Raw genomic sequence first — 111671 nt, 5'->3', positions numbered from 1 at the left:
CGCGGACGCGAGAGGGCGTACGCCTACTTCCTCTACGACGACTCCAAGCCGCTGTCCGAGACGGCGGCCGACCGGCTGCAGACCATCGCGATCAATAACGACCTGGGCTCGGGCATGCAGGTGGCGCTGAAGGACCTCGAACTGCGCGGTGCGGGCAACATGCTCGGGGCCGAGCAGGCAGGACACATCGCGGGGGTCGGCTTCGACCTGTATCTGCGGATGATCGGCGAAGCCGTGGCGAACTTCCGCGGGGAGGACACGCAGGGCGACGTGGAGCTGCGGATGGAGATCCCGGTGGATGCCCGCATCCCCGAGACGTACATCGACAGCGAGCGGCTGCGCCTCGAGGCGTATCAGAAGCTGTCGGCCGCCGCGGCGCCGAGCGCGAAGGACGATGCGATCGACCTCGTGATCGAGGAGCTCACCGACCGCTACGGCACGCCTCCCGAGGAGGTCGACGGGCTCATCGCCGTCGCGCGGCTGCGCCGTCGGGCGGCATCGGCGGGCCTCACCGATGTCGTCGTCATGGGATCGAACCTGCGTGTCGCTCCTGCGCGCCTGGAGGACTCGATGAAGGTGCGGCTGCAGCGGCTGTATCCGAAGGCGAAGATCGTCGCCGGGGGAGAGGCGCTGCTGGTCCCCGTGCCGGAGGACGTCACGATCCTCGAGTGGGTCAGCGCCCTGCTGACGGCCATGTTCCCGGAGTCGGTCGCGGTCGCCTGAGCCTGCCGGCTCCCGGCATCCTGACAGCGGTATCCCACGGTCGGTACCGCGCCTTCGGCATCCCGTGCACGACTTCGGATCCGGCGCGCGACGCGCCGGTGCCGTGGCGGATGCTACGGCGTGTCGCCGGTGCCGTCCGAAGTTGTGCACGGTGGCGGCGTCGGTTGCGCACGCAGGTGACGCGGTCGGACTAGTCTGACGGCATGTTGTACGAGCACCTCGGGGCTCGGCCCCGCATCGATGACACCGCCGTCGTCGCGCCGACCGCTGTGATCTCCGGCGACGTGGAGATCGGCCCGAACTGCCAGGTGCTGCACGGTGCCGTGATCACTGCTGAGGGCGGGCCGATCACGCTCGGCGAGCACGTGATCGTCATGGAGAACGCGCTCATCCGCGCCACCGCGGCCAACGCCGTGCACATCGGCGATCACACGCTCATCGGCACCCTCGCTAGCATCGCCGGCGCCACCGTCGGCGAAGAGGTGTTCTTCGCCTCCGGCGCTCGCGTCTTCAACGGGTCGATCGTCGGGGCACGCTGCGAGATCCGCGTCAACGCGATCGTGACCCGCAGGGCCGTGCTTCCCGAAGGCGCCGTCGTGCCGATCGGGTGGGTGGCCGCGGGCGACCCGGTGCAGCTGTTCTCACCCGATCAGGCGGATGCGATCGCGGCAGCGCAGCCCGACCTCGACTTCCCCGGTCACGTGTTCGGGGTCGACCGCGACACGCCTGACCTCATGGTGCAGCTCACGGAGCGCTACGGCTCGTCGCTCGCCCGCCACGCAGACGATCAAGCGGTGTGAAGGCTTCGACTCGCCGTCGGCTCGCTCAGCGACGAGTCGAAGCCGAACCTCAGATGACGCCCTGGGCGAGCATCGCGGCGGCCACGCGCTGGAACGCGGCGATGTTCGCACCTGCCACGTAGTCTCCGCCGACGTCGTACTTCTCCGCCGCGTCGAAAGCCGCACGGTGGATGTCGCTCATGATCTCGCGCAGCTTGTTCTCGCTGTCGCCGAACGTCCAGCGCTGACGCGAAGCATTCTGGCTCATCTCGAGGGCCGAGGTCGCGACACCGCCGGCGTTCGCGGCCTTGCCCGGTGCGAACAGCACGCCCGCGCGCTGGAACGCTGCGACCGCATCCGGAACACACGGCATGTTCGCGCCCTCCGAGACGGCGAGCACGCCGTTCCCGATGAGCGATTCGGCATCCGCGAGGCTCAGCTCGTTCTGCGTGGCAGAGGGCACGGCGATGTCGACGGGGACGTCCCAGATGCTGCCGCCCTCGACGAACCGTGCGCTGGCACGACGATTCGCGTACTCGACGATGCGGCCGCGCTCGACCTCTTTGATCTGACGCAGCAGCTCCAGGTCGATACCGGCGTCGTCGACGACGTACCCGGAGGAATCGGATGCCGTGACCGCTGTCGCGCCGAGCTGCGTGGCCTTCTGGATCGCGTAGATCGCGACGTTGCCCGAGCCCGAGATGCCGACCCGCTTGCCCTCGAAGGAGTCGCCCCTCACCGCGAGCATCTCCTGCGCGAAGAAGACAGCACCGTAGCCGGTCGCCTCCGTGCGCACCTCGGCGCCGCCCCAGCCGGTGCCCTTGCCGGTGAACATGCCCGACTCGTGACGGTTGGTGATCTTGCGGTAGGCACCGAACAGGTAGCCGATCTCTCGGCCGCCGACACCGATGTCTCCGGCGGGGACGTCGGTGTGCTCGCCGAGGTGGCGGTACAGCTCGCTCATGAACGACTGGCAGAAGCGCATGACCTCGGCCTCACTGCGTCCGTGCGGGTCGAAGTCCGAGCCGCCCTTCGCGCCGCCGATGCCCTGGCCGGTGAGCGCGTTCTTGAAGATCTGCTCGAAGCCGAGGAACTTGATGATCGACAGGTTCACCGACGGGTGGAACCGCAGTCCGCCCTTGTACGGGCCGAGGACCGACGAGAACTGGATGCGGTAGCCGCGGTTGACCTGGAGCCTGCCCGCGTCGTCGACCCACGGCACGCGGAACATGATCTGCCGCTCCGGCTCGACGACGCGATCGAGGATGCCGGCCTCGACGTACTCCGGGTGCTTCTCGAGCACCGGCGCGATCGTGCCGAGGACCTCGTGCACGGCCTGCTGGAACTCGGGCTCGTGCGGGCTGCGGGCGAGCACAGTGTCGAAAACGGGCTGGACGGACTCGGCGAGCGGGTGGAAGTCGGTGAGAGTGGCGGTCACGCGGGGACGGCTTTCTGGTTCTGTGGCTGAGGGGGCGATCGTGTCGCGTGAATCGAGGCGCCGGATCGGGCGCGAGATTTCACCTTACCCCGCAGATTTCGGTGCGGTGTTCCGGGTGACGCTCACCCGGTGTTCTGCAGGCCGGCGGCGACACCGCTGACCGAGAGGAGCAGCAGTCGGCGCTGTTCGTCGTCGGCGCCGGATCCTTCCGGAGCGGATGCGGCGGAGCGCAGCTCGCGCAGGGCGCGCAGCTGCAGCAGCGACAGTGCGTCGACGTACGGGCTGCGCAGCGCCACCGCCCGCTGGAGGACGGGCTTGTTCTCCAGCAGCACGCTTCCGCCGGTGAGACGGATGACCCATTCGCGCGTCAGCGCCAGCTCGTCGAGCACGAGCTGGGCGAGGTCGTCGCGGTCGCCGAGGGCGAGATAGCGCCGCGCGATCCGCTCATCGGTCTTCGCGAGGCTCATCGCGACGTTGTCGACCATCGTGCGCAGCAGCGGCCAATCACGGTACGCCTCGACGAGGCGCGCCTCGTCTCCGACGGCTTCGAGCGCGGTGCCGAGCCCGAACCAGCCGGCGAGGTTGATGCGAGCCTGCGTCCAGGCGAACACCCACGGGATCGCCCGAAGATCCTCGAGCGACTCGACGGACAGGCCGCGGCGAGCGGGCCGCGAGCCCAGCGCCAGCAGCCCGATCTCCTCCATCGGCGTCACGGTGGCGAACCACGGCGCGAAGCCGTCGGCCTTCACAAGGTCGAAGAAACGCGAACGGGATGCGGCATCCATCACCTGCGCGACGTCCGCGAAGCGGGCGGCGGCGCTGCTGGTGCGCTCCTCGATCGTCGGCGACGAGGCGAGCAGCGTGGCGGCGGCGACCTGGTCGATGTGCCGCATGGCGATCGCCGGCTCGCCGTAGCGGGCGAAGATGACCTCGCCCTGCTCGGTGAGCTTGAACCGGCCGTCGACGGAGTGCGGGGGCTGGGCGAGGATGGCCGAGTTCGCAGGGCCCCCGCCGCGGCCGAGCGCGCCGCCGCGGCCATGGAACAGGGTCAGCGCGATACCGGCATCCTGCGCCCACTGCGCGATCTTCTCCTGCGCCTCGTAGAGCGCGAGGTTCGCGGCGACGGGGCCGACGTCCTTGGACGAGTCCGAGTACCCGAGCATGACCTCGAGGCGGTTCTCGGTCGCGGCCATCCGTGCGCGGAACTCCGGGAACTCCACCACCTCGGCGAGGATTCCGGGGGCCGCCTGCAGATCGGCGAACGTCTCGAACAGCGGTACGACGTCGAGTACGGGGCCGTCGTCGCCGAGCGCGTGCCGGGCGAGGCGGTGCACGTTCGCGAGATCCTCGGCGGACTGCGTGAACGAGACGACGTACCGTCCGGCCGCACGCAGTCCGTAGCGCTGCTGGATGCCGGCGATCGCGCGGAACACCTCGAGCACCTCGAGGGTCTGCTCACTGAGCTCGTCGCCGGCGTCGAGCTCGGCCAGTGCCGCGCGATGCACCTGCGAGTGCTGGCGCACCTCGAGTTCGGTGAGGTGGAAACCGTACGTCTCCACTTGCCAGATCAGATGCTGGACGCCGCCGAACGCGTGCCGCTTGGCGCCGGACTCCACGAGCGACGCCTGTACCGCTCGCAGGTCCGCCAGCAGCTCCTCCGGCGCGGAATACGGGTTCGCCGAGCCGAGGCGGGTCGCGGCGACGCGGCGGGCGAACGACAGGACGGCGCGCCGATGCGGCTCCTCCGGCGACCGTGCGGCGATCTCGGCAGCGACGTCCGGCTGCGCGGCGGCGAAGGCATCCCACAGGGCCGTGACATCGGCGTTCGGCGGGGTTCCCTCGGCGTCGAGCGTCAGGCTGCGGCCGATCCGGTCGAGCGCGCGCTCGAGACCGCGCAGCACGTGGTCGGCGGCGATGTCTGCCGCCTCCCGTGTGACGGATGCCGTGACGAACGGGTTGCCGTCGCGGTCGCCGCCCACCCACGATCCGACGCGGACGAACGCGGGGACGACGGGAGCGCTCGCCCCAGACTCCTCGCCGCGCAGCGCGTCGTCGATGCGGCGGTAGACGTGCGGAACGGTCGTGAACAGGGTCTCATCGAACACCGACATGACCGTGCGGACCTCGTCGGTGGGCGAGGGCTTCTGGGCGCGCAGGGGAGCGGTGCGCCAGAGCGTGTCGACCTCCTCCAGCATCCGGCGCCGGGCGCGATGCTGTTCCGCGCCGCCGTCACTGGCCGCATCGTGGTCGGTGAGGAGCTCCGAGAGCCGGCGGATGCTCGTCGACACGGCCCGACGGCGTGCTTCGGTCGGGTGAGCGGTGAACACCGGGTGGAACCGGAGTCCGGACAGGCGCCGCTGCGCCTCGTCGTCGCCGACCTCGCCGCGCAGCTGCGCGTACGCGGCGGCGAGGGTGTCGGGGATCCTGGCGCCCGCGGATTCGTCTGACGGCGCCGGCTGCCCGGCACGCTCGCGGAGCACGCGAACGCGCTGGTGCTCCTCGGCGAGGTTCACGAGGTGGAAGTAGCACGTGAACGCCCGCGCGACCTCGTCGGCGCGCTCGACGCTGAACGACTCGGCGATCTCGGTCGCGCGATCGAACGCGCCGGTTCCGGGGACCAGAGCGGTGTCCTCTTCGTACGCCTGGATGGTCGCAAGTCGCAGCCGCTCGACGTCCTCGAAGAGCCCGGGGCTGCCGCATTCCTGCAGCACCTGCCCGAGCAGGGCGCCGAGCATGCGCACGTCCGCACGCATCTCGTCGGGGATCCCGCGCTCGGCTTCGAATCGCCCGATGACGCGGATGGCCTCAGTGTGGGTGGGTTCGGGGGTCACTCTTCGAGGTTAGCCGCGGGCCGTGGGGCCGCTTGACCACGTGACGCCGTGCGACGGGGCGGGAATAGCATGGAGCCGATGTCTGATTCCCGGAACCTCCTCCGCTCCCAGCAGTTCCCCGCCGTGCTCCTGCTGGCGGCCGCCGCGCTCGGTCTGCTTCTGGCGAATCTGCCCACGCATGCCCCCGTCGCCGCGGTGCTGGAGTCGCACATCGCCATTCCCGGCACGGGCATCGACCTGTCCGTCGCGCACTGGATCTCGGACGGCCTGCTGGCGATCTTCTTCTTCGTCGTGGCGATGGAGCTCCAGTACGAACTGACCCGGGGCGAGCTGAACTCCTTCCGCAAGGCGCTGCAGCCGGCGATCGCCGCGGCCGGCGGCGTGCTCGTGCCGATCATCGTCTACCTGCTGATCGCCGGGGGAGAGGCGACGGCATCCGGTTGGCCGATCCCCACGGCGACCGACATCGCCTTCGCGCTCGGCGTGCTCGCCGTGTTCGGCAAGGGCCTGCCCGCCGCCGTGCGCGTGTTCCTCCTCGCGCTCGCGATCCTCGACGACATCATCGGCATCGTCTTCATCGCCGTGCTGTTCGCCCACGATCTGAACTGGCTGCACCTGCTGCTGGCGGTCGTCGGGGTGGTCGTCTTCGGCTTCCTCTCGCGGATGCTTCCCGAGCGGAACACCGGCTTCATCGTGGCAGCGATGATCGTCGTCGGCATCCTCGTCTGGCTGTTCGTGCTGCTCTCGGGCATCCACGCCACGATCGCCGGCGTCATGCTGGGTCTGGCCATCGCCCAGTCGCCGTCGATGCGTGCCCGGTACGCGCTCGAGCCGTGGGTGAACGGCGGGATCCTCCCGATCTTCGCGTTCGTCGCCGCGTTCGTCGTGATCCCGGCGGTCTCGCCCGCCGAGCTCTCGCCGGCGTTCTTCGGCATCGCCCTCGCGCTCCCCGTCGGCAAGATCATCGGCATCACGGTCTTCGGCTGGATCGCCGTGCGGGTCGGGTCGCACGGGCAGCCGCCGGCTCTGACCATCACCGATCTCGTCGCCGCAGGCACGCTGGGCGGGATCGGGTTCACCGTGTCGCTGCTGCTGGCGAACCTCGCGTTCGCCGATGACGCCGCGACGCGCGACCAGGCGATCCTCGGTGTGCTCGTCGGCTCACTCATCGCCCTCGCGCTCTCGGGGATCATCGTCTCGTCGAGGGCTGCGTGGCATCGCCGTGTCACCGCGGCGAGTTCCTGACCGTCCGGATCTCGGAGAGGATGCCATGACCGACGCACTGCGCGCAGCAGCGGAGACCATGAAGGCCGTGCGCGAGCGCTGCGTGTGGTCGCAGCAGATCACGCACCGCGATCTGGTGCCGTACCTCATCGAGGAGTCGCACGAGGTCATCGACGCCGTCGAGGACGGCACCCGTGCCGACCTGCGCGAGGAGCTCGGCGATCTGCTGTGGCAGGTGCTGTTCCACGCCGCGATCGCCGCGCAGGACCCCGACGATCCGTTCGACATCGACGATGTGGCGGAGACTCTGACGGAGAAGATGGTCAGGCGGCATCCGCACGTCTTCGCGGGCGCGGTCGCGACCACGCCCGAGGAGGTGCTCGTGCACTGGAACGCAGCGAAGGCGGCCGAGAAGCGCGAACGGCGCAGCGTTCTGGACGGCGTGCCCGCCGGGATGCCGGCACTCGCCCGCGCCCAGAAGGTGCTCGGCAGGGCGGCGAGGGTCGGGGCGGGCGACGACGTCGCGCTCGCCGCGCACGACGCCGCTGAGATCGGCGCCGCACCGGAGTCGGAGGACGAGCTCGGCGACATGCTGCTCATGCTCACCGCCACGGCACGCGCGAACGGCTGGGATGCCGAGCGCGCCCTGCGCGAGCGTCTGCGGACGCTGGAGGACGAGGTCCGCTCCGCCGAGGCCTGAGCCTCGGCGGAGCGCTGACGTGGCACCGCGTGCACAACTTCGGAGCTCGGCGGCGGCACGCCGCGCGGCGAGCGTGCGCCGCGGCGTGTCGCGTCCGGCATCCGAAGCTGTGCTGGTGTGCGAGCGGCGGGAGATGCCTGGAAAGATGGAGACGTGGCTACTGTGAACCCGCCGCGCGGCATGCGCGACATCCTCCCCGCCGACAAGGCTCGCCGAGAGCGCCTGCTCGCCGTGATCCGCGAGCGCTACCTGGCGCACGGCTTCGACGAGATCGAGACGCCCGTCGTCGAGGAGTACGACCGCCTGCATGCCGGGATCGGCGGCGACAACGAGAAGCTCTCGTACAACATCCTGCGCCGCGGGCTTGATGCCGAGGCGATCCGCGCCGGCGCCGACGACCCCGCAGCCTTGAGCGACCTGGGCCTGCGCTACGACCTGACCGTCCCGCTCGCCCGGTTCTACGCGAGCAACCGCGGGCAGCTGCCGGCTGTGTTCCGCGCGATCCAGATCGGGCCGGTGTGGCGCGCCGAGCGCCCGCAGAAGGGCCGCTACCGCCAGTTCGTGCAGTGCGACATCGACATCATGGGCGACGACTCCGCGCGCGCCGAGGCCGAGCTGATCGTCGCGTCGCTGGATGCGCTCGCCGCCCTCGGGCTCGAGGGCGCGAGCGTGCGCATCAACGATCGTCGCGTGCTCGATTGGATGCTGGACGCCTTCGGCTTCGCGGCCGACGAGCGCCCCGGCGTGCTCATCACGATCGACAAGCTCGACAAGATCGGTCCGGACGGGATCGTCGCCGAGCTTCGCGAGCGGGGTGCCACGGCATCCGCCGTCGAGGCCTTCGACGCGTATCTGCGCCGCCCGCAGACCATGGAGTACAACCCCTACGGCGAGGCGCAGATCCGCAACGCCCTGCCCGAGAACGCGCCGGACGAGATCGTCGCGCATCTGGTCGGCATCGGCGAGGCCGTCGCCGCCGGCGCGGGGTCGGACGCCGAGATCCCGCTCGTCTTCGACCCGTTCCTCGTGCGCGGCATGGGCTACTACACGGGCACGATCTTCGAGCTCGCGCATCCGTCCGTGTCGTACTCGCTGGGCGGCGGCGGCCGCTACGACGGCATGATCGGCAGGTTCCTCGGCCAGCAGATCCCCGCCGTCGGATTCTCCCTCGGATTCGAGCGCCTCGCCGACCTGCTCGAGCCGCAGTCGGATGCGGGAGCCCAGGCGATCGTGCTCGTGCACGACGCCGACGTGCCGCTGGCAGAGCTCATCGCGCACAAGACCGCACTGATGGAGCACGGCCGGGTGCGTCTGGAGCGTCGCGTGAAGAACTTCAAGGGCCTGCTGGACCGCTCCGCGGCCGACGGCTACACCGCCTTCGCGACGGTCTCGGCCGGTGCCGCCGTCGGCGCGCTTGAGATCAAGCCGCTCGCCTGAGCACCTCTCATGCGCGTTCAGGGGACGATTCATCGCTGGGATGCCGACCGCGGCTTCGGCTTCATCCGCCGCCCGGATCAGCGCGACGCGTTCGTGCACGTTCGGGACGTGCGCGGCGTCATCCCAGCCGAGGGCGTTCGCGTCGAGTTCTCGGAGATCCAGATCGAGGGCAAGGGTCCGCGCGCCGTCGACGTGCGCTCGGTTGCCGGTGCGCCCGCGGCTCGGTACCCCGAGCGGGCACCGAGCCGCACTGCCCGTGGCGGCAGGCGCTCGCCGGGCCGCGCCGGACTCGTCGTGGCCATCGTCCTCATGGCGGCGTGGATCTCCGTGCTGGCCTGGGGCTGGTCCACCGAGCGCATCCCGATCTGGCTGCTCGGCGCGCTCCTGCTCCTGAACCTCATCACCTATGCCGTCTACGCGAGAGACAAGCGAGCGGCTCGGCGGGGAGATTGGAGGACGAGTGAGGCCGGCTTGCATCTCCTTGCGGTGCTCGGCGGGTGGCCGGGTGCCTGGCTCGCACAGCAGCGACTGCGTCACAAGACCGTCAAGCAGGCGTTCCGGGTCGTCTACTGGTTCACGGTGCTGGTGAACTGCGCCGCGGTGGCGGTCATCCTGTTCGTCGGATGGCCGACGGTGATCCAACTGTTGCGGTGACATGACGATCGCACGGTGAGGACGGCGGGCGTTCATGCCGCGTTCACGCGCGTCCGCTCGAATGGGCGCATGATCAGGGTGCGCGTCCTGGCGGCCGTGGCGGCGCTCGGCCTCGCCGCGCTCGGCGTCCGCGCCTTGCTCACCCGCCAGGCTGCGATCGCTCGCCACCGCATCGGCAAGCCGCTCGGCGAGGTGTCGCTGGACGCCGATCGGGTGTGGAAGAGGTCGTTAGACGGCGCGCCGATCGACCTGCTCCTGCTCGGCGACTCGCTGGCGGCGGGACTCGGCGCCGAGCGCCGCAAGGAGACTCTCGGCGGGCGCATCGCGAAGGCGGTGGCGAAGCGGATGCTGCGCCCGGTGCGCCTGCGGACCGCGGCGGTGGTCGGATCCGAGTCCACGGCGCTCGCCGGACAGCTCGACGCGCTCCCGGACGGATACCGCGCCGACGTCGCCGTGATCGTCGTCGGCGGCAACGACGTCACGCACATGGTTCCGCCGTGGTCGGCGGCGAACGAGCTCGAACGGGCCATCACACGTCTGCAGGACCTCGGCACCCCGGTCGTCGTGGGCACCTGTCCCGACCTCGGCACGCTGCAGCCCGTCCCGCAGCCGCTGCGCGCCCTGCTCTCGCGGATGTCGCGCCGGCTCGCGCTCGAGCAGACGAGGGTCGCCTGGCGCACCGGCGCGGTGCCCGTCGATCTCCGGCTGACCGTGGGCCCGACCTTCCGGGAGCAGCCCGACGAGATGTTCAGCCTCGACAGGTTCCACCCGAGCGCCGCCGGCTACCGTCGCACGGCGGAGGCATTGCTGCCCGCGGTGGAGGTGGCTCTCAGACAGCCCGTGCGCGCGTGAACCGCAGCCGCAGGATCCGGTACGCGACGCCGACGAGGATGACCCCCGTGCCGATCAGTGACGCCAGCAGCGGGAGGGTGTTCACGAGCACGAGGCATCCGAGCACACCGAGCACCTGCAGAGCCCGCGGGTACCGTCGCGCGGCCCCCGACTGCCGGAACGCCGCCGCATTCGCGATGAGGTAGTACAACAGCACGCCGAACGACGAGAATCCGATCGCACCGCGGAGATCGGCGACGAGCACGACGACGATCACGATGATCGCGACGGCGATCTCGGCCCGGTACGGGACCTGCCAGCGCGGGTGCACCGCGGCGAGGAACCGCGGCAGATCGGATTCCCTGGCCATCGCGAGGGTCGTGCGGCCGATGCCCGTCAGGAGAGCCAGGAGCGCGCCGAGGGATGCTGCCGCCGCCGCGATGCGGACGACGGGTTCGAGCACCGTGAGCCCTGCCGCATCGACCACGGCGGCGAGCGGTGCGGACTTCGCTGCGGCATCCGCGCCGAGCGTCAGCACGACGACGACGGCGACGAGCGCATAGACGACCAGCGCTCCCGAGAGCGCGAGCACGATCGCACGCGGGATGCTCCGGGCCGGGTCCGTGACCTCTTCGCCCATCGTCGCGATCCTCGCGTATCCGGCGAAGGCGAAGAACAGCAGGCCGGCGCCCTGCAGCACGCCGTAGGCGGTGAGGTCGGCGAGAGGTACGGGTGAGGCGGACGGCGCCGAGGCGAACCCGACCGCGACGACGACGGCGAGCCCCAGCAGCGAGACGACGACGAGGATGCGGGTGAGCAGTGCCGTGCGGGTGACGCCGAAGCAGTTCACGGTCGCGAGAGCGGCGACGGCGACGGCTGCGACCGGCGTCTCCCACCCGGCGGGAGCGGCGTACGCGGCGAAGGTCATCGCCATCGCGGCGCAGCTGGCGAGTTTGCCGATCACGAAGCACCACCCGGCGATGTATCCCCACCATGGCCCGATCTCGGCGCGCGCGTACGCGTAGGTGCCGCCGGCGACCGGATGCACGGCGGCGAGCTGCGCCGACGAGGTGGCGTTGCAGAACGCGACCACGGCAGCGATCGCGAGGGCGAGGAAGATCCCGGAGCCGGAAGCCTCGATCGCCGGTCCCCACACCGCGAACACTCCGGCCCCGATCATGGAACCGAGTCCCACAGCCACGGCGTCGGTGAGGGTCAGGTGTCTGGCGAGCTGCACCCGCTCATCGTGGCACGGGCAGGTGAACGGCCGGTGCTCACGCGCTGCGGGCGGCCGTGACCCGCTTCTTCTCGCGGATGTACACCTCGCGGCGCACCCTGGCGACGACATCGCCGTCTCGGTCGGTGATCTCGGTCTCGAACCATTCGAGGACCTTTCTGCCACCCTTCGCCTTCTCGCGGATCTCGGCCACCCGCTCGGGGGAGACATGGAAGTGGGCGGTCAGCACGCCGCGGCCGGGCTTGAGGAGTTCGATCTCGCCGCGGGTGTCCCACACGACGTAGTCGCGCCCGAGCTGGTGCATCACGAGCATGAAGTAGTACGGGTCGGTCATCGCCGACATGGATCCGCCGAAGGCCGTCTTGACGTAGTTGCGGGTGAACAGGTTGACGTGCAGTTCGACCGTCGCGTGCGTCCAGTCCTCGCTGAACCGTCGCACCCGGATGCCGCTGAAGAGGTTGGGCGCCCACAGGCTCATGCCGATGGCGAGGCGGCGCGGAGTGATCTTCATGCCGCCAGTGTGGCCGTGGCACGGCACTCGGCCGAAAGGTTTGGAGGAGTCCGTTAGTTGATATAGTTTCTCTATAACTAGTGGAGATGACATGCTCGTCCGGATCGATGCCGACAGCGCCGCGGCGATCTTCGACCAGGTGGCCGCCTCCGTGCGCGCCGACATCCTCTCGGGCCGACTCGGACCAGGCGATCGACTCCCCGCCGCACGCGAGGTCGCCGACGCCCTCGACATCAACGTGCACACGGTGCTGCACGCCTACCAGCAGCTGCGCGACGAGGGGCTCGTGGACCTCCGCCGCGGCCGGGGAGCGGTGATCTCCCGCGGCGCCGCGCCTCTCGCCGAGCTCGCCGACGACGTGCGCGCCCTCGTCGCCCGCGCGGCCGCCCTCGGCGTCTCGCCGACCACTCTCGCCTCACTCGTGAAGGAGAACGCTCCATGACCGACGTCCCGCTCGCCGCCGACGTCCGCCGGTCGCGCACCGCATTCATCCGGGTCGGAGTCATCGCGCCGTTCGCGCTGCTCGCGCTCGCCGCGGTCGTCGTGCTCGCCTGGCTGCCCGAGCTGCCCGATCCGATCGCGACGCACTGGGGCACCGACGGCGTCGACGGCTTCCTGCCGCGCGCGACATTCCTGCCGGTGCTGCTCGCCGTCTGCGGCGGTATGCTCCTGTTCGACGTGCTCCTCGCCGTCGTCAGCCCTCGGATGCCGCAGTCGAGCGCGAAGCCTCCCGTGCGGGCATGGTCGGCGACCTCGAAGCTCCTGGGCGCGATGAACCTCGGCCTCGGTGCCGGCTTCGCCCTGCTGCTGCTCAGCACCGCCGGCATCCAGCGCGGTCTCGCCGACGCGGCCGACGCCCCCGACATCGGCGGCTGGGCGGCGCTCGCCGTGCCGGCGCTCACCGCGACGATGCTCGTGTTCCGGGTGCGCGTCGACCAGCGCGGCCTGCGCGTGCGCTCGCTCATCCCGTGGCCGCGCACCCGCATCCCGCTCGACGACATCGACGACGTCGCGACGGTGACGATCGATCCGCTGCGCGAGTTCGGCGGCTGGGGATGGCGCATCGCCGTCGACGGCCGCCGCGGCGTCGTGCTGCGCGCCGGCGAGGCGCTGCAGGTCACCCGTGCGAACGGCCGCGTGTTCATCATCACCGTCGACGGGGCCGCCGAGGCCGCCGCCGCGCTCGAGACCGTCCGCCTCCGATCGAAGGACGACCGCTCATGACCCGCATCCGACCCTCCGCCACCGTCTCGTTCGTCGTGCTCGCCCTCGGTCTCGCCTGGCTCGTCGCCCTGCCGCTCTGGCTCTCCGGCACCGGCCTCGCGCACCCGCTCGCCGGACTCCTCATCTACGCCATGATGTTCACCCCGGCGCTCGCCGTGGTGATCGTGCTGTTCGCACTGCGCCGCGTGCCGAAGGGTGAGCGCCTGCGCTTCCTCGGAATGTGGCCGCTGCGTCCGGCGAAGCGCGTGGTGTGGATGATGGTGGCCGGCCTGTTCGGACCGGTCGTCGTCATCGCGGCATCCGTCGCCGTCGCCGCCGCCTTCGGCTGGGTGACGCTCGACCTCACTCAGTTCTCGGGCTATGCCGAGCTCATCGCGGCGTCCGTGCCCGACGGCACTCCGCTGCCGCCGACGATCGTCCTGATCGCCTCGCAGTTCCTCACCATCCCGTTCGCGGCGGCGACCATCAACGCGCTCTTCGCCTTCGGCGAGGAGCTCGGCTGGCGCGGATTCCTCGTGCCGGCGCTGCGTCCGCTGGGCACCTGGCCGACATTGCTGATCAGCGGCGCCATCTGGGGCCTCTGGCACGCGCCCGTCATCCTGCTCGGCTACAACTTCAGCCGGTACGACATCACCGGCGTGCTGTTCATGGTCGGCGGCTGCATCGCCTGGGGCATCCTGCTCGGCTGGCTGCGCCTGCGCTCGGCATCACTGTGGCCGGCGGTCTTCGCGCACGGCGCGATGAACGCGGCCGCCGGCATGATCGCGCTGTTCTTCGCCGCGGGCACGACCTTCGACATGGCGCTGGCGGGCCCGCTCGGCGTTGCCGGGTGGATCGTCTGCGCGATCGTCGTCGTCGTGCTCGCGCTGACCAGGCAGTTCCGCCATCAGCCCGAGCTCGCCGGAGCCCCGGGGCGCCTGCTGTCGGCACCCCGGGACTGATCGCTCAGCGGTAGAGCGGCCAGGCGGCGCCGGCCGCGAAGGCGAGCACGACGACGATCGCGGTCACGACGATGACGATGATGTCGCGCGGCCGGATCCGCAGCTTCGCCATGCGGATGCGCCGGCCCGCGGCGTCCGATCCGGCGTGCGTGAACCCGCGGGTCTCGAGCGCCTCGACGGTCGTGCGCACCGACTTCGCCGTGTTGAGGAAGATCGGGTAGAACGACAGCACCGCCATCTGCGCCCACTGCGCACCGACCCGCCAGCCCAGCAGTCCGCGCGTGCGCGGCGGGGCCGTGCGCAGACGGTAGCCCTCGAACACGGTGCTGAACTCCTCGATGAGGATCGGCAGCATCCGGTAGCCGTAGCTCACGCCGAAGGCGAGCATCTGCGGCGCGCGGAACGCGATGAGCGCGTCGGAGAGCTTCTCGGGATCGAGCGACACGAACGCCGCCATGCTCGCCAGCGCTACGACGCCGAGCTTGAGGTTGAGGGCGGCCAGCGCGATGAGCGTGTCGACGTTGCCGCCGAACAGCCACGCCGCAACCGACATGTAGACGACCTCCATGCCCATGCCGAGCACGAACAGGCCGAGGATGAGCGGGCCGACCCTGGCGAGCATGATCGAGACGACGCCGATGGCGAAGAGCCCGGCCAGCACCGTGATGTTGTGCGTGAACCACGGCACGATCGCGAGACCGATGTACCAGACGACGACGGCGCGGGGATCCATCGAGGCGAAGAGCCCGCCCCGGGTCGCGTAGGCGGTGCGGATCAGCTCGAGCTTGACCCATTCGACGGAGAGGACGTCGTGGTGGACGCGTGCCATCAGGCCACCTGCGCCGTCGTGTCGGCGGCGCAGGCGTCATAGGCGTCGAACAACTCGGCGACCGAGAGCGGCACCGGGGCGAGGCCGAGCTCGCGCCCGAGCAGACTGATCTGCGGCGGACGCAGTCCCACCCGCTGCCACAGCTCGGTGTCGGAGAACAGCTCGCGCGGGGCGACGTCGGCGATGATGCGGCCGCCCTCGAGCACGAGCACCCGGCTGGCCCATTCGGCGACCAGCTGCATGTCGTGCGTGGCGACGACGGTGCACTCGATCGAATCGGCGAGCTCGGCGAGCATCGTCGTGACGTCGTCGCGGCTGCGCGTGTCCAGGCTCGAGGTGGGCTCGTCCAGGAGCAGCAGCTTCGGGCGCATGGCCAGGCCGATGCCGAGCGTCGCCCGGCGCTGCTGGCCGCCCGAGAGCGTGCGGCCGTCGCGGTGCGCGAGCTCATGCAGCTCGACGCGGTCGATGACGCGGTCGACGATGCCCTCGGCATCCGGCAGCCGTCGCGAGCGCGGGAACAGTGCGATGTCGTCGCGCACCGAGCCCTTGAGGAACATCAATTGCGGATGCTGCGCGAGATAGGCCGCGGTGCTCGACATCTCGCGGGCCGAGACCGATCGGGTACTGCGGCCGTCGATCGTCACCTCGCCATCGCGGGCGACAATGATGCCGGCGAGCAGCTTCAGCAGCGTCGACTTGCCGGCACCGTTGCCGCCGACCAGCGCGATGCGCTCGCCGCTGCGCAGCGTCGTGCTGAGGTCGTCGAGCACGCGGGTGATGCCGCCGCCGACGGCCTTGTAGCCGTGTGTCACCCCGCGCGCATCGGCGATGACCCGGCCGGGTGCGACATCGGACGCGGCCGGCACGACGGCATCCGGGGCGATTGGACGATCGGCCAGCAGCGCTGCGGCGTCGGCGGGCGTGCGCGGCGCTGCATCGAGGCCGAGGCCGCGCACGAGCTGCACCGCCTGCGGGGCGGGGATGCCGTGCATCTCGAGCTCGTCGGTGCGCCGCAGGGCGTCGTCGACGGGGAGATGCCAGACGGGTGAGCCGTGCGCCATGAGCACGACCGATCGGGCGTAGCGGGCGACGAACTCGGCGTGGTGCTCGATCGTGATGACCGTGACGCCGTGATCGCGGTTGAGCGCGGCGAGCCGCTCGTAGATCTCCTCGGCGCGGGCCGGGTCGAGCTCGGCGACGGGCTCGTCGACGATGATGACCTCGGGGTGCAGGGCCAGCGCACCGGCGAGCGCGGTCAGATGCGCCTGCCCGCCGGAGAGCTGCCAGACGTGCCGATCGGCGAGACCCGCGATGCCGAGGCTGTCCAACGCCGCTTCGGAGTCCTCGCGGTAGGAGGAGCGCCCGAAGTTGATCGGGCCGAAGGCGACGTCGTCGCGCACCGTGGGGCGCACGAGCTGATTCTGGAAGTCCTGGTAGACGTACCCGACGCGCGTCGACAGCTCGGAGACGCTCGACGTGTAGGTGTCGACCCCGTCGACCGTGACGATGCCTGCGAATTCACCGGACCAGTAGTGCGGGATCAGCCCGTTGAAGGTCTTGCACAGGGTGGTCTTGGCCGCGCCGTTGCCTCCGACGATCGCGACGAAGTCGCCGCGCTCGATGGTGAGGTTCACGTTGCGGAGCACATCGGAGTCGGCGCCGGGATACCGGAACGACAGGTCTTCGATGACGATGACGGGGTCGGACACGTCAGTTCCCCTGCTTCTTGCGCTGCGAGCGGAACAGCAGCACGGCGACGCCGACGGCGACGACGATCGCGCCGACGCTCACCCAGAGGAAGCCGTCGCCGAACTGTCCGCGCAGGTCGGTCTCCACCGAGCCGATCGAGACGTCCCAGGCCTCGAGGAAGGCGAAGAAGAAGCTCGCGATGGCCAGCAGCACGGCGGCGGCGACGAACCAGCCCGCCTTCGGCGCGGCACCCGGGATGGGTTCGCCGGGCACGCGGGGGCGCACGCCCAGCAGCGGCTCGATGCGGCCGTGCAGCGCGGGGATCAGCCACATCGCGGGGATCGCGCCGAACAGGATGCCGCTGATGATGATGTCCACGCCCAAGCCGATGCCCTCGATGGCCAGGAGCGACTGGGGCAGGCCCTCGACGAACTCCGGGTCCTCCAGGCCGATCCACACCTTGGAGAGATCGACGACGGCGGAGAGCACCTTGTCGATGACGACGACGGTGATCGCGCCGATCCAGATCTGCGTGCGCGAGCGCGGGTTGCGGATGAGCGTTCCCGCGATGTACAGCGCGAGGAACATCTGGATGAAGCCCTCGACCTCGCTGAGGCCCGAGAAGTCGCCCATGAGCAGGTCGGTGAAGATGATCTCGCCGATCGGCGCGCCCAGCGCCGCCCAGAACGGGCTGAACAGGGCGACCATCGTCAGCGGCACGAACACGAAGTACGCGACGGAGACGTCGATCGGGCCGATCGAGATATCGGGGACGATCTCGAGGATGATGTTCGCCAGCCCGAACAGGGCCATCGAGAGCACGAAGATCATCAGCTTCTGCGGCGTGGTGAGATCTCCGCCGGGCGAGCCGATGCCGCGCAGGGCTCCTTCGCGGCGGTAGTCGCTCGTGGTGTCGGTCATGGTGCGGTCTCCTTCAGGGCGAGGTGTCACGGAATCGCGATGCCGACGGCGTCACGAGCGGAGGTCATGAGGTCTGCGAGGTCGCTCGCGGAGTCGACGACATCGGTCGCGAGCCCGGAGGCCGCAGCGGCGTCCAGCGCGTCGTCGTCGGTGGTGCCGCCGCGCACGAGCACCCGCCGCGCGACGTCGAGCGCCTGCGCCGCGGCCGCGTCGTTCTGCGGCTTGTCGCCGAAGAACCAGGTGCGCGAGGGGGCGGCGTCGGCGATGAGGAGCGCCTCGTCGACGATGCGCCGGTCGGGCTTGCGGAAGCCGTTCTCATCGGAGCAGACGTAGGCGGCGATGAGGTGGTCGAGGCCGTGCGCCGCGCACTCGGCGCGCACGGCACGGCCGCTGATGGTGTTCGACACGACGACGACGGTCGTGCCGTCGGCCGCGCACTGCTCGAGGAGGGCTCGGATGCCGGTGCGCAGGGTGCGCCGGCTCTTCGCGCGGCCGTATCGGAACATCAGATCGTGGGCCTCGGCCTCCAGCACGGCCCGCGCGCGCGGCGAGAGGCCGTCGCCGACGAGGTCGCGCCAGAACGTCGTGGCGTCCATCTCGCGGATGCCGTCTGGCGAGAGGCGCTCGCGCGCCTTGAACTCGCGGTGCCGGGCTCGACCGGCGGCGATGAGGCCACGGGCGCGGACGGCGTCGACGCGCTCGTCGTCGCCGTCGAGCAACCGGGCGAGGTCGACGCAGAAAGCGTCGAGCAGCGCGTCGTCCGGCGTCGACGACGAGATGACGCCGCCGTGGTCGATGAGCAGCGCGGTGCGGTCGTCGCGGGGCGCGGCGGCCGGGGCGGGAGCCGCGGCGAGCGGAGGCTCTGCGGCGCGGAGCGCCTCGTACAGGCCCTCGGGCGTGGGGAAGACGGCATCGGCGGTGTCGGCGACGCCGAAGGGCGGGTTGTCGGTGTGCTTGCTCGCGGTGAGCACGACGGCGCCGGCGCCGGCGCGGCGGCCCGCGACGACATCGCGGTCCTGCGTGTCGCCGACGTACCAGGCGTCCGCCGGGGAGACGCCGAGGGCCGCGGAGGCCAGCTCGATCATGCGCGGGTGCGGCTTGCGCATGCCGACCTCGTCGCTGTACACCTGCACGGCGAACGCGCCGGCGAGACCGTGGGCGGCGAGCAGGCGGCGGTGGCTGCGGCCCGAGTGCGCGTTGCTGACGATGCCGAGGGGGATGTTCCGCTCCCCGGCGAGGGCGAGCAGCTCGGGGATGCCGGGGCGCACCTCGTGGTCCGAGATGAGCATGTTCATGTCCTCGAGTACCTCGCCGGCCTCGGCGATGAGCAGGGCGCGGATCGGAGCGGGCAGATCGGCGGCGATGAAGTCGCCGACCACCTCGCGGTGCGTCATCTCGCGCGGCTCGAGCCGCCGGCTGGATGCGTGCTTCCAGTGGCCGAGGGCCGTGAGCGCGGCATCCAGCGATGCGCGCACGGTCACGACGTCGATGCGGCGCCCGGCGCGCTCCGCCCTGGCGACGAGGGAGGCGGCGAAGTCGTCGCGTCCCTCGATGCGCTTGCGGGTCTGGAAGATCACGCCGCCGAAGTCGAGCAGCAGTGCTCGCGGGGCGCGGCGCAGGGACAGGGGGAGGTCGGACACGTCGGCTCTTCTCGTTCGGGGTGTTCGACATCGAAGCTAGGAAGTCGCAATGTACGCACGGGCACCGCTGGATGAACGGATGTGGAACGCTCCAGCTGGAAGCATTTGGAACGCTCCAAGCGTTGATAGGACGGGATCGTGAACACGCAGACAGGACGCCGTCCGACGATCCTCGACGTCGCCGCGGCGGCCGGAGTGTCGAAATCGCTCGTCTCGCTCGCCGTGCGGGGAGACCCCGGCGTACGGGCGGAGACGCGCGCCCGCATCCTCGACACCGCCGACCGGCTGGGATACCGATCGAATCCCTGGGCGCGATCGCTCGTGCGCGGCCGCAGCCAGAGCGTCGTCGTGCTCGTCGACGACCTGCGCAGCGGGTATCACACCGACGTCGTGCACGGTGTCGAGGATGCGGCCGAGGAGAACGGCATGGCCGTCGTCATCGGCGACGGCCGCCGCGACCGGGGCGCGCTGCGCGGGCGGCTGGAGCGGCTGATGTCGCTGGGGCCGGACGGGATCGTCATCGTCTCGGGCCAGGCCGATTCCGCGATGATCGGCGAGTTCGCCGCGCGCCTCCCGCTCGTGGTCGTCGGCCGCCCGGTCGATCTGCCCGACGGTGCGGGACAGGTGTCGAACGACGACCGGATGGGCATGCGGCTCGCCGTGCACCACCTCGTCGCACTGGGGCACCGGCGCATCGCCCATCTGCCGGGGTCGCCGCGCCCGGCGGCCGTCGCGCGGCGCGAGTCGTACGAGAGGACGATGGCGGAGCTCGGCCTCGGCGCGCACGTGCGGGTGATCCCGACGGCGACGGAGCTCGTCGACGCGGTGGCGGCGGGGGAGGCCGACGCCGCGACGGCCGTGTGTTGCGCCAACGACCGCATCGCCGTCGACCTCATCGGTCGTGCGGTCGACGCCGGCGTCGACGTGCCGGGGCGGCTCAGCGTCGCCGGCTACGACAACCTCGATCTCGCCGCCCAGGTGCGGCCGGCCATCACCACCGTCGATCAGCCGCGCCGGGCGATGGGGGCGCTCGCACTGCGCCAGCTCGCCGACATGCTCGCCGACGGCGAGACACGGAGAGAGGTCGTCACACCCACGCTCGTGCTGCGCGATTCGACGAGCCCGCTGGTCGAGGATCCACCGATCGCTTGACGCCCGACGTGCGGCGCGGTTGTGTGGGGGGCATGGCCGAATCCACACCCGAGAACTGGCGCCGCACCGACGAGTTCCTCTCCGAGATGCTCGTGGGGCACGACCCGCAGCTCGAGGGTGCGCTCGCCGCGCAGCGCGCCGCCGGGCTCCCGGCCATCGAGGTCGCCCCGGTCGTCGGCAAGCTGCTGCACCTGATCGTCACGATCTCCGGCGCGCGCCGAGTGCTGGAGATCGGCACGCTGGGCGGGTATTCGACGATCTGGCTGGCGCGCGCCGTCGGCGCCGACGGCGCGGTGGTCTCGATCGAGGCGGAACCGGGCAATGCCGCGGTCGCCCGGGCGAACCTCGACGCGGCCGGCGTCGGCGACCGGGTCGCGATCCGCATCGGCCGCGGCGCCGAGGTGCTGCCGACGCTCGAGGGCGGGCCGGCCTTCGACCTGGTGTTCATCGACGCCGACAAGGAGTCGAACACGATCTACCTCGACTGGGCGGCCCGGCTCGGGCATCCCGGCACCGTGGTCATCGTGGACAACATCGGCCGCGAGGGCGAGATCGTGCGCGAGGACTCCGACGATCCCCGCGTGACCGGCACGCGTGACGGGCTGCGGATGCTGGGCGAGGACCCTCGGTTCGAGGCGACGGCCCTGCAGACGGTGGGCGCGAAGGGCTGGGACGGCGTCGCCATCGCGGTCGTGCGTTGAGCAGCGGATGACGCCCAGCGCAACCGGCATGTGCGCCGCACCGCCCCCGCACTAGACTGGGATCGGATCGACGACGCTCCACCACCATCCTCTCTCTGATCAAGGAGCACATACGTGGCACTCATCGAGGCTGTAGGCGCACGCGAGATTCTCGACTCCCGCGGCAACCCGACCGTCGAGGTGGAGGTGCTCCTCGATGACGGCATCGTCCAGCGGGCAGCCGTTCCCTCCGGCGCATCGACCGGAGCCTTCGAGGCATACGAGCTCCGCGACGGCGACAAGTCCCGCTACGGCGGCAAGGGCGTCCTGAAGGCCGTCGAGGCCGTCATCGACGAGCTGGGACCTGCTATCGAGGGCGTCGAGGCGAGTGAGCAGCGCATCGTCGACGAGATCCTCAACGAGACCGACGGCACAGACAACAAGCAGCGCACGGGCGCGAACGCCATCCTCGGCGTCAGCCTCGCGGTCGCCAAGGCCGCAGCAGACAGCGCGGACCTGCCGCTGTACCGCTACCTCGGCGGCCCCAACGCGCACGTCCTGCCCGTTCCGCTGTTCAACGTCATCAACGGCGGCGAGCACGCCGACAACGGCATCGACATGCAGGAGTTCTTCCTCGCCCCGATCGGCGCCGAGACCTACTCGGAGTCGCTGCGCTGGGGCGTGGAGACCTACCACGTGCTCCGCAGCGAGCTGAAGGCCGCCGGCTACGCGACCGGTCTCGGCGACGAGGGTGGATTCGCCCCCGACCTGCCCAGCAACCGAGAGGGCCTCGAGTTCCTCATCAAGGCGATCGAGAAGGCCGGCTTCACCCCGGGCAAGGACATCGCCCTGGGTCTCGACGTCGCCGCCACCGAGTTCTTCTCCGACGGCGTGTACCGCCTCGACAACAAGGACTGGAGCGGCCCCGAGCTCATCGAGTACTACCAGGGTCTGGTCAGAGACTTCCCGATCGTCACGATCGAGGACGCCCTCGCCGAGGACGACTGGGACAACTGGAAGCTCCTCACCGAGGCGCTCGGCTCCAAGGTGCAGCTCGTCGGCGACGACCTGTTCGTCACCAACCCGCAGCGTCTCGCCGACGGCATCCAGCGCGGTGTCGCCAACTCACTGCTGGTCAAGGTGAACCAGATCGGAACGCTCACCGAGACGTTCGACGCGGTCAGCCTCGCCCAGCGCTCCGGCTACACCGCGATGCTCTCGCACCGCTCGGGCGAGACCGAGGACACCACGATCGCCGACCTCGCGGTCGCCACGAACGCGGGTCAGATCAAGACCGGTGCGCCCGCACGGTCCGAGCGCGTCGCGAAGTACAATCAGCTTCTGCGTATCGAGGAGGACCTCGCGGACGCCGCCGTGTTCGCCGGTCGCTCGGCGTTCCCCCGGTTCCAGGGCTGAGGCCGTCGAACTGAGGCACTGAACGCCCGCACGTAGGCACGACAGAAGGGGGAACCATGACCAGGCGTCCGGTTCCCCCTTCTCGTGCGCAGGCGGCGTCCGTGCAGGCGCCGACGCGCCCTTCGCGTCGCCCTCAGGTCGATGTGCGGGACTGGGCATCCGGCATCCGCCTGTCCGGCTTCATGGTCATCATGCTCTCGCTCGTGGTGCTCGGAGCGTGGGTGCTCGTGCCGACTCTGGGCACCTACATCGATCAGCGGCAGAAGATCGCGGCCCTCGAGGCGTCCGTTCAGGTCAGCGCCGATGAGATCGAGGCTCTCGAGCAGGTGCGCGAGCGCTGGGACGACCCGGCCTACATCACCACGCAGGCGCGCGAGCGGCTGTACTACGTCAAGCCGGGCGAGGTGACCTATCTCGTCGACAACGACCTCGACCCCGCCTCGCTCCCGCAGGAGCAGGCTCCGGTGAGTGACGAGCTCGAGGAGCGGCCGGCCGATTGGATGCCCCAGCTGCTGCGGTCCGTCGCCGGCGCCGGTCTCGCTCAGAACGCGACCCCGGCGGAGTAGTCCGGGGTTTCCCAGGGTCGCCTCCCGTAGGCTGAGACGGTGACGACGCCTCCCTTCGCCCCGCCCACGCACGCCGAGATCGCCGTCGTGTCGGCGCAGCTCGGCCGTCAGGCCCGCGGCGTCGTCGGCATCGCAGCCCGATGCGTGTGCGGCAACCCGACCGTCGTCGCGACGAGTCCCCGACTCGACGACGGATCGCCGTTCCCCACGTTCTACTACCTGACCCACCCCGCGGCCACCGCGGCCATGTCGACGCTCGAGGCGACCCAGGTCATGCCGGAGCTCGCCGCCCTGCTCGCTGACGACGAGGACGTCGCCGCCGCCTACCGCACTGCCCACGAGGCGTACCTGCACGACCGCGCGCAGTTCGGCGAGGTTCCCGAGCTCGACGGCATCTCCGCGGGCGGCATGCCGACGCGCGTCAAGTGCCTGCATGCCCTCGCCGGTCATGCGCTCGCCGCGGGCCCCGGAGTCAACCCCATCGGGGATGCCGCGCTCGAGCGCTCGAGCTGGTCACCCGAGCGCTGCCAGTGCGAGGACCCGGGGGCTGCGACGCGATGACCTGGAAGGCGATGCTGCGCGGCACCGTCGCAGCCGCGGGGGTCGCGGCATCCATTCTGCTCACCGCAGCCGCACCGACGCCTTCGCCGTCGCCGACCTCGCCGATCCCGGACGACCCGACCGATCCTGTCCGTGCCCTGGAGTACTGGCTCGACGGCGCGGGCATCCGCGAGGCGTGGCAGACCACACGGGGCAAGGGCGTGACGATCGCCGTCATCGACACGGGGATCGGCAAAGCGCCCTCCGCATTCGGGGACGCCGTCGTCGGCGGCACCGACGTGTCGGGCAGCGGCTCACCCGACGGGCGCTCGCCGGTGGGAGTCGTCGACCGCGACCACGGCTCGTGGGTCGCATCCCTCGCCGCCGGTCGAGGCAAGGCCGACGGCTCGGGCATGATCGGCGTCGCCCCGGAGGCGGACCTGCTGTCCGTCTCGATCGGTTTCGGCGCCGCGGCATCCGTGCCGTTCGTCGATCAGGTCGCCGACGGCATCCGCTGGGCGGTCGACAACGGGGCCGACATCATCAACATGTCGTTCACGACGAACACCCTCGACTGGGATGAGAGCTGGGACGACGCGTTCCTGTACGCCTACGAGCACGATGTCGTGGTCGTCGTCGCCGCCGGCAACCGCGGCAGCGGCACGTCGATGATCGGTGCTCCTGCGACGATCCCGGGTGTCCTGACGGTCGGCGGCGTCGACCAGACCGGCACCGCGAGCGTCGAGGCGTCGACGCAGGGCATCACGATCGGCATCGCGGCGCCCAGCGAGGGGCTGATCGGCGTGTCGGCCGACGGCGAACTGGCGCGGTGGCGTGGTACGAGCGGCGCAGCACCGATCGTCGCCGGCGCGGCCGCGCTCGTGCGCGCGGCCCATCCCGAACTGGATGCCGCGAACGTCATCAACCGGATCATCAAGACCGCGATCCCCGTCGAGGGCGTCGAGCAGCTTCCCGACCCGCTCTACGGGTACGGGCTGCTCGACGCGGCAGCCGCGGTCGAGGCATCCGTCGCGCACGTCGACGAGAACCCGATGGGCGATCTCGCCGAATGGGTGCGCCTCTACCGCCGTGCCGACGTCGCACCGGCTCCGGAGCCCGAGGTCACGCCCGTCCAGGTCGCCCCGCTCCCGGCAGCGGATCCGCCGTCCGAGGCGGGTTCCCCGCTCGTTCCGAGCATCGATTCACTGCGGTACGGTACCCTGCCGCTCATCGTGCTCACAGTCCCTGGTATTCTTGTAGGGCTAGGCGTCACCGCAGCTGCCCGGCGTATTCGATCGGCGCGCAAGCAAAGCACGCCAGCAGCCTGACGAGGAGTTGTCCTTCTGTGCCTGAGAACAGCACTGTGACCGTGAACAACAGCGTGCCCAAGATTCTGATCGTCGGTGGCGGTTACGCAGGCTTCTACACGGCGTGGAAGCTCGAGAAGCACCTCCGCAAGCGCGAGGCCGAGGTCACCATGGTCGACCCGCTTCCATACATGACCTATCAGCCGTTCCTGCCCGAGGTCGCGGCGGGTTCGATCGAGGCCCGGCACGCACTCGTGGCGCACCGCCGCCATCTGGGGCGCACGAACGTCATCACCGCCAAGGTGACCGGCATCGACCACGCGAACAAGGTCGCGACGATCACGCCGCCGTTGGGCGAGCCGTACGAGTTCGCGTACGACCAGATCGTCGTCACCGCGGGCGCCGTCTCGCGCACCTTCCCGATCCCCGGCATCGCCGACAACGCCATCGGGCTGAAGACCATCGAAGAGGCCGTCGCGGTCCGCGACAAGCTCATGTCGAACTTCGACAAGGCCGCGGCTCTGCCCGCCGGACCCGAGCGCGACCGCCTGCTGACCGTCGTCGTCGTCGGCGGCGGTTTCGCCGGCATCGAGGTGTTCGCCGAGCTCCGCTCGCTCGCTTCGTCGCTCGTGGGCAAGTACCCGCAGCTCAGCTTCGAGGACACCCACTTCCACCTCATCGAGGCCATGGGTCGCATCATGCCCGAGGTCTCGCAGAAGACCAGCGAGTGGGTGCTCAAGGACCTCGCCAAGCGCGGTGCGTACGTGCACCTCGATACGCAGGTGCAGGGCGCTGAGGGCGGCAACGTCGCACTCTCCACCGGTGAGGTCATCCCGACCGACCTCATCATCTGGACCGCGGGCGTCATGGCCAACCCCACCGTCGTGCGCGGCGGAGATCTTCCCGCAGAGGAGCGCGGCCGCATCCAGACCCGTGCCGACCTGCGCGTAGGCACGGCGGAAGCCTTCGTCGAAGGCGCGTGGGCGGCCGGCGACGTCTCGGCCGTCCCTGACCTGTCTGGCGGCGGCGTCGGCGGGTACTGCGTTCCCAACGCTCAGCACGCCGTGCGCCAGGCCAAGCGCCTCGCCAAGAACCTCACCGCCGTGCTGCGCGGCGAGGAGACCAAGGACTACTTCCACAAGAACCTCGGCGCCGTCGCGGGCCTGGGCCTCTACAACGGTGTCTTCCAGTCGGGCAACCTCGCGCTCAAGGGCTTCGTCGCCTGGATCGCGCACCGCGGCTACCACGGCCTCGCGATGCCGACGTGGGAGCGCAAGTGGCGCGTGCTCTGGGGCTGGTGGAACAACCTGTGGCTGGGGCGCGACCTCGTCAACCTCGAGACGGTGCAGCACCCGCGCCGCGTCTTCGAGGAGTTCGCCGCGCGTCCGCGCCCGGCGGCCGATGCCGCTCCCGCAGCGAAGCCCGCCGAGAAGCCCGCAGCCGAGAAGCCCCCTGTGAAGAAGGCTCCGGCGAAGAAGGCTCCCGCGAAGCCCGCCGTCTCGGCCGCCGAGGCGGCGAAGGCTGCTTCGAAGTAGAGCCCGACAACGCAGAAACCGCCCTCCCCCGCAGGGGAGAGGGCGGTTTCTGCGTTCTCGGCGGTCGGCACCCCCACTGGGACTCGAACCCAGACTGAAGCGATTCCGGCTCGGAAAAGCGGGTCAGGCCCCGTTCGTCAGGCAAATGCCTTGCGTAATGTCTACGTGGGGTCCATGCTGGCAACAGAACGAGTTTCGTCTCGCGGACTCGGCCGATGCCCGGCCGGGCAGCGCGAGACGATGCGCCGCACGGTGGTTCAGCGACTCAGCGTAAATGTGGAGGTGGTGAGATGGCGACCTCAAGTGCGGACCTGAGCATCGCTGAGCAGATGGATCCGCGCTCGATGTCGGAGTCCATCGAGCTTCGTGGGCGGCCAGCCGCTCACCGTCCGCGCGGTGAGCGGCCCAGTCCGCGACCGCCGGCGCGAAGTGGTTCACCGCCGAACGCCCCCCACGGGCAATTCATGCGGCCGCTGGGACTGGCGCCCGGCATCGACAGCGTCACCGCCAGTCGCGACCTAGGCGCCTGCGGGTGGTGACGCCCATCGAGCAGCGCGCCGTCCAGAAGGATCCCCCTGAAGCAGCCTGCTTCCTGACTCTGGGCAATCAGCCCTGCGCCTGCGTCGATCCTGGCGCTCTTTGACGACCCCTGAAACGTGTCTCACGTGACAAGAAAGGAACAACCATCATGGCCAAGGCAGTAGGAATCGATCTGGGGACCACGAACTCCGTTATCGCCGTCTGGGAGGCCGGCGAGGGGAAGGTCATCCCGAACGCGGAGGGAGCCCGCACTACCCCGTCGGTGGTCGCTTTCACCGAGGACGGTGAACGGCTGGTGGGGCAGCTTGCCCGCCGGCAGAGCATCCTCAACCCGAAGGGCACCATCTCGTCCGCCAAGCGGTTCATCGGCCGGTCCTTCGACGAGATCAAGGAGGAAGCCAACGCCGTCGGGTTCGACGTCGTTGAAGGCCCCAACGGCGAAGCACGGTTCAACATCCGCGGCAAGCAGTACGCGCCGGAGGAGATCAGCGCCCAGGTGCTGCGCAAGCTCGTCGACGACGCCAGCAAGTTCCTCGGTGAGAAAGTGACCGAGGCTGTCATCACCGTTCCCGCGTACTTCAACGACGCCCAACGCACCGCGACCAAGGACGCCGGACGCATCGCCGGGCTTGAGGTGCTGCGCATCATCAACGAGCCCACCGCCGCCGCACTGGCGTACGGAATGGACAAGAAGAACCACGAGACCATCCTGGTGTTCGACCTCGGTGGCGGCACGTTCGATGTCAGCCTCCTCGACGTGGGCGACGGGGTCGTCGAAGTGCGATCCACCGCCGGTGACACCCACCTGGGCGGCGACGACTTCGACCGCCGCCTGGTGGACTACTTTGCCGAAGAGTTCAAGAAAGAGAACGGCATCGACCTGCGCAACGACCCGCAGGCGCTGCAGCGACTGTTCGAGGCGGCCGAGAAGGCGAAGGTCGAGCTCAGCTCGGTGTCCCAGACCCAGGTCAGCCTGCCCTTCATCACCGCCGACGCCAGCGGTCCCAAGCACCTCACCATGACCGTGAAGCGGTCCAAGTTCGAAGACCTCACCGCTGACCTCGTTGAGCGGTGCCTCGGTCCGGTGCGTCAGGCGATGGCCGACGCGAAGGTCAGCGAGAACGATATCGACGAGGTCATCCTCGTGGGCGGTTCCACCCGCATCCCCGCGGTCCAAGCGCTCGTGAAGCGGCTCACCGGCGGCAAGGACCCGAACATGACGGTGAACCCCGATGAGGTGGTCGCTGTGGGAGCCGCCATCCAGGCGGGCGTCCTCAAGGGCGACGTCGACGACGTGCTGCTGCTGGATGTCACCCCGCTGTCGCTGGGTGTGGAGACCCGCGGTGGCGTGATGACGAAGATCATCGAACGCAACACCACCATCCCCGCCCGACGCAGCGAGGTGTTCTCCACGGCCGAAGACAACCAGCCGTCGGTGGACATCGTCGTCCTGCAGGGCGAGCGGGAGAACGCCGCAGACAACCGGGTGCTGGGTCGGTTCCAGCTCACCGGCATCCGCCCCGCTCCTCGCGGTGAGGCGCAGGTCGAGGTCACCTTCGACATCGACGCGAACGGCATCCTGCACGTGACGGCGAAGGACAAGGACACCGGCACCGAGCAGGGCATCACCATCAGCGACACCTCGAATCTGGACCAGGGCGAGATCGACCGGATGATCAAGGAAGCCGAGCAGCACCGTGCTGACGACCAGGCGCTGCGGCAGGCCGTCGACGCCCGCAACGAGCTGGACTCCGCCGCCTACCAGGTCGAGCGGGTGCTGCGTGAGCTCGGCGACGCTGCGCCGGAGCACGAGCGTGCCCGCGCGGAGCTGCTCATCACGCAGGCCCGCGAGGCAGTGCAGAACAACGTCGGCGAGCAGGAAGCGAAAGAGCGCACCGGCGAGCTGCTGCAGGTTGCGCAGTCCCTTGCTGCGGCCCGCGCGAACGCCAGCCACGCTGAGCAGCCCGCTCAGGACGACGAAGACGACGTCGTCGACGCCGAATTCGACAAGTAGCACGGAGGGAGGATCGCGATGGTCGAGGAGCAGAACGAGGACGCGCGGGCCGTGGACCTGCTGAACGACGACCTCACCGACGTGTCCCCGGAGGAGATCCGCGCCGCGCAGGCAGCGCTCGCTGCCCAGTTGGAGACGGCCGAGGACCGGTGGCGCCGGGCGGCGGCGGACTACGACAACCTCCGCAAAAGGATGGCGCGCGAGATCGAGACCGTCCGCGAGCAGGAGCGGCGGCACACCGCCAAAGCCTTCTTGCCCGTCGTCGACGGTCTGGACCGAGCGCTCAGCTTCGGGGTGGACCTTGACGAGGGCGTTCTGGGCGGCATGCAGGCCGTCCGGGCGCAGGCCGCTGATGCGTTGCGCGCACTCGGGTACCCCGAGATTGTCATCGACGGTGCGGAGTTCGACCCGCAGCTGCACGAGGCGGTCTCCGTCGTCGAGGATGCCAGCGTCCCGCCGCGCAGCATCCTCGCCGTCACTCGCCCCGGGTTCGGAACGCCTGAGCGGATGCTGCGACCGGCTGCGGTCGTGGTCACCCGCAGACCGGATGAGGAGTAGGAGATGGCGGAGGATCTCTACAGCGCGCTGGGGGTCTCCCGGTCGGCGGATCAGAAGGAGATCCGCCGCGCCTACCGGGAGAAGGCCCGCAAGTTCCACCCGGACGTCAACAAGACCCCGGGGGCGGAGGAGACCTTCAAACGGATCAGCGAAGCCCACGATGTGCTGTCGGACCCGGAAACCCGCTCACAGTACGACCGGTTCGGTGAGAACTTCCGGCAGTACGCTGCCGCGGACGCGGCTCGCTCCTCCGAGCAGCCGCGCCGCAGCGGCGGCACCCGATACACGTGGAGCGGGGGCGGCGCGCAGAGCGTGAACTGGGAGGACCTCTTCGGGGGCGGCTTCGGTGGTTTCGGTCGCGGCGCCGACCACACCGCGGAGCTTGAGATCACCGTCGAGGAGGCCTACCGGGGCGGGCGGCGCACCGTGCAGGTCGCGTCCCCGTACGGCGGCGCGCAGGAGTACACCATCGACATCCCAGCGGGCGCTGTCGACGGGCAGCGGCTGCGGATCGCGGGTGCAGGCGGAGCGGGCGCCGACGGACAGGACGGGGACCTGCTGGTCACGCTGCGCGTGAAGGACAGTAAGCGGTACCGGCTCAGCGGCGCGGACATCGAAACGGACCTTCCCATCTCACCGTGGGAGGCGGCGCTGGGCGCGGATGTCAGCGTGCCCACCCCCGGCGGCCCGGTCACCGTGCACGTTCCGCCCGGCTCGTCCACGGGCAGGCGGCTCCGCCTGCGCGGGCAGGGGATGCCCCGCCCAGGACAGCCGGGAGACCTGTATGCGCGGGTGAAGGTCGTCGTTCCGCGCACTCTCAGCAAGAAGGAGAAGGAGCTGTTCGAACAGCTCCGCGACGAATCGTCGTTTGATGCCAGGAGAGGATCATGACCTCACATCACCTGCCCGTCCGTGTCGCCCGGGCCGACCTGGCGGCGACCGCTGTGGCCGCAGGTATCCACCCGGATACGCTGCGGAAGTTCGTCGAGCTGGGGCTGGTCACCGCCCACGTCGACACCAGCGGCCGGCTGTGGTTCGCCCGTACCGTCCCCGCCAGCGTGCGCACCATCGTGCGTCTGCACTCCGATCTTGCCGTCAACTACGCCGGCATCGCACTCGTGCTCGACCTGCTCGCCCGCATCGAGCAGCTCGAGCAGCACCGGACCATCCGACTTGAAGGAGACACCCCATGGACATGAACTCACTCACTCAGAAGTCGCAGGAAGCGCTCACCTCGGCCCAGAGCATCGCGGTCCTGGCCGGTCAGATCGAGACGGACGAGGAGCATCTCCTGCTCGCACTGCTGCAGCAGGAGGAGGGGCTGGTTCCCCGACTGCTGCAGACAGCGGGTGCTGACGTGGAAGCGGTACGCGCCGACGTCGAAGCGGAGATCGCCCGCAAGCCCAGCGTCTCCGGGTCCTCCCCGCAGACCGGTCAGGTGTACCTGAGCCGCAGCCTCACCTCCACCCTGGAACGGGCGGAGCGGGAGGCAAAGCGGCTGAAAGACTCCTACATCTCCGTGGAGCATCTCGTTCTGGCCCTCGCCGACGACTCCTCCAACCGTGCCGCGTCCCGCGTGCTGCGCGGGCACGGTGTCACCCGGGAGAGCTTCCTCAGCGCGCTCACCAAGATCCGCGGCAACCAGCACGTCAACTCCGCCACCCCCGAGCAGACGTACGAGGCGTTGGAGAAGTACGGCCGTGACCTGGTCGCTGACGCCCGGTTGGGCAAGCTTGACCCGGTCATCGGGCGTGATGCGGAGATCCGCCGGGTCATCCAGATCCTCTCCCGCAAGACCAAGAACAACCCCGTCCTCATCGGCGAGCCCGGTGTCGGAAAGACCGCCATCGTGGAGGGCCTTGCCCAGCGGATCTTGAGTGAGGACGTGCCCGAGGGCCTTCGCGACAAGACCGTGTTCTCGCTGGACCTGTCTGCCCTGGTCGCCGGCGCGAAGTACCGGGGCGAGTTCGAGGAGCGAATGAAGGCAGTACTGGCGGAGGTGAAGGCAGCGGAGGGACGCATCCTGCTGTTCATCGACGAGCTGCACACCCTGGTGGGGGCGGGAGCCACCGAAGGGGCGATGGACGCCGGCAACATGCTCAAGCCGATGCTCGCCCGCGGGGAGCTGCACCTCATCGGTGCCACCACCCTCGATGAGTACCGCAAGCACATCGAGAAGGACGCTGCCCTGGAACGCCGGTTCCAGACGGTGATGGTCGAGGAGCCCGACGTGGAGGACGCGATCTCCATCCTCCGCGGCCTGCGCGAACGGCTGGAGATCTTCCACGGTGTCCGCATCCAGGACAGCGCATTGGTCGCTGCCGCCGTGCTGTCCCACCGGTACATCTCCGACCGGTTCCTGCCCGACAAGGCCATCGACCTCATCGACGAAGCCTGCGCGCGACTGCGAACCGAGATCGACTCGATGCCCGCTGAGCTCGACGAGCTGACCCGGCGGGTGACCCGCCTGGAGATCGAGGAAGCGGCGTTGTCGAAGGAAACGGACCCTGCCAGCAAGAAACGGCTGGAGGAGCTGCGCCGGGAACTGACCGACCTGAAGGCGGAGGCGGACTCCAAGCGCGCCCAGTGGGAGGCGGAGCGTCAAGCGATCCGCAAGGTCCAGGAGCTGCGCAGTGAGCTGGAGCGGCTGCGCCGGGAGGCGGAGGAAGCTGAGCGCTCCTACGACCTCAACCGTGCCGCTGAACTGCGGTACGGGGCCATCGCTGACGCGGAACGACGCCTGCGCGCCGAGGAGGAGCGTCTCACCTCCAAACAAGGCGGGCAGCGGCTGCTGCGGGAGGTGGTCACCGAGGACGAGATCGCCGAGATCGTCGCAGCGTGGACGGGGATCCCTGTGGCCCGGCTGCAGGAAGGTGAACGCAACAAGATCCTCACCCTGGACGCCACCCTCAAGGAGCGGGTGGTCGGTCAGGATGAGGCCATCACGCTCGTCAGCGACGCGATTATCCGTGCCCGCTCCGGCATCCGCGACCCGCGCCGGCCCATCGGCTCGTTCATCTTCCTCGGCCCCACCGGAGTGGGAAAGACCGAACTGGCCAAAGCGCTCGCGCAAGCACTGTTCGACAGCGAGTCCGCCATGGTCCGGCTGGACATGAGCGAATACCAGGAACGTCACACCGTCAGCCGGCTCGTCGGTGCACCTCCCGGGTATGTCGGGTACGACGAGGGAGGGCAGCTGACCGAGGCGGTGCGCCGTCACCCGTACAGCGTGGTCCTTTTCGACGAGATCGAAAAAGCGCACCCGGACGTGTTCAACACGCTGCTGCAGGTCCTCGACGACGGCCGCATCACCGACAGCCAGGGACGCACCGTCGACTTCCGCAACACCATCATCATCATGACCTCCAACATCGGTGCCCATCACCTGTTGGGCTCTGATGGCGGCGCGATCCCCGACGACGTGCGAAACCGTGTGCTCGGTGAGCTGCGCGCCCATTTCCGTCCCGAGTTCCTCAACCGGGTGGACGACATCGTGGTGTTCTCGCCGCTGGGTCGTGAACAGATCCAGGACATCGTGGAGCTGCAGTTCACCGAGCTGCGCTCCCGGCTGGCCGAGCGTCAGATCCGCATCGAGCTGACGCCCGCGGCACGCCAGCTCATCGCCGACCGCGGCTACGACCCCGTGTATGGTGCGCGTCCGCTGCGACGCTACATCAGCCATGAGATCGAGACCCGGCTGGGTCGTGCGCTGCTGAGCGGGCAGGTGATGGACGGGTCGACGGTCACTCTGGACGTGCAGGACGGCGACCTCGTCTTCAACGTCGCAGCGCCCGCCGAAGAGGAGGACACGGCGTGAGCGCGATTGTCACCTGCCCCAACTGCGGGAAGAAGAACCGAGTCCCCGCCGCCGCGTCGGGGTATCCGCGCTGCGGCGTCTGCAAGAGCGCCGTGCCGTGGATCGTCGATGCGGGCGATGCGGACTTCGCCGCGGTGGTCGAGCAGGCCCCGCAAGTGGTGCTCGTGGACTTGTGGGCGACCTGGTGCGGACCGTGCCGGATGGTCAGCCCTGCTCTCGAGAAGGTCGCCACGGAACGTGCCGGCAAGCTCAAGCTGGTGAAAGTGGACGTGGACGCCGCGCCGGAGACGGCCCGCAAGTTCTCCGTCCAGGCGGTGCCGACCCTGCTCATCCTCAACCAAGGGAACGTGCTCTCCCGCCAATCCGGAGCCGCCCCGCCGGACGTGCTGCTGCGTTGGGTGGACGAGGCGCTGCAGAAGAAGGCTGACTCGGCCGCCGGTGCCCCATGAGATACGTCGACCCACACGTCCCGCTCATCCGCCCGGTCCGTCCCCGGACACCCGGCTCATGTGAGGACTGCGTGGCGGCCGGCACGCCCTGGGTGCACCTGCGGATGTGCCGCACCTGCGGTAAGGTCGGGTGCTGCGACTCCTCCCCGATGCGGCACGCCCGCACGCATGCGCTCACGGCGGGGCACCCCATCGTGCGGTCGCTGGAGCTGGGGGAGAACTGGAGCTGGTGCTACGTGGACGAAGCGTACATATGAGTGACACGCCCGCCGCCAACCGCAGCCAGGCCGCTCAGGCCGAGACGCCTGACACCATCGGCGCCTTCCCGCGGCTCAGCGACGAGCAGATCGCGGTGCTGCTCGTACGAGGGCAGCGCCGCACACTCACCGACGGGGAGGTTCTCATCCAGCCCGGCGAGCACCCGTCCTCCCTCTATGTCGTCCTGGAAGGGCACCTGCTGACGGCGGACACCGAACTTGCGGCGGATCCGCGTCACTCCGATGAGCCGTTGGCGGTCGAGGTGCACGGCCGCGGCCGGTTCGTAGGGGATGTCGGGCTGCTGGAAGGACAGCCGTCCTTCGTATTCGTCTCCGCCATCGGCGCCGCCGAGGTGGTGGAGGTGCCCGTCGATGAGCTGGAGGCCATCGTCACCTCGGACCCGCTGTTGGGTGAGATCATCCTGCGGGCCTACCTCATCCGCCGCTCCCTGGCCATCGGGGCGGGAGCGGGCCTGCGGATCGTCGGCTCCTGCTTCTCCCCGCAGACCCGGGATCTGCTGGACTTCATCGCACGAAACCGGCTGCCCCACCGGCTGGTGGACCTGGATGAGGACGAGAAAGCGGAGGCGCTGGTCCGACAGCTCGGCGCCACCGTCGCCGACTTCCCGCTGGTGATCCTCGGCGGCTCACGCACCGTCCTGGGTGCCACCCCGGCACGGCTTGCCGAAGAGTTGGGGATGCGCCCGCCCGCCCCGCCGGCAACCTGCGATGTGGTGGTCGTCGGCGCTGGGCCGGCTGGTCTTGCCGCGGCGGTGTACGCAGCCTCCGATGGGTTGTCGGTCTACCTGTGCGACGCGGTCGCCACCGGCGGACAGGCGGGAACGTCAGCGAAGATCGAGAACTATCTGGGGTTTCCGGCCGGAATCTCCGGCGCTGAGCTCGCCGACCGCAGCCTCCTGCAAGTGCGCAAGTTCGGTGCCACGTTGGACATCCCGACCAAGGTCCAGGAGGTCGTGGAGGATGAGGACCGCTTCCGGGTGATCTTCGAAGATGGCAGGGAGGTCACCTCAGATGTGGTGGTCCTTGCGACCGGGGTGCGATACCGCTCGCTTCCCGCCGCGGGGCTGGACCGGTTCCAGACCTCGAACGTGTTCTACGCGGCAACAGCGCAGGAAGCGCGGATCTGCGTAGACACACCTGTCGCTGTTGTGGGCGGCGGCAACTCCGCCGGCCAGGCCGCACTGTTTCTTGCCCGCACGTCCTCCCGTGTGCACCTTGTGGTGCGCGCCGCGGACCTGGGAGCGGGAATGTCCAGATACCTGGTGGACCAGATCCAACATCACCCCCGTATCAACGTTCTGCTGTCCGCGGAGGTCGTGGAAGCGCACGGCGGCAACCATTTGGAAGCGGTCACAGTCCGTCACGGTGACGTGCTGGAGAAGCTCCCCGTGGGGCACGTGTTCGTCTTCATCGGCGCCGCTCCGGCGACGACGGGATTGAAGGTCGATGTGGCACGCGATCCCGACGGGTACATCCTCACCGGCGCGGAGGCGGAACTGGCCGGCGCGCGGACGGAAGGAAGCCCGCGCTTCTCGTTGGAGACCACCATCCCCGGGGTCTTCGCTATCGGCGATGTGCGGCACGGGTCTGTGAGGCGAATGACCTCGGCTGTGGGTGAGGGCGCCAGTGTGGTCCGGCAGATCCACGAGTACCTGAACGAGGGTCGTCACAGTCGGGTGGTCGCATGAGCCCCGACATCCAGGGACACCTGACGCCGCACGCCACCCCGAACCCGGCAGTCGTGGGAGAACCCGCGGATCCTCCGGTGGCCCATGCGGGCGTAGCGGGCAAGATCCGCTCGACGTTGCGTCGGATGAGGTGGTTTCGCCGCATGCCGGTGCTGCACATCGCCGAGGAACGCGGCGAGGGCCCGACAGTGCTGCTGCTGCACGGTATCGCGTCCTCGTCGGTGACGTTTCACCACGTGATCCCGCTGCTCGAGCGCACCCACCGGTGCATCGCCATCGACCTGCTCGGCTTCGGCGAGTCGCCGGCCCCGGAGTGGGCCGATTACTCCCTGGCCGACCATGTCGCCGCTATCGAGCGGACGGTCGCCTCGCTGCGGCTGCGGGAGCCGTTCACTGTGGTCGGGCACTCTATGGGCGCCCTCATCGGCGCCCGGTACGCCGCCCGGCGGCAAAAGCGAGTCGCGAAGCTCGTGATGGTCAGCCCACCTATCTATCTCGCACCCCACGAAATCGGGGACGTCATCGAGCGGGCACGGATGGACTTCTACCTGCGGCTCTACGAGTACCTCCGCACGAACCGGGAGTTCACCCTCCGGCATGCTGCGCTGGTACAGCGGCTGCTGCCCATCCCCAAAGCTGTCGATATCACTGAACGCAACTGGGAGCCGTTCATCAAGTCGTTGCAGCACTCCATCGAGTCACAGACCACGCTCAGCGACATCGCCCGTGTCAAAGCCCCCATCGACGTCATCATGGGCGACCTCGACGAGTTCCGCTCCGAAGCCGTGCTGCGCATCGTGGAGCGGATGAGGGGGGTCACCGTCCGGCGTGTGCGGGCGACGAACCACCTCATCGGCAAACGACTCGCGCGAGCCGTCGCCGAGGCGGCGGTGACAGCATGACGATTTCGCCAAGAAAGCAGATTGTAGTACGAGAAATAACCAGATGAAGGGGTCAAAAACGATGGCGCTCTCGCGTGGAGAGTGCTAATTTAAGGGCATCGGGATAGACCCGAGGACCCACATACGGAAAGGAAAAGATTCATCATGGCAATGTCGTTCGATCCTTTCAGCGAGCTCGACCGCCTCGCGTCCGGCCTGCTTCAGTCCCGTCCGGGACCGCGTGTGATGCCGGTCGACCTGTACCGGGAAGCTGACCGTTACATTCTCACCGCCGACCTGCCCGGGGTCGAACCGGAGTCGGTAGACATCGACGTCGACGGTCAGCTGCTGACCATCCGCGCCCAGCGCGCTGTACCCCGCACCGAGGGAGCCAAGTGGCTCGTTCAGGAGCGACCGGCGGGTACCTATCTCCGCCAGTTCAGCATCGGTGAGGGTGTGGACTCGGCGAACATCTCCGCCTCGTACGACAACGGCGTGCTCAGCCTGGTCATCCCAGTAAGCGAAAAGGCAAAACCCCGCAAGATTCAGGTCCTGAGTCAGGACTCGACTCAGGAGCAACGCCCGGCCGTAGATCCATCGACGAGCCAAAGTTAGCCAGACGACAAGCCCCACACCGACATAGAACATGCCGCGGGTGTAGGGCACAGAACAAACCAACTCGATGCTTCTCGTTCGCGGCACGCGCCGAAAGCAAACAAGGGCAAAAGTTCATCCAGTTCTCGCTAAAGGAGTAGTCCATGACCAACCCCGAGGCCCCTCGCAACAATCCTCCGGAACAGGACGTTAACAATCCTCCGAAACAGGACGCTAGTGAGTTCTCGTCCACCAATGACCCCCGCTGGAAACAAACGATCGCGCGGTTCTCTGACTACGCCAGTGCGCAGGCAGCGGTTGACCGTCTTTCCGACGCCGGTTTCGCTGTGGAACGAGTGGCGATCGTGGGGCTCGACGTTCGTGTTGTAGAGCAGGTACTCGGTCGCTTGACAGGAGGAAAGGCCGCGCTACGGGGCGCAGCCGTCGGAGCATGGTTCGGTGTTCTGCTAGGTCTGCTGTTCGGGCTATTCGCCCCCGGATTCGGTTGGCTGGCCATCGTGATCATCTCGGTCGCCTCTGGCGCAGTTTGGGGCGCTTTGCTTTACTTCCTTGGGCACCTGGCTACGGGCGGCCGACGGGACTTCGACTCACTGGAGACCCTTGAGGCGGGCCACTACGAGGTCCAAGTGGAAGCACCATACGCTGCGGAGGCTGCTCGTCTCCTCGCGGACCAGACCGCCCACCCCGGAGACTGAAAAGGTGTGACTCGCCCGGGCATGTCCGGAGAGTGTTTTGCTGGTGTCAGCCGGCTCTTGTGACCGGTTCGTTGCGAGCGTGGTCGAGCTACTCGACCTCGAATGGTGTGACGTCGTCGATGGAGCTGTGGGTGCGCTCCGTGTTGAACCAGAGCACCCAGGAAACCAGAGCACGCAGGGCGGGGTTGCCGCCTCGACCTGGTCGATGTCGTGCTGGGGCCCGTTGTGGTGGATGAGGTCGGACTTGTAGAGCCCGATCTGCGACTCCGAGAGGGAGTTGTCGTAGGCGGACGATGTCGTGCCCGTCGCGACGCAACCGCAGCCAGAGCTTGCGGGCCCCGAGCACCTTCCGATGCGCCTGTCACGTGGTCAGAATGATCCGTCGGCGCGGTCGTTGTGTTCGTCGATGAAGTCGACTATCGCTTGTGTGGCCGGTCGAGTTCGGCCGCGAAGAAAGCGGAGGCCGCCTTCAAGCTCTCGTTCGCCCGCCGCAACTCGGCGTCCTCACGCTTGAGCCGCTTGATCTCCACTGTCGCGTCAGTCCTCACACCGGGACGGTCTCCGGCGTCGACCTGCTCCCGGCGGATCCAGGTGCGGATCGTTTCCGGCGATCCGATCCCGACTATCTGCGCGACCGCAGTCATCGCGGCATACTCGCTCGGATAATCGGATCGCACCTCGGCGACCATACGGAAAGCGCGCCCACGAAGCTCGCGCGAATACTTACTGGGACGTCCCAGAAGACAGATCCCTCCAAGGAATCCTGTCGCCGGACATGCCGGGCCAAGTCGGACCGCTCCCCGGTGCCCCCACTGGGACTCGAACCCAGACTGAAGCGATTTTAAGTCGCCTGCCTCTGCCATTGGGCTATGGGGGCGTGACACCTCAGCCTACTCGCGCGTCTGCGCGGGCCGAGGTCGTAGGGTGGGGGAGTGCTCGACCTCACGGCTCTCTCGACGTCGCCCGCCGATCGCGCCTGGGAGGACCCCGCCCGATGGTGGCCGCGGCTGACGGAGGCCACTGCGCATCTGGCGGCACCGGTCGGAGTCATCGACCTCGACGCCCTGCGGCACAATGCGATGGACATGCTGGTCCGCGCGGGCGGCATCCCGATCCGGGTCGCCTCCAAGTCCGTACGGGTGCGGGCCGTCCTCGATGCCGTGCTGCGCATCCCCGGTTATCGGGGCATCCTGGCGTACGCGCTCGCCGAAGCCCTCTGGCTCGCCGAGACCCACGACGACATCGTGCTCGGCTACCCGACCGTCGACAGGGCGGGCCTCGAACGCCTCGTCCACGACGACGCGGCAGCCTCGCGCATCACGCTCATGGTCGACGACCCGGCCCACCTCGACCTCGTCGACAGCGTCGCCGCACCCCGATCACGAGCCGCTGTCCGCGTCGCGATCGATGCCGACGCCTCCTGGCGCTCCGCGGCGCTCGGGCATATCGGCGTGCGCCGCTCGCCCCTGTTCACCGCATCCGACGTGACGCGCTTCGCGCGCACGATCCTCGCCCGCCCCGGATTCAAGCTCGTGGGGCTCCAGATGTACGAGGCGCAGATCGCCGGACAGGGCGACAACGGCTCGGACGCCCCCGTCATCCGCACGGTGCAGGCGCGTTCTCGGGCCGAGCTGCGCACCCGCCGTGCGGAGATCGCCGACGCGCTCACCGACCTCGCCCCGCTGGAGTTCCTCAACGGCGGGGGGACCGGATCGCTCGAGTTCACCGGCAGCGACGAGGCCGTCACCGAGGCCTCGGCCGGGAGCGGGCTGCTCGGCGGGCACCTGTTCGACGGCTACCGGTCGTTCCGGCCCGCTCCGGCGAGCGCGTTCGCCTTCGACCTCGTCCGCCGCCCCGCCGCCGACATCGCCACCGTGCTCGGCGGCGGATGGATCGCCTCGGGTCCAGCCCTCGCCTCGCGCCAGCCGCGCGCGGTATGGCCAGGCGGCCTGCGCACGATGCCGCGGGAAGCGGCGGGCGAGGTGCAGACCCCGCTGCAGGGTCGTTCTGCGGCCGACCTGAGGATCGGCGACCGCGTGTGGTTCCGGCACGCGAAGAGCGGCGAGGGCGCCGAGCACATCGACGCGTACCGGCTCGTGTCGGGGTCCGAGGTGATCGACGAGCTTCCCACGTATCGCGGCGAGGGGAAGGCGTTCCTGTGACCAGACCCGGCGGCACATGGCAGAACTGGGGACGGTCGGCGTCGATCAGGCCCGCCCGCGTGGAGCGGCCGCGCAGCCCGGAGGGCGTGCAGCGCGCCGTGCTGGCGGCGATCGCGCAGGATCTGCCCATCAAGGCCGTGGGCGCGGGGCACAGCTTCGCAGGGATCGCCGTCGCCCCCGGTGTGCTGCTCGAACTCGACGATCTGCAGGGACTCGTCTCGGTCGACGTCGAACGGTCGCGGGTCACGCTGCTGGCAGGCACGCGCCTGCACCGCATCCCGCGGATGCTGGCACCGCACGGCCTGGCGATGCAGAACCTCGGCGACATCGATCGGCAGTCGATCGCCGGAGCCATCTCGACCGGAACTCACGGCACGGGCGCCGGCTTCGGCGGACTCGCCACCCAGGTCGTCGGCGCGACGCTGATCACGGCCGCAGGCGAGTTCCTGCGCGTCGATGAGAACGACAACCCCGAGCTGCTCCCGGCCGTCGCGCTGGGACTGGGCGCACTCGGCATCCTCGTCGAGGTGACGCTGCAGTGCGTGCCCGCCTTCGTCATGCACGCGATCGACGAGCCTGCGCCGCTCGAGGACGTCCTCGAGACCGTCCACGACCGTGCTGCGGCATCCGACCATTTCGAGTTCTACTGGTTCCCGCACACCGAGGTCGCCCTCACCAAGCGGCAGACACGGCTTGCGGAGTCCGCACCGCGCAGGCCACTGCCGGTGGCGGGGCGCTGGATCGACGAGACGCTCCTGTCCAACGGCGTCTACCGCGTCGTCTGCGCAGCGGGGCAGGTCATCCCCGCCATCACTCCGCCGTTCAGCCGGCTGGCGGTGAGACTGACCGGGGACCGCGAGTACACCGACCGGTCGCACACCGTGCTCACGCAGAGCCGGAACGTGCGCTTCCGCGAGATGGAGTACGCGCTGCCCGCCGAGAACGTCGTCCCGGCTTTCCGCGAGATCCAGCAGCTGATCCGCCGCAAGGGCTGGCGGATCGAGTTCCCCATCGAGGTCCGGTTCGCGGCCGCCGACGAGTTGTGGCTCTCCACCGCGCACGGCAGAGCGAGCGGATACATAGCCGTCCACCGGTACTGGCGCGCCGATCCCACCGAGTACTTCGAGGCCGTCGAGCAGATCTGCCTCGAACACGGCGGCCGGCCGCACTGGGGCAAACTGCACACGCTGGTTGCGCGCCGGCTGCGGGAGCGCTACCCGCGGTTCGACGAGTTCACCGCCTTGCGCGATCGGCTCGACCCCGAGCGGCGGTTCGCGAACCGGTACCTGGATCGGGTGCTCGGGCAGTGACGATGCCCAGTTCACACGCAGGGTGCCTCGGTAGGATGAAGGAAAATCGGTCCAAGGGGGTTGCCTGACATGGAATGGCTCATTCCGGTACTGATCGTCGTCGCAGTACTGGTGCTCGTCGGCATCTACCTCTGGGCGACGTACAACTCCCTGGTCCAACTGAACGTCCGCGTCGACGAGGCATGGAGCGGCATCACGGTCCAGCTCAAGAGACGCGCCGACCTCATCCCGAACCTCATCGAGACGGTCAAGGGATACGCCTCGCACGAGAAGGCGGTCTTCGAGAACGTCACGCGCGCCAGGGCCGAGACGCTGGCCGCGGCGAGCCCCGGTGAGGCGGGGATCGCCGAGGGCCACCTGCAGCAGGCGCTGAAGAGCCTGTTCGCCGTCGCCGAGGCGTATCCGCAGCTGCAGGCCAGCCAGAACTTCCTTCAGGTGCAGCACTCGCTCGTCGACACCGAGGACAAGATCCAGGCCGCCCGGCGCTTCTACAACGGCGGCGTGCGCGAGTTGAACACCAAGATCAAGGTGTTCCCGAACAACCTCTTCGCCCGAAGCCTCGGATTCACCGAACGCGAGTTCTTCGAGGTGGCCGACGGCGCAGCGATCGCCGAGCCGCCGCGCGTGCAGTTCTGATCGTCACCACACCGACAGCACGACGCCGACGTTCTTGACCATCACATCACCGCGCAGCTTCCAGTCCTCGGTGCGGTAGGTCACGGAGGTCGACTCGCCGTCCGTGCCCGTCCCGGTGAGGGTCGCGACGAGCACGCCGCCGTCGGCGCGGAACGTCGGCAGCGTCACGGCGAGCATCGGCGGTTCCTCGACGCGGAACCGGATGCCGTCGACCTCGGCGAGCCCTGCCGCCCAGGGGATCCGGAAGCCGCACGCCTCCGGGATCTCCGTCGAGGGGCGGATGCACGCCTCGACCACGGCATCCAGTCGCTGCTGGGCCGCCGCCTCCAGTTGCGCATCGCTGAGCTCCACTCCGGTTCCGGACGCAGATCGCGGGCCTGTGGCCGTGCGCGGCCAGAGCGTTACGACGACGACGGCGACCACGACAAGTCCGACAGCGACGATCACTGCGACGCCCACGCGCGCCCGTCTGGTCACGCAGGCACCTCGCGATGGTGCACGTGCCGTGCGATCCCGCCGCGCGCGACGTGCAGGGCGCCTGCGACGGCATCGGCCGCGTCGCCCCACCCGGAGACGGAGATGTTCTCCAGACCCTGCCAGGATGCCGCCAGGGCCAGCTCCTGAGCCACGGCCTCGGCGTCCTCGGGACGCGCGTGCGGCTCCCACCACGCCGACTGCACCTGCAGTGTCGACGACGAGCGTTCGGCCTTCAGATCCACGCGGGCGACGATCCGATCGCCGACCAGGACGGGCAGTGAGTAGTAGCCGAAGCGGCGCTTTTCGGCGGGCACGTAGATCTCGATCCGGTAGTCCAGGTCGAACGCGCGCAGTGCGCGTTCGCGGAACCACACGACGGGGTCGAACGGTGTGAGCAGAGCTGCGGCGTCCACGCGGCGCGGGACGACGGCGTCCCGGTGCATCCACGCCGCAACAGGCTTGCCGCCGCGCTCCCACCCGCGCACCTGCACGGGGCTGAGCTCTCCGGCGTCGACGAGGTCATCGATCGCGCGGCGCACCGCCCCTCGGTCACGGATGCGGTAGTAGTCCGCGAGGTCGGTCTCGGTGGCGACCCCCTGGGAGCGCGCGGCGCGGTGCATCAGCTCGGTGATCGCATCCTGCCGCGGCACCTCGCGGGCACGCACCTCTTCAGGGATCACGTGCTCCTCAAGCGCGTACACCCGCTCGAACCCCCGCCTGCCGCTGATCGCGACGTCACCGATGCGCCACAGGTGCTCGAGAGCGATCTTGACCTCGTCCCAGTCCCACCAGCTGCCTCGATCACGAGGGGCGTCGGCTCGCAACTCGGCCGGCCGGAGCGGGCCTCGATCACGAAGCTCGTCCTGCACCCAGGCGAGGGTGCGGGCGTTCTGGCTCGCCCACGAGTCCGGGGCCGACCATCGCCGCCGGAAGTCATCCATGCGGAACCGCCAGAGCGACCAGTCCTCGACAGGCACGAACGTCGCCTCGTGGGCGAGGTACTCGACGTAGTGGGTCGTCCTGGACAGGAAGACGCGGTCCAACAGCGCGGGGTCGTAGGAGCCGAGCCGCGAGAAGAGCGGCAGGTAGTGGCTGCGGGCGAACACGTTCACCGAGTCGATCTGCAGCACCCCGAGGCGTTCCATCGCCGCGTGCACGTGCCGTGCGGCGACGGTCGCCGTCGGGCGGCGACGGGTGAATCCCTGGGCGGCCAGGGCTGCGCGTCTGGCCTGTGCGGCGCTGAGGGTCTCGGACACCCGGTCAGCGTACCCTCGGCGTCCGACAAGGGGACGGCGGCGGCACAGCATCCGCACAGGCCCGCAGCTAGACTTGGCCCATGACGGACCAGCAGCGCCCCCGCAAGCGCGATCTCCTGTGGGGTCGCATGCCCACGGATCGGACGGTCTCGACCGAGGCCGACAACGCCGTTCCGCTGTCGTTGCGCGTCAGCGCCGCCTACGCGTGGCGCCTGCTGCTGATCGCCGCGGCCGCCGGTGTCATCATCTGGATCGTCATCCAGCTCAAGCTCCTCGTCATCCCGCTGCTCATCGGCATCCTCATCACCGCGCTGCTGTGGCCCGCATTCGAGTGGATGCTGCGGCACCGCTTCCCGCGCTGGGTGGCCATCGTGATCGCGCTGATGGGGACCATCGCGATCGTCGCCGGACTGCTGTGGCTGGTCGGATGGCAGATCAGCCGCGAATGGCCGCAGGTCCAGGTGCGCACCACCCAGGCCGTCGACGAGTTCCGGCAGTACCTCATCGACGGGCCGCTGCACCTCACCGAGACGCAGATCCAGGACTACATCGATCAGGGTTTCGCGCTCATCCAGCAGCAGGCCGAACTGCTGTGGTCCGGCGCGCTCGCGATCGGCACGACCGCCGGTCACGTGCTCGTCGGCGCGCTGCTCACCCTGTTCATCCTCATCTGCCTGCTCGCCGACGGCGCGGGCATCTGGCGGTGGGCGACCAAGCTGTTTCCGCGTGACGCTCGCCCCGCCGTCGACGCAGCCGCACGCAGCGGATGGCGCACGGTCGTCAACTACGCCAAGACGCAGCTGCTCGTCGCGACGATCGACTCGATCGGCATCGGCCTCGGAGCATTCCTGCTCGGGGTGCCGCTGGCGATCCCCGTCGCGGTGCTCGTCTTCCTCGGCGCGTTCGTCCCGATCGTCGGCGCCGTGACCACCGGAGCGGTGGCCGTGTTCCTCGCGCTCGTCTACAACGACCCGTGGAACGCGTTCTGGATGCTCGTCGTCGTCATCGGCGTGCAGCAGTTCGAAGGCCACGTGCTGCAGCCGATCCTCATGGGGACCGCCGTGAAAGTGCATCCCCTCGCCGTGGTCCTCGTCGTCGCCGGCGGATCGATGATCGCCGGCATTCCCGGCGCCCTGTTCGCCGTCCCGCTCGCCGCGTTCGTCAACGTCGTGGCCGTGACGTTGAGCACGGGCTCGTGGCGCACCGGCCGACAACCCGCCGGCGATCTCATCTGGAGCACAGTGCCGCGCGAGCGGCGACGGAGGAATACATGAGCGCAGTCCCCACCCTGGCCGAGTTCGAAGAAGCCGCACGGGGGCTGGAGAGCGTCATCTCCCATACGCCGACACTGCCGTCCAGAGCGCTGTCGGACATCCTCGGATCGCCCGTCGTGCTGAAGATGGAGAACCTGCAGCGCACCGGGTCGTTCAAGATCCGCGGCGCGGGCCACCGGCTCGCTCAGCTCACCGCTGAGGAGCGATCGCACGGCGTGGTCGCGGCATCCGCCGGCAACCACGCGCAGGGCGTCGCGCTCGCGGCTCAAGCCCTCGGCATCCCGGCGACGATCTTCATGCCGCTCGGCGTTCCGGTGCCCAAGCTCCTGGCCACGCGCGGCTACGGCGCCGAGGTCGTCCTCGAGGGCGAGACCGTTGCCACATCCCTGCGCCTCGCCGCCGAGTTCGCGGAGCGGACCGGCGCCATCATGATCCACCCGTTCGACCACCGCGACATCGTGATCGGTCAGGGAACGCTCGGTCTCGAACTGATCGAGGACGCTCCGGACGTCGACACGATCCTCGTCGGAATCGGCGGGGGAGGCCTGATCGCGGGCGTCGCCGCAGCGGCGAAGGCCGCGGCCGAGAAGAACGGACGGACCGTCCGTGTCATCGGCGTCCAGGCCGAGAACGCCGCCGCCGTCGCGCCGTCGCTCGAGGCAGGGCATCCGGTCGAGATCACGACGCACCCGACGATCGCCGACGGCATCCTCGTCGCCATGCCAGGGGATGTGCCGTTCGAGATCATCCGCGACCTCGTCGACGAGGTCGTCACGGTCAGCGACGACGACATCGCCCGCGCCCTGCTCATCCTCCTCGAGCAGGCCAAGGTCGTCGTCGAGCCCGCCGGGGCCGTCGGCGTCGCAGCGATCCTCGCCGGCAAGGTGCACGACACCGGTAACACGCTCGCAGTCCTCACGGGAGGCAACATCGACCCGCTGCTGCTGCAGCGCGTCGTCTCGCACGGGCTGGCGGCATCCGGTCGCTACCTGACGGTCCGCATCCCGCTGCCCGACCGTCCCGGCCAGCTGGCGCGGGTCTCGGAGCTCGTCGCCGAGGCCGGAGCCAACGTCATGGAGGTCATGCACACCCGCCACGGCCAGGGTCTGCAGATCAGCGAGGTCAGCCTGCAGCTGAGCATCGAGACGCGCGGCGCCGAGCACACCGAGCTGACGCTCGACACGCTGCGCCGGGCGGGATACGACCCCATCGTCGTCCCCGACTGATCCCGTCCTGCCGAGGCCCGATCGACAGACGACGAGCCGCACGAAACACCAGGGCCGCGCCGAGACAGCGACGAATCGTCGCAGTCTCGGCGCGGCCCTGCGGTCTCGGCGTCAGCCGGCGTAGGTCTCCACGCCGGTGACCTCGACCGAGATCGACTTGCCGTTCGGGGCTTCGTACGACGTCTTCTCACCGATCTTGAGTCCCAGGATGGCCTGGCCCAGCGGGCTCGCCTCGCTGTACACGTCGAGGTCGGTGTCGCCGGCGATCTCGCGGCTGCCGAGCAGGAACTGCTCCTCGCCACCCGCGACGATCGCGGTCACGACCGTGCCCGGCTCGACGATGCCGCGGCTCGCAGGGGCCTCGCCGACCTTGGCGGTCTTCAGCAGCTGCTCGAGCGTGCGGATGCGCGCCTCCTGCTTGCCCTGCTCGTCCTTCGCGGCGTGGTATCCGCCGTTCTCCTTGAGGTCGCCTTCTTCGCGGGCCGCTTCGATGCGCTTGGCGATCTCGTCGCGACCGACGGTGGAGAGGTGCTCGAGCTCGGCAACGAGCCGATCGTAGGCTTCCTGCGTGAGGAACGGGACCTGAGCGTCTGTGGACACAGCGTGCTCCTTCATCGAACGCCCTTCAGGGCGAGTGTGCTGACCGCCGTCACGGCGGAGGGGATATGCCAAGACGCCCCGGCTCAGTGCCAGGGCGTCGTCTGAAGAGGATTCTATGCGACCCAGCAGGAGTTCACCAAACCTGTGGTGGCCTCCGCGACGGTCGGCACCGTCGTGCTCAACTGCTGAAGATGCTCCTCGGATGCCGGGATCTCGACGATCTTCCACCCCACGATGCCGAACTCCTCGTCGAGCGCCTCGATCGCGCACGCGACGTCCTTGCCCTGCCCGCCGGTGACCTGGAACAGCACCGTCACACTGTGCTCGTCAGCGACCTCGAAACCCAGATCGTCGGCGTCGACGGAGTTGGCGGACTGCATGAACGTCATCCACCCGAACACGCCCACCACGGCGATCACGAGCAGGATTCCGACGATCCACGGCAGCCGCCGGCGACGGGTGCGCCCGTACCGCTCATCGAGCTCTTGCGCGGTCGTCACGGCGGGTGCCTTTCGGTCGTTAGGCTGGAGTTCCAGGTTACGCGACCTGAGATCGAGAGGCGGACAGATGATGGTGCTCTTCGGAATGGTGCTCACCGGCACCGAGACCCCGATGCCGACGCCGTCGATGACCGTCGACCCGAACTCCGTCACCCCGGGGCCTGCGGGCTTCGCGGTGATCGTCATCGTCGTGATCGCCGTCGCGCTGCTCATCTGGGACATGAACCGGCGCGTGCGCCGCGTCCGCTACCGCGCCGAGGTGCGCGAGGAACTGGATGCCGAAGAGGCAGCGGCCCGCGAGAGCGACGAGCAGAACCCGCCGGCCTGAGCGGGCCCGAGCGCGTCAGACGCCGACGCGCTCGAACGGGTCGAGGCTGATGCCCTGCTGGAGGATGCGCTTGGACCACTCGCGCGCACTGTGCAGGCTGTGGTCGCGGTAGTTGCCGCACTCGACCGCGCTGACCGCGGGCACCTGCTCCCAGGTGATCTCCTCGGCGATCGCGGTGAGACTGCCGCGCACAGCATCCACGATCTGCGCGACGTCGGGCTCGCCCCAGGTGATCAGGTGGAAGCCCGTGCGGCAGCCGAACGGCGAGATGTCGATGATGCCGTCCATCCGGTCGCGCATGAGGCTCGCGAGCAGGTGCTCGATCGTGTGGAGCCCTGCGGTGGGGATCTCGCCCTCGTTGGGCTGGACGAAGCGCACGTCGAAGTTCGAGATCGCGTCGCCCTTCGGGCCGTTCTCGACGCCGATCAGGCGCACGTAGGGGGCGCGGACAGCGGTGTGATCGAGCGTGAAGCTCTCGACATCGGCCATGGGTCTCTCCTTGGTTGTTGTCGGCGGCGCTCAGCCGGGAAGGCCGAGCGAGGGGGAGTGCGGGGCGAGGGAGATCAGCAGGCACGCGGTCCAGTGGCACAGGAACGCCAGCACGGTGCACAGATGGAACAGTTCGTGGAACCCGAAGTGGCCCGGCCAGATGTTCGGCTTCTTCAGCGCGTACGCGACGGCGCCGAGTGTGTAGAGCACACCGCCGACGCACACGAGCACCATCATCGCGACGTTGGCGATCACCAGGTCGACCATGTACATCACGGCCGCCCATCCGAGCACGAGGTACAGCGCGACGTACAGCCAGCGCGGTGCGCCGATCCAGAACACGCGGAACAGGATGCCGAGGATCGCACCGCCCCAGACGAGGCAGAGGAGCAGGACGCCCTTCTCCGGCACGAGGGCGTTCACCGCGAGCGGCGTGTAGGTGCCGGCGATCAGCAGCAGGATGTTCGCGTGGTCGATCCGCTTGAGGATGAGCTTGGTCTTCGGCTTCCAGTTGATGCGGTGATAAAGCGCGGAGTTGCCGAACAGCAGCAGCGAGCTCGCCATGAAGACGGCAGCAGCCCACTTCGCCGGTGCCCCGTGGGCGAGCACGATCAGCACGATGCCGGCGGCGATCGCGACGGGGAAGGTGCCCGCGTGCAGCCAGCCCCGCCATGTCGGCTTGATCTCCACCTCGGCGTCGGCGGATGCGGCCTTCAGCAGCGGCAGCTCGGGAACAGGAACGGCGTCGGTCTCGGGTGCGCTCACGTGCTCACTCTAAGACGACCTCCATGCCGTGAAGCGCACATATCCGGGATCCACAGCACCGTCACACGGGTCTGCGAGGGTTGCGCGGTAGCGTAGGCACGTGAATGCACGTGCGAGCGAGGGCCGGGGCCCGCTGTATCGGCTCTACAGCAACCGCCTCCGACGCCGTCTCGACGCGGCATCCGTCCCGCATCACGTTGCGATGATGATCGACGGCAACCGGCGGTGGGCCAGGCAGCTGGGATTCGACTCGGCGGCGGACGGGCACCGTGCAGGAGCGGCGAAGATGCGCGAGTTCCTGGGGTGGTGCGATGAGATCGGCGTGCGGGTCGTGTCGCTGTATCTGCTCTCGAGCGACAATCTCCGCAAGCGCGAGTCGAAGGAGATCGAGGACCTCATCGAGATCATCGCCGAGCTCGCCGAGTCGCTGTCGCAGCAGGCCGGTTGGCGGGTCAAGCACGTCGGCCGGAGCGACATCCTGCCCGAGGAGCTCGCGCGGGTGCTGCGCGACGCCGAGGAGCGCACGAAGGCCAATTCAGGTCTCCACGTCAATCTCGCCGTCGGCTACGGCGGACGCAACGAGATCGTGGATGCCGTGCGCTCGATCATCGCGAAGCACGATGCGTCCGGAGGGAGTCTGGAGGACCTCGCCGCGAACCTCACGCCCGAGATGATCGGCGAGCACCTCTACACCGGCGGGCAGCCCGATCCCGACCTCGTGATCCGCACCAGCGGCGAACAGCGTCTCAGCGACTTCCTGCTGTGGCAGAGCGCGCACAGCGAGTTCTACTTCGTCGAGGCACTGGGGCCCGATCTCCGGCAGGTCGACTTCCTGCGCGCCATCCGCGACTTCACCGACCGCGATCGGCGCTTCGGGCGCTGACCACCGCACCCGGGACTGGGGCGGCCTGCCCATACTCGCCGGCGGGCTCCACGGGAGACTCATCGAGCGAGCGCATTCGACGACTATCTCCCCACCTTCGACGGCGATCCCGGCTACCTCGATTGGGCAGCCTTCGGGCCGATGTCCCAGGCCGTGCGCGCCGAGGTGTTCGCCGATGCCGATCTGCTCGGCAGCGGACGTCCCTCCTCGCGCAAACTCGTCGCCGAGCGGCTCGACGAAGCCCGGGCGCTCGCCGCCGAACTGCTCGGCGTCGCCGCCGACACCGTGACCCTGCAGCCGTCGTCGTGAGCGGCGGCGATCAGCTCGGCGTCGCGCGGCTGGCGATCGCGCTGCGAGACGTGCGCGACCCCGGAGTCGGCGCGATCGACGAGGCGATCAGCGGGCGCGTCGACGTCATCCTCCAGATCGCGGAGCGCCACGGCATCCCGGTGCTGACCCCGCGCGAGCGCGAGCGTCGCGGCGGGATCGTCGCCCTCGCGCCCGAGGCGCCCGCCGCTGTCTCGGCGGCGCTCACGAACGCCGGCGTCGTCGCCACCACACGGGGCACGACGGTGCGGGTCGCGGCCCATGCCGGCACCACGGACGACACGCTGCGCATGCTCGACGACGCCCTCAGCACGGTCGTCGGAGCGGGCGCCTGAGCGCGCCCGAGAGTTAATCTGCGCGTAACCCGCGCTTCGGGCGTGTCGAGTCCGCGGATGCTCGTCGGCGGTCGTACGTTCAAGGCATCGGACACGGTGTCCGGTCGAGTCGGCCCTCAGGTTCGCGGCTCGTGACCCCAGGTCGACTCGTGGCATAGCCGGGAAGAATCCCGGGTCGGGAGTGGGTCGTGACCACACGTACAGCACAGCAGTCCACCCGTCAGGCCTCGCGCCGGTCGTCCTCGGACGAGCCGGATCAGGACCTCCGCACGTACGTGCTCGACACGTCGGTGCTGCTGTCGGATCCCCAGGCGCTGTTCCGCTTCGCCGAGCACTCGATCGTCCTCCCGGTCGTGGTGATCACGGAGCTCGAGGGCAAGCGGCACGATCCGGAGATCGGGTACTTCGCCCGCCAGGCGCTGCGCCACCTCGATGAACTGCGCATCGAGCACGGGCGCCTCGACTTCCCGGTGCCCGTCGGCGAGGGAGGCACCCTCCGGGTGGAGCTGAACAACTCCGACGCCAGTGCGCTGCCCAGCGGCATCCGACTCGCCGACAACGACAGCCGCATCCTCGCGGTCGCCATGAACCTCGCCCAGGACGGTCAGGACGTCACGATCGTCTCGAAGGACCTCCCGATGCGTGTCAAGGCTGCATCCCTCGGCCTCAGCGCGGAGGAGTACCTCGCCGAGCAGGCCGTGGACTCCGGCTGGACCGGGATCGCCTCGCTGGATCTGTCGGGCGACGACATCAGCGATCTGTACGAGAGCGAAGTCGGCATCAGCGAGGACGCCCGCGGGCTCCCGGTGAACACCGGCCTCATCATCCACTCCGAGCGGGGCTCGGCCCTCGGCCGCGTCACGGGCGACGGCGAGTACCGGCTGGTGCGCGGCGACCGCGAACTGTTCGGCATGCACGGACGGTCGGCGGAGCAGCGCATCGCCATCGACCTGCTGCTCGACCCCGAGGTCGGCATCGTGTCGCTGGGCGGACGCGCGGGAACCGGCAAGTCGGCGCTGGCGCTCTGCGCCGGACTCGAGGCCGTTCTCGAGCGCCAGCAGCAGAAGAAGATCATCGTCTTCCGTCCGCTGTTCGCCGTCGGCGGCCAGGAACTCGGCTACCTGCCCGGAGACCAGAACGAGAAGATGGGCCCATGGGGGCAGGCGGTGTTCGACACCCTCGGCTCGGTCGTGTCGGGCAACGTCATGGACGAGGTCGTCGAGCGGGGCCTCCTCGAGGTGCTGCCGCTGACGCACATCCGCGGTCGCTCGCTGCACGACGCATTCGTGATCGTCGACGAGGCGCAGTCGCTGGAGCGCAACGTGCTGCTGACGGTGCTCAGCCGCATGGGTCAGAATTCGCGCGTCGTGCTCACGCACGACGTCGGACAGCGCGACAACCTGCGTGTCGGCCGCCACGACGGCATCGCCTCGGTGATCGAGACGCTCAAGGGACACGACCTGTTCGGCCACGTGACGCTGATGCGCTCCGAGCGCTCCGCCATCGCGGCCCTGGTCACCGACCTGCTGGAGGGCGGCGAGCTCAGCTGAGCTTTCGGCCCCCGATCTGCGGAGGGTGTCCCGATCTGCTGACGGATTCGTAGTAAATGTCAGCAGATCGGGATCGGGTCCGCAGAACGGGTCAGTTGCGGGCCCTGAGGCGGTCGAGTGCGCCGCATATGGCCGATTGGACGGTCGGCCAGTCGTGCACGATCTGTGCGTAGTCGAAGTGCAGGGTTTCATACCCGAGACGGGATGCTGCGGCATCCCGCACTCGATCCTTGTGCATCATCGTCCCGTCATGATTCTTCTTCCCGTCGGCTTCGAGGATCAGGCGGCCGCCGAGCACGAAGTCGACTCGCCCGACACCGTCGATCGAGACCTGACAGTCGAGGCGGATGCCGAGGACGTGGAGGCGCAGCCGCAGGAGCGATTCCAGGCCGCTGTCGGCATCCGAGCGTGCGAGATCGACGAGCCAGCGAGCGGATGCCGGCAGAGCAGCCCGTACGCGAGCGCGAGCCGCCGCGGACAGCAGACGCTTCCGCCACGCCGACTCGAAGGCGGCGAAGAACGCCTCATCGCCTGCGCAGCGGCGGAAGTGCACCAGGGCGGTCTCGAGGCTCGCGCGCCCGAGGGGAGGTGTGCCGCGGTAGAAGTGCGAGACGCATGCGCAGCCGTCATGCGGGTGCGCATGGCGGTCGGACCCGAGCCAGACGTGTGGCACCTCCGTGGTGTCCAGGACCCAGATCCCGGCCAGCTGCAGCACGCTCGCGCAGGTCAGCGCGCCTCCGTGGGCGGTCGCCGACCGGATGTCGCCGTCGAGCGGTTCGACGGCGAAGACACCGTCACGGATGCGTTGGATCTCTCCGCGTCGCACGCAGTTCGTGAGTGTTCGACGAGTGAAGCCAAGCGTCTGAAGATGAGCGCCGCGAGCGATGCCGCCGAGGCGCCGGATGGTGTCGGATGCGGAGAGCATGCATCACAGCCTGCCCGTTAAGCAGCATCCGCCCTGAGCCACCCGGCGCGAACCGTGCACGGCTTGGCAATCTGCAGACCTGTGCAGGAGGAGTTGTACGCCCCGATCTGCGGAGGGATACCCGATCTGCTGACGAAGTGGTGAGAAACGTCAGCAGATCGGGGACGAGTCAGCGGATCGGGGCGGAGTAAGGGCCGCGGCGCGTCAGCCCGGGTGGGTCATCGAGAGCAGGTCGAGCTTCTCGTCCAGCTGCTCGAGCGTGATCTCGCCGCGCTCGACGTAGCCGAGGTCGATGACGGCGTCGCGCACGGTCATGCCCTTGGCGACCGCGTGCTTGGCGATCTTCGCGGCGGCCTCGTAGCCGATGACCTTGTTCAGCGGGGTGACGATCGACGGGCTCATGCCGGCAAAGGCCGCTGCGCGCTCGGTGTTCGCCTGCAGGCCGCCGATGGTCTTGTCGGCGAGGACGCGGACGGCGTTACCGAGCAGGCGGATCGACTCGAGAAGGGCCGTGCCCATGACGGGGATCGCGACGTTGAGCTCGAAGGAACCGGATGCTCCGGCCCAGGCCACGGTCGCGTCGTTGCCGATGACGCGCGCGCACACCATGAGCACGGCCTCGGGGACGACGGGGTTCACCTTGCCGGGCATGATCGACGAACCGGGCTGCAGGTCGGGGATGTGCAGCTCGCCCAGGCCGGTGTTCGGGCCGGAGCCCATCCAGCGCAGGTCGTTGTTGATCTTCGTCAGCGACACCGCGATCGTGCGCAGCGCACCGGAGGTCTCGACGAGTCCATCGCGGTTGGCCTGCGCCTCGAAGTGGTCCTTGGCCTCGGTGATCGGCAGCTCGGTCTCGGCTGCGAGCAGCTCGATGACCTTCTGCGGGAAGCCGAGCGGCGTGTTGATGCCGGTGCCGACGGCCGTGCCGCCCAGGGGCACCTCGGCGACCCGGGGGAGTGCCGACTGCACGCGCTCGATGGCGAGGCGGATCTGACGGGCGTAGCCGCCGAACTCCTGGCCGAGGGTGACGGGCGTGGCGTCCATCAGGTGCGTGCGGCCCGACTTGACGGCGTCCTTCCACAGCTCGGCCTTCGCCTCGAGCGCCACGGCGAGGTGGTCGAGGGAGGGGATGAGCGTGTCGATCAGCGCCTGCGTGACGGCGATGTGCACCGACGTCGGGAAGACGTCGTTGGACGACTGCGAGGCGTTGACGTGGTCGTTCGGGTGGACGGCGGAACCGAGGATGCCGGTGGCGAGCGTCGCCAGCACCTCGTTCATGTTCATGTTCGACGAGGTGCCGGATCCGGTCTGGTAGGTGTCGACGGGGAACTCGCCGTCGTGCTTGCCCGAGGCGACCTCGTCGGCGGCCTGCGCGATCGCATCGGCGATGGCGCCGTCGAGGGTGCCGAGCTCCTTGTTCGCGAGGGCCGCGGCCTTCTTGATCCGCGCGAGAGCGGCGATCTGCGCCGACTCCAGCCCCTTGCCCGAGATCGGGAAGTTCTCCACGGCGCGCTGGGTCTGCGCGCTGTACAGCGCGTTGACGGGCACCCGCACCTCGCCCATCGTGTCATGCTCGATGCGGAATTCGGTCTCGGTCACTTCGATCCCTCCTGGTCTGCGAGGTCGTCCGTCGACCCCGTGTCGATTCCAACGGTGATGACGGGCACGGCCGTGCCCTCGGAAAGCCGGTAGTTCGCGCCCACGATGCCCAGGCGTCCCTCGGCGACGGCGTCGCTGATCAACTCGGACGACTGCAGCAGGTTCGCGACGGTGTTGCGCAGGTGCTCGCGCCCGACCTGTTCGGCGTCGATGTCGTCCGGAGTCGTGCCGCCGTTGGCGGCCAGAACCTTGCGGGCGGCGGGGATGATCGGCGCGATGAGCTTCCAGATGTGCGGCGGCAGGGGAGCGGCGTCGATGGCGGTGCCGTCGATCGCCGCCCGGACGGCCCCGCACGAGTCGTGCGCGAGCACGACGATGAGCGGGACCTGCAGGACCTCGACGGCGTACTCGAGGCTGCCCACGATCGACTCGCCGATCACCTGGCCGGCGTTGCGCACGACGAACAGGTCGCCCAGTCCCTTGTCGAAGATGATCTCGGCGGCGAGGCGCGAGTCGGCGCATCCGAACAGCGTCGCCATCGGGTTCTGACCGTCCGCGAGCTCGTGCCGCTTCTCGACGTTCTGATTCGGATGCCGCGGCTCACCGGCGACGAAACGACGATTGCCGTCGAGCATCTCCTGCCAGGCAGCGGTGGGGGTGAGCACGGTCATTCTGCCTCCGAAATGGTCTGGATCTGCGGGACGAGCGTTTCGGCGAGCTCAGCGGTGGAATCGGCCGATCGCGACCCGTACAGCAGCACGTAGTCGTCCCCTGCTTGAGTGCCCAGCGCATAGATGACGTTGTTGTCGGTCCTGCCGGCGAGTTCGTAGACGTCCCAGTCGAGCCCGCCGATGCGGGTCGCGCCCGTCGGCGCCGATCCGTTCAGCACCTGAGGGGCCCAGGATGCTTCGGTGTCGAAGGCCTGACCGATGCGGATGAATCCGCGCTCGCTCTCGTCTGCGGGGGCGAGGGTGACGTTCCACACGGTGGTGGCGCCGCCCTGCAGCTCGGCGGCGTTGACCCGCCAGAAGTCGCCGAGTTCCGGGACGATGACGGGGCCGTCCATGGTCGATTCGACGTCGGCGGCGATGCGGGCGACGTCGACCTCGGGGGTGGATGCCGGCTCACCGCGCGGCACGGCGAAGATGATGACGGCGACCACAGCGAGAGTGATGATGAGGGCTGCGATGAGATTGCGGAACGTCTGGCTGGCGCGGTAGTTCCTGCTGAACTCGGCCTTGCGCGCGGCGGTCTCCTCGGGAGTCTCCGGGCGTCCGAGCTCGGCGACGACGGGAGGCTGCTTGCTCACGACTCGTCCTCGTCTGAGCCGTCGGATGCCTCGGGACGAGTCGCCTCGAGGCGGCGCTTCGCTCCCAACAGCCACTCCTCGCACCGCGCAGCCAGAGCCTCGCCGCGCTCCCACAGGGCGAGCGAGTGCTCGAGGGTGGGTGCGCCCTGTTCGAGTTCCGCGACGACGCGAACGAGCTCGTCGCGAGCGGCCTCGAACGACAGGGTCTCCACAGGGGTCGCGTTCGGCGCAGTCACGCCTTCCATCCTACGACTCCGCGCCGACGCGGCCCGCCCGCTGCCCGCCCGCTGCTCGGTCGCTGCCCGCCCGCGAGAATTGCTCTGCGCGATGAGAATGCCGTTGTCAGCATCCCCGGTTCGTCGTGCAACGCGATTCTCGCGTAGGAGGGGGCCTCAGGTGCTCTCGGCGATCTCGCCGTCCGAGCGCGCGGCGAGCGAACCGCGGTTGACCGTGATGGTCAGCGCGGTGCCGGCGGGGGCATCGGCGGCATCCCGCAGAATCACACCGCCGTCGAGGTGCACGATCGCGTAGCCGCGGGCGAGGGTCGCCGCGGGCGACAGCGCCCGCAGGGAGGCGCGCAGCTCGGAGGTCTTCCTGGATGCCGCGTCGAGGTGACGGGCGACCGTGTCGCGGCCGCGGGACAGCAGCAGCCACAGCTCCTGCGCACGATCCGCGATGATCGGTTCGGGGGAGCGCAATACGGGCCTGGAGCGCAGCTGCTCGAGCTGTGCGATGTCGTGCGAGATGCGCTGGGTGAGCCGGGATGTCGCACGGGCGCGCAACTGACCGATCAGGGCCCGCTGCTCGCCGACATCGGGCACGACGCGCTTGGCGGCATCCGTCGGAGTCGACGCGCGGAGGTCCGCGACATCGTCGAGGATCGGGTGGTCGTTCTCGTGCCCGATGGCCGAGACGACGGGGGTGGATGCCGCCGCCACGGCCCGCACGAGGCGCTCATCGCTGAAGCCCAGCAGCGTCTGCGGGTCGCCGCCCCCGCGAGCGATGATGATCACGTCGACGTCGGGGTCGGCATCCAGTCGCCGCAGCGCTGCGAGCGTCTCGGGAACGCACCGGTCGCCCTGCACGGCGGCGTACTCGGTGCGGAATCGCACCTGCGGCCAGCGCAGCTCGGCATTGCGGTGCACGTCCTTCTCGGCATCCGATCGCTCGCCGGTGATGAGCCCGATCACGTGGGGGAGGAACGGCAGAGGCTGCTTGCGGCTCTCGTCGAACAGACCCTCCTGCCGCAGTTGCGCGCGCAGCTTCTCGAGCCGCTCGAGCTGATCGCCGAGCCCCACGTGCTTCATGCTCGAGACGGTGAAGCTGAAATCACCCGCCTTGACGAAGTAGTCCGCCTTCACCGCCGCGACGACATGGTCGCCGATCCCGAGGTCCGCGGGGATGCGGCCGCGCACGCTCGACCAGATGCGGATCGAGATCTGCGCGTCGGACTGCGTGTCCTTGAGGCGGCCGAAGACGTTGCCGCCGCGGACGTTCCACGAGGTGATCTCGCCCTCGACCCACACCGTGTTCCAGCGCGCGACGAAGTCGCGGATGGTGCCGTTGAGCCGGGCGACGGAGGTGGGGGCATCGGCTGTCGAGTCGCGGGGCGCGACGGCATCCGCGGGTGGGGTGCCGCCGTTCGCGGGAGACGCCTCGAAGACGGTCATCGGGTCCTTCCGTGTGCGTGATGCCCGAATCTTCGCCCAGGCCCTTCCATGGCGCCCGTCGGTAGACTCGAGGGGTGAGCCAGGCCACCGTACATCTTCCCGTTCCCCGCATCCCTCGATCGCGGGGGGCGCGGCTTCAGAATAACCCGGTCGACGGACACAAGCGCGTACTCCTGGCGGCCCCGCGCGGTTACTGCGCCGGCGTGGACCGCGCGGTCGTCGCCGTCGAGAAGGCGCTGGAGCGCTACGGCGCACCGGTGTACGTGCGCAAGCAGATCGTGCACAACATCCATGTCGTCACCGAGCTCGAGCAGAAGGGCGCGATCTTCGTCGAGGAGGTCGACGAGGTGCCCGAGGGCGCTCACGTCGTCTTCAGTGCGCACGGCGTCTCGCCGGCCGTCGTGAACGCGGCATCCCACCGCGGCCTGCACGCGATCGACGCGACCTGCCCCCTGGTCACGAAGGTGCACCGCGAGGCCGTGCGCTTCGCCCGCGACGACTACGAGATCCTGCTCATCGGCCACGACGGTCACGAAGAGGTCGAGGGCACGGCAGGCGAGGCGCCCGACCACGTGACCATCGTCAACTCTCCCGAAGAAGCCGACACGGTCCAGGTGAAGGATCCGTCGAAGGTCGTCTGGCTCTCGCAGACCACGCTGTCGGTCGACGAGACCATGGAGACGGTGAACCGGCTGCGCACGCGCTTCCCCGAGCTGCACAATCCGCCGTCCGATGACATCTGCTACGCCACGCAGAACCGTCAGGTCGCGATCAAGAAGGTCGCGAAGGATGCCGATCTGGTGATCGTGGTCGGATCGTCGAACTCGTCGAACTCCGTGCGTCTCGTCGAGGTCGCGCTCGAGTACGGTGCGAAGGCCGCGTACCGCGTCGACTACGCCGAAGAGGTCAAGCAGGAGTGGCTCGACGGCGTCACCACGGTCGGTGTCACAAGCGGCGCGTCGGTTCCGGAAGTCCTCGTCCGCGAGGTGCTGGAAGCCCTGAGCACCGCCGGCTACGAGGACGTCGAAGAGGTCCGCACGGCCGAAGAGGACCTGATGTTCTCGCTGCCCAAGGAACTGCGTCAGGACATCTCGGGTCAGCGCGACACGCGGGCCCTGGGCGGGCGCACGGGATCCGCCGCCTCATGACCGAGCGCCCGCAGTACGGCGAATTCGCCACGCCGGAGGAGCAGCGCAGACTTGCCGGACTGCCGCCGGTCGAGGAGCAGCCTCCGGCCCCGGCCGTGGCCGCATCCCCGGAGCCGGTCGCGCAGAGCCGCGAGCCCCGTCGGTGGGACAGGATCATCACGATCGCCCTGCTCGTGTACGGGGTCTTCAACGTCTTCATGACCGGCATGTCGTACCTCGACCTGCCCGGCGTGATGAACGAGAGCATGCGCATCCTGGGTATCGAGGGCGAGTTCACGAACTTCGACCAGGCCCGGGTCTGGGGCACGATTGCCGCGATCGTCCTCGTGGCGGGCTGGGTCATCACCGCGCTGATCTCGGTGCGGAGGCTGCGTGCGTCGAAGCTCGCGTGGTGGGTGCCGTTGGTCGGCGCCGTCGTGACGATGCTCGTCGCGTCGGTGTGCATCAGCATCCCCATGGTGGGAGACCCGGCCTTCCAGGCTTACCTGGCCGGCGCCGGCGCTTCCTAGACCTGGCAAGCGGTCTGAGGCCGGCGAGAGCGTGGTTAGGCTCGAAGCATGGATCAGAACAGTCTCGGCGTGCAGCTCTCCTACGCTTCCGTGGACCGCGGCGACGGCAGCGATCCACGCGCCGCGGCGACCGAGGTCCTGCGCTCCGTGCGTGCGCTCGCCGCGGTGCGCGACGCGACCATCGCCTGGGGCGACGCGGACGAGGCCGTGCTGCTGATCCCGGTGACCGACGACGATCAGGTCCTCACGCTGACGGACGAGGACACGATCGCGACAGAGCTGACGATCGGGTCGCTCCGGGACGCTTTCGCGGATGCCGGGCTGAACCTGTGGATCGACGGCGGCGAGAGCGTCGACTTCGACGAGTTCGAGGCGGAGTTCACCGCCGATGAGGAATCAGCGGTCGAGCATGTCGACGACGACCTGCCCGATGAAGACGAGGATGATCTCGACCCGGAGCTGTTCGAGCCGCAGCCGGTCGATGTCGCGGCCTTCTCGCATCGGGGACCGGTTGCGGCCCGGTTCCTCGCGGAGGTGAACGGCACCGATGTGGTCCATGCCGAGTCCGGCACGTGGTCGCTGCAGCGCTTCCGCACTACCGAGCCGACGGGGGCCTGGCCGTCGTCGGCGGCCGAACTTCCCCTGATCGAGCTCAACCGGACCGGAGACGGCGGCAGCTGGATCGAGGTCACGGCCCGCGCCAACGAGACCGTCCCGTTCTGGACGGATGCCGAGCGCGACACGCTGCCGGTTCTCGACATCGCGTCGATCGCGGTGCCCGAGACCGCTGAGGTGTACCGGCGGCTTCTGGCGGAGGGCGACGGAACCAGGGATGAGCTCGAGGTCCTCGGCGCCCGCGGCGTCGTGGACGTCGACGCTGCGCACCGTGCTCTCGTCGCGGAGTCGCTCGGAGGTGTGGTCGGGTCCGAGGCGCGCCTGCGAGCGTTCCTCGCGGCGTTCCGCATTCCAGCCTGCCTGATCGATTCCGCGCTGAGCGCACAGATACCGGTCGGTCAGCGCTTCGCGCCGTCCGGATGGATCGCCGCGATCGGGGAGAGCTTCCTCTCCGGGATCGGAGAGTGGACGCCGCTGACGCGGCGGGAGATGCCGTGGGCGCGGGTCGTCCGGTTCGTGCGCGCGCGGCCCGCGGTCGGTCTCGCGGTCGGCGCTGCAGAACTCGTGAGCGGAGCCGTCCTTGCGCGGCGCCGCGGAGTCGGACGCGTGGCCGGCATTCTGCTCATCGTGGATGCGGTCGCGGATCTCGTGATCTGGGCGATGCGCCTGTCGCGTCGATGACGCAGATCAGGCCCGGACCGTGCGGTCCGGGCCTGATGCGGGGCGATGCGGTCAGCTCTGCGACTGGCCGTAGGAGCCGAGCTGCCTGGTCGACTCGACGACGCGAGCGGCCATGGCCGACTCGGCGACCTTGCCCCAGGCGCGCGGGTCGTACTGCTTCTTGTTGCCGACCTCGCCGTCGACCTTGAGGACGCCGTCGTAGTTCTTGAACATGTAGTCGGCGATCGCACGGGTGAACGCGTACTGCGTGTCGGTGTCGATGTTCATCTTGATGACGCCGTTCGCGACCGCGGTGGCGATCTCCTCGTCGGTGGAGCCCGAGCCGCCGTGGAAGACGAGGTCGAGGGGCTTGGGGCCGGTGCCGTACTTGGCGGCGACCTGCTCCTGGATCTCGCCGAGGAGCTCGGGGCGCAGCTTCACGCCGCCCGGCTTGTAGACGCCGTGCACGTTGCCGAAGGTGAGTGCGGCGATGTAACGGCCCTGCTCGCCGAGACCGAGAGCTTGGACGGCCTGGTCGACGTCCGCGAACGTCGTGTAGAGCGCGTCGTTGGAGCCCTCGTGCTGGACGCCGTCCTCTTCGCCGCCGACGACGCCGATCTCGATCTCGAGGATGGCGCCTATGGCCTTCATACGGGGGAGCAGATCCTTCGCGATCTGGATGTTCTCCTGCAGCGGCACAGCGGAGCCGTCCCACATGTGCGACTGGAAGATCGGGTTGCGTCCGGCCTTGACCTCTTCCGCGGATGCCGCGATCAGGGGCTCGACGAAACCGGCAAGGGCGTCCTTGGGGCAGTGATCGGTGTGCAGCGCAACCGTGACGGGGTAGTTCTTGGCGACCTCGGTGGCGAAGCGGGCGAAGGCCAGGGCGCCAGTCGCGCGGGCCTTGACGGTGTGGCCGGCGAAGTAGTCGGCGCCGCCGGTGGTGACCTGGATGATGCCGTCCGAGCCCGCCTCGGTGAGGCCCTGGAGCACGGCGTTTACGGTCTGCGAGCTGGAGACGTTGAACGCGGGATACGCGAAGCCACCGGCCTTCGCGCGGTCGAGCATCTCTGCGTACTGTTCCGGGGTGGCGACGGGCATGGAAACTCCTGCGATAGATGAAGCCGGGACAGTGCTCACTCTATCGTCGGTGGTGCGGGATGCCGCCGCCTTCGGGCCGCCCTGTACCCGCGGTCTTCGCGAACGTTAAGAAACGCGATTCCTTCGCGGCATATCGCGCGAAACAGCGGGCGGTCTGACGTGCCCGCTGGCTAGGCTGGCCCCATGGTGAGTCTGACGGCCGATATGAGCCCGCTGCGTCCCGATCGAAACCTTGCACTCGAGCTGGTGCGCGCGACCGAGGCGGCGTCGATCAGGGCGGTGCCGTTCATCGGACGCGGCGACAAGGAAGCCGCGGACGGTGCGGCCGTCGACGCCATGCGAGCGTTCCTGGGGACCGTGAACTTCCAGGGCAGGGTCGTCATCGGCGAGGGCGAGAAGGACAACGCGCCCATGCTGTTCAACGGCGAGGTCGTCGGCTCCGGCCGCGGTCCGGAGTGCGACATCGCCGTCGACCCGATCGATGGCACCTCGCTCACTGCTGCCGGGCGTCAGAACGCCCTCTCGGTAATCGCCGTCTCCGACCGGGGGACGATGCTCGACGCGTCCAGCGTCTTCTACATGGACAAGCTCGTGACCAGTCCTGCCGGTGTCGGCGTCGTCGACATCAACCTTCCCGTCGGTGAGAACATCCGACTGCTGGCGAAGGCACTGGGCAAGCCGGTCGATGAGGTCGTCGTCTCGGTGCTGAACCGCCCGCGCCACGAGAAGCTCATCGAGGAGATCCGCGAGGCGGGCGCCGGCACCCGCCTCATGAGCGACGGCGACGTCGCCGGCGGCATCAACGCCGCCCGCCACGGCGCGCGCACCGACATGTGCGTCGGTGTCGGCGGCAGCCCCGAGGGCATCGTCACCGCGTGTGCGATCAAGGCGCTCGGCGGGCACATCCAGGGCCGGCTCTGGCCGCGCGACGATGACGAGCGGCAGCGCGGTATCGACGCCGGACTGAAGATGGACCACGTCTACGAGGCCGACGAGCTCGTCCAGGGCGACAACACCATCTTCGTCGCGACCGGTGTCACGGACGGCCAGCTCGTGGCGGGTGTGCGCCGCGAGGGCAACTACGTCTACACCGAGTCGGTCGTGCTGCGCGGTGCCTCGGGAACGCTGCGCCGCATCTCGTCGGAGCACCTCGTCTCGAAGTGGCTCTGACGCCCGAACTCGCCTCCGGATAGAGCGGCCACGAGCCGTCCTTCCCGCGGTTCTCAGGCATTGCTGGCACAATGGATGGCGTCGCCGGAAGGCTCAGGGCGACACCACCGGGAGGGCAAGAGATGACCACGGGACAGACGGGCAGCCACGAGAAGTCGGCACCGGTGCAGATGGTCACCACCAACACCGGTCGCATTCTGCGGATCTCACCGGAAGACGAAGCCGCCCGCGCAGCCGCGGCTGCGGCCGCGACCACTGCGGCACCGGCGAACATGGATCCCGCGCGCCGGACGGACGTGCTGTTCCGGGTGCGCCGTGCCGAGGGGCATGAGCTGAGCCCCTGGTGGATGGTCGGCGCGTTCCTCGTGACGTCGGGTCTCGTGATCGCCCTGCTGAGCTGGGTTCCCTACAGCGCCTGACCCCTGCCGACCCCATCCGTGATCGAATCGTCGGCGACTCGGTGGCGCACCGATCCGAGGTCGGCTTCGATCTCGACGACCGGTCGGTCGGTTGCCGGCTCGCCGTCGCTTCCCGCGTCGACGGTCAGTTCAGGGGCTGTGAACTTGCGCGGGCTGTTCGTGATCACCGGCGGCGCGGCGTCCAGCGCTGACGCATCGATGCCGGGGAACTGCCGCGCCGTCACGAGTACACGCGTCTCCAACGAACCGGCGAAGCGGTTGTAGCTGTCCACCGTGCGCTCGAGCGCGCGCCGGAGGTCGTCGGCATGGCCGGCCAGGGTGCCCAGCCGGTCGAACAGCTGCGTGCCGAGGGCGAGCAGGTTGCGGGCCTCGGTCGACACCTCCTGCTGAGTCCAGGTGTAGGCCACGGTCTTCAGCACTGCCCAGAGGTTGACCGGTGACGCAAGCGCGACGCGTTTGCCGAACGCGTAGTCGAGCAGCACAGGATCCTCATCGATGGCAGCGGCCAGCAGAGACTCACTGGGCAGGAAGCAGATCACGAACTCGGGGCTCGCGTCGAGCCCTGACCAGTAGGCCTTCTTCGCCAGCGCGTCGACGTGTGCACGAACCGCTTTGACGTGCTTCTGCATGTGCTGCCGTCGCTGCGCGTCGTGCGCATCGCCGCCCGGCAGCGCTGTCGCTTCGAGGTACGCATCGAGGGGCACTTTCGCATCGACAGCGATCGAGGTGCCGCCCGGAAGCCGCACGATCATGTCCGGTCGGCCCTGTCCTCGGTCGGACGAGATGGTCGACTGCAGATCGAAGTCGACGTGTCTGGTGAGACCAGCTGCCTCGACGACCCGACGCAGTTGGGTCTCGCCCCACACGCCCCTCGTCGATGTCGAGCGCAGTGCCCCTGCGAGCGACTCGGTCGTTGCGCGCAGCGCCTCATCCGACTCCTGCGCCCTGCGCAGCTGCTCGGCCAGCGAGCCGAACTGCGCGTGCCGCTCCTGCTCGAGCGACGCCACCTTGCTCTGCATCTGCTGCAGCGACTCGCGCACAGGGGCGAGCGCGGTGAGGACCGCGTTCTGCTGCTGCACCCGGTCTGCCTCGGCCCGCTGCTGCGCACGGGCGTGCTCGACGGCATCCCGGTACAGGTCGTACTGCCGGTCACGGTCGTCTCGAGCGGCGGAGAGCTCTGCCTGAACGCGCGCGAGGTCGGTCGCACTCGCCGACTGCTGCGCTGAGGATCGAGCGGCGCGTGCGAACCACCCGGCGGCGCCCCCGGCGGCGAGGGCCGCGAGAGCCAGAACCACGATCAACAGAGCATCCATACCGCCATGATGCCGACGGCCACGGACATCGCCGTGCAGGCGCCCCGCGGCGTATTCAGTCCGCGGCGTGCTCCTCGAGGATCGCGCGCATGTCGGTGAGTCCGAACTGATCGGCGATCGCGAGCGCGGAGAGCGTGCCGGCATTCTGATCGGCACCGGCATCCAGCAGCATCCGGAGCAGCGTCTCGTTCTTGCGGAACACGGCGCACGAGATCGCCGTCTGGCCGTTGCCGTTGACCGCATCCAGTGCGGCGCCGCGTCGGATCAGATCCGCGACCGTGTGCTCCTCCTCGGCATAGGTCGCGACGATCAGGAACGTGTCGCCGCGCGGATTCCGGAGGTCGATCGGCACACCGGCGTCGATCATCTCGCCGAGCGGTCCGGTGCGCCCCTGGCGCGCGAGGTCGAAGGTGCCCTCGATGACTTCGAGGCTGACGGGGGAGTCGCCGGAAGGATTCGTCATGCTCTCATTCTCGCGTGACGTGAGCGCGAATGCGCTCAGGCCGCACGAGCCTGGGCGGCAGCCGCTGGAGCATCCGTCACCCGCAGGCTCAGCGCCGTCGCGAGCGCGTGCACGTCGGCGGCGCCCATGCGTCGCGCCGAATCGATGACGATCTCCGCGCACGCGCGGGCATCCGCGAGGGCGTCATGGTGCGAGAACTCCGCGAACCCGGCGGCGGCCGCGGCCATCGGCAGCCGGTAGGACTCGAGGTCGTAGACCTTGCGGGCGACCTGCAGGCTGCACAGCGAACGGTAGGGCGGGCACTCCAGGTCGGTGACCTCGGATGCCGTGCGCAGCACCTTCAGGTCGAATCCGGCGTTGTGCGCCACCAAGACGTCGGCTCCGGCGAAAGCGCACAGTCTGTCGAACTGCTCGGTCCAGGTCGCGGCTTGCGCGACATCCTGGGGGCGGATGCCGTGGATCCTGATGTTCCACTCCTGGAATTCGTCGTGGCCCGCGGGCGGGCGGATCAGCCATCCCGCCGTCGCGACGACCCGCCCGTCACGGACGCGCACGAGGCCGACGGAACACGCCGAAGCCGGGCTGGAGTTCGCAGTCTCGAAGTCGATCGCAGTGAAGTCCAGGGGCACGTCTTCACCTTCTCCCCGCGCCCTGCTCGATCGGCGCAGGCGCGCCGTAGGCTTTCGGCATGCGCGATGAGCGGGCGACATCCTTCGGTGCGGCGGCGGGCGACTACGAGGCGGCGCGACCCGACTATCCGTTCGAAGCCGTGGCCTGGATGCTCAAGCAGCTGCCGCGCGGATCGCGCCGTGTCGCGGATGTCGGTGCCGGAACGGGCAAGCTGACCCGCGTGCTGACGGATGCTCCCGACGCGGAGGTGCTCGCGATCGATCCGGACGCCGCGATGCTCGCGCAGCTGCGCGAGAGCGTGCCGGGGGTGCCGACATTCCTCGGAACGGCCGAACGCCTGCCGGTTCCTGACGCGAGCCTGGATGCCGTCGTCCTCGGCCAGGCCTGGCACTGGGTCGATCCGGTCATGGGGTCCGCCGAGATCGGGCGAGCGGTCCGTTCGGGCGGAACGCTCGGGCTCATCTGGAATCTGCGGGACGACAGCGCGCCGTGGGTCATACGTCTGACCGAGATCATGCGCACCTCTCCCGCGTCGGGCATGTTCGACGGGGACGGCCCGACCGTCGGCGAGCCGCTGTTCGACGAGCTCGGCCTGCACGGCGACGCCACCATCGACCTCCCGTACGTGACGCGCGCGTTCCGCGCCGTCCGCGCGTGAGGCGCACGAACTGAACGGCGTCGCCCAGCCCGTGCACAGCTTCGGAGCCTGGCGCCGACACGCCGCGTGATCGCGCCGGACGACGGCGCGCCCTGCGCGGCATCCGAAGTTGTGCTCGCCGGTAGACTCTTACCCCGTGGCTCTCACTATCGGCATCGTCGGCCTGCCCAACGTCGGCAAGTCCACCCTCTTCAACGCCCTGACCAAGAACGACGTGCTCGCGGCGAACTATCCGTTCGCGACGATCGAGCCGAACGTCGGCGTCGTCAGCCTGCCCGATTCGCGCCTGGACGTGCTGGCGGGCATCTTCGGCAGCGAGCGGATCCTGCCTGCGACGGTGTCTTTCGTCGACATCGCCGGCATCGTGCGCGGTGCGAGTGAGGGGGAGGGGCTCGGCAACCAGTTCCTCGCCAACATCCGCGAGGCGGACGCCATCGCCCAGGTCGTACGCGGATTCGCCGACGACGACGTCGTGCACGTCGACGGCGCCATCAACCCGCAGGGCGACCTCGAGACGATCAACGCCGAGCTCATGCTCGCCGACCTGCAGACCGTTGAGAAGGCGCTGCCGCGGTACGAGAAGGAGGTCAAGCAGAAGAAGCTCGACCCGTCCGTCCTCGAGGCGGCCAACGCGGCGAAGGATGCTCTGGAGCGCGGCGTGCTGCTGTCGACGTCGGGCATCGACCTCGCTCCGATCAAGGAGCTGGGCCTTCTGACCTCGAAGCCCGTCATCTTCGTCTTCAACGTCGATGAGGCCGTGCTGACGGATGCTGCACGCAAGGCCGAGCTGGAGGCACTGGTCGCACCGGCCAAGGCGATCTTCCTCGACGCGAAGATCGAATCCGAGCTCATCGACCTCGACCCTGAGGACGCTGCTGAGCTGCTCGCATCCACCGGCCAGGACGAATCGGGGCTCGACCAGCTCGCCCGCATCGGCTTCGACACGCTGGGTCTGCAGACGTACCTGACCGCCGGCCCCAAGGAGGCCCGCGCCTGGACGATCGGCAAGGGCTGGAAGGCGCCGCAGGCAGCCGGTGTCATCCACACCGACTTCGAGAAGGGCTTCATCAAGGCCGAGATCATCTCGTTCGACGACCTCGTCGAGACGGGCTCGGTCGTCGAAGCCCGCTCCAAGGGCAAGGCGCGCCTCGAGGGCAAGGACTACGTCATGCAGGATGGCGACGTGGTTGAATTCCGGTTCAACGTTTAGTCGCGTTCCGCCTCAACATCTGATTCGAGTGCCCGGATCTCCCACAGGGAGATCCGGGCACTCGATCTACGTGCGACCAGCAGGCGAGTCGCCGCAGCATGGGGCTAGCGAAATGTTCGGCTGATCGCGCTGCCAGTCTGGAACAGGGTGATCCACACCAGGAACTTCTGGATGGGACGCAGCGGCCATGCGACAAGTCCTCGCCACCCTCGGCGTCGCGACCAAGACCTAGTGATCCGCAGCTGTGTGCCACCGGTCGCGTTCGCCAAGGCGAATTCAGTCAGAACCGAATTGCTCTGCGCGACGTCGGGATAGCCGAAGCTCCATGCGATCCTGTCCGGTCGGTGAATTGCGATGAGCTCAACACTGCGTCGACGAAACTGAGGTTTGATCTTCACAGGCTTGCCGTCTGGATAGGTTGCGGGTGCCGTGCCCTCCCAGACCGTACCCGGCTTCGCTTCTTGACTGGTCTGGTCGAGAGTGCCGATGCTCGGCTCCCACTCGGGGATACGTGCGGGATCTGTGAGGAACGCCCACACTTCGTCCAGTGGTGCGGATATGAAATTCTCAGTCGTTCCCGTGGTCCGCCCCTTCACTTTCGCTGAGACGGGCATGGACTTCATAGAGGGCGAGTCGGCCCGATCGAGGCGTTCGATGAGCGCATCGGATGTCGTGCCAAGGCGGCCGAGGATACCGGTGATAAGGCCGCTGGGTTCTGCGACGAGTTCCCGGAGAACGGCGGCAGCGTCGCCTGGCTTGCCTTTGCTGCTGGACTTCGCGATGAGGTCCCGAGCGCGACGAGTCCACTCGTACCCATCCGTCTCATGGAACACGATGCGCCCGGCCTCGGGGAACGACGCCTCGATGCCGAGTGAGGTCAGCTGTGCATCACGTTGTTCCTCCACGGCGAGACGGGCGCTATCAAGGTCGATACCCAGCTCGCGCAGTGCGCGGCCGGCGGATTGGTCGTTGATGACCAATGCGAGGAACAGGTGGTCGATGTCGGCTTCGCGGAGCCCGAGCCGGGATGCTTCCTCCATGGCGGCCAGGGAAAGCGCTTGGCTGGTCTGGGCGGCGCGGACGAGTCTGTTCATCTGTTCCTCCTGGATGTCGAGATCGCGGGGTCAATTCTTTTGGAATGCTTCTTGTGGGCGGCTTGTCGCGTCACTCCGAGCGCGTCGGCGATCTCCTGCCAACTCATGCCCGAACGCAACGCGGCCTCGACCTGCCGAAGTTCCAAGGTGTCCGCGAGCACGCGTAACGACGCTACGGCCCGCAATCCTGCTTTCGGGTCGCTGGTATCGGCTGCTACTGCTGCGATCCGTGGAGACTCCATGCCGTCAACCTATGTTGCTAAGTGACGAGTTGTCAACCTGGGTTGCTTCCTCGCTCGTCAGGCTTGGTATTCGCAGGGTCAGGAGAGGGACGACGCTTCGGGGGAGTCGCCGGGTTCTGAGAGGTTGGTATGTGCCGGAACTCGGTGGAGTTCTGATTTAACGTATAGCGTTATTGACGCTCCGCGTTATACACTGGTCTCGTGATCAGATCGTTCGGCAGCAAGGACACCGAGCGTCTGTGGCGTCGTGAGCGCGCGCGGTCCATCGATCCCAGGATCTATCGGGTTGCTCTGCGCAAGCTGCGTCAGGTGGGGTCGGCGGAGGTGCTCGACGACCTTCGCGTCCCGCCGGGCAACCGGCTCGAAGCACTGAAGGGTGATCGGGTCGGGCAGTACAGCATCAGGATCAACGACCAGTGGCGAATCTGCTTCGTGTGGACGGATGCTGGGCCAGAGGAGGTGGAGATCGTTGACTATCACTGACAGGATCGAGCCGATCCACCCTGGAGAGGTCCTCATGGAGGACTTCATCGAGGGGTTCGGGATCACTCAGAACAAGCTCGCCGTGTCGATCGGGGTGCCGCCGCGTCGGATCAATGAGATCGTGCACGGCAAGCGGGGGATCACCGCGGACACCGCGTTGCGGCTGGCGAAGTACTTCGGCACGTCGGCTGAGTTCTGGATCAACCTGCAAAGCCACTACGAGCTGGATCGCGCAGAGGATGCTGCAGGGGATCAGATCGCGTCGATCACGCCGCTGCAGGTCGCGTGATGTCTGGAGGGATGGACGCCGAGGAGGTCGTCCGCGTCGTCGACTGGCTCGACGAGCGCTCTGTCGTGTACCAGGTGAACGGCGGCTGGGCTGTCGATGCCTTGGTCGGATCCCAGTCCAGGACGCACGGAGACCTGGACCTCTTCGTCGACGCTGGACAAGTCGACACCCTCATCGAGTGGCTGTCCGGTCGTGGGTACGAGGTCGTCGAGGATTGGCGACCGATTCGTGTGGAGCTGCGATCGGGCGATCGGGCTGTCGACATCCACCCGATGACGCTGGACGCAGCCGGTGACGGTGTCCAGAAGGGTTTCGGGGACGAGACCTTCGCCCATCGTGCTCGCGATCGTGCTGAGGGGATGATTCGTGGTCGCCCAGTGGTCGTAGCGACTGCGGCGAGGCTCGTGGAGTTGAGGTCAGGATATGAGCTCCGGCCTGAGGACCATCACGATCTCGAGTTGCTCCGGGGGCTGGGTGACGGCAGAGGATGAGCGACGTCGACGCGTCTCGACCGAAGATGGTTCTCCGTGCCGGAACTCGGTCGAGTTCCGATTCAACGTGTGAGGAGGTTTCAAATCAGCGCGTGCGATCCGCCCCCATATTGGTTAACCTGATGGTGGTGGTGCGCCACCGACTGCGCTTCCACGTGGCCAACCACGTGAATCATCGCGGAGAGGCCTGAGCGGTTCAGGACATGTCCGGATGGGGTGCGGCGCAATTGATGCGCCGACTTCATTTCGCCGATGCCCGGCATCGGCTGACGAGAGGACATGAAATGGCATCGAAGGATGAGAAGAACCTCGCCCAGGTGGTCGACAAGATCGCGAAGATGGACGAACCGGAGCGGTCACTCGTGCAGCGCGTGCACGAGATCATCATGGCCGCCGCGCCTAAGCTGAAGCCGCGGATCTGGTACGGCATGCCTGCCTACGCTCTGTCCGCGAGCACGCCTGCACTGGTGACGCTGCGCAATGACGAACGCGTCAACCTCGCTCTCACCGAGAAGGTCGCGCTCCGCCCTGCGGGCGGTTCCGACGGGACACTAATGCCCGCTGCATGGTACTTCGACACGATCAACGAACCCGCGGCGAAGCGCATCGCGGAGATCGTCCGCTCGGCGGTTTCCTGAGCGCGGCGCTCACTGGACCAGGCGGGCGTGCCGTCCACCGATCCTCCGGGTCCGCCACTTCCTGTCTCTCCATTGCACTCGTCGCCGGAGTGGCCAGACGGCGAGATCGATCTTCGAGGGCGCGCTTGGTGACCCGCATACCGCTAACGCTGACGTAATGCGGTCGAGTTCCGGTTCAACGTGTAGCGGAACTCCCATCCGCACGGGGAACACGGCTGCGCGAGCGTCGTGGATATCGACGTCGGGGAGATGGATTACTGCCTCCATGCGTCCGAGTTGAGCATGCCGCTCGCGCCTGGACGGGTTCGGGCAGGCTCGTACTGACTCGGATTGGTCTTCGGGCGCGAGCCGCTTCCCGTGGACACGCCATCGGTGCGGTCGAACAAGTCGGCCAGGGGTATGTCCGTAGACTGATACCCATGGTTCGGGTCGTCTTCATGTGCGGACCGGCGGGGTCAGGCAAGTCGACCGTCGCTCGTCGGATGGAGGCAGACGGATTCGTTCGGCTCTCGTTCGATCAAGAGGCCTGGGGCAGGGGCATCCGACACATGCCGCTGACAGATATCGACTGAACTCACAACTCGTCGCGCTGCGGGGCTGGGGGTGTTCGTAGAGTAACAACGTGACTAGAATCCATACCCCACTCGAGATCGACGTCCGCGAGCGCGAACTCGTCTACGTATCAAGGGCAAAGCTCGATCAACTGCTGCTCCCGACAGAAGTTACGGGCGGAGGACTGTCAATTGGCGGTTTCGGCGGCAACACTGAGACACACAGTCTCGGCTACCGCGAGCAGTTAACGAGAGCGGGGAGTTTCTTCCAGAACCAAGGCCTCCTCACCTACGGGGCTACGCCGCAGGCCGGTTCCTGGCTGTTGACGCGTGCGCTCATGGTGTGCGGAAGCGCCTGGCCATGGGCGGGAGATTTGTCACCGTCACAAAGTACTGCTTGGTGGGTGGGATCCTCTGCGGATGCGCGCGTGATTGCGTACGGGCATCGTGACCATCTACTCGGGCAGGGGAAACCCTCACACCCATCAAGCGATGAGGCGAAGGCCACATGGTGGCCTTCGCGAGCAGATGCGTCCGTTGAAATACTGAAGGAGGTCGCGGCCTACGTCACGGATGATCGGCTGACTGATTCTGACCCGTGGGGGTCTGATCAGAGGTTCGCGGCGCAGGTTGACGGGCTTGAGTCGTACTTCTTCAGCAATAGCGGTGTCGAGCGCGGCGATCCGCTTGTGAGTCGTGGTGTCTTTGAGATGATGCTGCGTGTTGATCGGACGGTCGTGCGCGATGGAAGGCTCACTGTCGCTGGAAGTCCGTTGTGGGTCGCGCGCGAACGTCGCGCGGTTGATGGTGTGTACGCCGTGACCAGCAATGCCGAGGGCGACGAGAGGATCGAAGGTGACTGGGACGGTGAATCGTGGCGGTCTTTCCGAGTTATGGTCCAGTCCCCGGAGCGCGCACTCGGCCCGCGGCGCGAGCCCACGGTCAAGTATCACTCGCCTTCGAGCCTGAGCTTCCAGCCGGATCAGCCGAACGTCCAGGACATCATTAGCTTGGGAGCCCCTGATTGGCCTCGGCCCGGCCACGTCGTGCCAGTTGATGTAGCTGTCGAACGAGCTGACGTCGCCGCGCGGCAGGGATGGGGATGGCTGCGCCCCTGGCGTCGTCACTAGAATAGGTAGTTTCGCGGGCACGGCGAGAAGGACGCCGGAGCGCTGACGTGCGAACCAATCTGGGTTGAGGTGTTGAGATCGCATGCGGATCGCGCGTTGTCTGACCGCTGTACCGCCAATGTGCACACCGCTAACGCTGACGTAACCCGGTTGAGTTCCGCTTCAACGTGTGATGGGAGCCGATCCTGCTCCGTGGGCCCCGTCGATCTTCGTGATCGGCGGGGCGCTTGCCCGGGCGCGCGAAGGGGGCGTTGACCGCGGGGCCAGCCTAGGTGCGCCTCGGGACCGGGCCCGAGGCGCACCCGCGGTGGGCGGGGCTCAGATGAGGCCGTGCTCCTCGAGGAGCTGCCCGATCTCCCCGTGCTCGAGCCTGCCGCGCAGGTAGCCGCGCAGCGCGGCCGGGCCGGGCATCTCCACCTTCTTGCCGTCGCGCATGCGCGCCGAGGCCTCGAGCAGGTCGCGCACATCGTACGTGGAGCCCCAGGTCTCCGGCACGCCGCGCTCCACGTCGAGGAGTTCGTAGACGGCCTCCATGCCGGTGCGCACCGAGTACTCGGTCGTGAAGATCGTGTCGCGGCCGGTCTCCGCGAACTGCCCGAGGAACGCGAAGTTCGCCGCCCCCTCCGGCACGACCTGCGGCCGGTCACCCGCGCGGCGGGGCATGAAGAAGCTGGTCACGTAGGGCATCATGACCGGCACGCACCGGGCGCCGGTCGCCGCGAGCTCGGGGATCTCCTCGACGGGCACACCCAGGTGGTAGAGCCACTCCTGGGTGATCTCCTCGCCGGTGCACTGCGCCAGGGGCTTCTTCACGTAGTCGCCGTCGACGTCGACGAACAGGCCGTAGACCCAGACGACGATCTGATCCTTCGGCTGCTTCTTGAAGTGCGGCTGGCGGTTGACCGTCCAGCTCAGCAGCCAGGAGGAGTCCTCGGCGGTGACGATGCCGCCGGTGACCACGCGGCCGCTGAACGGATCGCGCTGGGCGATGCGCTCGATGTAGGCCGGGATGCGCTGATCGAGCGTGGTGACGGTGGCCGACTCCCACTTCGTCTCCTCGATCGAGGAGCAGAAGACCTCCGGGCGCCCGAACGACGGGTCCTTCTTCGCGATGCGCTTCCACAGGTCCCAGGCCGGGGCCGGGGCCTCGTTGAGCACGGCCGCCGTGTGGTGATCGCCCTCATCGGAGTTGTCCACCAGCGAGCCGATCGTCATCAGCGCGAGGTCGTGCTCACCGAGCTCGATGGTCTCGTCGGCGCCGTCGCGGCGACAGTGGATCGCGGTCGCGCGGATCTCGCCGTTGCGGTGGGCGAAGTCCACATCGAGGACCTCGGTGCCGGAGCGGAAGACAACGCCGTGCTCGGTGAGGTAGTGCATGAGCGGCAGGACGATGGACTCGTACTGGTTGTACTTCGTGAACTTCAGCGCCGAGAAATCGGGCAGTCCGCCGATGTGGTGGATGAACCTGTGGAGATAGAGCTTGAACTCGAGCGCGGAGTGCCATTCCTCGAAGGCGAACATCGTCCGCCAGTACATCCAGAACGGCGAGTCGAGGAACTCGCGACCCATCACCTCGTCGATGCGCTTGCCCTCCATCTCCGCACGCTCGGCGAGGAAGATCCTGAGCAGATCCTTCTGGGCCCGCTTCGGCAGGTCGAAGCGGCCCTCGTGGCCCGCATCCTCGCCCTGGCGCACGGTGGCCCGACGCAGCGAGTAGTTGGGGTCATCCTTGTTGAGCCAGTAGAACTCGTCGAGCACGGAGGCGCCCTCGAGTTCGAGGGAGGGGATGGAGCGCATCATGTCCCACAGGCACTCCATGTGGTTCTCCAGCTCGCGGCCGCCGCGGATGACGAAGCCCTTCTCCGGAACGTCGAGGCCGTCGAGCGCACCACCGGCGATGTCGTCCTTCTCGAGGATCGTAACGTTGGCACCAGGGACCCCGGCGTCGCGGATGAGGAAGACGGCCGCCGCGATTCCGGCCAGCCCGCCGCCGACGATGTAGGCCTTCGTCTCCTGCGCGTGCTGTGCGGGGCGGGGACGCGCGAACGCCTCGTAGTTACCTGCCGTGTGCTGCATGATCCATCCTTCCCGACGCATGCCGGATGCCGATCACCCGGCCTTGATATTGAGTGTACTCAGAATTGAGTCGACTACAATAACCGCATGGAAACTCGGGATGACACGGAGCTGGCGCCCTCGGCGACGCTGGGCAGGCGCGAGCGGGCGAAGGCGGAGAAGCGCGCCCGCATCCTCGCCGCGGCGCGCGCGCTGTTCGAGGAGCGCGGTTTCGAGCGGACCTCGATGAGCGAGGTCGCGCGCGCGGCGGATGTGGCCGAGGGCACTGTCTTCCAGTACGCGGCGACGAAGGTCGAGCTGCTCATGATGGTCGTCGATGCGCTCTGGGGAGCCCACGAGCGCGCGACGACCACCCCTTCGCTCTCTGCGCCCGCCGTGCCCGGCACCGCGACGGCGGGCGGGGAGACTGCGGACCGGATCGCGGAGCTGATCTCGCCGCTCGTCACCGCGATGCGGCGCTGGTCCGAGCTTGCGACGTGGGTCGCCCGCGAGATCCTCTTCGGTGCGGACATGCCGCATCGCCGGCGGGTCCTCGACCACGTCGATCGCCTCGAAGGGCAGATCGCCGCGCGCCTGCAGGACGGCCGGGCCGACGCTTCCGGTGCGATCGGAGCGGCGCGGGACGGTGCGACACGCACTGCCGACGAGGAGCCCGGTGCGGCTGCGGCGGCCGGCGCCCGCCTCATCGTCGCCGGGGTGCTGGCCGAGCTCAACCGCTCCCGGCAGAGACGGATCGACGGCGAGGACGTCGATGTGGTGCTCCGCCGGCTCATCGACCTCGTGGTGGCGGGGGCGGGCGCCGCCCGGTGACTCGGAAGCCGTCCGGGTCATTCGGGCCGCCGCTGGCACCGGCCGCGCCGCCGCGATTGCCCACCACGCGGCCGGCAGGCGCGTGCCCGCCGCGGTCGTGTGGGGCCCACCGTCAGGTCCTCGCCCAGCAGGCCAGGGCGATGGCGCCATCGGAGAACTCCACCACCACTTCGGCGGGGGAGTCCGCGGCGTCGCCCAGGCCGTCCGCCCTGCGCAGGCGCGCGCCCCGGAACAGGTGCGAGCGCGACACTCGCGGCGCCCGCGGCGCCCCGCACTGTCAGTGGATGCATCCGGCTATCAGGACCACGAACGGGGGCGGCTCATTTTGACACCGAAGCACACCTTCCCCGACGTCGTGCTGCGCGAGACGTCGAAGTGGGTCGAGCCGAAGATCGCCGTGCGGATGGAGCGCATCGAGCACGACCATCTCGTCGAGATCGTCACGGAGGCGTGGCGGTCGCAGGCGCCGGGAGCCGTACGCCGGGCGTGGGAGGATGCCGCAGGCAACGGTCCCGACGACTCTCAGTAGAGCCGTCGGGTCTCCTGCGGCCAGCCGCATGCATCCGCGATCCGCCCGACCCACTGCGGATGGAAGTAGATGATGTACTGCGTCATCGCCGCTCGTGTCCGCTGCGCCCGCCGAGCGCTCGCTCCAACGGGATGCTATCGTCCTGCCAGGGCGTGAGCAGCCAGACGACGACGTACGCTCCGACGCCGAGCACAGGCAGCAGGAATGAGATGAGCACGAGCAGCCGCGCCACCCAGACGCTGATGCCGAGCTTCTGCGCGATACCGCCGCCGATGCCGGCGAAGATGCGCCGAGGGCCTCGGCGGAAGCCGCTGCGGCGGATGGAGTCGAAAAGAGCAGTCATGTCGTCGACGGTACAGGCGCCGAGCGCTCGCCGCAGGGGTGATAGCCGCCGCATCCTCGATGGAAAACCCGAACGCCGATGCTCAGCCAGCCGCCTTGCGGATGTACTCGGCGATCGTCTTCTCGGTCTTCGGCGTCAGCTTCTCGAGAGCGAACGACGTGACCCACATGTCGCCGTCGTCGAGCCGTGCGGCCTCCTCGAAGCCGAGAGTCGCGTAGCGCGTCGTGAACTTGGACGCCGCCTTGAAGAACACCACGACCTTGCCCGCGGCGTCCGTGTACGCCGGGAATCCGTACCAGGTCTTCGGAACGAGCTGCGGGGCGACCTCGCCGACGATCCGGTCGATCCCCTCCGCGAGCACGCGATCATCGTCCGGGAGCGCCGCGATGGCCTCGCGCACGGCCTTCTCGCCCGCTGCGCGGGTCTTGCCGGCTTTCTCTTCGGCGCGCAGCTCGACGGCGCGCTGCTTGACGGCGTCGCGTTCTTCTTTGCTCAGTCCGGCAGTCTTCTCAGCCATACTGGCCTCCTCGTGAGTGATGGTGCTGGGTCTGCGAACACGTTACGTCGGCACTGTGCCGTGCTGCTTCTCGGCCGTGCTGCTTCTCGATTCCTGATCGATCCGCGTCCGGTGGCGCCGGTGGTTCTGCGTCACCGCACCGGATCAGTATCGTGGATGTGTGTGACGAGACCGGGCCGCGGCCCGGTACCCCGCGATCAGCAAAGGAAGACGATGACCGAGCAGAGCATTCTCGAGCGCGACGGCGGTGCCGTTCCCTACGCGGAAGAGGGCGAGGGGCCCGTCTCGTTGGTGCTGATCTCGGGCCGCGCGCTGAACGCGGACGGGCTGGGCGTCGTCGCGCACTATCTTGCCGAGGAGGCCGGGTTCCACGTCATCCGCATCGGGCCGCGCGCCGAGGCCGGCGGCACGGACCGCGCCGAGACCCTCCGCGAGCGCGTCGAGGATGCCATGGCCGTCATCGACCACCTCGGCCTCGATCACACCTGGATCGGCGGACACGGCTTCGGAGGCACCGCCGCCCGTGTCTTCGCCGCAGAGCACACCGACCGTGTGAACGGGCTGCTGCTGCTCGGGGTCGAAGAGGACGACATCGCGCTCGCGCCGGCGATCCCCGTGCTCATCGTGCAGGCGACCGCCGACGAGGTGACGCCGCCGGCGCGTGCCGAAGCGCTGCAGGCGACAGCCCCCGAGCGTGCGAGCATCAAGTCGATCGACGGCGCCGATCACCTGTTCCCCGCAACGCATCCGATCGAGACCGCGGTCATCATCGAGGAGTACCTCGACTGGGACTGACCCGGCTCACTCCAGCCCGAGTTCGATGTGCGGCTGGCCTGCGAAGCCTCGAGAGTGAACGCGGTGCAGAGGCCGGCGATGCCGCCGACCTCTGCACCGCGGATCCGTTACTCGGGAATCAGCCGTGCCGGCCCTCCGCGATCTCCTCGACGGTCTTCGCGTTGAACGCGGGGAGGTCATCCGGCGTCCGGCTCGAGACGAGTCCGTGGTCGACGGTCACCTGCTGATCGACCCACGTCGCTCCGGCGTTGCGCAGATCGGTGCGAAGGCTCGGGTAGCTCGTGAGCGTCCGCCCCTTGACGACATCGGCCTCGACGAGGACCCACGCTCCGTGGCAGATCACGGAGACGGGCTTGGAAGCGTCGAAGAACGCTTTCGCGAAGGCAACGGCGTCCTGATCCATCCGCAGGTGATCGGCGTTCACGACGCCACCCGGAAGGACCAGCGCGTCGAAGTCGGAGGCATCGGCGTCGGCCACATCCTGATCGACCTTCTGCTCGTGTCCGTTCTTCCCGGTCACCGTCCCGTCGGCGGGGGAGATCAATCGAGCCTGCGCCCCGGCATCGGTCACCGCACCCCACGGACTGGTCAGCTCACTGTCTTCGAAACCATCGGTGAGCAGGAACGCCACCTTCTTGCCATCGAGTTCTGCCATAATCTCTCCTCTGTTTCTGAATGATTCCACCCTGGCGCCGCTCCCGGCGGTCGAACAGGGGTTGACGCGCTGACGCGCTGACGCGAAGAGGGTGGGATGCCGGAACATCCCACCCTCCTCGGACATCTCAGAACATCACGCCGGCTGCGCCAGGATCGTGAAGCTCACGGCTCCCTGCTCGTCGACACCGGCGTCGAGCACCTTGTCCGACAGGGCATCGGCGGCGACGTCCTCGAGGAAGACTCTGCTGCCCTGCCCCTCGACGACGACATCGGCCGGCTCGGGGGTGGGCACGACGTGAACCGCGAAGCGCGCTTCGCCGTTCGGACCCTGCCCCTCCGCGGTCTGGATGCGCAGCCCGGCCTCTGCACCGGCATCCTCTCGGCCGACGATCGTGGTGACGACGGCATCTGCATTCTCGGTCAGGGTGAGCACAGGGCTCTCCTTCCGTGTTGCGGACATGCTCCGGACGAAACATGTCCGGGCCACGATTCCGCACAGGAACGCCGTCTTCAAGCTCAGGTCAGGATTCTGAGCACTTTCTCATGTGGGCGGCCGGAGCCGCTTGCGCAGGAAGACCTGCTCCGTGCCGTCGTCCTGAGGCACGCGCTGCGTCTGCGCGTAGCCGCATGCCTCGTACAGGCGGATGTTCGCCTCGCTCAGGCTGCCGGTGAACAGCTCGGCCTGGGCGGCAGTGCTCGCCTCCTCGGCCGCCTCGAGCAACGCGCGGCCGACGCCCTCGCCCTGCATGTCGGGTGCGATCGCGATCCGCCCGATCATCAGGAGGTCTCCGTCTTGGACGGCTCGGATGGCTCCGACGAGGCGTCCGTCGACGCGAGCGACCCACCCGTCGTTCTCCGCGATCTCTGCGCGCAGCTGCTCGAGCGTCTGCGTCAGCGGGGGCATGTCGGCCGATCCGTAGATCAGAGCCTCTGACACGAACGCCGCGCGTTGCACCGTCAGCACTTCACCGGCATCCCCCGGAGCGATGGGTTCGATCGTCAGGGTCATGCTCGGGGATCCTCTTCGCGCAGGCGAGGTTCGCGGCGATGCTCGGGGCGGAATCCCGCCTTGTCGGCGTAGAACGCGCGGATCCGATCCATGTCGGCCGACACCTCGCCGGTCAGCTCGAAAGTGGGGCCGATACCTGTCGTCATGGTGGTGCGGTCGACGAAGCAGAGCGTCACCGGCATGCCGGCATCCCGGGCTATGCGGTAGAAGCCCGACTTCCAGTATCCGGCGCCCGTGCGCGTACCGTCCGGCGTGATCACCAGCCCGAACGTCTCGCCGGCGTGCACGCGTGAGACGATGTCGGCGACGACGCTGCTCGGGTCTTCGCGATCGACGGGGATGCCGCCGAGACGGCGCATCACCGGCCCGCGCCATCCGGCGAACAGACTCTTCTTGCCGAGCCAGCGGATCTCGATCCCGAGCCGCCACGCGATCGCGAGCATGAGGACGAAGTCCCAGTTCGAGGTGTGCGGTGCGCCGACGAAGACGGTGGGGCGATCTGGTGCGGCTGCGCCGACGAGCCGCCAGCGGCTGACGCCCCAGAAGGCACGGGCGATGAGTCGTCGGAGCATCCCTCAACGGTAGGGGAGGCGGTATTCCGGATCGGGCATGGGAGTCTCACCCGCGCTCCCCGCTGCGCCTCATCAGAGCGGGCAGCGCGAGCCAGAGACCGAGCACGATCACCGCCCCGACGGCCGTGACGATCGTCGCCGGAGTGCGTCCGAGCGTGAAGTCGACGATCAGTGCGGTGACGCCGATGCTGAGCAGACCCACCACGACCAGGTCCGCCTTGACGAGGCGCGAGGCGATGCGCACCAGCTCCGGCTTGCGACGGCGCCCGAACAGTGAACGGTGCATGCCGACGGGCGCGAGCGCGAGGATCGTCGCGAGCGCCGCGAGACCGACGAGAACGAGATACAACCCGACCTGCAGAGGGTCGAGTTCGGTGAAGCGCGGTTGGAACGCCACCGCGAGCAGGAACCCCGACAGCACCTGCGTACCGGTCTGCATGACGCGCAGCTCCTGCATGAGCTCGTCCCAGTTGCGGTCGGCGCGCTCGTTCGCCGTCTCGTCGCGGCCGTCTTGGCTCAGGGCGTCCTCGGCCGGGGCATCATGGTCCATGAGCCGAGTCTGGTCACGCGCCGGCCGTCCTGTCCAGCCTTCACCGTACTGGATGCCGCTTGCCGAGCTCGTGGTCAGAACCGGGCGTACCATGGAGGCATGACTTCTTCGCAGACCACGCAGCCGGGCGCCACGACCGAGGCGCAGCCGCTCACGGCGCCCGCCGGTCTCAACCTGCTCGGCGACACCGACGCCGGCGGTTGCTGCGGCGCCGACGGCTGCTGCTCGCTCTAGAGCGGCCAGCCGCCGACCGGCCGGAGGTCAGTGACCTCCGGCGAACTCCGCATCCACGTCGTCCGCCGGCTTGCGGACGAATGCGCTCAGTGCGACAGCGCCCAGCGAGATGATCGCGGCGATCAGGAACGCCAGGCGTGCGCCCGGCGCACCGGCGACCGCGGTGTCCAGACCCTGATGCTCGCCCGCGTGCAGGATCGACGAGTACGTCACCGTGAGCAGGGCGACACCGGCCGCACCCGCGACCTGCTGGATCGTGTTCAGCGCAGCCGAACCGTGCGAGTACAGGTGGCGACGCAGCGATCCCAGCGACGATGAGAACAGCGGCGTGAACGACATGGCCAGGCCCACCGACATGATCGTCTGCGCGATGACCAGCATCCACCACACCGTGTGCTCGCCGACGGTCGAGTAGAAGAAGAGTGCGGCCGAGACCATGATCGTTCCGGGAACGAGCAGCGTGCGCGTCCCGCGGGCGTCATAGATGCGACCCATGATCGGGCCGAGCAGACCCATCAGCACCGATCCCGGAAGCAGGATGAGGCCCGACTGCAGAGCGTCCAGGCCGGCAACGTTTTGGAGGTACTGCGGCAGGAGCGTGAGCGTTCCGAACATCGACAGCGCCAGCACGGCCATCACGATCACCGCGACGGTGTAGTTGCCGCTGCGGAACACGCGCAGATCGAGCAGTGCATCGTCGACGCGCTGCAGGACGAGCTGACGCCAGACGAACAGTGCCAGGGCGATCGCGCCGACCACGAGCGAGACGATGCCGATCGTCGCGCCGCCGGACGCGCCCTCGCCGCCGAACTGGCTGAGGCCGTACACGACCCCACCGAATCCGAACGCCGACAGCATGATCGAGAGGACGTCGATCGGCGCATCCTTGGTCTCGCCGAGGTTCGTCATCCACTTGGCCCCCATCGCGAGGGCGATGATCGCGATCGGAAGGACGATGGCGAACAGGACGCGCCAGTTGAAGGCATCCAGGACGGCGCCGGCGAGCGTCGGACCGATGGCGGGGGCGAGCGAGATGACGAGGCCGACGCGGCCCATCATCCGGCCGCGCGACTGCGGCGGCACGACGTTCATCATGGTGGTCATCAGCAGCGGCATCATGATGCCGGTGCCGCCGGCCTGGATGACGCGCCCGGCCAGCAGCACGGCGAAGCCGGGTGCGAGCAGGCACACGAGGGTGCCGATCGAGAACGCGCTCATCGCGGCGATGAACACCTGCCGGGTGGTGAAGCGCTGCAGGAGGAATCCGGTCGTCGGGATGACGACGGCCATGGTCAGCATGAACGCGCTCGTGAGCCACTGTCCGAGCTCGGGCGGAATGCCGAGATCGGTGTTCAGGTGCGGAATCGCAATGCCCATCGTCGTCTCGTTGAGGATCGCGACGAAGGCTGCGACGAGCAGCAGCCAGATGACGCGCATGTCGGACGGCGCGATTGCGGGTGCCGCCTTGACAGTGGGAACGGAACCGGTGGAAGCGGTGGCCAAAACGTCTCCTCAAGAGAATGGGGCGGGCGGGAAGGCCGGGCGCGGAACCGACAGAACTGGCATCCGCTCGTGCGCGACGTTCCAGGATAACCCCCTCCGGCTGCCCCTCATTCCCGACGGCGGCATAATTTTGCGCGGTCTAGGCTGAGCGCATGAGCATGGGTGGCATGGGCGGAGGCCGCGGCGGTGGTGGCGGCTTCCGGGGTGTCGACGAGGCAGCGCAGAAGAAGTTGAACGCGCAGGCGCCGAGGATCGAGGGCCTCGGCAGGCGAGTCGTCGCGCTGTTCCGCCCCTACCTCGGCCGCATCATCGTGACCGGCATCCTCGTGATCGCCGGCGCCGCGATCGCCGTCATCCCGCCGCTGATCGTGCAGCGCATCTTCGACGACGCGCTCTTCCCGACCGATGGCGGAAGCCCGGAACTCGACCTGCTCATCCGTCTCGTGCTGGCGATGGTGGGGCTCTTCCTGCTGTCGGCAGTTCTCGGGGTCGCGCAGACCTGGCTCACCTCGACGGTCGGCAACAGCGTCACCGGCGACCTGCGGGTGCGCCTCTTCGAGCACCTGCAGGCGATGGAGCTCGGCTTCTTCACACGCACGAAGACCGGTGTCATCCAGTCGCGTCTGCAGAACGACGTCGGCGGCGTCTCGGGCGTCCTGACGAACACGGTCACGAGCATCCTGGGCAATGTCGTCACGGTCATCGCATCGCTCGTCGCGATGATCCTCATCGACTGGCGGCTGACGCTGATCGCGGTCGTGCTGATGCCGTTCCTCGTCGTCGTGCAGCGCAAGGTCGGCCAGGTGCGCGCACGGATCGCGGGGGAGACGCAGGAGTCGCTGAGCGAGCTCACGTCGATCACGCAGGAGACCCTGAGCGTGTCGGGGATGCTGTTGTCGAAGGCCTTCAACCGGCAGCGCACGGAGTCCGATCGGTATCAGTCGGAGAATCGGAACCAGGTGACGCTGCAGGTGCGGCGGGCCATGAGCGGACAGGGATTCTTCGCGGTCGTGCAGGTGCTCATGGCATCCGTGCCTGCCGTCATCTATCTCGTGGCCGGCTACCTCATCGCCAGCGGCGAGGGTGCGATCACCGCCGGAACCGTCGTCGCGTTCACCACCGTGCAAGCACGGCTGTTGATGCCCCTCATGGGGCTCATGCGCGTCTCGCTGGATCTGCAGACGTCGTCCGCGTTGTTCGCCCGCATCTTCGAGTACCTCGACCTCGTGCCGGAGATCGAGGACGCTCCAGGCGCCATCGCGGTCGCACAGGCGCCCGGTCCGCGGGGCCGGATCGAGTTCCAGGACGTCGTCTTCCGATACCCGGATGCCGCGCCCGACGCCCGCCCGACCCTGCAGGGCGTGTCGTTCACGGCCGACCCCGGACAGCACGTCGCGTTCGTCGGGCCGTCGGGTGCGGGCAAGACTACCGTGCTGTATCTCGCGCCGCGGCTGTACGAGGCGCATGGCGGCGCCGTGCTGTTCGCCGGGGCCGACGTGCGCACCCTCACCCAGGAGTCGATCATCGACGACGTGGGCATCGTGTCTCAGGAGACCTACCTGTTCCACGCGACGATCCGCGAGAACCTCATGTACGCGAAGCCGGATGCCTCGGAGGAGGAGATGATCGCCGCGTGCCGCGCGGCCAACATCCACCACATCATCGCCGGATTCGAGCAGGGCTACGACACGATCGTCGGCGAACGCGGCTACCGGCTCTCCGGGGGCGAGAAGCAGCGCATCGCGATCGCCCGGGTGCTGCTGAAGGATCCGCCGGTGCTCCTGCTCGACGAGGCCACGAGTGCCCTCGATACGGTGTCAGAGCGGATCGTGCAGGAGGCGCTCGACGAGGCCGCTCGCGGGCGGACGGTGCTGTCGGTCGCGCACCGCCTCTCGACCGTCATGGGCGCCGACGTCATCCACGTGCTGGAGGCCGGGCAGATCGTCGAATCGGGAACGCACGCCGAGCTGCTCGCGGCTGGCGGTCTTTACGCCGAGCTCGCCGCGCAGCAGGTCGCGGCATCCCGGATCACGGGCGCCGAGGCGGAGGTCGAGCGGGAGGTGTCCGGGGGAATGATGGCCGCGTTCGCCGACCGGCGGGCCGATCGCGCGCCCGCGGGGTCCGTCTCCGAGGATGCCGTGAACACCCTCACCGCGTCGGTTCCTCTGCTCCACGGGGATGCCGGCGATCAGCGCGTCTACCCCGCGGAGGGGTGAGTTCACCGGCGCCCAGTGCGCCGACATCTCAGTGCGCCGACATCTCAGTGCGTCGGCGCCCAGCGCGCCGACCTGTCAGTGCGCCGACATGCCGCCGTCCACGAACAGCGAGTGCCCGGTGATGTACGACGAGCCGGCGCCGGCCAGGAACACCGCGGCAGCCGCGAAGTCGCTCGGGAGTCCGTTACGCCCGATCATCGTGCGCGCTGCGAGCTCGGCGACCTTGGCCTCGTCGTCCTGCAGCCGGGCGTTGAGCGGAGTGAGCACGAACCCGGGTACGAGCGTGTTGCTCGTGACGCCGTGGTGGCCCCAGGCCTCGGCTTCGGAGCGCATGAGCGACTCCACCGCGCCCTTGGAAGCGCCGTAGACCCCGCTGTCGACGAATGCGCGATGCGCCTGCTGCGAGCTGATGTGGATGAGGCGTCCGAATCCGCGCTCGGCCATGCCCTGTGCGTACCGCTGCCCGAGCAGAAAGGGTGCGAGGGCGTTCACGGTCATCGTGGCATCCCAGTCCGCTTCGGTGATCTCGGCGAACGGAGGCCGGATGTTGATCCCGGCCGAGTTCACGACGATGTCCGGTTCGCCGAACGGCTCCGTCGCGGCCTCTGCTGCGGAGTGGATGCCGTCGCGGGTGCCGAGGTCGCCCACGACGCCGGCGGTGCGACATCCGTCGTCGGTCAGCTCGCGGACCGTGTCGTCGATGCGGTCCCGGCCGCGCGCGACGATGACGACGGATGCTCCGGCGCGAGCCAGCGCCGTGGCGATGCCGCGCCCGATGCCCGAGCTGCCGCCGGTGACGACGGCCGTCCGGCCCTCGAGGGAAAAGAGCTGCGACAGATACGGGTTCATGGTGCTCCGTTGCGGGTCGTTCACCAGGCCAGCGCTGCTGCGAGCGACGGGTCGGGGCGGGCGTCGGCGTATTCGGGCAGCGATCGCAGCTCGTGGATGAACGACTCGACCTCGGCGCTGTACGCCGGATCGTCGTGGGTCGCCGCGATGGCCTGCAGCGGCGGCAGGTCCATGGCGAGGATGAGGTCGAGTCGGGCGACGACGGCGGCGGTCGCGCCCGCTTCGTGCAGGACGCGGATGCCGCCGCGCAGGGCCGCGATGTAGTCGCGCAGCACCGGCAGCGCGGCCTTGCTCTGCGTGATCGAGGTTCCGTCCGCTCGCAGCCGCCAGTGCACGACGACGTCGGGGATGACGTCGAACGCGGCCGCACGCGTGTACATCTGCTGCGCCACGATCTGATCCTCATAGGCGACGCCCTCAGGGAAGCGCAGATCGGCCCAGAAGTCCGTGTGGCTGATCTTGGACCACGCGACGATGTTCGACGCGGCGGCAGGATGCTCGGCGATGGTCGTGGCGAGGCGCGCGGGATCGGTCGCGGCCGCCGTCCACGGCTGCACGCGTCCGGGGGCGTATCCGTCACCGCGGAGCCGGGAGCGCGCGTAGGCGCCGGCGACGAAATCGCTCCCCGTCTCGGCGAGAGTTCCCGTCAGACGGGCGATCGCGGTCGGGGTGAGCTCGTCGTCGCCGTCGAGGAAGCCGAGCAGCGGTGTGTCGACCTCGGCGAGTCCCGCGTTGCGAGCGGCGCCCAGCCCGCGCGGCTCGTCGTTCCTCAGCAGCCGGAATCGCGGGTCGGATGCCGCGGCGTCCGCGAAAATGTCGCCGGTGGTGTCGACGGAGCCGTCGTCGATGAGGACCGCCCGCCAGCGGGGCTCGGTCTGCGCCCGCAGCGAGGCGATCGCGGCCGGCGCGAACGACTCGATGTCGCGGCCGGGGACGATGAGCGTGACGATCGGGTCGGGCACGGCTCGAGTCTATGGTGCAGCCTCTGTCGTCGTTCGAGTAACGCAAATGACCCGATTCCAACACCGGATGAGGTCATTTGCGTTACTTGAAGGACGCGACGGCGGCCACGGCATCCGCCACCAGCGCTGCCAGCCGCTCCGGCTCGTCGCCCTGGAGCGGTTCGCGCGCGAACGTGAAGCGCACCGACGTCTGCGCGACCTCCGGAGGGATGCCGCACGCCAGCAGCACGTGCGAGGGCTCATCGCTGCCGGCGGCACATGCCGAACCGCTCGACGAGATCACGCCGCGGCGCTCGAGCTCGAGCAGAACAGCCTCGCCGCTCGTCCCGGCGAAGGTGAAGCTCGCCGTCGCCGGGAGCCGGTGCTCGGCATCGCCTGTCAGTGCTGCCTGCGGTACGGCATCCAGAACACCGCGGATGAACCGACCGGTCAGAGCACCGACCTGCGACGCACGCGCAGGCCGCTCCGCCTCGGCGAGCTCCAGGGCCGTGGCGAGGCCGACCGCCCCGGCGACGTTCTCCGTGCCCGATCGGCGTCCGCGCTCCTGACCGCCGCCGTGCAGCAGCGGCTCCAGCGGCACGCGGCCGCGAACGGCCAGGACGCCGATGCCCTTGGGCGCGCCGAGCTTGTGCCCGGCGATCGAGATCGCGTCAGCGCCGAGTTCGGCGAGGGGCAGCCAGCCCGCGGACTGCACGGCATCCAGGTGCAGCGGCACACCGGCACCCCTCGCGACCTGCCCGAGAGCCGCGGCATCCTGCACCGAGCCGATCTCGTTGTTCGCGTGCCCGATCGAGACGAGCGCGGTGTCGTCGCGCACGGCGGCGGTGAGTGCCGCAGGGGAGACCCGGCCCGTGCCGTCGACGGGTGCGAGCGTCACCGTCACGCCGTGGAACCGTTCGAGGTACGCCGCGGACTCCAGGATCGACTCATGCTCGATCGGACTCGTGACCAGATGACGGCGCCCTCGCTCGAGACCGGCCAGCACGATGCCCTTGACGGCGAGATTATTGGCCTCCGTTCCGCCGGAGGTGAAGATCACGTCGCCCGTGCGCATCCCGAGCAGCCGCGCGACGCGCATCCTGGCGTCCTCGAGCGCGCTCGCCGCAGCCTCACCCGCCGTGTGGTGGCTCGACGGATTGCCGAAGACCCCGATGAGGTACGGGCGCATCGCGTCGAGCACCTCCGGACGCACCGGAGACGTGGCGGCGTGATCGAGATAGAGCATCTCAGCCGATCCGGACGTCGAGCCCCAGGTCGAGTGCGCGCGCCGAGTGCGTCAGCGCACCGACCGAGATGACATCGACACCGGTCTCGGCGATCGCCCGGACCGTTTCGAGATCCACACCGCCGGATGCCTCGACCGTCGCCCGGTCGCCGATGAGTGCGACGCCTGCGCGCAGCTCGTCGAGCGAGAAGTTGTCGAGCAGCACGGTGTGCGCACCACCCGCGACCACGGTCCCGATCTGGTCGAGCCGGTCGACCTCGATCACGACGTGCGTGGTGTGCGGGAGCTGCGCGAGCGCGTCGCGGAGCGCCTCGGCGAGGTCGCCGCCCTCGGACTGGAGCACGGCGAGGTGGTTGTCCTTGGCCATCACGGCGTCCGACAGCGAGAAGCGGTGATTGCGGCCCCCGCCGGATACGACCGCGTGCCGCTCGAACGCCCGCAGCCCGGGCGTCGTCTTGCGGGTGTCGGCGATGCGCGCGCCGGTGCCCTCGATCGCACGGACGTACTGCGACGTCAGCGTGGCGATGCCGCTCATCCGCTGGGTGAAGTTCAGGGCGACGCGCTCTGCGGTCAGGATGCTGCGCGCAGAACCGGTCACAGTCGCCAGCACGTCGCCGGGTGCGAACTCGTCGCCGTCGCCCACGTGCACGTCGACCGTGAGCGACGGGTCGGTGAGCGAGAACGCGGCGGCGAACACCGCGCCCCCACTGAAGATGCCGCGTTCCCGGGCCGTGAGATCGGCGATGGCTTCGGCGTCGGCCGGCAGCAGCGTGGTGCTCGTGAGGTCGCCCCACGGGGCGTCCTCGTCGAGAGCGGCGCCGACGACGCGGGTGAGGGTGGCGGGGGTGAGCATCAGGCTCCGATCAGGGCAGGGTGACGGTCGATGTGGTGCGCGCCGACGGATTCGGTGCGGGCGAGGGCGGCGGATGCCGTCGCCTCGGCGACCAGCAGCAGGTTCGCGTCCTCGTGCTCGGCGCGGGTGGTCGGTGCCGAGGATGCGGCGCGGAAGGAGCGGATCGTGTCGAGCGCCTCGGCGAGTCCGTCGGGGGTGCGGAGGAGTCCGACGCGGTCCCACATGAGGTGCTGGAGGGCGGGGCGTGAGGTTTCGACGCGTCGCTGCGCTCCTCGCGGGGCCCGTTTCGTCTCGCCCCGCTCGCTCGACGACCGCTGCGGGTCGTTGAGCGGAGGCGGCGCAGCCGCCGCAGACGAAACGGGCTGAGCGACCGAAGGGGGTCGGCGCCTTCCCACAGCATCCGCGGCCCTGGCCCCGAAGACCGCGGCCTCGAGCAGCGAGTTCGACGCCAGCCGGTTCGCGCCGTGCACGCCGGTACGCGCGACCTCGCCGGCCGCGAACAGCCCGGGCAGCGAGGTGCGCCCGTCGAGGGCGGTGACGACTCCGCCCATCAGGTAGTGCGCCGCCGGCGTGACGGGAATCGGCTCGCGCGCCCAGTCGAATCCGAGCTCGCGAGTGACCCGGTCGATCGTGGGGAACCGGTCCGTGAGCCGCGCCGCACCGATGCCGGTGGCGTCCAGCCGCACCGGCGAGCCCTGCAGCGCGGCCTGCCGCGACACGACCATGGCCACGACGTCACGGGGCGCGAGCTCGCCGTCCGGATGCGCGTCGAACACGAAACGGCGGCCGTCGGCGTCGATGAGTGCTGCGCCCTCGCCGCGGACGGCCTCGGAGATGAGGAAGGCGTCGCCGCCCGCGAGCACTGTGGGGTGGAACTGCACGAACTCCAGATCCGTCACGGCGGCGCCGGCGCGCAGGGCGGCCGCAATGCCGTCTCCGGTCGCGCCCGCCGGATTCGTCGTGTGCGCGTACAGCTGTCCGGCACCGCCGGTCGCGAGGATCACGGCGTCCGCATGCAGGTCGACCGGATCGTCGCGGCGCAGCATCTAAATGCCGTGCACGGCAACGCCGTCGGTGAGCAGATCGACGAGCAGGGCGTGCTCGATCACCTCGATGCCCGCCTCGCGGACGCGTTCCACGAGCGCCCTGCTGATCGCTGCGCCCGTGGCGTCTCCGCCGGCGTGCACGATGCGGGCGTGCGAATGCGCGGCCTCACGGCCGAGGAGCAGCATCCCCTCCGCGTCGCGGTCGAACGCGACGCCACGGGCGATGAGCTCGGCGATGCGCGTCGAGCCGTCCTCGACGAGCACGTCGACCGCTGTGGCATCCGACAGCCCCGCGCCCGCCGTCATCGTGTCGGCGGCGTGCAGCGCGGGGGAGTCGTCGGGGCCGTACACGCCGGCGATGCCGCCCTGGGCGAGCGCGGTGCATCCGCCGCCGAGGGCGTCCTTCGTGACGAGAGCGGTCCGGAGCCCCGCTGCCGACGCGTGCAGCGCTGCGGTGAGGCCGGCGATGCCGGAGCCGACGACGACGACGTTCATGCGCGGGGCTTCGCCGCCAGCATCCGTTCGAGCGCGGCCCGTGCGGGGCCGGCGACGTCGTCGGTCACCTGGATGCGGTTGACCACGCGGCCGGCGACGAGCTCTTCGAGCACCCACGCGAGGTAGCCCGGGTGGATGCGGTACATCGTCGAGCACGGGCAGACGACCGGGTCGAGGCAGAAGATCTCGTGCTGCGGGAACTGCGCGGCCAGGCGCCGGACGAGGTTGATCTCGGTGCCGATCGCGAACGTGGTCGGTTCGGTCGCGGCGGCGATAGCTCGGCGGATGTAGTCGGTCGATCCCGCCTCGTCGGCAGCGTCGACGACCTCCATCGGGCACTCGGGATGCACGATCACGCGGACGCCCGGGTGCTGGGCGCGCGCCTGATCGATCTGTGCGACGGTGAATCGGCGGTGCACCGAGCAGAATCCGTGCCACAGGATGACCTTCGACTCCTCCAGTTCGGCGGCCGTCGAACCGCCGAGCGGGCGACGCGGGTTCCACATCGGCATGCGCTCCAGCGGAACGCCCATCGCCTTGGCGGTGTTGCGGCCGAGGTGCTGATCGGGGAAGAACAGCACGCGCCGTCCGCGCTCGAACGCCCACTCCAGGACCGTCTCGGCGTTCGACGAGGTGCACACGATGCCGCCGTGGCGCCCGACGAAGCCCTTGATCGCAGCCGAGGAGTTCATGTACGTGACGGGGATGACCGGCACGCGCCCGTCGGCGTCTGCCTGATCCAGCGGGCCGAGGACGTCGGCGAGCTGCTCCCAGCAGTCCTCGACCTGGTCGATGTCGGCCATGTCGGCCATCGAGCATCCAGCGGCGAGGTTGGGCAGGATCACGGACTGCGCGGGCCCCGAAAGCAGATCGGCGGTCTCGGCCATGAAGTGCACGCCGCAGAAGACGATCGCGTCGGCGTCGGGGTGCTCGAGCGCCGCGTTCGCGAGCTGGAACGAGTCGCCCACGTAGTCGGCGTGCTGCACGACCTCTTCGCGTTGGTAGAAGTGCCCGAGCACGACGGCGCGGTCGCCGAGGGCGGCCTTGGCGGCGCGGATGCGGGAGTCGAGCTCGTCCTCGCCGGCCTCGCGGTACTCGGCCGGTAACTCGCCCTGCCGGGGAGCGCCGGTGGGGATGACATCGCCCATCGAGGAACCCGGGCCGTAACCCGGAACCGTGTCGAAGGTCCAGGGGCCTGCTGCCAGGTCGGTGCTGCAGGAGTCTGCGGGAGCTGCCTGGATCAGGTGGTCGACGGAGGGGTCGGTGATGCGGATGGTCGAGGTTGGCATCGGAGCGCCGCCTTATGGTCGATTCGACACTTACTGTGCGTGATCAGATTATGTCGAAGTGACATTAAGTGCAATTCGCGCCGCGTCAGCTTCCCGTCGCGAGGCGGAACAGGCGGGCGGGGCGGTGCTTGCCTGTTCGGAACGACTCGGTCGGCACGAGCTCGTCCGAGGCTTCGAGCAGCCGGCGGAAGTTCGAGGGGTCCAGACGCCTGCCGAGCACGGTCTCGTACACCTCGCGCAACTCGGTGAGCGTGAACTCGTCCGGCAGGAGTCCTGCGCCGATCCAGCTGTAGCCGACTTTGTTGCGCAGCCGGAACAGCGCGTACTCGGCGATGCGGTTGTGGTCGAAGGCGAGCTCCGGAAGGTCGTCGACGTCGAACCATTCGACGTTCTCCGGGGCGCCTGCCGCCGCGCGCTGGGCGTCGACGAGGTCCGAGCGCAGCAGCGCCCAGTAGACGATCGAGATCGCACGCGTGGGGGAGCGGTCGACGTCGCCGAAGGTGTAGAGCTGCTCGAGGTGGCTGGGCCCGAGCGCCGTGGTCTCGGCGAGAGTGCGGGATGCCGCGGCATCCAGGTCTTCCGCCGGGTCCAGCCAGCCGCCCGGCAGCGCCCACATCCCCAGGTGCGGCTCGCGCGTGCGCCGGACGAGCGGCAGCATGAGCCGGTCGCCGTCGTCGCCCGCGCGCAGCGAGAAGATGACCGTCGAGACGGCGACGCGGATCGCGTCGGTCTCTCCGAGCGCGGGGCTGCCAGGCGAAGGGGTCACGCCGTCGAGCCTAGATGAGCGGTGCGGCTATGCTGGGAGCGCTAAGTGAACATAGGCCGCATGACCTGCGCGGGAGAGTCCGATGTACGCGATCGGGCACCGAAGGAGCAAGCCTCCCCGCCAATCTCTCAGGTATCCATACCGTGCACGTCCGGCCGCTCTGAAAAGCGATCTCACGATCCGCCGACGGTGAAAGCCCTTGTGTGCAACGAGTGGCGAAACTCTCAGGCCCATGACAGAGGGGGAGTTCTCGGATACCGTGCATTCCGTACGGCATCCTTCCGATCGATACGGGAGAACTCCATGACCGAGGCCCGCTACACCCCGTTGCGCGAGCGACACGAGTCGCTGGGCGCGTCCTTCACGGACTTCGGCGGCTGGCAGATGCCGGTGCGCTACACGTCCGATCTCGCCGAGCACCACGCCGTGCGCGAGGCCGCGGGGCTCTTCGACATCTCGCATATGGCCGAGTTCACGATCGAGGGCCCGGATGCTGCGGCGTACCTCGACCACGCGCTCGCCGGACGGCTGTCGACCATGGCCGTGGGCAAGGCGAAGTACTCGCTGATCCTCACCGAGGACGGCGGCATCGTCGACGATGTCGTCGTCTACCGCTTGGGGGAGGGCCGGTTCCTCATCATCTCGAACGCCGGGAACCGGGATGCCGTCGCAGCAGCGCTCGGCGACAGGCTTCGACTCCCTTCGGTCGCTCAGCCCGTTTCGTCTTCGCCTTCGGCTCCGCTCGACGACCCGCAGGTGAAGGTCGAAGATGTATCGGACGACTATGCGCTCATCGCCGTGCAGGGCCCTGCATCCGAGCAGATCGTCTCGGCGATCGAGGGGATCACCGAGGTCGGCACGCCCTGGGGCGAGCAGAAGTACTACGCATGGGCGGACGCCTTCTTCCTGGGGCACCCGCTGCTCATCGCGCGCACCGGGTACACCGGCGAGGACGGCTTCGAGCTCCTCGTCCGCGCCGACGACGCCGCAACTCTCTGGGACGCCGTGCTCGGGGCAGGCTCCGTGCACGGTCTCGTCCCCGCCGGGCTCGCCGCCCGCGACACGCTCCGCCTCGAAGCGGGGATGCCGCTGTACGGGCACGAGCTCTCGCTCGACACGAAGCCTTCTCAGGCCGGGCTCGGTCGTGTCGTGGCCTCCGACAAGGACGACTTCGTCGGCAAGGATGCCGCCCTGCCCGCGGATGACGCCCGCGTCCTCGTCGGCCTCACCGCCGACGGGCGCCGTGCAGGCCGCGCCGGCTACGCCGTGGTGACGGAGGACGGCACTGCCGTCGGCGAGATCACGTCCGGGGCGCTGAGCCCCACCCTGGGCCACCCGATCGCGATGGCCTACATCGACCCCGCGGCGCAGACGATGCCGCTGTTCCTGGACGTGCGCGGAACGAAGATCCCCGCGACCGTCGCCGCCCTGCCTTTCTACCGGAGGAAGAAATGACCGATCTCACCGCTCTCAGGTACACCGACGAGCACGAGTGGCTCGCCGTCGACGGCGACACCGCGACCGTCGGCATCACCGACTACGCCGCTGACAAGCTCGGCGACGTCGTGTTCGTCGAGCTGCCGGCCGTCGGCACCGAGATCACCGCCGGCTCCGTCGTCGGCGAGATCGAGTCGACCAAGTCGGTCGGCGAGCTCTACGCGCCGCTGGCCGGCACCGTCACGGAGGTCAACGACGCCGTCGTAGACGACCCTTCGCTCGTCAACGCCGAGCCCTTCGCCGGCGGCTGGTTGATCAAGGTCGCCATCGCCGACGGTGCGGCCGACGGCCTGCTCGACCGCGACGCCTACGTCGCCCTGACGGAAGGCTGATTCCGCAGTGACAGGATTCGCCGACCGTCATATCGGAACCACCGAGCAGACGCAGCGCACGATGCTCGAGGCTCTCGGGCTCACGCCGGAGATCGAAGACATCAGCCCGATCGAGACGCTCATGCGTCAGGCCGTGCCCGGGAGCATCTACACCGACCCGTCGCGGCAATCGTCGATCCCCGCTGCGGCCACCGAGGCGCAGGCGCTCGCCGAGCTGCGCGGCTTCGCGTCGCGCAACACGGTGAACACGCCGATGATCGGTCTGGGCTACTACGGCACGATCACGCCGAGCGTGATCCAGCGCAACGTCCTCGAGAACCCGTCCTGGTACACCGCTTACACGCCGTACCAGCCGGAGATCTCGCAGGGGCGTCTGGAGGCGCTCATCAACTTCCAGACGATGGTCGCCGATCTCACCGGCCTCACGACGGCGAACGCGTCGATGCTCGACGAGTCCACCGCGGTCGCCGAGGGGATGCTGCTGGCCAGGCGCGCGTCGAGGTCGAAGTCGAACGTGTTCGTCGTCGATGCCGGAGCGTTCCCGCAGACCAAGGCGCTGCTCGCGACGCGCGCCGAGGCGCTGGACATCGAGCTCGTCGAGCGCGATCTCGCCGGCGGTGAGGCGCTGCCGGACGAGCTGTTCGGCGTGTTCGTGCAGTACCCCGCGGCATCCGGTCTCGTGTGGGACCCGAGCTCCGTCATCGATGCCGCGCACCTCGCTGGCGGCCTCGCGGTCGTGGCGGCCGATCTGCTGGCACTCACGCTGATCGCCTCGCCGGGCTCGCTCGGCGCCGACGTCGCGGTCGGCACCACGCAGCGCTTCGGTGTGCCGATGGCTTTCGGCGGCCCGCACGCCGGGTACATGGCCGTCCGCCAGGGCCTCGAGCGTCAGTTGCCGGGGCGCCTCGTCGGCGTCTCGGTGGATGCTGACGGCAGGCCCGCGTACCGGCTCGCGCTGCAGACGCGCGAGCAGCACATCCGCCGTGAGAAGGCGACCTCGAACATCTGCACCGCGCAGGTGCTCCTGGCCGTCATGGCCTCGATGTACGCGGTCTATCATGGTCCCGACGGGCTGGCGAACATCGCCCGCAACGTCGCGCTGCGCGCATCGATGTTCCGCGACTGGCTCGTCGAGGCCGGAGCCGACGTCGTGCACGACGCGTTCTTCGACACCGTTCAGGTGCGAACAGCGGATGCTGCGGCGATCGTGGCCCGCGCGCACGACGAGCACGGCATCCTGCTGCGTCTCGTCGACGAGAACACGGTCGGCATCTCGGTCGACGAGACGACCGACTTCGGTGCGCTGCACCAGGTGGCGATCCTGTTCGGCGGCAAGGAGCAGCGCTCGTTCGGCTACTTCGGCAGCGGGTCGCACGGCGCCCTACCCGAGACCCTGATCCGCGCGGACGAGTACCTGACCCACCCGGTCTTCCATGTGCACCGCTCCGAGACCGCCATGATGCGGTACCTGAAGAGCCTCGCCGACCGCGACTACGCGCTCGACCGCGGCATGATCCCGCTCGGCTCGTGCACCATGAAGCTCAACGCCGCGACCGAGATGGCGTCGATCACGTGGCCGGAGTTCGCGCAGATCCACCCGTTCGCGCCCGAGTCCGATGTCGCCGGGTACCTGGAGATGATCGATCAGCTCGAGGGCTGGCTGGCCGAGGTCACCGGCTACGACGCCGTCTCGCTGCAGCCGAACGCAGGATCCCAGGGCGAACTCGCCGGACTCCTCGCGATCCGCGGCTATCACCTGGCGAACGGTGACGAGCACCGCACCGTGTGCCTCATCCCATCGTCCGCGCACGGCACGAACGCGGCATCCGCCGTGCTCGCCGGCATGAAGGTCGTCGTCGTCGCCTGCGACGAGCTCGGCAATGTCGATCTCGACGATCTGCAGGCGAAGATCGCCGCGCACGCCGACGAGATCGCGGCGCTCATGATCACGTATCCGTCCACGCACGGCGTGTACGAGCAGGATGTCGTCGACATCACGACCGCCGTGCACGACGCCGGCGGCCAGGTGTACGTCGACGGCGCGAACCTCAACGCGCTGCTCGGCTTCGCACGGTTCGGCGACCTCGGCGGCGACGTCTCGCACCTGAACCTGCACAAGACCTTCGCGATCCCGCACGGCGGCGGCGGGCCGGGCGTGGGACCGGTGGCCGCCAAGGCGCACCTGACCGAGCATCTGCCCTCGCACCCGCTCGCGCAGCGCACGGCGCACGCCGGCGGGTACGAGTTCGCCGGAGGGCCGGTCTCGGCCGCGCCCTATGGATCGGCCGGCATCCTGCCGATCTCGTGGTCGTACGTCCGCATGATGGGCGCCGAGGGGCTTCGGGATGCTACGGCTGCCGCCGTCCTGTCGGCCAACTACATCGCCGCGCGCCTCGGCGAGCACTACCCGGTGCTGTACGCCGGTGAGAACGGCCGTGTCGCGCACGAGTGCATCCTCGACCTGCGCCCGCTCAAGGAGACCACCGGCATCACGGTCGACGACGTCGCCAAGCGGCTGATCGACTACGGCTTCCACGCTCCGACGATGTCGTTCCCCGTTCCGGGGACCCTCATGGTCGAGCCGACCGAGTCCGAGGACATCGGCGAGATCGACCGGTTCATCGAGGCGATGATCATGATCAAGCAGGAGGCCGACGCCGTCGCCGCCGGTCGCTGGCCCGCCGACGACAATCCGCTCGTGAACGCGCCGCACACCGCGGTGTCGCTGATCGCGGGGGATTGGGACCACGCCTACACCCGCGAGGATGCCGCCTACCCCGTGCACTCCCTCGTCGCGGGCAAGTACTGGCCGCCGGTGCGCCGCATCGACCAGGCCTACGGCGACCGCAACCTCATGTGCGCGTGCCCGCCGATCGAGGCGTTCGCGTAGCATCCGCGTCCGACGCCGCCCCCTCCCGCCACCGGCGGATGAGGGGGCGGCGTCGTTTCCTGTGCGAGTCACGGCTGTTTCGCTGTTGTGGCAAGTCAGTAACGGTTCATTAACGGAGCTATTCCAACGATGGAACGTCACGTAGCCTCTGGTGTATTCCCGCACCAGTTCTCGGGAGGCATGCGCCAGCGCGCCCTCATCGGGATCGGCCTCGCGGCCGACCCGAAGCTGCTGATCGCCGATGAGCCGACGAGTGCGCTGGACGTCACCGTGCAGCGCGTGATCCTCGATCACCTCGCCACGCTCACGAGCGAGCGAGGAACGTCGGTTCTGCTCATCACGCACGACCTGGGACTGGCCGCGGAGCGGGCGGACCGCATCCTCGTGATGAACCAGGGCGAGATCGTCGAGGCCGGACGCAGTGCCGAGATCCTGACGAACCCGCGGCATCCGTACACGCAGCGCCTGGTCGCCGCGGCCCCGAGCCTGGCATCCCAGCGCATCGGCGACACGGGTCTGACCAGCGCAGCCGTCGAGGATGCACCCGCCGTGGTCGAGGTGCGAAACCTCGTCAAGGACTTCTCGATCCGCACGGGAGGGCTGCGCCACGAGCAGTTCCGCGCGGTCGATGATGTCTCGTTCTCGATCCCCCGCGGCAAGACGCTGGCACTGGTGGGCGAGTCCGGATCGGGCAAGTCCACGGTCGCGAAGATGCTGCTGCAGCTCGAGAAGCCGACCGACGGTGAGATCCTCATCGACGGGACGCCGACGAGCACGATGTCGAGGGCGGATGTCTTCCGCCTGCGTCGTCGCATGCAGCCGGTCTTCCAGGATCCGTACGGCTCGCTCGACCCGCTGCGCAGCATCGGCAACCTCATCTCCGAGCCCCTGCACGTGCACGGCATCGGCACGAAGGAGGAGCAGCACCAGCGCTCGCTCGAACTCCTCGAGCAGGTCGCGCTGCCGCAGGAACTCGCATGGCGGTACCCGAACGAGCTGTCCGGCGGTCAGCGCCAGCGCGTCGCGATCGCCCGGGCCCTCGCGCTCAAGCCCGACATCGTCGTCCTCGACGAGGCCGTGTCGGCGCTCGACGTGCTGGTGCAGGATCAGATCCTGCAGTTGCTCTCGGACCTGCAGCAGGAGCTCGGTCTGACGTACCTGTTCATCACGCACGACCTCGCTGTCGTCCGCGTCGCCGCGGACCTCGTGTGCGTCATGGAGCAGGGGCGCATCGTCGAGCAGGGCACGGTGGACGAGATCTTCACCAACCCGCAGGAGGAGTACACGCGGCGACTGCTCGAGGCGATCCCGGGCGCATCGCTCGCTCTGGGCGGCGGCACCGCCTGATGGCACCTGCCAGGCCGCCCCGGGCCTTCCCGGTCACCGGGGCGGTCTGGCTGCTCGTCATCTGCGCGGTCGTCGCGCTGTACCTGCTGATCGATGCCGGGGTGCGCACCGGCGTCGGCGGCGCTCTGCTGCTGGCTCCGTGGCCGCTGCTCGTGCTCTGGTCCGTCTACGTCGTCGGGGTCGCATCCGACATCCGCGCCGACCGCGCGGGTGTCGAGGTGCAGAACCTCCTCCGCCGCACCTCGATGCCGTGGTCGCGCATCAAGCGCATCGCGATGCGCTGGCAGATCGAGTTCTCACTCGACGACGGAAAGGTCGTGCGCTGCTTCGGCGGGCCCGCACGCTCGCGTCCGCGGCGGATCGGCCCTGACCGTGCGAAGGAGGACGGCAACGAGAACGCCGCCGACGGCATCGCGAAGCTGCAGCGTCTGCGCCTGGACGCGCAGGCGGCTCCGGATACCACTGCTCCGGATGCCGCAGTCGTGAAATCGTGGGACTGGCCCGCGATCCTCGCCCTCGTCGTCCTCGCGGCCTGGGCGGTCGCGGCGGTCCTCCTCACCCGCTGATCTGCACCGAATCCCCAAGGCCGCGCCGGCACAGCGCCGGATCGGCGCAGTCTCGACGCGGCCTTGCAGTCTCGAGGTCAGGGGAGGAGCGGGGCGACCAGGGGATAGCCGACGAACGCGACCGCGTCGATGATGAAGTGCGCGACCAGGAACGGCAGCAGTCGCCCCGTCCTCGCGAACAGCCAACCGAACACCAGCCCCATCGCCAGGTTCCCGATGAACGCACCCGGTCCCTGGTACAGGTGGTAGCTCGCGCGCAGCACCGAAGTGGCGATGATGATCGGCCAGCTGCCCCAGCCGAGCTGCCGCAGGCGCAGGAACAGGTACCCGAGCACGACGAACTCCTCGGTGATCGAGGCGCGGGCTGCCGAGAGCAGCAGAATCGGCACGGTCCACCAGTGCGCGTCGATCCCGCCCGGATCGACGGCGACGAAGAGCCCCAGCATCCGGCCTCCGACGTACAGGGCAAGGCCCGGGATGCCGATCGCCAGGACGAGCAGGATGCCCTGTCCGATCTCGCGTCCGACACGGGCGCCGTCGAGCCCCAGCGAGCCCAGGTGCGGGCGGCGGTGCTGCCAGACGAGGAAGCACACGAGCAGGACCGGAACGATCGAGAAGCCGATGCCGAGCACCTGGTAGATCAGGTCGAAGACCTCCCGGTCGCTGCGGGAGGGATTCAGCGTCGTCGACTGATCCGCCAGCGGGGTGGCATCCGTCAGTCGGTACACGATCTGCACGATCGCGTAGACGGCTGACTCGCCGAGCCCCAGGGCGAGGACGATCGCGATCTCCCACCACGTGCGGGCGCGCCCGGCCACAGCTTCTCGTTCCACGTGTCGATGCTAGATCCGACTCCGTTCAAGTAACGCGAATGACCTGATTCCCGGCCAGGATCGGGGCATTTGCGTTACTCGAACGCCGGACCCACAACCCCGTGCGATATCCTGGACCGTCACTTCGTCTCGCTGACGCTCGATCAGTACAAGCGGCACCTCCATCACATCCCAATCCCTTTTAGGAAACCTGCATGGCGCACGCCCTTCGCTCTGACCTCCGCAATGTCGCAATCGTCGCGCACGTCGACCACGGCAAGACCACCCTCGTCGACGCGATGCTCCGTCAGACGGGCTCCTTCGGCGAACACGCGCACGTCGACGAGCGCGCCATGGACTCGAACGATCTCGAGCGCGAAAAGGGCATCACGATCCTCGCGAAGAACACCGCGATCACCTACAACGGCGCCCACACCGACGTCCCCGTCACGATCAACGTGATCGACACCCCCGGCCACGCCGACTTCGGCGGCGAGGTGGAGCGCGGCCTGTCCATGGTCGACGGCGTCGTGCTGCTCGTGGACTCCTCCGAGGGTCCGTTGCCGCAGACCCGCTTCGTGCTGCGCAAGGCGCTCGAGGCGAAGCTCCCCGTCATCCTGCTGGTCAACAAGACCGACCGCCCCGACGCGCGCATCGTCGAGGTGGAGGAGGAGGCTCACGACCTGCTCCTGGGCCTGGCATCCGACCTCGTCGACGACGTTCCCGACCTCGACGTCGACGCGCTGCTCGACGTTCCCGTCGTGTACGCGTCCGGCCGTGCCGGAGCTGCCAGCCGCACCCGCCCCGACAACGGTGCCCTGCCCGACAACGACGACCTCGAGCCGCTGTTCGAGGCGATCCTCGAGCACATCCCCGCCCCGGCGTACGACGACGAGGCGCCGCTGCAGGCGTGGGTCACGAACCTCGACTCCAGCCCGTTCCTCGGCCGCCTCGCCCTGCTGCGCGTCTTCAACGGCACGCTGAAGAAGGGCCAGACCGTCGCCTGGGTGCGCTCCGACGGCACCACCAGCAACGCCCGCATCACCGAGCTGCTGATGACCCGTGCCCTCGAGCGCTACCCGGCCGAGTCCGCCGGGCCCGGCGACATCGTCGCCATCGCGGGCTTCGAGGACATCACGATCGGCGAGACGATCGCCGACCCGAACGACGTCCGTCCGCTGCCGCAGATCCACGTCGATGATCCCGCGATCTCGATGACCATCGGCACGAACACCTCGCCGCTGGTGGGCAAGGTCAAGGGCCACAAGCTCACCGCCCGCATGGTGAAGGACCGCCTCGACCGCGAGCTCATCGGAAACGTGTCGCTCAAGGTCGTCGACATCGGGCGCCCGGATGCGTGGGAGGTGCAGGGCCGCGGCGAGCTCGCGCTGGCCATCCTCGTCGAGAACATGCGCCGTGAAGGCTTCGAGCTCACGGTCGGCAAGCCCCAGGTGGTCACCAAGAAGGTCGACGGCAAGGTTCACGAGCCCTTCGAGCACCTGACGATCGACGCTCCTGAGGAGTACCTCGGCGCGATCACGCAGCTTCTCGCCAACCGCAAGGGCCGCATGGATAACATGATCAACCACGGCACCGGCTGGGTGCGCATGGAGTTCATCGTCCCCGCCCGCGGCCTCATCGGCTTCCGCACCGAGTTCATGACCACGACGCGCGGCACCGGCATCGCCAACAGCATCTCGCACGGCTACGAGCCGTGGGCCGGCCACATCACGACGCGTCAGAACGGCTCGATCGTGGCCGACCGCTCGGGTGTCGTGACGCCCTTCGCGATGATCGCACTGCAGGAGCGCATGTCGTTCTTCGTCAAGCCCACGCAGGAGGTCTACGAGGGCATGGTCATCGGCGAGAACTCGCGCAGCGATGACATGGACGTGAACATCACCAAGGAGAAGAAGCTCACCAACATGCGGTCGGCGACCGCGGACTCGTTCGAGTCGATGACGCCGCCGCGTGAGCTCTCACTCGAGGAGAGCCTCGAGTTCGCCCGTGACGACGAATGCGTCGAGGTGACGCCCGAGGTCGTCCGCATCCGCAAGGTGATCCTCGACCAGACGACCCGTGGTCGCGAGACCGCGCGTCAGAAGCGCCAGGACGCCAACGCGTAACCCTCTTCCCCGTCGAGGCCCCCTCCGGTCGTCGACGCCCCCGCTCACATGCATCGCTGAGCGGGGGCGTGGATGCCGCGAGGGGGCGTTGTCGTATCGGCGGCGGGTCGCAGGCGGCGGACGGTCGCAGACGGAGCGAGGTCAGCGCAGCTCGGTGATCAGGACGGCGCTCGTGCCGGGGAGCAGCGCCTCGAACACGTGCGAGGCGTCGCCGGGGTAGGAGACGTAGTCACCGGGGTTCAGGATCACGGCATCGCCCGCCGTTCCCAGGCTCGCCTGACCGGAGACGAGCACGACGTGCTCGATCGTGCCGGCGTGGTGCGGCTCGGAACGCCGCGGCTCGCCGGGCTCGGCACGGATGAGGTAGACGTCCCGGCGGGCGCCGGGAGGGCTCGCTGACAGCAGCGACGCACTGTACGCGGCAGCGGCGGACGGCACCTCGGGGAGATCGTCGGCGCGGATCAGCGTCGGTGAGCTCGCCTGCTGCTCGACGAGAACGGCGAACGGCACACCGAGCGCGACGCCCAGCGCCCACAGCGTCTCGACGCTCGGGTTGCCGGCGCCGTTCTCCAGCTGCGACACGGTCGCCTTCGACACGCCGGCCTGCCTCGCCAGCTCCGACACGGACAGGCCGCGGGCCTCGCGTTCGCGTCGAAGGGTGCGGGCGATGCGCGTTCCGAGATCCATCTGTTCATCATGCCAAACGATCGTTCACTTGACTGTCTTTCCGGTGATGTTCAGAATGATCATCATGCGTTCAGTGGATCGAACGGCGAAGGCCGAGCCGCCCGGCCTCGCGCGCCGCGAGGTGTGGCGCGAGGGTGTCGGCGTCGCCGTCGCCACGAGCGCCTACGGCATCTCCTTCGGCGCGCTCGCCGTGGCTTCGGGGCTGGACGTGTGGCAGACCTGCGTCCTGAGCCTGCTCATGTTCACGGGCGGGTCGCAGTTCGCGTTCATCGGGGTCTTCAGCGCCGGGGGGATGAGCGCTCTGCCCTCGGCTGTGGCCTCGGCCGCGCTGCTCGGAGTGCGGAACATGGCCTACGGCATGCGGATGTCGCCCATCATCGGCTCCGGCTTCTGGAAACGTGCGGCGGCAGCGCAGGTCACGATCGACGAATCCACCGCGGTGGCGATCTCGCAGAGCGCCCGTCCGCTGCGGCTCCTCGGATTCTGGGTCACCGGCATCGGCGTGTTCGTCGGCTGGAATCTCACCACCCTCCTCGGAGCGCTGCTCGGCGATGTGCTCGGCGACCCCAAGACCTGGGGTCTGGATGCCGCGGCCGCAGCGGCCTTCCTCGCACTGCTGTGGCCTCGGCTCAAGCAACGGCAGGCGATCGCCGTGGGCGTCGCCGCGGCCGTGGTCGCCTCGGCGCTGACGCCGTTCATCATGCCGGGGCTTCCCGTGCTCGTCGCCGCCGTCGTCGCGATCGTCGTCGGCTGGTTCAACTGGCTCGGCGACCGCCGCCCCCGAGTCGACCCGGAGGTGCCCGCATGAGCGTCTGGAGCGCCGTCCTGCTGGCCGCCTGCATCTGCGTGGCGCTCAAGGCGTTCGGCTACCTGATCCCCGCGCACCTGCTCGAGGCGCCGCGGCCGGCCCGGATCTCCGATCTGCTGACCGTCGCCCTGCTGGCTGCTCTGGTCGGTGTGCAGACGCTCGGCAGCGGGCAGGGCATCGTCGCGGATGCCCGCATCCCGGCCGTCCTGGTCGCTGCGGGACTGCTCTACCTGCGCCAGTCGTTCCTTGTCGTCGTGATCGCGGCGGCCGCCGTGGCGGCGCTCCTGCGACTGGCAGGATGGGCTGCCTGATCGGAGGTGGCACTGCACGCGCGTAGGATCTGATCGTGCCCAACTGGTTGTCCCGCCTGCTGTCCTGGATCGCCGCCGCGCTCGTCGGCGTCGTCTACGGAACTGCGGGCACGATCGCCCACAGCCTGATGTGGGGACCGGTGCCGATCGGGTTCATCGTCGCGGCCATCGCCTGCGGAGCCCTGCTCATCGCGGTCCGTGCGCTGACGAACGACCGCGCGGCGACGATCGCCACCGCACTCGGGATGATCGGGATGCTGCTGATCATCTCGGGCCCCGGCCCCGGCGGCTCGGTCATCGTGCCGAACACGCCCATCGGGCAGATCTGGATCTACGTGGTCTGCGGCATCGCGCTGCTCGTGATCGCCTGGCCGAACCTCAAGCGCTCCGCGCCGCAGCCGACGCGCCGGAGCGCACTGAACGAGAACGGGTCGTAGACTGAAGGGGTGACGTATGTGATCGCCCTCCCGTGCGTCGATGTCAAGGACCGCGCCTGCATCGACGAGTGCCCCGTTGACTGCATCTACGAGGGCGAGCGATCGCTGTACATCCACCCCGACGAGTGCGTCGACTGCGGCGCCTGCGAGCCGGTGTGCCCCGTCGAGGCGATCTACTACGAGGACGACCTGCCCGACGAGTGGCAGGACTACTACAAGGCGAACGTCGAGTTCTTCGAAGAGATCGGTTCGCCCGGCGGCGCGGCCAAGGTCGGCGTCATCAAGCACGACCACCCGATCATCGCCGCGCTCCCGCCGCAGGGAGAGTAGGGCGTGGGGGTCAGGGATCTCGCCGAATACCCATGGGATGCCGTCGTCCCGTTCCGTGAGCGCGCGGCGGAGCATCCGCAGGGGATCGTCGATCTCTCCATCGGCTCGCCCGTCGACCCGACCCCTGACGTCATCCGGCAGGCGCTCGCCGAGGCCACGGATGCCCACGCCTACCCGCAGAACATCGGTACTCCGGCGCTGCGCGAGGCGATCGTGGAGTGGTACGCACGGCGCAGGGGAGTGCCGGACCTCACCGTCGACAACGTGCTGCCCACCGTCGGTTCGAAAGAGCTCGTCGCGCTGCTGCCGACGCTGCTCGGACTCGGCGAGGGCGACATCGTCGTCTTTCCCCGGGTCGCGTATCCGACCTACGAGGTCGGGGCACGCGTCGCCGGTGCCACGCCGGTGGCCGAGGACGATCCCGCGGCCTGGCCCGAGGGCACCAAGCTCATCTGGATCAACACTCCGGGAAACCCCGACGGGCGCACCTGGACGGTCGAAGAGCTCGCCGCGGCCGTCAGCCGCGCTCGTGAGCTCGGCGCCGTCCTCGCCAGCGACGAGTGCTATGCCGAACTCGGCTGGGACGGTCCGTGGGCGAGCGAACCGGTGCCCTCCATCCTCGACCCGCGAGTGACCGGCGCAGCCCGGAGCAACCTTCTCAGCGTGTACTCCCTGAGCAAGCAGTCCAACCTCGCCGGCTACCGCGCCGCCTTCGTCGCCGGATGCGCGCGGGTGATCGCCGACCTGCTCATGGCGCGCAAGCACCTGGGGCTCATGATGCCGGCGCCCGTGCAGCAGGCGATGGTCGTGGCCCTGGGCGATGACGAGCACGTAGCGACCCAGAAGGAGCTGTACCGCGCCCGCCGCGACCTGCTAAAGCCGGCTCTGCGGACGGCCGGCTTCCGGATCGACGGCTCCGAGGCCGGGCTCTACCTGTGGGCCACAGAGGGCAGGGACGCCTGGGAATCAATGGGTCGGCTCGCGGATCTCGGCATCCTGGCCGGCCCAGGACCCTTCTACGGACCCGACGCCGCCCAGCACGTGCGCCTCGCTCTGACGGCACCGCTGGAGCGCATAGCCGAGGGTGCGCGCCGGCTGAACGCGGCCGTCCTGTAGGAACCCGCCGCACGATCCACGCATCTCTTGGCGGATGTCACAGTAGGTCGATCTGACGACTAGGCTGTAAAGGCGATTCGGTCGGGATCCGGCCAGGCGCCCGGCGCCGTGCATCGCCATCGAGCCATCGACCATCAGGACGAATCTGACCGACATGGTCGCGTAAACCCACAAGGAGGTCCGCGTGAGTGCAGCGGGAGACCAGCAGACCAAGGCCACTCTCACGGTCGGCGAGACCACTGCCGAGTTCCCGATCCTGCGGGGCACGGCGGGGGCGGACAGCATCGACTTCTCGACGCTGACCAAGCAGACCGGCTTCACCGGCCTCGACTACGGGTTCGTGAACACGGCGTCGACGAAGTCCGAGATCACGTACATCGACGGCGATCAGGGCATCCTGCGCTACCGCGGCTACCCGATCGAGCAGATCGCCAAGAACTGCACCTACCTCGAGGTCGCTTGGCTGCTCATCTACGGCGAGCTGCCCACGGCCTCCGAGCTGGCCGACTTCGACGAGCGCATCCGGCGCCACACTCTCCTGCACGAGGACCTCAAGCACTTCTTCTCCGCTCTTCCGCACACCGCGCACCCCATGTCGGTGCTGTCGTCCGCGGTCGCCGCGCTCTCGACCTACTACGAGGGCCAGACCGACCCGAACAACCCCGAGCACGTCGAGCTGAACATGGTCCGCATGCTCGCCAAGCTCCCCGTGATCGCGGCGTACGCGCACAAGAAGAGCGTCGGCCAGGCCTTCCTGTACCCCGACAACTCCCTGAGCTTCGTCGACAACTTCCTCAAGCTCAACTTCGGCGTGAACTCCGAACCGTACGAGATCAACCCGGTGATGTCGAAGGCGCTCGAGCTGCTGCTGATCCTCCACGAGGACCACGAGCAGAACGCGTCGACCTCGACGGTGCGCCTGGTCGGCTCGACCGGAGCCAACCAGTTCGCCTCGATCTCGGCCGGCATCCAGGCGCTCTCGGGTCCGCTGCACGGCGGCGCGAACGAGGCCGTGCTGAGCATGCTCGCCGAGATCCGCGACTCGGGTCAGGGCGTGCAGCGCTTCGTCGAGCGCGTGAAGAACAAGGAAGAGGGCGTCAAGCTCATGGGCTTCGGCCACCGGGTCTACAAGAACTATGACCCGCGCGCCAAGCTCGTCAAGGAGGCCGCTGACGAGGTGCTCCGCGAGCTCGGCGTCACCGATCCGCTCCTCGACCTCGCCAAGGAGCTCGAGGAGATCGCCCTCGCGGACGACTACTTCAAGGAGCGCCGCCTCTACCCGAACGTCGATTTCTACACCGGCGTGATCTACAAGGCGATGGGCTTCCCGACCCGCATGTTCACCGTGCTCTTCGCGATCGGCCGCCTGCCCGGCTGGCTCGCCCAGTGGCGCGAGTTGAACCTCGACCCGCAGACGAAGATCGGCCGCCCGCAGCAGCTGTACACGGGGTCGCCGGAGCGCACGTTCCAGACCCGCTGAGGTCGGGGACGCGCCGTCCGCGGCGCGGGCGTGCGCGCTGGGTGGCGGGGGATAGTATTCCGCCATGGATGATGCGCTCTTCGACGCCATGCCCGGTTCCATGGGCATCGCTTTCGCGATCTTCGGTGTCCTGTTCGTCGCGGCGGTGATCTTCATCATCGTCGCGGCGGTACGCAACTGGAAGACTGCGAAGGAGGCGGGATACGACCCACTGACCATGCAGACGCAGGCTACGGCTCAGGTTCTGCGCAGCGAGCTTCTGCGCCCGGCCGGGACGCCTGTGGCCGAGGTGGCTCCACCATCGATCGAGCAGCGTCTTGCCGAACTCGATGATCTGCACGCACGCGGAGTCATCACCGACGCGGAGCACGCCGCGGCGCGAGCCAGTGCGCTCGGCACCTGATCCGACAGCACCCTGATCGATGTCGAAGGCCCCGACCGGTGTGACCGGTCGGGGCCTTTCGGCGAGGCGCTCAGCGCCCCTGGGATCCGCCGCCTTGCGCGCGGCGCGGGCGACGCGTGTCGACGCGCTGCCCGACCTGGATGCCGGGACGCTGGCCGTGGCGCTGACCCTGCTTGGCCGGCTGCCCCTGGGCCGCCTGCGTCTGGCCCGCGTGTGTCTGGCTGCCGTGCGTCTGGCCGCTGTGGTTCTGCGGACGGCGGCGCCGGCGGGCGGGCGATCCGGGTGCCGGGGCTCCGCCCTGCTGCGGCTGGCGCGGCTTCTTCGGCTGCTGACGCTGCTGCGGCTGCACCGGCGCCGGCTTGACGTGCGGCGCGCGCTCGGGGACGAGCTCCTCGACGATCGCGGCGTCGACCTGCTCGAGGTCGGCGGTGATCTGAGCCTTGCGCAACAGGTCCTTCACGTCGCGGCGCTGCTCGGGCAGCACGACGGTGACGACGGTTCCCGCAGCTCCCGCGCGCGCGGTGCGGCCGGAGCGGTGCAGGTACGCCTTGTGCTCCATGGGCGGGTCGACGTGGACGACGAGATCGACGTTGTCGACGTGCACGCCGCGAGCGGCGACGTCGGTGGCGACGAGCACGCGGACGCCGCCGTCGGCCGGGTCGGTCGAGAAGGCGCTGAGGTTGCGCTCACGGGCGTTCTGAGACAGGTTTCCGTGCAGGTCGACGGCGGGGATGCCGGCTGCGGTCAGCGCCTTGGCGAGCTTCTTCGCCTGGTGCTTGGTGCGCGTGAACAGGATGCGGCGACCGGTGCCGGCGGCGAGTTCGCGCACGAGCACCGTCTTGTGCTCGGCGGACGTGGTCACCAGCACGCGGTGCGTCATCTCACCGACTGGGACGCTCGCCTCGTCGACCTCGTGGCTCACGGGGTTTGAGAGGAAGCGCTTGGCGAGTGCGTCGATACCGCGGTCCAGCGTCGCGCTGAACAGCAGGCGCTGTCCGCCGGTCGGGGTCGCCGCGAGGATGCGGGTGACACCGGGGAGGAATCCGAGGTCGGCCATGTGGTCGGCTTCGTCGAGCACGGCCACCTCGACCGCGTCGAGGGAGACGAGCTTCTGCTTCATGAGGTCCTCGAGCCGGCCGGGGCAGGCGACGACGATGTCGACGCCGCCGCGCAGCGCCTGCTCCTGCGGGCGCTGGCTGACGCCGCCGAAGATCGTCGTGACGGTGAGGCCCGCGGCCTTTGCGAGCGGGGCCACGGTGGCCGCGATCTGGGTCGCGAGCTCACGGGTCGGGGCGAGCACGAGACCACGGGGGTGCTGGGCGCGCGTGCGCTTCTGCGACCCGGCCAGGCGGGCCACGAGCGGCAGGGCGAACGCGATGGTCTTGCCGCTGCCGGTGCGGCCGCGGCCGAGCAGGTCGCGTCCGGCCAGGGAGTCGGGGAGGGTGTCGCGCTGGATGGCGAACGCCTCGGTCTTGCCGTCGGCGGCGAGCACGTCGGCGAGGCGTGCGGGCACGCCGAGTTCAAGGAAGGTGGGCATGGATGTACTCCGTCAGCGCACGACGACTCGTGCGCGAATAGTGGGATGGGCGACCGCGCACAGGAGGTGCGCAGAGGTTCGCCGTTCGAAACGCCAACTGGTGGAGGAGCTCTGCAGCTCACTTCGGTCTGGGTGGACCCCGTGTCGACGACGCAGTCGCCCGGTACCGGGCAACCTCACAAGACTAGCAGAGCGCGGGGGTGCGGTCCCTGAGCCTGTCGAAGGGCTCAGGCGTGCAGGGCCTCGTTGAGCGTGACGCCGACACCTTCACGCTGCTTCGCCTCGATCGCGCCGGTGACGGAGTTGCGCCAGAACAGCAGTCCGTTGCGGCCACTGAGCTCGGCGGCCTTGACGATGCGCTTGCCCCCGCCTGCCGTGTCAGGCCCGTCGACGAGCACCACCTTCGACCCAGCTGTGATGTACACGCCGGCTTCGAGAATGCAGTCATCGCCCAGGGCGATGCCCAGCCCGGAGTTCGCACCGAGGAGGGTGCGAGCACCGATCGAGACGCGCACGGTGCCGCCGCCGGAGAGCGTGCCCATGATGGATGCCCCGCCGCCGATGTCGCTCCCCTCGCCGACGACGACGCCCTGCGAGATGCGGCCCTCGACCATCGAGGCGCCGAGCGTCCCGGCGTTGAAGTTCACGAAGCCCTCGTGCATCACGGTCGTGCCGGGGGAGAGGTGGGCGCCGAGGCGCACGCGCGACGCATCGGCGATGCGGACTCCCGTGGGCTGGACGTAGTCGGTCAGCCGGGGGAACTTGTCCAGCCCCTGCACCTGGATGCTGTGCCGGCGCATCTGCGCCTGCAGGCGTGCGGCATCGTCGGGATGCATCGGTCCGGCGTTCGTCCACGCGACGTTGGGCAGGTGAGCGAAGATGCCGTCGAGGTTGAGCTCGTTCGGCCGCACGAGCAGGTGCGACAGCGCGTGCAGGCGCAGGTAGGCGTCGACGGTGGATGCCGGGGCGGCATCCAGATCGATCTGCAGCTGCACGGTCTCGATCGTCACATTGCGACGCTCATCAGCGCCGGCGTGCTCCTCGAGTTCGCTGAGCTTCGCCTCGATGACCGAGCCGGTCCCGATGTGCGGGTACCAGGCGTCCAGCACGGTGCCGTCGCCGGCGATGGTCGACAGGCCGATGCCCCAGACGGTGCGCGCGTTGCTCATGCATCCACGCTACCGCGGTCCGCTCGTGTGCTTCGCCGTAGGCTGGGTTCATGACGCTCGACCTGACCTCGTCCTCCGTCGACCTCACGCGCGCGATCTGCGACATCCCCAGCGTCTCCGGAGAGGAGGCCCCTCTGGCGGACGCCATCGAGGAGGCGGTCTCAGCGCTGCCGCACCTCGAGGTCATCCGCCACGGCAACACGATCGTCGCGCGCACCACGCTCGGCCGGGAGCGCCGCGTCGTGATCGCCGGCCACATCGACACCGTCCCGATCAACGACAACCTGCCCACCCGGTCCGTGGACGTCGACGGCGTCCCGCACCTGTGGGGGCGCGGCACGGTCGACATGAAGGCCGGGGTCGCCGTGCAGCTGAAGCTCGCCGCCGAGATCACCGCGCCCGCGATCGACATCACCTGGATGTGGTACGACAACGAAGAGGTCGCGGCATCCCTCAACGGGCTGAACCTCCTCGCGGCGGACCGGCCCGAGCTCTTCGCCGCGGACTTCGCGATCCTCGGCGAGCCGTCGAACGGCGAGGTCGAGGGCGGATGCAACGGGACGCTGCGCGCGATGGTGCGCACGCATGGCGTCCGTGCGCACAGCGCCAGAGCGTGGGTGGGCGAGAACGCCATCCACGCCGCGGCGCCCATCCTCACCCGGCTCGCCGGGTACCGGGCCAAGGAGGTCCAGGTCGAGGGACTGGCGTACCGCGAGAGCCTGAGCGCCGTGCGCATCGGCGGCGGGGTGGCCGGCAACGTCATCCCGGATCTGTGCGAGGTCGAGGTCAACTACCGGTTCGCGCCCAGCAAGAACGCGGCCGACGCCGAGGCTCACCTGCGCGGCGTGCTCGACGGGTTCGAGGTCGAGATCACGGACGCGGCCGACGGGGCGCGTCCCGGCCTGGATGCTCCGATCGCTCAGCAGTTCGTGGAGGCCGTCGGCGCGACCCCGCGCCCCAAGTACGGCTGGACCGACGTCGCGCGGTTCAGCGCTCTCGGCGTCCCCGCCGTCAACTACGGGCCCGGCGACCCTCATCTGGCCCACCACGACGAGGAGCGCGTGCCGCTCGAGCAGATCGACGCGGTCGAGCGAGGTCTGCGCGCGTGGCTCACCGCGCGCTGATCGGCTCCGCGCGGCGCTGGGCGTGGTTGCCCACCGTCGCCAGGATCAGCATCATCTACGTGCTTGCACGTCTGGTGACCACCGGTCTTCTCCTGCTCGCCGCCGAGCGGTCGGATGCGGCATCCCGATTCGGTGAGAACGCGGGCATCGGCAGCTTCATCGTCGGCTGGGACGCCCAGTGGTACTGGCTCATCGCATGGGAGGGCTACCCGCAGACGTTGCCGCTGACCGAGACGGGCCAGGTCGCGGAGAACGCGTGGGCGTTCATGCCCGTGTACGCATACACCGCTCAGATCGTCGGGGCGCCGTTCGGCTCGTGGGGCGCCGGTGCGCTGCTGGTCTCCCTCGTGGCCGGCTTCTTCGCCTGCGTCGCACTGCACCGGCTGCTGCGCCCGCGAATCGGCAACTCGGCGAGCCTGTGGGCTGTCGCCTTCTTCGCGTGGGGGCCGCTGGCCGCACTCTTCCAGGTCGGGTACGCCGAAGTGCTGTTCGTGCTCCTCCTGCTCATCGCGCTCGATCTGGTCGGGCGGCGCCGTTACGGCTGGCTGTACGCGCTCATCCCCGTCATGGCGTTCACGCGACCCGGCATCCTCGCCTTCGCGCTGTACCTGGGGCTGCACGGCATCCT

General features: G+C 68.9%; 116 protein-coding genes, 1 tRNA gene, 3 pseudogenes and 2 riboswitches (2 of these 122 running past the window's edge). Of the genes and pseudogenes, 71 read left to right on the top strand and 49 right to left on the bottom strand.

Translation table 11 applies throughout. From position 1 onward, the window contains the following. On the top strand, positions 1-723 hold the final stretch of the coding sequence (mfd, locus tag KEC56_RS08310; protein ID WP_227530559.1) for a transcription-repair coupling factor. The gene continues 2802 nt to the left of window position 1, outside the view; only the last 723 of its 3525 coding nucleotides appear in the window; the start codon falls outside the window, past its left edge; the stop codon is at positions 721-723. 203 nt (positions 724-926) lie between these two features. After that, a complete protein-coding gene (locus tag KEC56_RS08305) occupies positions 927-1523 on the top strand; it encodes a gamma carbonic anhydrase family protein (protein WP_227530558.1) in 597 nt (198 codons plus the stop codon). 49 nt (positions 1524-1572) lie between these two features. Here KEC56_RS08305 and gdhA read toward each other — a convergent pair whose 3' ends face one another. Further along, positions 1573-2940, bottom strand: a complete 1368-nt coding sequence (gene gdhA / locus KEC56_RS08300) for an NADP-specific glutamate dehydrogenase (RefSeq protein WP_227530557.1) — start codon at positions 2938-2940, stop codon at positions 1573-1575. Positions 2941-3062: 122 nt separating this feature from the next. Next, on the bottom strand, positions 3063-5693 hold the full coding sequence (locus KEC56_RS08295) for a phosphoenolpyruvate carboxylase (RefSeq protein WP_227530719.1): 2631 nt from the start codon (positions 5691-5693) through the stop codon (positions 3063-3065). A gap of 156 nt (positions 5694-5849) precedes the next feature. Between KEC56_RS08295 and nhaA the strand changes: the two genes are divergently transcribed. The 5 genes from nhaA (at position 5850) to KEC56_RS08270 (ending at position 10638) form a co-directional block, all read left to right on the top strand. Next, positions 5850-7016 carry a Na+/H+ antiporter NhaA gene (gene nhaA, locus KEC56_RS08290; protein WP_227530556.1) on the top strand — a complete coding sequence of 389 codons (1167 nt, stop codon included), beginning with the start codon at positions 5850-5852 and terminating at the stop codon, positions 7014-7016. 25 nt (positions 7017-7041) lie between these two features. Beyond that, positions 7042-7695 (top strand): nucleoside triphosphate pyrophosphohydrolase, encoded by a 654-nt coding sequence (locus tag KEC56_RS08285; protein ID WP_175985788.1) that lies wholly within the window; start codon positions 7042-7044, stop codon positions 7693-7695. A gap of 180 nt (positions 7696-7875) precedes the next feature. Further along, positions 7876-9132, top strand: a complete 1257-nt coding sequence (locus KEC56_RS08280; protein ID WP_227530718.1) for a histidine--tRNA ligase — start codon at positions 7876-7878, stop codon at positions 9130-9132. Between the two features lie 9 nt (positions 9133-9141). Further along, complete coding sequence (locus KEC56_RS08275) at positions 9142-9786, top strand: DUF1294 domain-containing protein (RefSeq protein WP_227530555.1); 645 nt, start codon at positions 9142-9144, stop codon at positions 9784-9786. A gap of 69 nt (positions 9787-9855) precedes the next feature. Continuing rightward, on the top strand, positions 9856-10638 hold the full coding sequence (locus KEC56_RS08270) for an SGNH/GDSL hydrolase family protein (protein ID WP_227530554.1): 783 nt from the start codon (positions 9856-9858) through the stop codon (positions 10636-10638). On the opposite strand, the gene KEC56_RS08265 is transcribed toward KEC56_RS08270, so the two are convergent. Together KEC56_RS08265 and KEC56_RS08260 are read right to left on the bottom strand one after the other, a co-directional pair. Further along, entirely contained in the window at positions 10616-11854 is a 1239-nt protein-coding gene (locus KEC56_RS08265; RefSeq protein ID WP_227530553.1) for an APC family permease, read from the bottom strand. The two genes, KEC56_RS08270 and KEC56_RS08265, sit on opposite strands and share 23 nt — an antisense overlap. A 37-nt stretch (positions 11855-11891) precedes the next feature. Next, positions 11892-12365 (bottom strand): DUF4442 domain-containing protein, encoded by a 474-nt coding sequence (locus KEC56_RS08260; RefSeq protein ID WP_227530552.1) that lies wholly within the window; start codon positions 12363-12365, stop codon positions 11892-11894. Positions 12366-12456: 91 nt separating this feature from the next. Here KEC56_RS08260 and KEC56_RS08255 point away from each other — a divergent pair, with 91 nt between their 5' ends. From KEC56_RS08255 to KEC56_RS08245, 3 genes are read left to right on the top strand one after another with little or no spacing between them, the layout of a single operon-like run. Further along, positions 12457-12807, top strand: a complete 351-nt coding sequence (locus tag KEC56_RS08255; protein WP_227530551.1) for a GntR family transcriptional regulator — start codon at positions 12457-12459, stop codon at positions 12805-12807. Continuing rightward, a complete protein-coding gene (locus KEC56_RS08250; RefSeq protein ID WP_227530550.1) occupies positions 12804-13589 on the top strand; it encodes a DUF1648 domain-containing protein in 786 nt (261 codons plus the stop codon). The genes KEC56_RS08255 and KEC56_RS08250 overlap by 4 nt, the downstream gene beginning before the upstream one ends. Beyond that, the gene (locus KEC56_RS08245) at positions 13586-14530 is read left to right on the top strand and encodes a CPBP family intramembrane glutamic endopeptidase (RefSeq protein ID WP_227530549.1); all 945 of its coding nucleotides are present in this window, start codon (positions 13586-13588) and stop codon (positions 14528-14530) included. The genes KEC56_RS08250 and KEC56_RS08245 overlap by 4 nt, the downstream gene beginning before the upstream one ends. Before the next feature lie 4 nt (positions 14531-14534). Here the strand turns inward: KEC56_RS08245 and KEC56_RS08240 are convergent, their stop codons facing one another. From KEC56_RS08240 to KEC56_RS08225, 4 genes are read right to left on the bottom strand one after another with little or no spacing between them, the layout of a single operon-like run. Continuing rightward, positions 14535-15359, bottom strand: a complete 825-nt coding sequence (locus KEC56_RS08240; RefSeq protein WP_227530548.1) for an energy-coupling factor transporter transmembrane component T family protein — start codon at positions 15357-15359, stop codon at positions 14535-14537. After that, complete coding sequence (locus KEC56_RS08235) at positions 15359-17068, bottom strand: ABC transporter ATP-binding protein (protein ID WP_227530547.1); 1710 nt, start codon at positions 17066-17068, stop codon at positions 15359-15361. Before KEC56_RS08235 ends, KEC56_RS08240 begins: the two co-directional genes overlap by 1 nt. A gap of 1 nt (position 17069) precedes the next feature. Then, on the bottom strand, positions 17070-17969 hold the full coding sequence (locus KEC56_RS08230) for a DUF8171 family membrane protein (protein WP_227530546.1): 900 nt from the start codon (positions 17967-17969) through the stop codon (positions 17070-17072). A 26-nt stretch (positions 17970-17995) separates the two neighbouring features. Next, complete coding sequence (locus KEC56_RS08225; RefSeq protein WP_227530545.1) at positions 17996-19609, bottom strand: HAD family hydrolase; 1614 nt, start codon at positions 19607-19609, stop codon at positions 17996-17998. Between the two features lie 138 nt (positions 19610-19747). Here KEC56_RS08225 and KEC56_RS08220 point away from each other — a divergent pair, with 138 nt between their 5' ends. The 18 genes from KEC56_RS08220 to KEC56_RS08135 all read left to right on the top strand — a co-directional run bounded on the left by KEC56_RS08220 (position 19748) and on the right by KEC56_RS08135 (position 38340). Continuing rightward, positions 19748-20761, top strand: a complete 1014-nt coding sequence (locus KEC56_RS08220; protein ID WP_227530544.1) for a LacI family DNA-binding transcriptional regulator — start codon at positions 19748-19750, stop codon at positions 20759-20761. A 32-nt stretch (positions 20762-20793) separates the two neighbouring features. Continuing rightward, complete coding sequence (locus KEC56_RS08215; protein WP_227530543.1) at positions 20794-21462, top strand: O-methyltransferase; 669 nt, start codon at positions 20794-20796, stop codon at positions 21460-21462. Positions 21463-21576: 114 nt separating this feature from the next. Then, positions 21577-22857 (top strand): phosphopyruvate hydratase, encoded by a 1281-nt coding sequence (eno, locus tag KEC56_RS08210; RefSeq protein ID WP_227530542.1) that lies wholly within the window; start codon positions 21577-21579, stop codon positions 22855-22857. Positions 22858-22913: 56 nt separating this feature from the next. Further along, complete coding sequence (locus KEC56_RS08205; protein WP_227530541.1) at positions 22914-23423, top strand: FtsB family cell division protein; 510 nt, start codon at positions 22914-22916, stop codon at positions 23421-23423. Positions 23424-23462: 39 nt separating this feature from the next. Continuing rightward, positions 23463-23984, top strand: coding sequence for a DUF501 domain-containing protein (locus KEC56_RS08200; RefSeq protein WP_227530540.1), 522 nt, complete (start codon positions 23463-23465; stop codon positions 23982-23984). Then, positions 23981-25291: a S8 family serine peptidase gene (locus KEC56_RS08195; RefSeq protein ID WP_227530539.1), complete on the top strand. Its 1311-nt coding sequence runs from the start codon at positions 23981-23983 to the stop codon at positions 25289-25291. Before KEC56_RS08200 ends, KEC56_RS08195 begins: the two co-directional genes overlap by 4 nt. A gap of 53 nt (positions 25292-25344) precedes the next feature. Continuing rightward, positions 25345-26805 (top strand): NAD(P)/FAD-dependent oxidoreductase, encoded by a 1461-nt coding sequence (locus KEC56_RS08190; protein WP_227530717.1) that lies wholly within the window; start codon positions 25345-25347, stop codon positions 26803-26805. Between the two features lie 688 nt (positions 26806-27493). Then, positions 27494-29359, top strand: coding sequence for a molecular chaperone DnaK (gene dnaK / locus KEC56_RS08185; RefSeq protein ID WP_227530538.1), 1866 nt, complete (start codon positions 27494-27496; stop codon positions 29357-29359). Between the two features lie 18 nt (positions 29360-29377). Beyond that, a complete protein-coding gene (locus KEC56_RS08180; protein WP_227530537.1) occupies positions 29378-29917 on the top strand; it encodes a nucleotide exchange factor GrpE in 540 nt (179 codons plus the stop codon). Between the two features lie 3 nt (positions 29918-29920). Next, a complete protein-coding gene (locus KEC56_RS08175; RefSeq protein ID WP_227530536.1) occupies positions 29921-30808 on the top strand; it encodes a DnaJ C-terminal domain-containing protein in 888 nt (295 codons plus the stop codon). Further along, positions 30805-31116 (top strand): chaperone modulator CbpM, encoded by a 312-nt coding sequence (locus KEC56_RS08170; protein WP_175985808.1) that lies wholly within the window; start codon positions 30805-30807, stop codon positions 31114-31116. The genes KEC56_RS08175 and KEC56_RS08170 overlap by 4 nt, the downstream gene beginning before the upstream one ends. Continuing rightward, a complete protein-coding gene (gene clpB, locus KEC56_RS08165; protein ID WP_227530535.1) occupies positions 31107-33734 on the top strand; it encodes an ATP-dependent chaperone ClpB in 2628 nt (875 codons plus the stop codon). Before KEC56_RS08170 ends, clpB begins: the two co-directional genes overlap by 10 nt. Next, the gene (gene trxA, locus KEC56_RS08160; RefSeq protein ID WP_179608802.1) at positions 33731-34183 is read left to right on the top strand and encodes a thioredoxin; all 453 of its coding nucleotides are present in this window, start codon (positions 33731-33733) and stop codon (positions 34181-34183) included. Before clpB ends, trxA begins: the two co-directional genes overlap by 4 nt. Further along, positions 34180-34440 (top strand): UBP-type zinc finger domain-containing protein, encoded by a 261-nt coding sequence (locus KEC56_RS14025; protein WP_175985811.1) that lies wholly within the window; start codon positions 34180-34182, stop codon positions 34438-34440. Before trxA ends, KEC56_RS14025 begins: the two co-directional genes overlap by 4 nt. Next, positions 34437-36149, top strand: a complete 1713-nt coding sequence (locus KEC56_RS08150; RefSeq protein ID WP_227530534.1) for an FAD-dependent oxidoreductase — start codon at positions 34437-34439, stop codon at positions 36147-36149. The genes KEC56_RS14025 and KEC56_RS08150 overlap by 4 nt, the downstream gene beginning before the upstream one ends. Continuing rightward, positions 36146-37051, top strand: coding sequence for an alpha/beta fold hydrolase (locus tag KEC56_RS08145; RefSeq protein ID WP_227530533.1), 906 nt, complete (start codon positions 36146-36148; stop codon positions 37049-37051). The genes KEC56_RS08150 and KEC56_RS08145 overlap by 4 nt, the downstream gene beginning before the upstream one ends. A gap of 144 nt (positions 37052-37195) precedes the next feature. Further along, positions 37196-37645 (top strand): Hsp20/alpha crystallin family protein, encoded by a 450-nt coding sequence (locus tag KEC56_RS08140; protein WP_227530532.1) that lies wholly within the window; start codon positions 37196-37198, stop codon positions 37643-37645. Between the two features lie 143 nt (positions 37646-37788). Beyond that, positions 37789-38340 (top strand): YflT domain-containing protein, encoded by a 552-nt coding sequence (locus KEC56_RS08135; RefSeq protein WP_227530531.1) that lies wholly within the window; start codon positions 37789-37791, stop codon positions 38338-38340. A 390-nt stretch (positions 38341-38730) separates the two neighbouring features. On the opposite strand, the pseudogene KEC56_RS08130 reads toward KEC56_RS08135, so the two are convergent. Both KEC56_RS08130 and KEC56_RS08125 read right to left on the bottom strand, forming a co-directional pair. Further along, a pseudogene (locus tag KEC56_RS08130) lies at positions 38731-39080 on the bottom strand (IS3-like element ISMyma3 family transposase); the annotation flags it as partial. Between the two features lie 64 nt (positions 39081-39144). Beyond that, positions 39145-39217 (bottom strand) — tRNA-Leu (locus KEC56_RS08125). A 55-nt stretch (positions 39218-39272) separates the two neighbouring features. Here KEC56_RS08125 and KEC56_RS08120 point away from each other — a divergent pair. The 3 genes from KEC56_RS08120 (at position 39273) to KEC56_RS08110 (ending at position 42448) form a co-directional block, all read left to right on the top strand. Next, a complete protein-coding gene (locus KEC56_RS08120) occupies positions 39273-40502 on the top strand; it encodes an alanine racemase (RefSeq protein WP_227530530.1) in 1230 nt (409 codons plus the stop codon). After that, positions 40499-41812, top strand: a complete 1314-nt coding sequence (locus KEC56_RS08115; RefSeq protein ID WP_227530529.1) for a D-arabinono-1,4-lactone oxidase — start codon at positions 40499-40501, stop codon at positions 41810-41812. The genes KEC56_RS08120 and KEC56_RS08115 overlap by 4 nt, the downstream gene beginning before the upstream one ends. A gap of 69 nt (positions 41813-41881) precedes the next feature. Continuing rightward, a complete protein-coding gene (locus tag KEC56_RS08110) occupies positions 41882-42448 on the top strand; it encodes a LemA family protein (RefSeq protein ID WP_227530528.1) in 567 nt (188 codons plus the stop codon). A 3-nt stretch (positions 42449-42451) separates the two neighbouring features. Here the strand turns inward: KEC56_RS08110 and KEC56_RS08105 are convergent, their stop codons facing one another. Then, positions 42452-42925, bottom strand: a complete 474-nt coding sequence (locus KEC56_RS08105; RefSeq protein ID WP_227530527.1) for a hypothetical protein — start codon at positions 42923-42925, stop codon at positions 42452-42454. Further along, positions 42922-44181 (bottom strand): winged helix-turn-helix domain-containing protein, encoded by a 1260-nt coding sequence (locus tag KEC56_RS08100; protein WP_227530526.1) that lies wholly within the window; start codon positions 44179-44181, stop codon positions 42922-42924. The genes KEC56_RS08105 and KEC56_RS08100 overlap by 4 nt, the downstream gene beginning before the upstream one ends. An 80-nt stretch (positions 44182-44261) precedes the next feature. On the opposite strand from KEC56_RS08100, the gene KEC56_RS08095 reads away from it, so the two are divergent. Next, complete coding sequence (locus tag KEC56_RS08095; protein ID WP_227530525.1) at positions 44262-45455, top strand: AI-2E family transporter; 1194 nt, start codon at positions 44262-44264, stop codon at positions 45453-45455. Beyond that, positions 45452-46681 carry a threonine ammonia-lyase gene (gene ilvA / locus KEC56_RS08090; protein WP_227530524.1) on the top strand — a complete coding sequence of 410 codons (1230 nt, stop codon included), beginning with the start codon at positions 45452-45454 and terminating at the stop codon, positions 46679-46681. Before KEC56_RS08095 ends, ilvA begins: the two co-directional genes overlap by 4 nt. Positions 46682-46792: 111 nt before the next feature. On the opposite strand, the gene greA is transcribed toward ilvA, so the two are convergent. Both greA and KEC56_RS08080 read right to left on the bottom strand, forming a co-directional pair. Continuing rightward, positions 46793-47281: a transcription elongation factor GreA gene (gene greA / locus KEC56_RS08085; protein WP_175985822.1), complete on the bottom strand. Its 489-nt coding sequence runs from the start codon at positions 47279-47281 to the stop codon at positions 46793-46795. A gap of 113 nt (positions 47282-47394) precedes the next feature. Then, on the bottom strand, positions 47395-47781 hold the full coding sequence (locus KEC56_RS08080; protein WP_227530523.1) for a DUF4307 domain-containing protein: 387 nt from the start codon (positions 47779-47781) through the stop codon (positions 47395-47397). Between the two features lie 67 nt (positions 47782-47848). On the opposite strand from KEC56_RS08080, the gene KEC56_RS08075 reads away from it, so the two are divergent. Then, on the top strand, positions 47849-48109 hold the full coding sequence (locus KEC56_RS08075) for a hypothetical protein (protein ID WP_227530522.1): 261 nt from the start codon (positions 47849-47851) through the stop codon (positions 48107-48109). A 15-nt stretch (positions 48110-48124) separates the two neighbouring features. On the opposite strand, the gene KEC56_RS08070 is transcribed toward KEC56_RS08075, so the two are convergent. Continuing rightward, positions 48125-48598, bottom strand: a complete 474-nt coding sequence (locus tag KEC56_RS08070) for an S-ribosylhomocysteine lyase (protein ID WP_175985824.1) — start codon at positions 48596-48598, stop codon at positions 48125-48127. A 30-nt stretch (positions 48599-48628) separates the two neighbouring features. After that, on the bottom strand, positions 48629-49363 hold the full coding sequence (trhA, locus tag KEC56_RS08065; RefSeq protein ID WP_227530521.1) for a PAQR family membrane homeostasis protein TrhA: 735 nt from the start codon (positions 49361-49363) through the stop codon (positions 48629-48631). Positions 49364-49463: 100 nt separating this feature from the next. On the opposite strand from trhA, the gene KEC56_RS08060 reads away from it, so the two are divergent. The 4 genes from KEC56_RS08060 (at position 49464) to phoH2 (ending at position 52458) form a co-directional block, all read left to right on the top strand. Next, positions 49464-50246 (top strand): isoprenyl transferase, encoded by a 783-nt coding sequence (locus KEC56_RS08060; protein WP_227530520.1) that lies wholly within the window; start codon positions 49464-49466, stop codon positions 50244-50246. Positions 50247-50387: 141 nt separating this feature from the next. Next, positions 50388-50555: a hypothetical protein gene (locus KEC56_RS08055; RefSeq protein WP_227530519.1), complete on the top strand. Its 168-nt coding sequence runs from the start codon at positions 50388-50390 to the stop codon at positions 50553-50555. Beyond that, positions 50552-50908: a kynureninase/PvdN C-terminal domain-containing protein gene (locus tag KEC56_RS08050; protein WP_227530518.1), complete on the top strand. Its 357-nt coding sequence runs from the start codon at positions 50552-50554 to the stop codon at positions 50906-50908. Before KEC56_RS08055 ends, KEC56_RS08050 begins: the two co-directional genes overlap by 4 nt. A gap of 188 nt (positions 50909-51096) precedes the next feature. Beyond that, the gene (gene phoH2 / locus KEC56_RS08045; protein WP_372456254.1) at positions 51097-52458 is read left to right on the top strand and encodes an RNA 5'-3' helicase PhoH2; all 1362 of its coding nucleotides are present in this window, start codon (positions 51097-51099) and stop codon (positions 52456-52458) included. A 91-nt stretch (positions 52459-52549) separates the two neighbouring features. Here the strand turns inward: phoH2 and KEC56_RS08040 are convergent, their stop codons facing one another. The 6 genes from KEC56_RS08040 to xseA all read right to left on the bottom strand — a co-directional run bounded on the left by KEC56_RS08040 (position 52550) and on the right by xseA (position 57961). Beyond that, a complete protein-coding gene (locus KEC56_RS08040) occupies positions 52550-53383 on the bottom strand; it encodes an endonuclease domain-containing protein (RefSeq protein ID WP_227530517.1) in 834 nt (277 codons plus the stop codon). A 204-nt stretch (positions 53384-53587) separates the two neighbouring features. Next, positions 53588-54982, bottom strand: coding sequence for a class II fumarate hydratase (locus KEC56_RS08035; RefSeq protein ID WP_227530516.1), 1395 nt, complete (start codon positions 54980-54982; stop codon positions 53588-53590). Beyond that, complete coding sequence (locus tag KEC56_RS08030) at positions 54979-55653, bottom strand: carbonic anhydrase (RefSeq protein WP_227530515.1); 675 nt, start codon at positions 55651-55653, stop codon at positions 54979-54981. Before KEC56_RS08030 ends, KEC56_RS08035 begins: the two co-directional genes overlap by 4 nt. After that, positions 55650-56291 carry a DUF4245 family protein gene (locus KEC56_RS08025; protein ID WP_227530514.1) on the bottom strand — a complete coding sequence of 214 codons (642 nt, stop codon included), beginning with the start codon at positions 56289-56291 and terminating at the stop codon, positions 55650-55652. Before KEC56_RS08025 ends, KEC56_RS08030 begins: the two co-directional genes overlap by 4 nt. Next, positions 56288-56527 carry an exodeoxyribonuclease VII small subunit gene (locus KEC56_RS08020; protein WP_372456253.1) on the bottom strand — a complete coding sequence of 80 codons (240 nt, stop codon included), beginning with the start codon at positions 56525-56527 and terminating at the stop codon, positions 56288-56290. The genes KEC56_RS08025 and KEC56_RS08020 overlap by 4 nt, the downstream gene beginning before the upstream one ends. 156 nt (positions 56528-56683) lie before the next feature. Further along, the gene (gene xseA, locus KEC56_RS08015; protein WP_227530512.1) at positions 56684-57961 is read right to left on the bottom strand and encodes an exodeoxyribonuclease VII large subunit; all 1278 of its coding nucleotides are present in this window, start codon (positions 57959-57961) and stop codon (positions 56684-56686) included. A gap of 110 nt (positions 57962-58071) precedes the next feature. Between xseA and KEC56_RS08010 the strand changes: the two genes are divergently transcribed. The 3 genes from KEC56_RS08010 to KEC56_RS08000 are packed head-to-tail and all read left to right on the top strand — an operon-like array spanning position 58072 to position 60914. Then, the gene (locus KEC56_RS08010; RefSeq protein ID WP_372456261.1) at positions 58072-59109 is read left to right on the top strand and encodes a 4-hydroxy-3-methylbut-2-enyl diphosphate reductase; all 1038 of its coding nucleotides are present in this window, start codon (positions 58072-58074) and stop codon (positions 59107-59109) included. Next, positions 59106-59618, top strand: a complete 513-nt coding sequence (locus KEC56_RS08005) for a DUF6264 family protein (protein WP_175985831.1) — start codon at positions 59106-59108, stop codon at positions 59616-59618. The genes KEC56_RS08010 and KEC56_RS08005 overlap by 4 nt, the downstream gene beginning before the upstream one ends. A gap of 48 nt (positions 59619-59666) precedes the next feature. Next, entirely contained in the window at positions 59667-60914 is a 1248-nt protein-coding gene (locus KEC56_RS08000) for a hypothetical protein (protein ID WP_227530510.1), read from the top strand. A gap of 51 nt (positions 60915-60965) precedes the next feature. Here KEC56_RS08000 and fbaA read toward each other — a convergent pair whose 3' ends face one another. Continuing rightward, a complete protein-coding gene (fbaA, locus tag KEC56_RS07995; RefSeq protein WP_175985833.1) occupies positions 60966-61994 on the bottom strand; it encodes a class II fructose-bisphosphate aldolase in 1029 nt (342 codons plus the stop codon). Positions 61995-62177: 183 nt separating this feature from the next. Here fbaA and glpX point away from each other — a divergent pair, with 183 nt between their 5' ends. Continuing rightward, positions 62178-63164 carry a class II fructose-bisphosphatase gene (gene glpX / locus KEC56_RS07990; RefSeq protein WP_227530509.1) on the top strand — a complete coding sequence of 329 codons (987 nt, stop codon included), beginning with the start codon at positions 62178-62180 and terminating at the stop codon, positions 63162-63164. Positions 63165-63286: 122 nt separating this feature from the next. Further along, positions 63287-63583, top strand: coding sequence for a hypothetical protein (locus tag KEC56_RS07985; RefSeq protein ID WP_175985835.1), 297 nt, complete (start codon positions 63287-63289; stop codon positions 63581-63583). Here KEC56_RS07985 and KEC56_RS07980 read toward each other — a convergent pair. Genes KEC56_RS07980 through KEC56_RS07970 form a run of 3 tightly spaced genes read right to left on the bottom strand, consistent with a single transcriptional unit; the run spans position 63571 to position 65988 of the window. Further along, complete coding sequence (locus KEC56_RS07980) at positions 63571-64896, bottom strand: DNA recombination protein RmuC (protein ID WP_227530508.1); 1326 nt, start codon at positions 64894-64896, stop codon at positions 63571-63573. The two genes, KEC56_RS07985 and KEC56_RS07980, sit on opposite strands and share 13 nt — an antisense overlap. Positions 64897-64951: 55 nt before the next feature. After that, the gene (locus KEC56_RS07975; protein ID WP_175985837.1) at positions 64952-65359 is read right to left on the bottom strand and encodes an ankyrin repeat domain-containing protein; all 408 of its coding nucleotides are present in this window, start codon (positions 65357-65359) and stop codon (positions 64952-64954) included. A gap of 35 nt (positions 65360-65394) precedes the next feature. After that, entirely contained in the window at positions 65395-65988 is a 594-nt protein-coding gene (locus KEC56_RS07970; protein ID WP_227530507.1) for a 3'-5' exonuclease, read from the bottom strand. A 59-nt stretch (positions 65989-66047) separates the two neighbouring features. Here KEC56_RS07970 and KEC56_RS07965 point away from each other — a divergent pair, with 59 nt between their 5' ends. Both KEC56_RS07965 and ychF read left to right on the top strand, forming a co-directional pair. Next, positions 66048-66647, top strand: coding sequence for a class I SAM-dependent methyltransferase (locus KEC56_RS07965; protein ID WP_227530506.1), 600 nt, complete (start codon positions 66048-66050; stop codon positions 66645-66647). A gap of 136 nt (positions 66648-66783) precedes the next feature. Then, on the top strand, positions 66784-67857 hold the full coding sequence (ychF, locus tag KEC56_RS07960; RefSeq protein WP_175985840.1) for a redox-regulated ATPase YchF: 1074 nt from the start codon (positions 66784-66786) through the stop codon (positions 67855-67857). A gap of 104 nt (positions 67858-67961) precedes the next feature. On the opposite strand, the gene KEC56_RS07955 is transcribed toward ychF, so the two are convergent. Beyond that, positions 67962-68951, bottom strand: coding sequence for an SRPBCC domain-containing protein (locus tag KEC56_RS07955; RefSeq protein WP_227530505.1), 990 nt, complete (start codon positions 68949-68951; stop codon positions 67962-67964). Beyond that, positions 68948-69193 (bottom strand): hypothetical protein, encoded by a 246-nt coding sequence (locus KEC56_RS07950; protein ID WP_118912208.1) that lies wholly within the window; start codon positions 69191-69193, stop codon positions 68948-68950. Before KEC56_RS07950 ends, KEC56_RS07955 begins: the two co-directional genes overlap by 4 nt. A 201-nt stretch (positions 69194-69394) precedes the next feature. Here KEC56_RS07950 and KEC56_RS07945 point away from each other — a divergent pair, with 201 nt between their 5' ends. The 3 genes from KEC56_RS07945 to KEC56_RS07935 are packed head-to-tail and all read left to right on the top strand — an operon-like array spanning position 69395 to position 70456. Beyond that, the gene (locus KEC56_RS07945; protein ID WP_227530504.1) at positions 69395-69676 is read left to right on the top strand and encodes a type II toxin-antitoxin system RelE/ParE family toxin; all 282 of its coding nucleotides are present in this window, start codon (positions 69395-69397) and stop codon (positions 69674-69676) included. Next, positions 69663-69965 carry a HigA family addiction module antitoxin gene (locus tag KEC56_RS07940; protein ID WP_175985843.1) on the top strand — a complete coding sequence of 101 codons (303 nt, stop codon included), beginning with the start codon at positions 69663-69665 and terminating at the stop codon, positions 69963-69965. Before KEC56_RS07945 ends, KEC56_RS07940 begins: the two co-directional genes overlap by 14 nt. Before the next feature lie 11 nt (positions 69966-69976). Then, complete coding sequence (locus KEC56_RS07935; protein WP_227530503.1) at positions 69977-70456, top strand: nucleotidyltransferase domain-containing protein; 480 nt, start codon at positions 69977-69979, stop codon at positions 70454-70456. An 80-nt stretch (positions 70457-70536) separates the two neighbouring features. Here KEC56_RS07935 and KEC56_RS07930 read toward each other — a convergent pair whose 3' ends face one another. Continuing rightward, entirely contained in the window at positions 70537-70737 is a 201-nt protein-coding gene (locus KEC56_RS07930) for a hypothetical protein (protein WP_227530502.1), read from the bottom strand. A 3-nt stretch (positions 70738-70740) separates the two neighbouring features. On the opposite strand from KEC56_RS07930, the gene KEC56_RS07925 reads away from it, so the two are divergent. The 3 genes from KEC56_RS07925 to KEC56_RS07915 all read left to right on the top strand — a co-directional run bounded on the left by KEC56_RS07925 (position 70741) and on the right by KEC56_RS07915 (position 72775). Continuing rightward, a complete protein-coding gene (locus KEC56_RS07925; protein WP_175985846.1) occupies positions 70741-71094 on the top strand; it encodes a DUF1801 domain-containing protein in 354 nt (117 codons plus the stop codon). A gap of 419 nt (positions 71095-71513) precedes the next feature. Then, positions 71514-71666 carry an AAA family ATPase gene (locus KEC56_RS07920; RefSeq protein ID WP_227530501.1) on the top strand — a complete coding sequence of 51 codons (153 nt, stop codon included), beginning with the start codon at positions 71514-71516 and terminating at the stop codon, positions 71664-71666. A gap of 50 nt (positions 71667-71716) precedes the next feature. Next, positions 71717-72775, top strand: coding sequence for a hypothetical protein (locus tag KEC56_RS07915; protein ID WP_227530500.1), 1059 nt, complete (start codon positions 71717-71719; stop codon positions 72773-72775). Between the two features lie 318 nt (positions 72776-73093). On the opposite strand, the gene KEC56_RS07910 is transcribed toward KEC56_RS07915, so the two are convergent. After that, positions 73094-74851, bottom strand: a complete 1758-nt coding sequence (locus KEC56_RS07910; protein ID WP_227530499.1) for an oleate hydratase — start codon at positions 74849-74851, stop codon at positions 73094-73096. Positions 74852-74938: 87 nt separating this feature from the next. Here KEC56_RS07910 and KEC56_RS07905 point away from each other — a divergent pair, with 87 nt between their 5' ends. Next, a complete protein-coding gene (locus KEC56_RS07905) occupies positions 74939-75661 on the top strand; it encodes a TetR/AcrR family transcriptional regulator (protein WP_227530498.1) in 723 nt (240 codons plus the stop codon). Between the two features lie 82 nt (positions 75662-75743). Next, positions 75744-76190: a hypothetical protein gene (locus KEC56_RS07900; protein ID WP_227530497.1), complete on the top strand. Its 447-nt coding sequence runs from the start codon at positions 75744-75746 to the stop codon at positions 76188-76190. 82 nt (positions 76191-76272) lie between these two features. On the opposite strand, the gene KEC56_RS07895 is transcribed toward KEC56_RS07900, so the two are convergent. Then, a complete protein-coding gene (locus tag KEC56_RS07895; protein ID WP_227530496.1) occupies positions 76273-76533 on the bottom strand; it encodes a PspC domain-containing protein in 261 nt (86 codons plus the stop codon). A gap of 82 nt (positions 76534-76615) precedes the next feature. After that, entirely contained in the window at positions 76616-77050 is a 435-nt protein-coding gene (locus tag KEC56_RS07890; RefSeq protein ID WP_227530495.1) for a DUF1801 domain-containing protein, read from the bottom strand. Positions 77051-77263: 213 nt separating this feature from the next. Between KEC56_RS07890 and KEC56_RS07885 the strand changes: the two genes are divergently transcribed. Further along, positions 77264-77845: an alpha/beta fold hydrolase gene (locus KEC56_RS07885; RefSeq protein WP_227530494.1), complete on the top strand. Its 582-nt coding sequence runs from the start codon at positions 77264-77266 to the stop codon at positions 77843-77845. A gap of 118 nt (positions 77846-77963) precedes the next feature. Here the strand turns inward: KEC56_RS07885 and KEC56_RS07880 are convergent, their stop codons facing one another. From KEC56_RS07880 to KEC56_RS07860, 5 genes are all read right to left on the bottom strand, one after another. After that, entirely contained in the window at positions 77964-78500 is a 537-nt protein-coding gene (locus tag KEC56_RS07880; protein ID WP_227530493.1) for a type 1 glutamine amidotransferase domain-containing protein, read from the bottom strand. A gap of 135 nt (positions 78501-78635) precedes the next feature. After that, complete coding sequence (locus KEC56_RS07875) at positions 78636-78935, bottom strand: Fe-S cluster assembly protein HesB (protein WP_175985851.1); 300 nt, start codon at positions 78933-78935, stop codon at positions 78636-78638. Positions 78936-79043: 108 nt separating this feature from the next. Continuing rightward, positions 79044-79511 carry a GNAT family N-acetyltransferase gene (locus KEC56_RS07870; protein WP_175985852.1) on the bottom strand — a complete coding sequence of 156 codons (468 nt, stop codon included), beginning with the start codon at positions 79509-79511 and terminating at the stop codon, positions 79044-79046. Continuing rightward, entirely contained in the window at positions 79508-80083 is a 576-nt protein-coding gene (locus KEC56_RS07865; protein WP_227530492.1) for a 1-acyl-sn-glycerol-3-phosphate acyltransferase, read from the bottom strand. The genes KEC56_RS07870 and KEC56_RS07865 overlap by 4 nt, the downstream gene beginning before the upstream one ends. 46 nt (positions 80084-80129) lie before the next feature. Beyond that, on the bottom strand, positions 80130-80633 hold the full coding sequence (locus tag KEC56_RS07860) for a DUF6328 family protein (protein WP_227530491.1): 504 nt from the start codon (positions 80631-80633) through the stop codon (positions 80130-80132). Positions 80634-80732: 99 nt separating this feature from the next. Between KEC56_RS07860 and KEC56_RS13905 the strand changes: the two genes are divergently transcribed. Next, positions 80733-80867 carry a hypothetical protein gene (locus KEC56_RS13905; protein ID WP_264675131.1) on the top strand — a complete coding sequence of 45 codons (135 nt, stop codon included), beginning with the start codon at positions 80733-80735 and terminating at the stop codon, positions 80865-80867. Positions 80868-80894: 27 nt separating this feature from the next. Here the strand turns inward: KEC56_RS13905 and KEC56_RS07855 are convergent, their stop codons facing one another. Next, positions 80895-82304, bottom strand: coding sequence for a DHA2 family efflux MFS transporter permease subunit (locus tag KEC56_RS07855; protein WP_227530715.1), 1410 nt, complete (start codon positions 82302-82304; stop codon positions 80895-80897). Positions 82305-82528: 224 nt separating this feature from the next. Between KEC56_RS07855 and KEC56_RS07850 the strand changes: the two genes are divergently transcribed. Then, positions 82529-84586, top strand: coding sequence for an ABC transporter ATP-binding protein (locus tag KEC56_RS07850; protein ID WP_227530714.1), 2058 nt, complete (start codon positions 82529-82531; stop codon positions 84584-84586). A 75-nt stretch (positions 84587-84661) separates the two neighbouring features. Here KEC56_RS07850 and KEC56_RS07845 read toward each other — a convergent pair whose 3' ends face one another. The 7 genes and pseudogenes from KEC56_RS07845 to KEC56_RS07815 all read right to left on the bottom strand — a co-directional run bounded on the left by KEC56_RS07845 (position 84662) and on the right by KEC56_RS07815 (position 92071). Next, complete coding sequence (locus KEC56_RS07845; RefSeq protein WP_227530490.1) at positions 84662-85435, bottom strand: SDR family NAD(P)-dependent oxidoreductase; 774 nt, start codon at positions 85433-85435, stop codon at positions 84662-84664. 20 nt (positions 85436-85455) lie between these two features. Continuing rightward, complete coding sequence (locus tag KEC56_RS07840; protein WP_227530489.1) at positions 85456-86397, bottom strand: glycosyltransferase family 2 protein; 942 nt, start codon at positions 86395-86397, stop codon at positions 85456-85458. Positions 86398-86479: 82 nt separating this feature from the next. Beyond that, a complete protein-coding gene (locus tag KEC56_RS07835) occupies positions 86480-87622 on the bottom strand; it encodes a cysteine desulfurase family protein (RefSeq protein ID WP_227530488.1) in 1143 nt (380 codons plus the stop codon). Between the two features lies 1 nt (position 87623). Continuing rightward, positions 87624-88475 carry a carboxylating nicotinate-nucleotide diphosphorylase gene (nadC, locus tag KEC56_RS07830; RefSeq protein ID WP_227530487.1) on the bottom strand — a complete coding sequence of 284 codons (852 nt, stop codon included), beginning with the start codon at positions 88473-88475 and terminating at the stop codon, positions 87624-87626. After that, positions 88475-90016 (bottom strand): annotated as a pseudogene (gene nadB / locus KEC56_RS07825) (L-aspartate oxidase). The gene nadC and the pseudogene nadB overlap by 1 nt, the downstream one beginning before the upstream one ends. Then, entirely contained in the window at positions 90013-91305 is a 1293-nt protein-coding gene (gene nadA / locus KEC56_RS07820) for a quinolinate synthase NadA (protein ID WP_227530486.1), read from the bottom strand. The pseudogene nadB and the gene nadA overlap by 4 nt, the downstream one beginning before the upstream one ends. A gap of 85 nt (positions 91306-91390) precedes the next feature. Then, positions 91391-92071, bottom strand: coding sequence for an NUDIX hydrolase (locus KEC56_RS07815; RefSeq protein ID WP_372456252.1), 681 nt, complete (start codon positions 92069-92071; stop codon positions 91391-91393). 60 nt (positions 92072-92131) lie between these two features. Next, a riboswitch (glycine riboswitch) is annotated at positions 92132-92225 on the top strand. Then, positions 92226-92320, top strand: a riboswitch (glycine riboswitch). It abuts the riboswitch before it with no gap. 54 nt (positions 92321-92374) lie between these two features. Here KEC56_RS07815 and gcvT point away from each other — a divergent pair. The 5 genes and pseudogenes from gcvT to KEC56_RS07790 all read left to right on the top strand — a co-directional run bounded on the left by gcvT (position 92375) and on the right by KEC56_RS07790 (position 98703). After that, on the top strand, positions 92375-93526 hold the full coding sequence (gcvT, locus tag KEC56_RS07810) for a glycine cleavage system aminomethyltransferase GcvT (RefSeq protein ID WP_227530485.1): 1152 nt from the start codon (positions 92375-92377) through the stop codon (positions 93524-93526). Continuing rightward, on the top strand, positions 93523-93900 hold the full coding sequence (gene gcvH / locus KEC56_RS07805; RefSeq protein ID WP_227530484.1) for a glycine cleavage system protein GcvH: 378 nt from the start codon (positions 93523-93525) through the stop codon (positions 93898-93900). Before gcvT ends, gcvH begins: the two co-directional genes overlap by 4 nt. Before the next feature lie 61 nt (positions 93901-93961). Then, entirely contained in the window at positions 93962-96790 is a 2829-nt protein-coding gene (gene gcvP, locus KEC56_RS07800; protein ID WP_372456260.1) for an aminomethyl-transferring glycine dehydrogenase, read from the top strand. Positions 96791-96946: 156 nt separating this feature from the next. Beyond that, a pseudogene (locus KEC56_RS07795) lies at positions 96947-98137 on the top strand (dipeptide ABC transporter ATP-binding protein); the annotation flags it as partial. Then, entirely contained in the window at positions 98137-98703 is a 567-nt protein-coding gene (locus KEC56_RS07790) for a PH domain-containing protein (RefSeq protein ID WP_227530482.1), read from the top strand. The pseudogene KEC56_RS07795 and the gene KEC56_RS07790, both read left to right, overlap by 1 nt. 77 nt (positions 98704-98780) lie before the next feature. Here KEC56_RS07790 and KEC56_RS07785 read toward each other — a convergent pair whose 3' ends face one another. Then, on the bottom strand, positions 98781-99536 hold the full coding sequence (locus KEC56_RS07785; protein ID WP_227530481.1) for a CPBP family intramembrane glutamic endopeptidase: 756 nt from the start codon (positions 99534-99536) through the stop codon (positions 98781-98783). Positions 99537-99730: 194 nt separating this feature from the next. Here KEC56_RS07785 and typA point away from each other — a divergent pair, with 194 nt between their 5' ends. Next, the gene (gene typA, locus KEC56_RS07780; RefSeq protein ID WP_227530480.1) at positions 99731-101641 is read left to right on the top strand and encodes a translational GTPase TypA; all 1911 of its coding nucleotides are present in this window, start codon (positions 99731-99733) and stop codon (positions 101639-101641) included. Positions 101642-101782: 141 nt separating this feature from the next. Here typA and KEC56_RS07775 read toward each other — a convergent pair whose 3' ends face one another. Further along, the gene (locus KEC56_RS07775; RefSeq protein WP_175985869.1) at positions 101783-102328 is read right to left on the bottom strand and encodes a helix-turn-helix domain-containing protein; all 546 of its coding nucleotides are present in this window, start codon (positions 102326-102328) and stop codon (positions 101783-101785) included. 64 nt (positions 102329-102392) lie between these two features. Here KEC56_RS07775 and KEC56_RS07770 point away from each other — a divergent pair, with 64 nt between their 5' ends. The 7 genes from KEC56_RS07770 to KEC56_RS07740 all read left to right on the top strand — a co-directional run bounded on the left by KEC56_RS07770 (position 102393) and on the right by KEC56_RS07740 (position 107213). Then, positions 102393-103136: an AzlC family ABC transporter permease gene (locus tag KEC56_RS07770; RefSeq protein ID WP_227530479.1), complete on the top strand. Its 744-nt coding sequence runs from the start codon at positions 102393-102395 to the stop codon at positions 103134-103136. Continuing rightward, positions 103133-103447: an AzlD domain-containing protein gene (locus tag KEC56_RS07765; RefSeq protein WP_175985871.1), complete on the top strand. Its 315-nt coding sequence runs from the start codon at positions 103133-103135 to the stop codon at positions 103445-103447. The genes KEC56_RS07770 and KEC56_RS07765 overlap by 4 nt, the downstream gene beginning before the upstream one ends. Before the next feature lie 35 nt (positions 103448-103482). Further along, positions 103483-103884: a histidinol dehydrogenase gene (locus KEC56_RS07760; RefSeq protein WP_227530478.1), complete on the top strand. Its 402-nt coding sequence runs from the start codon at positions 103483-103485 to the stop codon at positions 103882-103884. Between the two features lie 9 nt (positions 103885-103893). After that, a complete protein-coding gene (gene fdxA / locus KEC56_RS07755) occupies positions 103894-104214 on the top strand; it encodes a ferredoxin (RefSeq protein WP_227530477.1) in 321 nt (106 codons plus the stop codon). A 3-nt stretch (positions 104215-104217) separates the two neighbouring features. Next, positions 104218-105330, top strand: coding sequence for a succinyldiaminopimelate transaminase (gene dapC, locus KEC56_RS07750; protein WP_227530476.1), 1113 nt, complete (start codon positions 104218-104220; stop codon positions 105328-105330). A gap of 184 nt (positions 105331-105514) precedes the next feature. Next, positions 105515-106810, top strand: a complete 1296-nt coding sequence (locus KEC56_RS07745; protein WP_227530475.1) for a citrate synthase — start codon at positions 105515-105517, stop codon at positions 106808-106810. 64 nt (positions 106811-106874) lie between these two features. Next, complete coding sequence (locus KEC56_RS07740; protein ID WP_227530474.1) at positions 106875-107213, top strand: SHOCT domain-containing protein; 339 nt, start codon at positions 106875-106877, stop codon at positions 107211-107213. 70 nt (positions 107214-107283) lie between these two features. Here the strand turns inward: KEC56_RS07740 and KEC56_RS07735 are convergent, their stop codons facing one another. Both KEC56_RS07735 and dapD read right to left on the bottom strand, forming a co-directional pair. Then, positions 107284-108750: a DEAD/DEAH box helicase gene (locus KEC56_RS07735; protein ID WP_227530473.1), complete on the bottom strand. Its 1467-nt coding sequence runs from the start codon at positions 108748-108750 to the stop codon at positions 107284-107286. A gap of 227 nt (positions 108751-108977) precedes the next feature. Then, positions 108978-109919 (bottom strand): 2,3,4,5-tetrahydropyridine-2,6-dicarboxylate N-succinyltransferase, encoded by a 942-nt coding sequence (gene dapD / locus KEC56_RS07730; protein WP_175985876.1) that lies wholly within the window; start codon positions 109917-109919, stop codon positions 108978-108980. A 50-nt stretch (positions 109920-109969) separates the two neighbouring features. On the opposite strand from dapD, the gene dapE reads away from it, so the two are divergent. Beyond that, complete coding sequence (dapE, locus tag KEC56_RS07725) at positions 109970-111043, top strand: succinyl-diaminopimelate desuccinylase (protein WP_175985877.1); 1074 nt, start codon at positions 109970-109972, stop codon at positions 111041-111043. Beyond that, positions 111025-111671 carry the 5' portion of a putative hexosyltransferase gene (locus tag KEC56_RS07720; protein ID WP_227530472.1) on the top strand. 568 nt of this gene lie beyond the right edge of the window, so 647 of the gene's 1215 nt are visible here — the first part of the coding sequence; its start codon is at positions 111025-111027; its stop codon lies off the right edge, out of view. The genes dapE and KEC56_RS07720 overlap by 19 nt, the downstream gene beginning before the upstream one ends.

The organism is Microbacterium tenebrionis (assembly GCF_020682665.1).
Taxonomy (GTDB): domain Bacteria; phylum Actinomycetota; class Actinomycetes; order Actinomycetales; family Microbacteriaceae; genus Microbacterium; species Microbacterium tenebrionis.
This window is presented reverse-complemented; position numbering and strand designations above follow the sequence as displayed.

What these genes read in the sequence shown, in the direction of transcription:
- KEC56_RS07965 (WP_227530506.1), top strand. Translation starts at nt 66,048, where the DNA reads ATGCGCGATGAGCGGGCGACATCCTTCGGTGCGGCGGCGGGCGACTAC.
- KEC56_RS07835 (WP_227530488.1), bottom strand. Translation starts at nt 87,622, where the DNA reads ATGCTCTATCTCGATCACGCCGCCACGTCTCCGGTGCGTCCGGAGGTG.
- fbaA (WP_175985833.1), bottom strand. Translation starts at nt 61,994, where the DNA reads ATGCCCGTCGCCACCCCGGAACAGTACGCAGAGATGCTCGACCGCGCG.
- KEC56_RS08260 (WP_227530552.1), bottom strand. Translation starts at nt 12,365, where the DNA reads ATGAAGATCACTCCGCGCCGCCTCGCCATCGGCATGAGCCTGTGGGCG.
- KEC56_RS07880 (WP_227530493.1), bottom strand. Translation starts at nt 78,500, where the DNA reads ATGGCAGAACTCGATGGCAAGAAGGTGGCGTTCCTGCTCACCGATGGT.
- KEC56_RS07895 (WP_227530496.1), bottom strand. Translation starts at nt 76,533, where the DNA reads ATGACTGCTCTTTTCGACTCCATCCGCCGCAGCGGCTTCCGCCGAGGC.
- typA (WP_227530480.1), top strand. Translation starts at nt 99,731, where the DNA reads ATGGCGCACGCCCTTCGCTCTGACCTCCGCAATGTCGCAATCGTCGCG.
- KEC56_RS08285 (WP_175985788.1), top strand. Translation starts at nt 7,042, where the DNA reads ATGACCGACGCACTGCGCGCAGCAGCGGAGACCATGAAGGCCGTGCGC.
- glpX (WP_227530509.1), top strand. Translation starts at nt 62,178, where the DNA reads ATGGTGAGTCTGACGGCCGATATGAGCCCGCTGCGTCCCGATCGAAAC.
- KEC56_RS13905 (WP_264675131.1), top strand. Translation starts at nt 80,733, where the DNA reads ATGACTTCTTCGCAGACCACGCAGCCGGGCGCCACGACCGAGGCGCAG.
- dnaK (WP_227530538.1), top strand. Translation starts at nt 27,494, where the DNA reads ATGGCCAAGGCAGTAGGAATCGATCTGGGGACCACGAACTCCGTTATC.
- KEC56_RS07975 (WP_175985837.1), bottom strand. Translation starts at nt 65,359, where the DNA reads ATGACGAATCCTTCCGGCGACTCCCCCGTCAGCCTCGAAGTCATCGAG.
- KEC56_RS08040 (WP_227530517.1), bottom strand. Translation starts at nt 53,383, where the DNA reads ATGCTCTCCGCATCCGACACCATCCGGCGCCTCGGCGGCATCGCTCGC.
- nadA (WP_227530486.1), bottom strand. Translation starts at nt 91,305, where the DNA reads ATGCCAACCTCGACCATCCGCATCACCGACCCCTCCGTCGACCACCTG.
- KEC56_RS08295 (WP_227530719.1), bottom strand. Translation starts at nt 5,693, where the DNA reads ATGCGTGCGGACGTGCGCATGCTCGGCGCCCTGCTCGGGCAGGTGCTG.
- KEC56_RS07770 (WP_227530479.1), top strand. Translation starts at nt 102,393, where the DNA reads ATGCGTTCAGTGGATCGAACGGCGAAGGCCGAGCCGCCCGGCCTCGCG.
- KEC56_RS07925 (WP_175985846.1), top strand. Translation starts at nt 70,741, where the DNA reads ATGGCATCGAAGGATGAGAAGAACCTCGCCCAGGTGGTCGACAAGATC.
- nadC (WP_227530487.1), bottom strand. Translation starts at nt 88,475, where the DNA reads ATGCTCACCCCCGCCACCCTCACCCGCGTCGTCGGCGCCGCTCTCGAC.
- KEC56_RS08135 (WP_227530531.1), top strand. Translation starts at nt 37,789, where the DNA reads ATGACCAACCCCGAGGCCCCTCGCAACAATCCTCCGGAACAGGACGTT.
- KEC56_RS08275 (WP_227530555.1), top strand. Translation starts at nt 9,142, where the DNA reads ATGCGCGTTCAGGGGACGATTCATCGCTGGGATGCCGACCGCGGCTTC.
- gcvH (WP_227530484.1), top strand. Translation starts at nt 93,523, where the DNA reads ATGACCGATCTCACCGCTCTCAGGTACACCGACGAGCACGAGTGGCTC.
- ilvA (WP_227530524.1), top strand. Translation starts at nt 45,452, where the DNA reads ATGAGCGCAGTCCCCACCCTGGCCGAGTTCGAAGAAGCCGCACGGGGG.
- xseA (WP_227530512.1), bottom strand. Translation starts at nt 57,961, where the DNA reads ATGACCGTCTTCGAGGCGTCTCCCGCGAACGGCGGCACCCCACCCGCG.
- KEC56_RS14025 (WP_175985811.1), top strand. Translation starts at nt 34,180, where the DNA reads ATGAGATACGTCGACCCACACGTCCCGCTCATCCGCCCGGTCCGTCCC.
- KEC56_RS08170 (WP_175985808.1), top strand. Translation starts at nt 30,805, where the DNA reads ATGACCTCACATCACCTGCCCGTCCGTGTCGCCCGGGCCGACCTGGCG.
- KEC56_RS07890 (WP_227530495.1), bottom strand. Translation starts at nt 77,050, where the DNA reads ATGGCTGAGAAGACTGCCGGACTGAGCAAAGAAGAACGCGACGCCGTC.
- KEC56_RS07735 (WP_227530473.1), bottom strand. Translation starts at nt 108,750, where the DNA reads ATGCCCACCTTCCTTGAACTCGGCGTGCCCGCACGCCTCGCCGACGTG.
- KEC56_RS08180 (WP_227530537.1), top strand. Translation starts at nt 29,378, where the DNA reads ATGGTCGAGGAGCAGAACGAGGACGCGCGGGCCGTGGACCTGCTGAAC.
- KEC56_RS08270 (WP_227530554.1), top strand. Translation starts at nt 9,856, where the DNA reads ATGATCAGGGTGCGCGTCCTGGCGGCCGTGGCGGCGCTCGGCCTCGCC.
- KEC56_RS08075 (WP_227530522.1), top strand. Translation starts at nt 47,849, where the DNA reads ATGATGGTGCTCTTCGGAATGGTGCTCACCGGCACCGAGACCCCGATG.
- KEC56_RS07885 (WP_227530494.1), top strand. Translation starts at nt 77,264, where the DNA reads ATGACCGAGCAGAGCATTCTCGAGCGCGACGGCGGTGCCGTTCCCTAC.
- KEC56_RS07860 (WP_227530491.1), bottom strand. Translation starts at nt 80,633, where the DNA reads ATGGACCATGATGCCCCGGCCGAGGACGCCCTGAGCCAAGACGGCCGC.
- KEC56_RS07905 (WP_227530498.1), top strand. Translation starts at nt 74,939, where the DNA reads ATGGAAACTCGGGATGACACGGAGCTGGCGCCCTCGGCGACGCTGGGC.
- KEC56_RS07850 (WP_227530714.1), top strand. Translation starts at nt 82,529, where the DNA reads ATGGGTGGCATGGGCGGAGGCCGCGGCGGTGGTGGCGGCTTCCGGGGT.
- KEC56_RS08230 (WP_227530546.1), bottom strand. Translation starts at nt 17,969, where the DNA reads ATGACCGACACCACGAGCGACTACCGCCGCGAAGGAGCCCTGCGCGGC.
- KEC56_RS07870 (WP_175985852.1), bottom strand. Translation starts at nt 79,511, where the DNA reads ATGACCCTGACGATCGAACCCATCGCTCCGGGGGATGCCGGTGAAGTG.
- KEC56_RS08110 (WP_227530528.1), top strand. Translation starts at nt 41,882, where the DNA reads ATGGAATGGCTCATTCCGGTACTGATCGTCGTCGCAGTACTGGTGCTC.
- KEC56_RS07790 (WP_227530482.1), top strand. Translation starts at nt 98,137, where the DNA reads ATGGCACCTGCCAGGCCGCCCCGGGCCTTCCCGGTCACCGGGGCGGTC.
- KEC56_RS08055 (WP_227530519.1), top strand. Translation starts at nt 50,388, where the DNA reads ATGTCCCAGGCCGTGCGCGCCGAGGTGTTCGCCGATGCCGATCTGCTC.
- KEC56_RS07950 (WP_118912208.1), bottom strand. Translation starts at nt 69,193, where the DNA reads ATGGAGTCTCCACGGATCGCAGCAGTAGCAGCCGATACCAGCGACCCG.
- gcvP (WP_372456260.1), top strand. Translation starts at nt 93,962, where the DNA reads ATGCTCGAGGCTCTCGGGCTCACGCCGGAGATCGAAGACATCAGCCCG.
- KEC56_RS07985 (WP_175985835.1), top strand. Translation starts at nt 63,287, where the DNA reads ATGACCACGGGACAGACGGGCAGCCACGAGAAGTCGGCACCGGTGCAG.
- KEC56_RS08215 (WP_227530543.1), top strand. Translation starts at nt 20,794, where the DNA reads ATGGCCGAATCCACACCCGAGAACTGGCGCCGCACCGACGAGTTCCTC.
- KEC56_RS07845 (WP_227530490.1), bottom strand. Translation starts at nt 85,435, where the DNA reads ATGAACCCGTATCTGTCGCAGCTCTTTTCCCTCGAGGGCCGGACGGCC.
- KEC56_RS08205 (WP_227530541.1), top strand. Translation starts at nt 22,914, where the DNA reads ATGACCAGGCGTCCGGTTCCCCCTTCTCGTGCGCAGGCGGCGTCCGTG.
- KEC56_RS07930 (WP_227530502.1), bottom strand. Translation starts at nt 70,737, where the DNA reads ATGTCCTCTCGTCAGCCGATGCCGGGCATCGGCGAAATGAAGTCGGCG.
- KEC56_RS08250 (WP_227530550.1), top strand. Translation starts at nt 12,804, where the DNA reads ATGACCGACGTCCCGCTCGCCGCCGACGTCCGCCGGTCGCGCACCGCA.
- KEC56_RS07740 (WP_227530474.1), top strand. Translation starts at nt 106,875, where the DNA reads ATGGATGATGCGCTCTTCGACGCCATGCCCGGTTCCATGGGCATCGCT.
- KEC56_RS08255 (WP_227530551.1), top strand. Translation starts at nt 12,457, where the DNA reads ATGCTCGTCCGGATCGATGCCGACAGCGCCGCGGCGATCTTCGACCAG.
- KEC56_RS07935 (WP_227530503.1), top strand. Translation starts at nt 69,977, where the DNA reads ATGGACGCCGAGGAGGTCGTCCGCGTCGTCGACTGGCTCGACGAGCGC.
- KEC56_RS08145 (WP_227530533.1), top strand. Translation starts at nt 36,146, where the DNA reads ATGAGCCCCGACATCCAGGGACACCTGACGCCGCACGCCACCCCGAAC.
- KEC56_RS07980 (WP_227530508.1), bottom strand. Translation starts at nt 64,896, where the DNA reads ATGGATGCTCTGTTGATCGTGGTTCTGGCTCTCGCGGCCCTCGCCGCC.
- gcvT (WP_227530485.1), top strand. Translation starts at nt 92,375, where the DNA reads ATGACCGAGGCCCGCTACACCCCGTTGCGCGAGCGACACGAGTCGCTG.
- KEC56_RS08095 (WP_227530525.1), top strand. Translation starts at nt 44,262, where the DNA reads ATGACGGACCAGCAGCGCCCCCGCAAGCGCGATCTCCTGTGGGGTCGC.
- KEC56_RS08305 (WP_227530558.1), top strand. Translation starts at nt 927, where the DNA reads ATGTTGTACGAGCACCTCGGGGCTCGGCCCCGCATCGATGACACCGCC.
- KEC56_RS08240 (WP_227530548.1), bottom strand. Translation starts at nt 15,359, where the DNA reads ATGGCACGCGTCCACCACGACGTCCTCTCCGTCGAATGGGTCAAGCTC.
- KEC56_RS07920 (WP_227530501.1), top strand. Translation starts at nt 71,514, where the DNA reads ATGGTTCGGGTCGTCTTCATGTGCGGACCGGCGGGGTCAGGCAAGTCG.
- dapD (WP_175985876.1), bottom strand. Translation starts at nt 109,919, where the DNA reads ATGAGCAACGCGCGCACCGTCTGGGGCATCGGCCTGTCGACCATCGCC.
- KEC56_RS07855 (WP_227530715.1), bottom strand. Translation starts at nt 82,304, where the DNA reads ATGCGCGTCATCTGGCTGCTGCTCGTCGCAGCCTTCGTCGCGATCCTC.
- KEC56_RS07910 (WP_227530499.1), bottom strand. Translation starts at nt 74,851, where the DNA reads ATGCAGCACACGGCAGGTAACTACGAGGCGTTCGCGCGTCCCCGCCCC.
- KEC56_RS08070 (WP_175985824.1), bottom strand. Translation starts at nt 48,598, where the DNA reads ATGGCCGATGTCGAGAGCTTCACGCTCGATCACACCGCTGTCCGCGCC.
- nhaA (WP_227530556.1), top strand. Translation starts at nt 5,850, where the DNA reads ATGTCTGATTCCCGGAACCTCCTCCGCTCCCAGCAGTTCCCCGCCGTG.
- KEC56_RS08150 (WP_227530534.1), top strand. Translation starts at nt 34,437, where the DNA reads ATGAGTGACACGCCCGCCGCCAACCGCAGCCAGGCCGCTCAGGCCGAG.
- KEC56_RS08005 (WP_175985831.1), top strand. Translation starts at nt 59,106, where the DNA reads ATGACCGAGCGCCCGCAGTACGGCGAATTCGCCACGCCGGAGGAGCAG.
- KEC56_RS08195 (WP_227530539.1), top strand. Translation starts at nt 23,981, where the DNA reads ATGACCTGGAAGGCGATGCTGCGCGGCACCGTCGCAGCCGCGGGGGTC.
- KEC56_RS08000 (WP_227530510.1), top strand. Translation starts at nt 59,667, where the DNA reads ATGGATCAGAACAGTCTCGGCGTGCAGCTCTCCTACGCTTCCGTGGAC.
- dapE (WP_175985877.1), top strand. Translation starts at nt 109,970, where the DNA reads ATGACGCTCGACCTGACCTCGTCCTCCGTCGACCTCACGCGCGCGATC.
- KEC56_RS08245 (WP_227530549.1), top strand. Translation starts at nt 13,586, where the DNA reads ATGACCCGCATCCGACCCTCCGCCACCGTCTCGTTCGTCGTGCTCGCC.
- KEC56_RS08030 (WP_227530515.1), bottom strand. Translation starts at nt 55,653, where the DNA reads ATGACCGTGCTCACCCCCACCGCTGCCTGGCAGGAGATGCTCGACGGC.
- KEC56_RS08280 (WP_227530718.1), top strand. Translation starts at nt 7,876, where the DNA reads ATGCGCGACATCCTCCCCGCCGACAAGGCTCGCCGAGAGCGCCTGCTC.
- KEC56_RS07865 (WP_227530492.1), bottom strand. Translation starts at nt 80,083, where the DNA reads ATGCTCCGACGACTCATCGCCCGTGCCTTCTGGGGCGTCAGCCGCTGG.
- KEC56_RS08175 (WP_227530536.1), top strand. Translation starts at nt 29,921, where the DNA reads ATGGCGGAGGATCTCTACAGCGCGCTGGGGGTCTCCCGGTCGGCGGAT.
- KEC56_RS07765 (WP_175985871.1), top strand. Translation starts at nt 103,133, where the DNA reads ATGAGCGTCTGGAGCGCCGTCCTGCTGGCCGCCTGCATCTGCGTGGCG.
- KEC56_RS07955 (WP_227530505.1), bottom strand. Translation starts at nt 68,951, where the DNA reads ATGAACAGACTCGTCCGCGCCGCCCAGACCAGCCAAGCGCTTTCCCTG.
- clpB (WP_227530535.1), top strand. Translation starts at nt 31,107, where the DNA reads ATGGACATGAACTCACTCACTCAGAAGTCGCAGGAAGCGCTCACCTCG.
- KEC56_RS08140 (WP_227530532.1), top strand. Translation starts at nt 37,196, where the DNA reads ATGGCAATGTCGTTCGATCCTTTCAGCGAGCTCGACCGCCTCGCGTCC.
- KEC56_RS07775 (WP_175985869.1), bottom strand. Translation starts at nt 102,328, where the DNA reads ATGGATCTCGGAACGCGCATCGCCCGCACCCTTCGACGCGAACGCGAG.